The sequence below is a fragment of the Pseudomonas sp. MWU13-2100 genome, from assembly GCF_023242365.1.
In the GTDB taxonomy this organism is placed as follows: Bacteria; Pseudomonadota; Gammaproteobacteria; order Pseudomonadales; family Pseudomonadaceae; genus Aquipseudomonas.
In genome coordinates this window covers 1-115,343 of record NZ_JALLIX010000005.1, presented here as the reverse complement: position 1 = coordinate 115,343, position 115,343 = coordinate 1, and the positions used below count along the sequence as shown (strand labels likewise).

Below are 115,343 nucleotides of genomic sequence, written 5' to 3'. Positions count from 1 at the left end.
CGACTTCCTTGAGGTAATCGAGAATATCGAACGCCCGATCCAGCCCTTTTGCCCGGCGCTTGATGGTGTCTTCGGTCATGTCAGTGCCATCCCATTGGAAAAATTGCCGGGGAGTGTACCCAGAGTCCCGCGGCGACTGTTAGATCGCTTTCGCGGCGGTGCGGCGTCCCGACAAGCTCCGCTCCCACAAATTTTCGGTTGTACGCAATACAGCGGCCCGCCCCTGACTTTGTGGGAGCGGAGCTTGCCCGCGAATAGGCCATCAGGGTTTCATCACTTCTTCTTGTACGCGATGCAATCGATCTCGACCTTGCAGTCGACCATCATGTTCGCCTGGACACAGGCCCGCGCCGGAGCGTGCTCGGGCGTGAAGTACTCGGAAAACACCTTGTTGAAACTCCAGAAGTCCCGCGGGTCCTCCAGCCAGACACCCGCGCGCACCACATCCTTCAAACCATAACCGGCCTCCTCGAGAATCGCGATCAGGTTCTTCATGGTCTGGTGAGTCTGCTCGACGATGCCGCCGACAATGATTTCGCCATTCAGCGCCGGCACCTGGCCGGACACGTGCAACCAACCATCGGCTTCGACGGCGCGGGCGAAAGGACGCGGCTGACCGCCACCCGCGGTGCTGCCGGTGCCATAACGAATAATGCTCATGCTGTTCTCCTTGAATGAAAAGTCAAAAACGGGTGTTTTTCAGAAATTCCGCGAGACGCGGCGACTGCGGACGCTCGAACAGTTCTTTGGGTGGCCCCTGTTCTTCAATACGCCCCTGGTTCATGAACACGATCTTGTCCGAGACCTCGAAGGCAAAACGCATCTCGTGGGTGACCAGCAACATGGTCATGCCCTCTTCCGCCAGGCCCTTGATCACCGCCAGTACTTCCCCGACCAGTTCCGGATCGAGGGCCGAAGTGACTTCGTCAAACAGCATCAGGCTGGGATTCATCGCAATGGCCCGGGCAATCGCGACCCGTTGCTGCTGGCCACCGGACAACTGCCCGGGAAAGTGATTACGCCGCTCCAGCAGGCCGACCCGTTCCAGCCATTTCTCCGCCAGCGCCACGGCCTGGTCCTTGGGCAGTTTCTTGACCTTGAGCAGGCCCAGGGTCACGTTCTGCAAGGCCGTGAGGTGCGGAAACAGGTTGAACTGCTGGAACGCCATGCCGGTCATGGCCCGATGCTGGGCGATGACTTTTTCCGGATGGCGGACGCGCTTGCCGTTGACTTCGCTGTAGCCGATGGACTCGCCGTCCAGGGTGATCTGGCCGCCCTGGAACTCTTCCAGCAGGTTCACGCAGCGCAGCAGCGTGGTCTTGCCCGAGCCGCTGGAGCCGATCAGCGTGACCACGTTGCCACGCTGCATGTCCAGGTCGACGCCCTTGAGCACTTCGAGCTTGCCGTATTGTTTGTGCAGCCCGCGAATGCTGAGCAGCGCTTGGGAATCAGTCATCATGGCAAGGCCACCCGCTTTTCAATATGCCGACCGAGCAACTCGATCGAGTAGTTGATGATGAAGAACAAGAAACCGGCGAACAGGTAGAACTCCAGGGTCATGAAAGTCCGGGCAATCACCTGCTGGGTGCTGAGCAGCAACTCGGCGACACCGATCACCGAGAGCAGGGTCGAAGCCTTGACGATCTCGGTGGAGGAGTTGACCCAGGTCGGCAGGATCTGCCGCAGCGCCTGGGGCAACAGCACATAACCGAGGGCCTGGTGGAAGGTCAGGCCGATGGCCTTGCTCGCTTCCATCTGGCCACGCGGGATGGCTTGCATCGAGCCACGCACGATCTCCGCCACGTGGGAGCCACAGAACAGCGTCAGGCCGAGGGCACCGGCCTGGAAGGCGCTGATCTGCCAGCCCAGGGCCGGGGCCATATAAAAGCAGGCCAGGACCAGCACGAACACCGGGGTGCCGCGGATCAGGTCGACATACAGGCGAAACGGCGCGCGCATCCAGAACTTGCCGTAGGTCAGCACCAGGCCGGCGACAATACCGATCAGGGTGCCGCAGACAATCGCCAGGACCGAAACGGCGACACTGGTCTGGAAACCCTCCCAGAGGGTTTCCCGGGCGATCCACAACTCATGCAACCAACTTTGCGATTCGTACATGAGTGCCTCCTATCGGCGAATCGCCAGACGCTGCTCGAGGTAACGCAGCATCAGGGCAATGAGGTAACAGGCGACCACATAGAGCGCCGTGGTCACCATCCAGGTTTCGATCACCCGGTAGCTTTCCACGTTGATCTTGCGGGCGTGATAGGTCAGCTCCGGCACGGCGATGGCCGCTGCCAGGGAGGTGTCCTTGAACAGAGAAATGAAGTTGTTGGACAGCGCCGGCAGCACGTTGCGCAACATCACCGGGACGGTGACATAGGCCCGCACCTGCCATTCGCCGAGGCCGATGGCCAGCCCGGCTTCGCGCTGGCCCTTGGGAATGCTCAGCAGGCCGGCGCGGAACACCTCAGTCAGATAGGCCCCGGCATACAGCGACAACGTGACGATAAACGAGGGAATCTTGTCCAGCCGGATGCCCAGGCCCGGCATGGCGAAGTAGATCAACAGGATCAACACCAGGATCGGCGTGTTGCGGATCACCGTCACATACACCGAGGCCAGCGCCCGCAGTGCGCGATGCTTGCTGAGCAAGGCAAACGCCATCATCAGGCCGATCACACAACCGATGGCGATGGACACCAGGGCCAGTTCCAGGCCCAGGCCCAGTCCCGCCAGCAAGGTGTCGAAATCGCGCCAGACGGCGGCAAAGTTCAACTGATAGTTCATGGTTCGCAGTACCTTCGACGGGGCGCCGCATTCGGCGCCCTGCCCTTAACGGATCACTTGAATTCGACAGGGAAACCGATTTCTGGCGAAGGAAGATCGACACCGAACCATTTTTTGAAGGACGCCGCGTAGGTTGGGAACTCGACACCGGTCATGGCTTCATGCAGCGTGGTGTTGACGAAGTTCAGCCAGTCCTGGTCGCCGCGCTTGACCGCGCAGGCATAGGTTTGCGGGCTCCAGGCAAAAGCCGGGCTGCGGTACATGCCGGGCTTCTGCACCATCAGGTACTTGACCGAGGACTGGTCAGTGGCGGCGGCGTCGGCCCGGCCGGTGCTCATGGCCTGGTACATCAGGTCGACACTGTCGTACTGGTCGACCTTGGCCTTGGGCAGCGCCTGGTGCACCAGTTCCTCGGCATAGACGTTCTGCAGCACGGCCACGGTAACGCCGTCGCCGGCGGCACGCAGGCTGTCGATTTCCTTGTATTTGCTATTGGCCGGCAGCAGCAGCGCGACCCCTTCGCGGTAGTACGGCAAGGTGAAGGCGACCTGCTGGGCGCGGCTGGCGGTCACGGTGATGAACTGGCAGCTGATATCGACCTTGTCGGTCAGCAGGTTGGGAATCCGCGCATCGGAAGACTGCACCACGTACTCGACCTTGCTCGGGTCGTTGAACAGGCCCTTGGCGATCATGCCGCCGATATCGATATCGAACCCCTGCAACTTGCCGTCTGCGCCCTGGAAGTGCCACGGCGCGTTGGTGCTGCCAGTGCCTACAATCAGGTGACCGCGCTTGAGCACGCTATCGAGCTTGCTGTCGGCTGCTTGCGCAGCCACCGCCGCCGAAGCCGCCAGAAGAAAAACACAGGCTTTAAACAAGGAAAGTCCACGCTGCATGACGTTGCACTCCGATGATGTGTATTCCGCTATAACGGAACTTGGTATGTAACAACGGAATAGACAGCAGAAACTGTGCCAGCAGATTCTGCGTACTGCAATCGAGGCTATAAACTCAATAAAAATCAATTAGATAGGATTTTCGAAAAAACAATGTCACGGGCGCTAGCACAGCACGGTGCTACGGAAGGCCACGAGGGTGTGGGTGTGAAGGCCCCAAGGCAGTGCGGGAGTGGGTGATTTGGGGGCAGCCGTTTGGTAGGGACGGAGCTGATTTGAGCCCGACGCTCAGCATGGACAGAGCCCCCAGAAAGTAGGCAGCTAGAAACGAGTGACCCTTTGTGGAAGAAAAATGCCAGGCGGATGAGTGCGCACGAGGCCAAAAAGGCCGCAGCGAGACTCATAGCTGGTTCACTCGACAATAAGGAGAAAGCCCTACAGGCATATCGGATTGGTCTTATTTTTAATGGTCGCTGGTTCTTATAGCGTTTGGCCGTTAAGGCTGCAGAAAAAAACGCAGCAGGGATTCTCGACTTTCAAGGACACCTATATGGATATTGAGCGATATCGCTACCAAGGGCGTTTGGGCATTGTTTTTCATGTCGGCCGTTTTATCGTTCAGCCTTCTGACCGTGCAAACTTGTACAGCTTACGTTTTTGCGAAGTGCGTACTGCCCACTACGAAGTGACCCGTTTGATCGTCCAGCTATATGACAAGATGCTGGCTCAAGAGCGTCCCTGTTTGATGATGATCGCCTTTTCGCAACCTTTAACCAGGGAGCAAGCGGACCGCCTGAATGAGCAACGTACTCTCGTCTCAATGCTTACATCAACAGCCTTTGGTGCTATGGCGGCGGCTTTGCCAGGTGGGGAGGTGGCGAAGCGCGTTGGTAGGTTTGTTCTTGGGGCTGGGGCAAGCAGGTTTGTAGGTGGGAAATTACCGACTTATCACGCTGGCGATATCATCCTAAGCCTTGTCGCTACCGTTGAAGGCGGGATTGGTCCGCAGCAATCATCCTCCTCAATGATCCTGAAGTCCGGGAAATAATATTTTGACAGCATATTTCATTGAGTTTCTGATATTTCTTTTTACATTCGGACTCATCGAGTTCCTGCTTTATATGTCACTGCGCTACAAGTTACGGCACAGGTACAGGGCCTGCTTCGGCCTCGTTCTATGTATCCTGGCATTCCGCATGCCTTGGTATCATCTGCTTTCGCCCTATCAGATCGATGCGGCGATCGCTATGCCTGCTTTGCTGCTGGGTGGCCTCTCATTTATAGCCACCTTTGACAAGGACTAGAACAACTCATCCAACTGTTCGAAAAATTCGCGCACAGGATGGTCAGGCTCGCCCAGCCCTTTGAAATCGGCGATGGGTACCGCTTGCAACTGACAGAGTGCATCGCGATATAGCTCTAACACCGCCCCCTGAATGCATCTGCAATGACATTTGCTCGCGCTACGGGTTCAAGGCGACACACAAATGAGTTTTACAGCGACCGTGCTACCAGTTGCATAACTAGACTCATAGCCTTATAGTTAAACCGTCGCTGCCAATTCAGCGGCCGGACTTGGCCGTCCGATCCCTAAGCGCACAAGCGCTCACCATCTGAAAGTAGGCGCTTTTTTTGCGCCTGCATATTTCTATGGCGACTGTGCGTGGGACACCTTCGGGTGTGCCGGAACTTAGGGACCGGTCGGCCAACCCGCGTACAGTTGCCACCCTCACATTCGCTTGGTCGCGAATGGTGGCTGCTGGACAGCGTGTCGTGCATGAGCACTCATCACTCGGATGGCATTGATCTGATGCGAATTTCCGGGGTGGCCGCGCTCTTGCTGCAGGATGGTTGTGATGTGTTGCGGGTCGTCGAACAACGCATAAGGACCTGATACCGCACGGGCCCGCTGTGGGAGCGTCGACTGATTGCTCCCACAGGGCGTTAATTCGGCCCAACTATCGTAGCAGCGACGACCTTCATCACTTAGAACTTATCTTAAAATCAAAAACAACCACACCGGTCGGAATTGGATAAATGATGTCTGGACCACCCAAACTCCTAACAGCCGTCAAATGAAGAAAAGAACCTTTTTCTCCGTGAAAGAAGGCCAATCCCTCATGCTCCCACTCATAAAAATAATCTGGATTCTCTGGCCTTGGCAAATAGCCCCCCAAATGAACATCAAACACCGCGCCATCCGTCAAATCGATTACTTTCACTTCTTCTTCAGAAATAACATAAAGATGACCATCAAGTACTTTTCCGGCCTGTACGTCGCGAATACGTCGAGACAGTTGCAATTGCTCACGAACGGGTGTGCCGGACCACAATGTGGCAATGGGAAATATATTCAATCTCTCAGGGCTATACTTTGATGTATAAACAACGCCGTGTGCGGCGTCAGCCGCAACCCAAGGCACCCCATTATCCTGATCCTCATCGCGCGGCAATAATGCATGTGTCCCGGTGTAAGCGAATGTCTCCGGATCGAATGTAGCAAGCATCGGATTCAAATAGTTTTCCCCTGCATATCGTTTATCCTCAAGGGGTGCTAATATCTCGCCATCAAGGATATCGATGCACCCCACATGGTTAATTCCATAATTGGTGAGATCTGCGGGAAAGAGAAACTTCTTGGAGAGTTCTTCGACATACTCAACGTTCCCCCTTAAAAAACCTGCTTGAGAGAGCACAGGCAAGGTGATACACCCAGAAAAAAAACACCCGGTTGGCTTCAGGGTCGTAGGCAAGCCCTTGAGTAAGTGTATAGGGGCCCAGCGGATTATCGGAAATATCAAATACAGTAGTGTCGACGCATGTCCAATTTATGTGAGGAGCCTGTGCAGCCGATCCTTTAACAGAATCGCTCTGTTCCTTTCTCATAAAAAAACTCCTTATCTGAACCTGGTGAGTTATTAATTCGACGACAAGAGGAATATAGAAGAGCCATACCCAGCTGAATACTGTCAGAAATGACAGGTAATTAGGTTTTTTGGGAGTAACCATTATTCCAAAACCGCATGCAAGCCTCACCGCCCTTGACTGAGTATTTTGCACATATTTCGGTCACCCCCCTTTACCAGGAACAGCATCATTCTTCTCGCAACGCCGTAGCCGAGCCGCAACTCAGCCCACCAACACCTGATAGCACCGGTTGCGGCATGAGGCCCGCTATGACCATCCCATTTAGGCGATCAAGAGGCAATTGGAGATGTAAGCGTTGATAGCTCAACCGAATACTCCTGAAAATTCAGATCATTATAGTTCAGTCGCCCAGCAAAAACCGAGTGAAAATAAACCCATTGGGTTGCTCTTGATTCAGGATCAAGCCTGATCTGTACTTTATCGCCAGGATTTAAACCTTTGAAATCATCTGCAGTCAACATGATATGCCCTCCACTCAGGTAAGAGGCGTGATTAACATAACGAACTTCCCGCATATGGTACATTTCGATTGGATCAGCATCCTTGCAGAAGAGTCTTTTACTCCATGACAGAGGGCCATCCTCCAAACCGAGCATTACCACTTCCTTTTCGTAAATTAAACCCATCCACGGCACCACCTGATTCATTTCGATCAGGAAGCGCTCACGCCTGCCCGCATATTCGACATAAGAGAAAGATATCTGTTTCATCAAAACTCAACCGTTCAGCCTATACAACACGGGGCTTTCACCAAACCCGGCAGTCTTTTCATTGTCCTTAAATCGAGACAAATAAAATATAAGGCGGGCACGCCCGACCGAATACTGTCAAAAATAACAGGTAGTTAGATTTTTTTGGAGTAACCGTTACTGCAAATTTTAATAACTGATTATAGTGCATAAGCGCATTGCAACTGTCGCAAGCACAACAAGGCTGCAGGATGGTTGTGATGTATTGCGCGTCGTTGTACAACGCATAAGAGCGCTGATAGCGCATGCACCCCGTGGGAGACATCGACCGATGTCTCCCACGGGGTGCATTGAACCGAGATCATTTCCAGAGTAATGGTTAACCTCAGGCGGTCAATTTCACTAGCAGGCTAATAAAAAATCCTACACTTAATTCAGGATTAATCCTGCATATTGAAAGTGGAATCGACCGCGCTCGCGCAGCTTTCCCCTGACGCCCTCCGCGGCATGTCCAACACCCCCATGGCGCTGGATAAAACCTCAAGCCTGCTTCGGAGAAATGCCATGAAACTACGTACCCTGCTGGCGATGGGAGCCCTGGCCCTCTCGACCTTTGCCGGCCTGGCACAGGCCGACAACACCGGCACCACTCAACCCGTGCCTTATCATTACGGCATGCCCCTGCACGTGGCCAAGGTCATCTCGATGACTGAGCAACCGAGCCAGGAATGCAAAGTCATCACGGCCGACATGAAGTTCATCGATACCGCCGGCAAGCCCGCGGAGATCAGCTACCTCAAGCTGTCGGATTCCTGCAATTTCAATAACTGATTCCAATAAGACCGAATCCTGAAAACACCGCAAAACCTGGAGCTGGCTTGTCGGGACGCCGTATCGCAGCGATGAGGGCCTTGAGCCTTGCGCTGTCCATACGGACGCCATCGCCAGCAAGCCGGCTCCCACAGTGACCGCGTAAACCCGCCTCTTGCGGATCGCCGATCCCCCGCGCGCAAACAGCACCGGACAGCCCCTTCCCAGCGTCCCGCCGCGCCTATTCAGCCACCATTCAGCAATTAGCAATCAAAACTGTTTAGTAATGAGTATCATTATGTTACAAATTACCATCTTCTCTAACAGTGGTGCGTTGCCGAATGCTGGTTCCCTTCCTGATCATGCTGCGCGAAGGCATTGAAGCCGCGCTTATCGTTGGCATTATCGCCAGTTACCTCAAGCAGACCGGCCGGGGTCAGTGGATGCCGGCGGTGTGGATCGGCGTGTTTCTCGCCGCCGCCCTTGCCCTGCTGGTCGGTGGTGGCCTGGAGCTGGTCAGTGCCGAGTTCCCGCAGAAACAGCAGGAACTCTTCGAAGGAGTGGTCGGACTGGTCGCCGTCAGCATCCTCAGTTCGATGGTGTTCTGGATGCGCAAGGTCGCCCGCTCCATCAAGCACGCCCTGCACGAATCCCTCGACCAGGCACTCGCCGGTTCCAAACATCAGGTCTGGGCGCTGATTGCCATGGTGTTTTTCGCCGTGGCCCGCGAAGGCCTGGAAACCGTGTTCTTCCTGCTGGCGGTGTTCCAGCAGAGTGACGGTCCGGGCGCACCCATCGGCGCCCTGCTCGGCCTGATCCTGGCGATTTTCATCGGTTTCGCCATCTACAGCGGCAGCATGCGCCTGAACCTGGGTCTGTTCTTCCGCTGGACCGGCCTGTTCATCCTGGTGGTCGCCGCCGGCATCCTCGCCAATTCGGTCCAGGCCCTGCATGAAGCCGGCCTGTGGAACCACCTGCAAACCGTGGTCTTCGATATCAGCGCCACGCTGCCGATGGACGGCCCGGCGGGCTCGGTCCTGGCCGGCATGTTCGGTTACCAGGATGCGCCGACGGTCAGCGTCCTCGGCGCCTACCTGCTGTACCTGGCGTTCACCCTGGTGCTGTTCTTCCTGCCGAGCGCGGCACCGGCACCCAAGCACACTTCTTCCGTTCCCAACCAGTAAGGTTACCCATGTCCAACCCTGCAACTGGCAAACCGCCCCAGGCCCTGCGCTGGGCGGTAGCCGGCTCGGTGATCGTGATGATCGCGGCCGGTGGACTGTTCTATTACGCCTCGCAACTGGCCGCGAGCAAACGCCAGGCCCATCACAACGAAATCACCGTGACCATCCAGGCCCACGGCTGCGAGCCAAATGCCCTGAGCGTGCCGGCCGGGCAGAACAGCTTCCGCATCCTCAACAGTTCGCAACGCGCGGTCGAGTGGGAGATCCTCGACGGCGTACTGGTGCTCGAGGAGCGCGAGAACATCGCCCCGGGCCTGAGCCAGGTGATCAATGCCAACCTGCAACCCGGCGACTACGCCATTACCTGCGGCCTGCTGAGCAATCCGCGCGGCACCCTGCACGTCACGCCTACGGCGGCTTCCGAGGCCGCGGCCAAGGCGCGTCCGTCAATGACCGCCTTTATCGGGCCGTTGTCGGAGTTCCGCGTCTACCTGAGCAGCCAGGGCAACGCACTGATCAAGGCCGTCGATGCACTGGAACAGGCGATTGCCGCCGGTGACCTGACCCAGGCCCAGGTGCTCTATGCCCCGGCCCGTGCCGCCTACCAGCGCCTGGCCCCGGCCGCCCAGCGGCTCGCCGAACTGGATAACGCGATCAATGCCCGCGCCGACTATTACGAAAAACGCGAGCAGGACCCCGGCTTCGGCGGCTTCCACCGCATCGAGTACGGCCTGTTCCAGCAACGCAGCGTCGACGGCCTGGTGCCGGTCGCCCAGCATCTGCAAGCCGATGTCGCCAACCTCAAGCAGCAACTGCTGGCCCAATCTCTGCCGCCGGAACAACTGGTCAGCATCGTCGTGCGCAGCCTGCGCAGCATGGCCGATACCCGCGCCAGCGGCGGCGAAGAAGAGCGCTACAGCCACGTCGACCTGGACGGCTTCGCCGCCAACCTGCAAGCCGCACAAAAGGTCATCGACCTGATGCGACCGCTGCTGGTCAAGTCGTCCGGCGAGCTACTGGTGAAGATCGACAGCGCCGCCACGGCCCTCGACGCCGAATTCAACGGCCTGCGCAACACCGACGGCTATGTCACCTACGACACCGTAAGTGCCGCGCAACGCCAGCAGATCAGCAACAAGGCCAAGGACCTGGCCGATGCACTCGATGGAATCGATCCCGCCCTCGGCCTTTCCGGCCTGTAACCAAGCAGACGATACGAACATGAGCGATTCAGAACACAACAACGCCGAATTCTCCGCCCAGCGCCGTCGCGTCCTGCTGGGCATGGGGGTGGCCGGCGCCGCCCTCGCCGGCAGCGCCCTGAGCTGCCCGGCCATGGCCGCCAGCCAGGCACAGGTCACCGAAGCCCCGAGCAGCGACAAGACCGAGGACCGCCACGACTTCCACGGCAAGCACCAGACCGGGATCGTCACCCCGCGTCCGGCCGCCGGCATGATCGTCTCCTTCGACGTCCTGGCCAGCGACAGCGAGGAACTCGAACGCCTGTTCCGCACCTTGAACAAGCGCATCGCGTTCCTTATGAGCGGCGGTCCGGTGAAACAGGTCGATGAAAAACTGCCGCCCCTGGATTCCGGGATTCTCGGCCCGGTGGTTACCCCGGACAACCTGACCATCACCGTCGCGGTGGGTGAGTCGCTGTTCGATGAGCGCTACGGCCTGGCCAGCGTCAAGCCCAAGCACCTGATCCGCATGGTCGGTTTCCCCAACGACGCACTGCAATCGGAACTGTGCCACGGCGACCTGAGCATCCAGTTCTGCTCCAACACTCCGGACACCAACATTCACGCCCTGCGCGATATCGTCAAGAACACTCCGGACCTGCTGCTGGTGCGCTGGAAACAGGAAGGCACGGTACCGGCCCAGGCACCGGTCAAGGCCGGTGAACCAGCCCAGAGCGCACGCAACTTCCTCGGTTTCCGTGACGGCTCGGCCAACCCCGACTCCAACGATGCCAGCGCCATGGACAAAATCGTCTGGGTCCAGCCCGGGACCAATGAACCGGCCTGGGCCGTGGCCGGCAGCTATCAGGCCGTGCGGATCATCCGCAACCTGGTGGAGCGTTGGGACCGCACGCCGCTGCAGGAACAGCAGAGCATCATCGGCCGGGTCAAGACCACCGGTGCGCCCATGGATGGCCAGACGGAGAACCAGGTCCCCGACTACAGCAAGGACCCGGAAGGCAAGCTGACCAAGCTCGATGCGCATATCCGCCTGGCCAATCCGCGCACCGCCGAAACCCAGCGCAACCTGATCCTGCGTCGCCCGTTCAACTACTCCAATGGCGTGAGCAAGAACGGCCAGTTGGAGATGGGCCTGCTGTTCATCTGCTACCAAGCGGATCTGGCGCAAGGCTTTATCGCCGTGCAGACCCGGCTCAACGGCGAGCCCCTGGAGGAGTACCTCAAGCCCATCGGCGGCGGTTATTTTTTCACCCTGCCCGGGGTCACCAGCGATCAGGACTTTATCGGTCGCTCACTGCTTTCAGCTGTAAAACAAAAAGCCATCGCTTGACCCTTAACTCACCAGGAAACGTCCCATGAAGAAGTCGCCTCTTGCTTTGTTGTTGGCCCTTGGCCTGTTCCACACACCGCTTTCGGCTTTCGCGGCCACCGCGCCGTTGGATCTGGTGGGGCCAGTGTCCGACTACAAGATCTATGTGACCGAAGAACTTGACGAGTTGGCCAGCAAGACCCAGCAGTTCACCGACGCGGTGAAGAAAGGCGACCTGGCCACCGCCAAGAAGCTCTATGCACCGACTCGCGTGCACTACGAGAAGATCGAGCCGATCGCCGAGCTGTTCAATGACCTGGACGGCGCCATCGACTCGCGCGTCAACGACCATGAAAAAGGCGTGACGGCCGAAGACTTCACCGGTTTCCATCGTATCGAATACACCCTGTTCTCGGAAAACACCACCGACGGCCTGGGCGCCCTGGCGGATGGCCTGAACAAGGACGTCAAGGACCTGCAGACCCGCGTCGCCGGCCTGACCTTCCCTCCTGAGAAAGTCGTCGGCGGTGCCGCTGCGCTGCTGGAAGAAGTGGCGGCCACCAAGATTTCCGGTGAAGAAGACCGTTACAGCCACACCGACCTGTATGACTTCCAGGGCAACATCGACGGCGCGAAGAAAATCGTCGACCTGTTCCGTCCGCAGATCGAGAAGCAGGACAAGGGGTTCGCCGCCAAGGTGGACAAGAACTTCGCCGCCGTGGACAAGATCCTGGCCAAGTACAAGACCAAGGATGGCGGTTTCGAAACCTATGACAAGGTCAAGGAAGCCGACCGCAAGGCCCTGGTGGGTCCGGTCACGACCCTGGCCGAAGACCTGTCGACCCTGCGTGGCAAGCTGGGCCTGAACTGAGGCCGGTATTCATCCCGGGGGATTGATATCGCCTGGGATGGCCCCTTCGCCAGCAGGCTGGCGCCTACAATGATTCGGTTGAATCCGCTTTCGCGAACGACTCAATACCGTAGGAGCAAGCTTGCTCGCGATGAACGATAACGCGCTACCCCTGCCGTCCTCCCACCTTACAACATCCGATACAACAACCGCTCGATCCGCACCCGACTGACACGCCGCAGGAACTTGCCCACCGCTTCCGGATAGTCCATCAGGGTCTCCAGGTCCTTGAAGCTGTCGATCCGCTGGGTGTTTTCCATGATCTGGGCCAACTCCTTCTCGCGCATCTCCAGCAACTCGCGACGCGGATCGTCAATCAACAGGGCATTCTCCAGATCCAGTCGGAACGCCCGTGGATTGAGGTTGTTCCCGGTCAGCAAGGTATAACGTTCGTCGACCCACATGCCCTTGAGGTGATAGGTGTTGTCGCCGTCACGCCACAGGTGCAGATTCAGTTGCCCGCTGTCGATCACCGCCTGATGCCGCTTGGCGAAACGCCGCAGGCTGATCTCGTAGAGATAGGGCAAGGCGGCGATCACCTTGAACGGCTGGCTTGGCGGGATATAGAAATCGTTGGCGGTCTTGTCGCCGACGATGATATCGATCTTCACCCCGCGCTCCAGGGCCCGGTTGATTTCCCGGGTCACCGCCAGCGGCAGGTTGAAATAGGGCGTGCAGATGGTCAGTTGCTGCTGGCTGGAGGCGATCAGTTCACAGACCAGGCGGTTCAACGGGTTGTTCTTGCCCAAGCCCATCACCGGACTGACCGACAGACCGAACGTCGGCTCGCTGCCGGCCGTGGTGTCATAGCCGACCTTCTTCAGGCGGCTGCGCAAATCGCCGATATCGCCGCGCAGGCTTCGGGTCGTCGGCAACTCGGGCACGTCGAGACGGCGTACCGCCCGGGAGCCCAGCAACTCGTTGCGTATCAGTCCCTGCATCGAGTCAGCCAGGGCGGTGTTGTGCAGCACGTGGTAACGGTCAAAACGGTATTTGTCGAACTTGTGCAGGTAGACGTTGTTCAGGCTGGCACCGCTGTAGATCACGCAGTCATCGATCACGAAACCCTTGAGGTGCAACACGCCGAACAGCTCGCGGGTTTGCACCGGCACCCCATAGATCGGCACTTCCGTGGCGTGGTCGCGGGTTTGCGCCTGGTACCAGGCACTGTTGCCTGGCTGCTTGCCGGCCCCGATCAGGCCGCGCTGGGCCCGCAGCCAGTCCACCACCACGACGATGTCCAACTCCGGACGGGCCGACTTGGCCGCATGCAGGGCGTCGAGGATTTCCTGGCCGGCTTCGTCTTCCTGCAGGTACAACGCCACCAGCGTGATGCGCTGCCGGGCAGCGGCAATCTTCTCCAGCAGACAACGCCGGAACTCGGCCGCCGAAGGCAGGATGGTCAAGGCCTCGGCGGCCAGGGGGAAGCTGCGCAGTTTGGGCAACAGGGAGCGTTTGAAGAGCGACGGCATAGGGCTCGCTAGGGTCGAATGCGAAGGATCGCTGAGTCTACACCATGCGCCGCTCTCGGACGCGCCTTCGAAGAGGGCTCTGCTGCCAACCTGGAGCCGTTCCAGCATGCACTCCCCGGCCATCCCCCCCTAGCGCCCATCAGGGTTTATTTCAAAAAGACGATTGACCGCAGAGAACGATCGTTCTACTCTCTTCCCCATGAACAACATCACTCCGAACCAGACTCGCGAAAACCTGCTGGATACCGCCGAGCAGTTGATCTATCAAAGTGGCATTCATGCCACCGGCATTGATCTGCTGGTGCGCACCTCCGGTGTGGCGCGCAAAAGTCTCTACAAGTACTTCGGTACCAAGGACGAACTGACCCTGGAAGCCTTGCGCCGCCGGGATATCCGCTGGATGCAGTGGTATCGCGGCGAAGTCGAGCAGGCCGCCAGCTCCGGTGAGCGTCTGCTCGCCCTGTTCAGCGTGCTGGGCGGCTGGTTCGCCAGCGAGGGCTTTCGCGGCTGCGCCTTTATCAATACCGCCGGTGAAACCGGCGATCCCCTGGACCCGGTACGGCTACTGGCCAGGGAACACAAACAGAAGCTGCTCGACTATGTGGTCGAGCTCTGTGAAGCACATGGCGTCGTCGATCCCCAGGCAACGGGTAAACAGTTGCTGATCCTGATCGATGGCGCCATTACCGTTGCACTTGTCATGGGCGACCCCGGTGCAGCCGATAATGCGCAATGCATGGCGCGAACGTTATTGGCGCTCTAAGTCGCGCGCCTAACCGCCGCTACGCTCCGGATGAGCGAGTGGCCGACGGGCCTGCGACCGCTTGACCCAAGCGCGACAACTTGTCTGAACCCTACTCAATTGGAGACATTGCCATGTCATCTGACGCTGACGTCCGCCCGCCGCTTCCCCCTTTCACCCGTGAGTCGGCGATCCAGAAGATCCGCCTGGCCGAAGACGGCTGGAACTCCCGCGACCCGGAGCGCGTGTCCCTGGCCTACACCCTGGACACTCAATGGCGTAACCGTGCCGAGTTCGCCCACAACCGCGAGGAAGCCAAGGCTTTCCTGAGCCGCAAATGGGCCAAGGAACTGGACTACCGACTGATCAAGGAACTCTGGGCCTTTACCGACAATCGCATCGCCGTGCGCTACGCCTATGAGTGGCATGACGACTCTGGCAACTGGTTCCGTTCCTACGGCAACGAAAACTGGGAATTCGACGAAAACGGCTTGATGGCTACCCGTTACGCCTGCATCAACGACATGCCGATCAAGGCTTCGGAGCGCAAGTACCACTGGCCCCTGGGCCGTCGTCCGGACGATCACCCGGGGCTGTCGGACCTGGGCCTGTAACCTCTCTCGATCATTCCCGCCCCCCGGGTGGGAACGATCGCTTTGAACAGAAATCGCCCGCCGGGCGATTTTTTTCTGCTGGAATGAATAAATCCGGAACATCGAGTGTTCAATCCATAACCACTGTAACCGCCGCCCTGCCACCTGGCAGCGCAAATAAATTTCAGCAGATGTGAATAAGACCCACTGCAACAGCGTCTACTAGCCAACAGATACCGGAGCATTACCGATGAGTATTCGTAAAGCCACATTCGCGGTTCCCTTCCTGGCTGCCAGTTGCCTGGCCGGGGCCCTGTTGAGCACGCCGGCACTGGCTTCGGGCGAGAAGCCGGAATCCATGCCACCTACCTGTCCCAAGGGTCAGGTGTGGAACAAGGCGAAAAAAGCCTGCATCCCGTATGTCAGCAGTCTGACACCGGATGAAGATCGCACCGACTACGCCTACCGCCTGGCCAAGAACGGCGATTACCAGGCCGCCCTGGACCTGCTCGACACCCTCAAGCAACCCAATACCGCCAAGGCCCTCAACTATCGCGGCTATGCCACCCGCAAATTGGGTCGCACCGACGAAGGCATTGGCTACTATCTGCAAGCCCTGGAACTGGACCCGAACTACGCTCAAGTCCGTGAATACCTCGGCGAAGCCTACGTGATCAAAGGCCGCATCGACCTCGCCCAGGTGCAGTTGCAGACCATCAAGTCGCTTTGCGGCAGCGGTTGCGAAGAATATGAAGACCTGGCCGACGCCATCGCGCACCGGATCCCCAGCTGATCACCGTTGAAGGCGGAGGTTGTCATCGCCAGCGACAAGGAAATACGCACCGAGATGGGACAGCACCTGCCACGCCTATGGCGTTACGCGCTGGTGCTGTCGCGCCAACGCCATGTCGCCGAGGACCTGGTGCAGTCCACCTGTGTCCGCGCCTTGGAGCGCGGCGACCAGTTCGTCTCAGGCACGCGCCTGGACCGCTGGCTGCTGAGCATCCTGCACTCGATCTGGCTCAATGAAGTGCGCTCCCAGCGGGTGCGCCGCGGCCAGGGCCAGGTCGATGCCGACCAAGCCCTGAGCTTCGATGGCGAGCAGGCGGTACAGACCCACGTACTGGCTTCCCAGGTGATCAAGCGCGTCGATGCCCTGCCCGACGCCCAGCGCGAAACGGTGTTTCTCGCCTATGTCGAAGGTCTGTCCTACAAAGAAGTGGCCCAGGTGCTCGAAGTGCCCATCGGTACGGTCATGAGCCGGTTGGCCGCCGCACGCGTAAAACTGGCGGAGCATCCGCCGTTGCGTGCGGTGCCCAGCGCAAACAGCGGAGAACGGCGATGACTGACCAGCTTTCGCACTACACCCCTACGGATGAACAGCTGGTGGCCTTTCTCGACGACGAAGTGGACGCCGAGGAGCGCAGCCGGATCGAAGCCGCCCTGGCTCGTGACGAAGCCGTTGCCGAGCGTCTCGAGTGGCTGATGCGCAGTGACCTGCCGTTCCAGGCCGCCTATGGCGAACTGCTCAAACAGGCGCCTCAGGCCCGTCTGGAGGCCATGCTGCACGCCCTGCCGACAGAAAAAATGGCCGCGGCGCCAATGAGCCGACGCAGCTTTCTCGCCGTGGCGGCCAGCTTCATGGTCGCGGGAATTGCCGCGGACCGACTGTTCCAGCGCTGGCAGACACCCGCGCCGTCCAGTGAAATCAGCTGGCGCGGGCTGGTGGCCGACTACATGGCGCTCTACACGGCGCAGACCCTCGAGAACCTGCCCAGCGGCGACGCCGATCATCGAGCGCAACTGCAAAGTGTTCAACAACACCTGGGCTTGGCCCTTGAGCCGGCACAGGTACAACTGCCGGTCGCGCAACTCAAGCGCGCGCAGATGCTGGAGTACGAACATATACCGATTGCCCAGATCAACTACCTGGATCCGCAACACGGGCCGCTGGCGTTGTGTATCACCCACTCGAAAACCGGGACCCGGGCCATGGCGCAGGAAGTACGCCATGGCATGAACGTGGTGTTCTGGTCCGGGCCGACCTATGCCTACATGTTGATCGGACACAATTCGGTGGCAGAGCTCAATGGCATGGCCGACCTGCTCAGGCAGCGTTTTGCCAGCTGACTGACGATGCAAGCTGTACCGACGCTATCGCCAGCAAGCCGGCGCCTACAGAACTCTGTGCTCGACAATATTTGGCGGCGAGCGCAAACCTGTGGGAGCCGGCTTGCAGGCGACGGCGGTGGCGAGACCACCCCCCATCCACCTGGCCAATGACTTACCCCTCTGACGGCAGGCCACCGACAGTCCGAGATGCTGCCTGGCGCAGCCGCAACGACTAGAATCCTCCAGGCCGCATCCCATTTCCAAGGAGGTCTTATGTCCCCGTTTCAACACCTGCCGCCGCTGAACGACCCGCGTTGCGCCCTGGTCGTGATCGGATATGCAGAATGACTTCATTCCCGGCGGCCAGTTGGCGGTCCAGGGCGGTGACGAGATCGTACCGCTGATCAACCGCTTGGGAGCCCTGCGCGCTCGCACGGGGCTCCCAACCGGCAAAGGTCAGCTTGCGACGCCAGTGCCCAGTGGCTGATTGACCTGCTGCACTACCGCATACACGCTCAAGTCACTGAGCGTCACCTGTGCCAGCGTCTCGGCCGGTAGCGACAACAAGGCCTGATGCGCGCCCTGCTTCAAACGTGCGAACAACAGGCGCTTGCCCTCGGTCGGGAAACGCGCGATGAAGTCTTGCAGGGCTTCCAGGCTGGTGCCATCCAGGTCCGGCGACTCCTCCAGGCTGAGAATCACCGAGTGCACGGCATCTCCTTGCTCGCGAACCCGCCGCGAGACGCTGCCGAGGATGCGTTCGGCGTTGGCGAAGAACAACGGCTCGCCCGGGCGCACGATCAGCAGCCCAGGGACTTCCCGTGCCTGGGGATGCAATTGGCAGTCGACGAAATCATGGCCGTCGGCAATATGCCCGAGCACCTGGACCGACGCCGAGGACATTTGCCGCAACATCAGCATCAGGCTGATCGCCACCGCCGCCAGCAAGCCGTCCAACACCCCGAGCAGAAGTACCGCGGCCACCGCGCAGATCGCCAGGACACGATCCCGCCGCCAGACAAAGTAGCGATGCAAGGGCTCCAGGCTCAGGGCCCGGGTCAAGGCATGAATGACGATGGCCGCCAGCACCGGTTCCGGCGTCAGGGCGATCAGCGGCAACAAGGTCAATACGATCACCAGCACCACCAGTGCCGCCACCACCCCGGCCAAACGTGAGGTCGCACCCGCAGCGTCATTGGCCGAGGTCGCCGAGTAGCCGGCACCGGCGGGCATGCCATGGAACAGGCCGGACAACAGGTTGGCGCCGCCCAGTACCAGCAGGTCACGGTTGGAGTTCACCCGGTCACCGTGTTTGAGGGCAAAGGCGCTGATGGAGCCGTAGGACTCGGCGTAGAGAATCATCACCATGGCAAAGCCCAGTTCCACCAGCTTGAGCCAGTCGGTGAAGACCAGGCGCGGCAGCGACGGCACCGTCAGTTGCAGGTCGATCACGCCGATCAGGTTGACGCCGTAGCCAGGCAGATCCAGCCATTCTCCGGCCGCGACGCCAAGCATCACCACCAGCAACCCGCCCGGCAAACGCCGGTAGCGGCCCAGTATCGAGAGCAGGACCAGGGCGACAGCCGCCACCGCGACCCCGGCCCAGTTCCAGCGCGGCAACTGACTGAGCAATTCCGGCACGAAGCGGATCAGATCGCTGTGGGCGGGACTCACATGGACGATGCTCGCGACCTGCTTGAGGATGATCGTTACCGCCAGGCCGAAGGCAAAGCCACGCAACACCGGCTTGGCAATAAACGACGTGACACTGCCCAGTTTGAACAGGCCGGCGAGCAGGAACATCAGGCCGGTGATCATCACCAGACCGATGGCCATGGTCAGGCGCAGCGCCATGTCGGGACCCGCCACCGAGACCGTGGCCGCCGCCAGCACCGCGGCCGACGACGAGGTCGCCGAGACGATGGCATAACGGCTGGTACCGAACAGGCCGTAGCAGAACAGCCCGACGAAGAGCGCAATGACCCCGGCCTGGGGCGGTAGATTGGCGATACTCGAATAGGCGACCGCCTCAGGTAACAGCAGACCGGCAATCGACAGCCCGGCAATCAAGTCGGCCCAGCCGCGTTTCGGTTGCTCGGCGGGCATCGGGGTAGGCAGCGCGGACGGCTCAGGCATCGATCGGACCACTCCACCCCGGCAGATAACGCGCGGCCTGGCTGCGGGCCAACTTGAGGGCGGTCGCCTGCACCTGCTCGCTGGGCGCGCTCAGTTCGGCGGCGCTTATGCGCGTGCGGAAGAAATCGGCCCAGAGAAACTCGCTGAAGGGCGTGACGTCCTTGGCAAAGCCACCGGCCCGGCGCAAGGCACCCGCCAGGCTGCGATAGGGGTCGTCCTGCAGCTCATTGATGGATCCTGGCACCTTGTCGTAACCGCGGCGAATGCCCTTGGCATCGTAGGGATGAACCCACTGGTGGAAGTCCATGATGGTCCAGAAGCTCGCGGGCTCGACGAACGAGAGGTCCTTGAGTACCACCAGCGAGACCTTCTTCACCTCTTCCTGCATCAGCGCCAGGCCGAAGTGATGGTGATCGACGATATAGTGCCGACCTTCAGGCCCGAGGACGCAGGGAAACCAGTGATTATCGAGGGCGGTTTCGCGCTCCTTGCGCTTGAGGGTCTGCCATTGGGCTCGCTTGAGGGCGACCTCTTGCAGGCCGACGGTGACTTGGGTGGGGTGCAGTTTTGCAAGCTTTGCGCTGATCAGTTGCGGGCGGGCACGAGCCATAGAGCATCTCCGGGCAGACAAGTCCGAAACCTTGGACTGATCGCAAGCTTAGCCTTGAATGGCCGGAGGAAACACCAGGCATCATCATTCTTCACGGACAGCCCTTGCCGCCAGCGTCCAGACCCGGGCAATGTCCCCAGCTCGCGCACTCAGCAGGCGCGGCGCCTCGCGACAGGCCTGTTCCAGACTCATGGGCCCGGACGCCAGGGCAAAGGCCGCGTCGACCCCGTGGGCATACATCTGCTCATAACCTTCGCCAAGGGTTCCGGCCAGTACGATCACCGGTACACCTTGCTCCTTGGCGATCCGCGCCACGCCAAACGGGGTCTTGCCGCGCAAGGTCTGGGCATCGAAGCGGCCTTCGCCAGTAATGACCAGGTCGGCACCGCGTACCGCCTCGGCCAACCCCACCAACTCAGCGACCACCTCCACACCGGGACGAAAACGCGCCCCGAAGAACGCCTTGGCGGCAAACCCCAGGCCACCCGCCGCACCGCTGCCCGGCTCGTCACGCACATCCCGGCCCAGCACCTGCGCGCACAGATCGGCAAAATGCCCGAGGGCCGCATCCAGCTCGCGCACCTGGTCCGGTGTCGCGCCTTTCTGCGGACCGAAGATTGCCGAGGCGCCCTGCTCGCCGCACAAAGGATTGTTCACGTCGGCGGCGATCTCGAAACGCACCTGGTCGATACGCGGGTCGATACCTTCCAGTGCCACTCGCCCCACCCCGGCCAGGGCCAGGCCACCCGCCGGCACGACCTGCCCGCGAGCATCGAACAAGCCCACGCCCAGGGCCTGCAAGGCACCGGCACCGGCATCGTTGGTGGCACTGCCGCCAATCGCCAGGATGATCCGCTGCGCCCCGGCATCCAGGGCCGCGCGGATCAGTTCGCCAGTGCCGTAGGTGCTGGTGATGCAGGCGTCACGCTGCTCATTCGGAACCAGTTGCAAGCCACTGGCCTCGGCCATTTCAATAATCGCCGTGGCGCTTGTCGGCAACCAGCCCCAATGCGCGTTCACCGGGTCGCCCAAAGGACCACGGACGCGCAGGCTGCGCAGCTCGCCGTTGCACGCGGCCAACACCGAAGCGACCGTCCCCTCACCACCGTCGGCCATCGGGCATTCAATCAACTGCGCCTCGGGCAGTACCCGCGCCAGGCCTTCGGCAATCGCCCGGGCCACACCTTCGGCGCTGAGGCTGTCCTTGAATGAGTCGGGGGCGATGATGATTTTCATGGGCGATCTCCAGTTCTTGTGACGTCCATGCTGCCAGTTGAAACAGGGAATGACGCCGGTCTGCTGCACAAGTCGGGGCAGGCTTTATTGTTCATTCCTACAAACCACCCTGGTGGCCTGCACAATCCACTGCAGGAGCCGCGGTAAGGACGGTGCGAGACGCAAGGGCCTCATCGCCGGCAAGCCGGCTCCTACAAAGGTGATTCGCTGTGGGGCAGTAATTGCACCCCCAGGTACAACGCCAGCATCCCGTCCAGGCGCAGCGGGTCGACACCGCTGATCTCGGCAATCCGCTCCATCCGATAGCGCAGGCTGTTGCGATGAATCCCCAGTGCTTCGGCACAGCCCTGGCTCTGACCGTCATGTTCGCACCAGCTGCGCAAGGTGGCGAGCAATTGGCCGTTACTGTCCTTGGCGATCACCTTGCGCAACGGTTTGAGCAACTCTTCCAGCGCATCGTCGCTGCGATGCCGCCAGAGCATCACCGGCAAACGATAACGATTGAGCTGCAAGAGGCGGCTGTGGGGCAGGACATCCCGGCCATAGGCAAGCAGATCACCGACCCGCCGATAGCAACGACGCAAACCCTGCAAACCATCAGCCTGGCCGCCCGCGGCAACGCGGGCGATCTTCCAGCCCAGGCTGTCGAGCTTCTCCAGCAGGCGCTGATCATCGAGGATCACCGTCGCCGGCCGACACCACAGCAGCGAGGCGGTCGACCCGCTCACGCACCAACTGTCGGGATAACGTGACTGTAGCCAGGCCATCAGTGCTTCGGCACTCTGTCCCGGGTCCAGTTCGAACAGGTAGGGAATCCGTGACAACTGCGGCTTGAGCCCCATCTGCCGGGCCTCGTCGATCAGGCGCGGCGAATCGCCTTCGTCACTGAGCAACAAGGCCAGCAGGTCGTCGCAACGCTGGCGCCGCCATTGCTGCTCGGCCTGCTGGTGACGCTGGCCGACGAGCATTTCGGCGGTCATGCGCACCAGTTCGGCGTACGTGCGCAGTTGCTCCGGCTCACCGGTAATGCCCAGCACGCCGATCAGCCGTTCGTCATGCATCAACGGCAGGTTGATCCCTGGCTGCACGCCCTTCAGGCACTTGGCCGCCTGCTCGTCGATCACCACCACCCGACCGTTCGCCAGCACCAGTTGCGCACCTTCGTGGCGGGTATTGATCCGCTCCGGTTCGCCACTGCCCAGGATCAGGCCCTGGCTGTCCATGACATTGACGTTGTACGGCAGAATGGCCATCGCACGATCGACGATATCCTGCGCAAGGTCATGGTCCAGTTCGAACATAGCGGTAGGGTCCTTGGTTCAGGTGGAGCAACGTTTGTTCAGCAGCACAGGGTACACCGGCAAACCCTGTGCACTGGCACAAAGACAGCAAGGCTGGGGTGACCGAGACTCACAGGGCGATCAAGTTACCCTTGCCTCGCAAAAAATCATAATAAAGAGAGACCGCCATGTCACAGAGCGCCGCGTTATCCCAGGCCACCGCTGACTTGAAAAACGCCGTATACAAGCGCATCACCCTGCGCCTGATTCCCTTCATCTTCATCTGCTACCTGTTCAACTACCTCGACCGGGTCAATGTTGGATTTGCCAAGCTGCAGATGCTCGATGCGTTGAAATTCAGCGAAACCATCTACGGCCTCGGAGCCGGGATTTTCTTTATCGGCTACGTGCTCTGCGGCGTGCCGAGCAACCTGGCGCTGAGCCGCTTCGGTCCGCGGCGCTGGATCGCCCTGATGATGATCACCTGGGGAGTGCTGTCGACCTGCCTGCTGCTCGTCAGCACACCGATCCAGTTCTATACCCTGCGCCTGCTCACCGGGGCCGCCGAGGCCGGCTTCTTCCCCGGCGTGGTGCTGTACCTCTCGCAGTGGTTCCCGAGCTTCCGGCGCGGGCGGATCATGGCCCTGTTCATGTCGGCAATCCCGGTCTCGGGATTGCTCGGCAGCCCTTTCTCCGGCTGGATCCTCAACCACTTTGGCGCAGGCCAAGGCGGTCTTGCCGGCTGGCAGTGGATGTTCCTGTTGCAGGGCATCCCGACCATTGCCTTGGGCATTGCGGCATTTTTCCTGCTGGCGGATAGATTCGCCAACGCCAAGTGGCTGACCGCGGAAGAACGCGCGGTACTCGAAGCCGACCAGGCCGAGGATGCCGCCAACAAGCCCAAGACGGTCAGCGACTCGCTGACTGAAGTGTTCAAGAACCCGGCTATCTGGGCCTTTGGCCTGATCTACTTCTGTATCCAGAGCGGTGTCTATGCCATCAACTTCTGGTTGCCGTCGATCATCAAGAATCTGGGGTTCAGCGACAACCTGGTGATTGGCTGGCTCAGTGCGATTCCCTACCTGCTGGCGGCAGTGTTCATGTTGCTGGTAGGCCGTTCCGCCGACCTGCGCAAGGAACGCCGCTGGCACCTGGTGGTACCGATGCTGATGGGCGCCATCGGCCTGTTGATCGCGGTCAACTTCGCCACCTCGCCGGCTATCGCGATTCTCGGCCTGACGATTGCCACCATGGGCGCCCTCACCGGCCTGCCGATGTTCTGGCCGGTGCCCACCGCCCTGCTCAGCGCCGGCGCGGCCGCCGGTGGCCTGGCGCTGATCAACTCCATGGGCCAGATGGCCGGCTTCCTCAGCCCGTACCTGGTGGGTTGGGTCAAGGACGCCAGCGGCTCCACCGACGCAGCCCTGTATGTGCTGGCCGCGGTGATCGTTGCCGGCAGCCTGCTGGCCCTGCGCATGACCCGCACCTTGCGCGCAGCGTAAAACGACGGCAATAAAAAGCCCGAGGGACGACATCGCTGTCGTCCCTCGGGCGCGTCTCCCCCAATGAATAAAATCAGGCGGTGGCGCTCGCACTCACGCTTTGAGTCACGGAGCTCATGGCTTTCTTGTGTTTCTTGTGGTGTTTTTTCTTCTTGGCCGCCAACTGCATACCGGCCTTCTCGGAAGTGACCTTCTGGGTCTGAGTCGTCGGCGCGACCTGCGCCTGCGCCATCACCATCGGGACCACGCCCGCCTGGGCAACGACGATCACCATGGCCAGCGCTTTAAGACGTTTCGAATTAAGCATCATGTCTCTCCATATTGAACGGGGTTATGTCCTGATGGCCTTTACGACTGTACCTGCCGGACAAGCAGGTCTCTTGGCTACATATCACTCTAGACCGAGCCGCCGTAACAACCTGTCAGAATTGACAGTTCCGACGAACGGTCAGGGAGTCGCCATTGTGGTGCCCCCTGGCAAGGATCGGAATGCATGAAAACTTTGCGCTACTTTCCCTCACAGAATTGTCAGATATCGGCGAGTTGATTGAGGGATTGCTCAACGACAACATTCTGGTATCTGATGGGCATCTTCTCTTTCGTGCAAAAGGATGTTGTTCATGAGTTACCGCACCCTCGGCCATTCCGGACTGCAAGTCAGCACATTGACACTGGGCAGCATGATGTTCGGTGAACAGACCGACACCGAAACCTCCCTGCGCATCATCGACAAGGCCTGGGACCAGGGCATCAACTTTATCGACACGGCGGACGTCTACACCGGCGGGCGCTCCGAGGAAATCGTCGGCGAAGCGATTGCCCGCCATCGTCATGAGTGGGTCCTCGCGACCAAGGCCGGTTTCGGCCCGGTGGATGGCAAGCCGAACCGCAGCGGCTTGAGCCGCAAGCATCTGTTCAATGCCATCGAAGCCAGCCTCGGTCGCCTGGGTACCGACTACCTGGACATCTACTACCTGCACCGCGAAGACCACAACACTCCGCTGGACGTCACGGTATCGGCCATCGGCGACCTGCTGCGCCAGGGCAAGATCCGCCATTGGGGCCTGTCCAACTATCGCGGCTGGCGGATTGCCGAAGTGATCCGCGTGGCCGAGCGCCTGGGGGTGGACAAGCCGGTGATCAGCCAACCGCTGTACAACATCGTCAACCGCCAGGCCGAGACCGAGCAGATCACCGCCGCTGCCGCCTACGGCCTCGGCGTGGTGCCCTACAGCCCGTTGGCTCGCGGTGTACTCAGCGGTAAATACGCCCCGGATGTCGCACCGGATGCCAACAGCCGGGCCGGGCGCCAGGACAGGCGCATCCTCGAGACCGAATGGCGGGTCGAGTCATTGCGCATTGCCCAGCAGTTGCAGGCGTACACCCAACAGCGTGGCATCGGCCTGGTGGAGTTCGCGATTGCCTGGGTGTTGAACAATACGGCAGTCAGTTCGGCGATTGTCGGCCCGCGCACCGAGGAGCAATGGGACAGTTACACCAAAGCACTGGCGGTGAAGATCAGCGCCGAGGACGAAGCCTTTGTCGATTCCCTGGTGACCCCGGGGCATGCGTCCACCCCGGGTTTCAACGATGTCAGCCACTTCGTTTCCGGGCGCGTGCCACGCAGCGCCTGACCCCCGCTTCGAGGCGCTCCCTGTAGGAACCGGCTTGCCGGAGATAGCGGTGCATCAGCTATGTTCATCGCCAGCAAGTCGGCTCCTGCAAAGGATCTCAGCCCGTACTCAGGGGGAAACGATCCAGTGCCGCCTGCTGGAAATACAGTGCTTCTTCGACCGGTCTGGAAAGAAAGTAGCCTTGCGCCTCGTCACAGCCGAAGTGCTTGAGTATTTCCAGGCAGCCGAAACTTTCCACGCCTTCGGCCACGGTGCGATAGCCCAGGTCGCGGGCCACGCCGATGATCGACTTGGCCACCCGCTGATGCTGGGCGCTGTGCTCCAGGTCGAAGATCATCGACTGGTCGAGCTTGAGAATATTGGCTGGAATCTTGTGTAGATAAGAGAAGTTGCTGTAGCCGGTCCCGAAGTCGTCGATGGCCACATCGACACCCAGATTCCTCAGTTGCTGAAGCTGCTCGATCACCCCGGCGCTGGAGCGCAGCCACTCGCCTTCGGTAATTTCCACCTCGAGCATGGCCGGGTCGACCCCATGGGCAGCACAGCGTTGCGCAATGACATCCGCCACATTGCGCCCATAGAAATCCCGCGATGAAAGATTGAGCGAGATTTTCTTGTCCCGGGCATAGCCCGTACTGGCAATCAGCGTCACTACCCGTTCGATCACCCAATCCGTCACCGAATGGATCAGCGAGCTTTTCTCGACAATCGGAATGAACTCCGCAGGCGAGATAAAGCCATGCTGGCGATGATTCCAGCGGATCAGCGCCTCGGCACTGACATGGGCGCCATCGCTCAACAAGAACCGGGGCTGATAGACCAGGAACACATCATCGGCCTTCAAGGCCGGTGTAATGTCCGGTAGCAGGCTGAACAGGCGACGAAAAACCGCATCGTCGCGCTGATTGTAATAAGCATAGGGCAGGCCTTTCTGCCGCGCGGTCTCCAGCGCGAACAGGCCCTTGCGCAGCAGTTCCCGAGCCGTCTCCGAGTCGTTCTCGAACTCCAGCAACCCCGCGCAAACCGTGGGCACCATCGGTAGATTCTCGCTGATGGGGGCCCGCCGCAGCCAATCCACCAAACGGGGCAAAAAGCCGCGCGCCTCCTCGGCGTCCATCTGCATCGTGAAGGCAAACCCCTTGACCATCACGTGATAGATCTTGATCCCAGTGCCAATAAACGCCTGGATCCGTGAGGCCATATCCCGCAGGACCGCTTCAAAGGGCACCATGCCCTCGGCCACGGTCAAGCGGTGCGCCCAATCGGTGTCCAGGGCATCGACCGTCACCAGTACTCTCTTGCGCGCATCGCCGGCCTGGAGCAAGCCCTGCAGGTCGGAGAGAAATTGCGTGCGGTTGGGCAAGCCGCTGACGGCATCCACGCGTTTGAGCAGATGCTGGCGCTCGATCAACTGCATGATCAGCGCGGCGAAGTCTTCAAGGGCGGCGTGATCGGCCGGCGTCAGGCTGTGTGACACCGTATCCTGGATGCAGACGCTGCCAATGGCGTAACCGCCTTCCGTGCGCAGGGGCGCACCGGCATAAAACCTCAGGCCGTCTTCACCCTTGACCTGGGGAAAGTCCGCAAAGCGCGGGTCCAAATGGGCGTCATCCACCACAAGCACGCCACGCTGCCGGATCGTGTGAGCTCCGAACGACAGTTCCAATCCCGGTGCTTCCTGCCCGGAAAACCCGGTGGTGGCCAGGAACCACTGGCGGTCCTGGTCGATCAGGCTGACGATCGCCACCGGCGCCTGAAAGCGCGAAGCGACCAACCGGCAGATCCGCGCGAAACACTCCTCGCGGGCCACGTCCGTCAAGTCGAAGGCATGCAGGGCGGCGAGCCGCTCCTCTTCTTCGCGATCACGCAACAACATCCGCTCAACTGTCGTGAGTTTTTTCATCAGCACCCGTTGTCGTCAATCCGAGTCGTCCAGTCGGCCACGCAAGGGTGGCCTTTTGCCGTTAATCATTACGCGGGGACCGAATAATATCCAGACAAATGCGACCAACGTCTGACAGAACGCAGATACCTCGGATGAGAAAATACGACCGATTACCGCCGACACAGTCCTATTTCGGAGGCCTTTTGCCTGGACATAAAAAAACACCCACCGACCAGTCGCAAGACCGGGCAATGGGTGTTCTTCGCTTCAGCGCTCCCCGCCGAAGCGAGGCAAGGCCTTTACAGCGCCATGTCAGCCGCTGGGGTGTCGGCCTTGGGCTTGTCGCTCGCAGCCGGTGCGGCTGGCGCGACGGCGGTCTGACTGATCACCGGAGGCTTGGTCAGTTGCAGGACTTCAGCCGTGTAGTCCCATTCCTTCTGGACCGCGGCAGGGTTGCCGTTGAGCTTGGTACCGTAGCTTGGCACGATCTGGTGCAGCTTTTCCTGCCAGGCAGGCGTCGCAACCTGGTCCTTGAAGACCCGTTCCAGAATGGTCAGCATGATCGGCGCGGCGGTGGAAGCACCCGGCGATGCACCCAGCAGGCCGGCGATGCTGTTGTCCTTGGCGGTCACCACTTCGGTGCCGAGTTTCAGGACCCCGCCCTTCTCTTCGTCACGCTTGATGATCTGCACGCGCTGACCGGCTTGCCACAGGCGCCAGTCTTCTTTCTTCGCCTCGGGGAAGTATTCCTTCAGGGCGTTGAAGCGGTCGTCATCCGACATCATCAACTGGCCGGCCAGGTACTCGACCAGCGGGTACTGCTCGATCCCGACACGGGTCATCGGCCAGACGTTGTGGGTGGTGGTGCTGGTCAGCAGATCGAAGTACGAACCGTTCTTCAGGAATTTGGTGGAGAAGGTCGCGAATGGCCCGAACAGGATCACGCGCTTGCCGTCCAGCACACGGGTGTCGAGGTGCGGAACCGACATGGGTGGCGCGCCGGTCGAAGCGATACCGTAGGCCTTGGCCATATGCTTGAGGGCGATATCCTGATTATCGGTAACCAGGAACGAACCGCCGACCGGGAACGCCGCGTAGTCGTTGGCTTCAGGAATACCGGACTTCTGCAGCAGATGCAGCGCACCGCCACCGGCACCGATGAACACGAACTTGGCATCGGCCGAGGTTTCGCTGCCGTCCTTCAGGTTCTTGTAGGTGACGCGCCAGGTGCCGTCGTCATTGCGCTTGATGTCCTCTACTTCGCTGGACAGCTGCAACTTGAAGTTCGGCTGGGCTTGCAGGTGGGCGACGTACTGGCGGGTGATCTCGCCGAAATTCACGTCGGTACCGATAGGGGTCCAGGTGGCCGCGATCTTCTGCTTCGGATCACGCCCGTCCATCATCAGCGGGACCCACTTCTTGATCTGCTCCTGATCTTCGGTGTACTGCATGCCGCTGAACAGCGGGCTGGTCTGCAGCGCCGCGTAGCGATCCTTGAGGAACTTGACGTTGTCATCCCCCCACATGAAGCTCATGTGCGGCGTCGAGTTGATGAACGAGTGCGGGTTCTTCAGCACGCCTTGACGAACCTGCCAGGACAGGAACTGACGGGTGATCTGGAACGACTCATTGATCTCGATTGCCTTGGAGATATCGATCTTGCCGTTCTTGTCGTACGGTGTGTAGTTCGACTCGGCCAGGGCGGAGTGTCCGGTACCGGCGTTGTTCCAGCCATTGGAGCTTTCTTCGGCGACGCCATCGAGGCGCTCGACCATTTCCATCGACCAGTCCGGCTGCAACTCATTGAGCCAGATCCCCAGGGTCGAACTCATGATGCCCCCGCCGATGAGCAGCACATCGACTTTTTTTGTCTCGGCCGAGTGCACGGACATCGCGCCCATCGACACCGCCAGCCCCAGCAGCGCTGTGTTCAGTTTCTTCAACATTCAGTAATACCTAGGATAGGTAGACATACAAGGCCCATGAAAAACCACCGGCCTCACGTTCATGTCCCTCCTGCGCTGACTTTTTATTAGTCATTGGCTTCAGCTACGTTGGGTGACACTCATTTTGTTTGCCTTTGCCCGGACCCGGTCGATGCGCACGATCAGTCGGCTCATTCAACCAAGCCCGTGAGGCTTTTTTCGCGATTCCTTCGACGTCCGGTCACCTCGGATAGGCACGCTAGACGCTTCCTTGCTGCGACATAATACCTCAGCCACATGAGTTGATGAAAACGCTTCGCCTTTACACAGAAAAAACCTACCGGAACTGTAGGACAAGCTGGCCGACGTACAGGTGCTCCTACCGTGGAAAATCCGGCATCATGGGCGCAGTCCGCTCCAGGGAGATGTCCATGCGCTTCATATCATCGCTTTTCGGTCTGGCCACATTGACGCTGGGCCCGCTGCTCGCGGCCAACGCCGCCGCTGACGATCAGGCGCAATTGATCGGCTCGATCAACCACTACCGCAGCCAGGCGCAGCGTTGCGCCAGCCAGGTATCGCTGGAGTTGCCGCCACTGGTCGCCGACCCTCGCCTGGTGTTGCCCATCAATAGCCCGGGCGACTTGCAACAAGCGCTGACCGCCAAGGCCTATCCGATGGTCACCGTACAGGCGATCAGCCTCTCGGGGCCGCGCGACGCGGCGGCGGCGATGAAAGCGGTGCAGGAAAGTTTCTGTCAGGTGGTGCTGAACCCGCAGTTCGTCGATATCGGCGTCAACCGCGAGGGACGTGAATGGCGTATCGTACTGGCGCGACCATTACTGAGCGCACGCCTGGGTGACTGGCAAGCCGAAGGCCAGAAACTGCTCGAACAGATCAACAGTGCTCGTACGCAAGCGCGCCAGTGCGGCGGCCAGGCGTTTTCGGCGACAACCCCCTTGGCCTGGAACGCCGTGCTGGCGAGCGCCGCTGAAGGCCATAGCCGGAACATGGCCAACAACAACTTCTTCGACCACAAGGACCGTGACGGGCGCATGCCGGGTGATCGGGCTGAGCTGGCGGGCTACAACGGCCAGTTGATCGGCGAGAACATCGCCGCCGGACAAGACACCGTGCGCAAGGTGGTCGACGGCTGGCTGGCCAGTCCAGGCCACTGCGCCAACCTGATGAATCCACAGTTCCGCGAGCTGGGCGCCGCCTATGTGGTGGATCCGAAGAGCGATTCGGGGATCTACTGGACCGCGATGTTCGGTACCCCGTAACTGATCGGGCGCCTCTCTTGCAGGAGCCGGCTTGCTGGCGATGAGGCTCTTGAAGCCGCCAAAAGCTTCGCCGGCAAGCTCCGCTCCCACACAAGCCGGTCTCTACAATCAGTCTTGTGGCGGAGTCGGGATCCCGTCGTGTTGACGCTGGTCACCCAGCCGCTCCAGGACAAAAGCCCGGGCGTGGCGGGTCATCTGGTCGAGTTGGCGGTCACGCTGTTTCTCCGCATCGACCATCGCACGCTTGCCGTGCTGTTGCAGCAGATAGGCATGAATCTGTCGCACCTCCAGCGAACGATAGATCGGTGCGATCTCGAGTACCGCCACCAGCCCGTCCGTGCCATGGTCACGGCTATTCATCAGTACCTGTGGCCCGCGCGCGGCCAGCACCTGGAAACCCAGGGCCTCGAACACCGGTACCTTGCCGACGACGCAGGCCAGCTCAGCGTGGGGATAACACTCGAGCATCTGCTCCAGCATCGCCCGCGCCACACCCTGACGCCGATAACCTTCGCGCACCGCCATAAAGGCCACCGAGCAGGCCTGCGGATCATCCTTGACCGGCAAGTACAGCAGGAAACCCACGACTTTCTCAGGGTCCCGCGCATCGGTTGCCACGATCAGTTCGACGGCCAGGCCCTTGGAGCCATCCATCGCCTGCATATAGAGATGCACCTCATAACCAACGCCGTACTGATACAGCGGGTAGAGCGGATTACTCGGGGCAATGGCCACTTGGCTGACATCGGTGACGTAATCGACAACCATTTGCTGGATCTGGCTGTGGATCGACTCCGGGGGTGGGGTTTCAAACAAGGTGATCGTGAACATCGAACATCAGGCTCCGAGGGTTGAGGCGCACCCTCGGCGATCGGCAGCAGAGGGCCCTGGCATGATAACCGGTCTGGCCCGGATAAGGCGGTTGAGCAACATCGGGTCGGCAACAGGTCAATTACCCCGCCCGCCCGCAAAGGACCATTCATCCGCCTGGGTGGTGCTGATCACCACCATGACATTTTCCGGATCAATCCCCGGCGCCATGCTCAGACGTTCCACCAGACGCCGGTAAAAGCGCTGTTTCGTCGCGGTATCGCGGATGCGACCGGCCGTAATCGCAATCAGCACAAAGTCTTCGTTGCGCGGCCCGCCCAGATAGTCGCGATCGAAGATCAGCTCACCCACCTCATGCTGATGAATAATCTGAAAACGATCGGCAGCCGGCACTTCGAAGCTTTCCATCAGGGCCTCATGCAACTGCTCGGACAGCCGGCTCAGGTACTCGGCGGACTTGCCGCGATGCAGGGAAATACGGGCGAACGGCATACAACCTCCATAGCTGTTGATTTGACGGAGACAGGTTAACCAGCGACGATAGTTCCGAATATCAGATTAGATAGAACTTACAATCCCAAATAAGTGGACGATCCTCTGTGCGCCATCCCACCTTCGACCTCGATGTACTGCGCACCTTTGTCGCCGGTGTCGAGCTCGGCAGTTTTGCCAAGGCCGCCGAGCGTCTTGGCCGCTCGACCTCGGCGGTCAGCGCCCAACTGAAGAAACTCGAAACCCAGGTCGGCAGCGCCGTGCTGGTGAAGTCGGGTCGCGGTCTGATCCTGTCGGCGGCGGGTGAATCCCTGCTCAGCCACGCCCGACGTCTGCTGGAATTGAACGACGAGATTTTCAGCAACCTGCAAGGCGCGCGCATAGAAGGCACGGTACGCATCGGCTTGCAGGACGATTTTTCCGAGCACCTGCTCAGCGACGTCCTGCGGCGCTTTTCCAGGCTCCACCCGCAGGTCAGCCTGGAAGTCAGCATCGCTCGCAATGCCGAGCTGCTGGCGATGATCGAGAATGACCGCCTGGACCTGGCGCTGGCCTGGGAGACCGGCTCAAGCACAGCTCACGCCACGCGCCTCGGTGAAACGCAGATGCACTGGATCGGCCCGCGCGAGTCGCCGGCGTCCTCTCCAGCCGCCCACCTGCCTCTGCCCCTGGTGGTGTTCGATGCACCTTGCCTCTTGCGCAGTACGGCAACCCATGCCCTGGACCGCGCACGCATCCCCTGGCGAGTGGCCCTCACCAGCCCGAGTGTCAGTGGCATCTGGGCCGCCGTTGCGGCGGGCCTCGGCGTCACCTTGCGCACCCGCATCGGCCTCCCGACCCGACTGGCCGTGATTGAAAGCCTACCGCCACTGCCGATGCTCGGCTATGTGCTGCACCAGGCTGTGGAAGCACCAACAGCGGCGGTGCGGCAACTGTCCGAGTTGCTCCAGGCCAGCCTCGCCGAACAGCGCTGACTGGCCCCCGCGTATTCAATTGCGTACCATCCGCCCCCTTCTTTTCGCCGCCGGCCCTGCCGGCTTGCTTTTCAGGTACGCCATGAAACCCCAACGCCTGCGCGCCGATGCCCTGGCCGGACTGACCACCGCCTTTGCCTTGCTCCCCGAATGCATCGCCTTCGCCCTGGTCGCCCACCTCAATCCGCTGATGGGCCTGTACGGTGCCTTTATCATCTGCACCCTGACCGCCTTGTTGGGCGGACGCCCGGGCATGATCTCCGGTGCCGCCGGGTCGATGGCGGTGGTGATCGTCGCACTGGTGGTGCAACACGGGGTGCAGTACCTGCTCGCCAGCGTGCTCCTGGGCGGGCTGATCATGCTCGCCTTCGGCCTGCTGCGCCTGGGCAAGCTGGTGCGCATGGTGCCGCACCCGGTGATGCTGGGGTTCGTCAACGGCCTGGCAATCATCATCGCCCTGGCCCAGCTGGAACATTTCAAGAGCGGCGAAACCTGGCTGAGCGGCACGCCGCTGTACCTGATGACCGGGCTGGTACTGCTGACCATGGCCATCGTCTACCTGTTGCCGCGCCTGACCCGCAGCGTACCGCCAGCACTGGTGGCGATCCTCGGCGTGGGCCTGGCGGTGTATCTGCTCGACCTGCCGACCCGTACCCTCGGTGATATGGCGCGGATTGCCGGCGGCCTGCCGGTGCTGGCCCTGCCGCAATTGCCATGGAACCTGGAAACCCTGCGGATCGTCGCCCCTTATGCGTTCCTGATGGCCATGGTCGGCCTGCTGGAAACCCTGCTGACCTTGAACCTGACCGACGAGATCAGCGAAAGCCGCGGCTACCCGGACCGCGAATGCGCGGCACTGGGCGTGGCCAATGTGGTTTCCGGCCTGTTCGGCGGCATGGGCGGCTGCGCCATGATCGGCCAGACAGTGATCAACCTCAGTTCCGGCGGCCGCGGTCGGCTGTCCGGGGTGGTTGCCGGGGTGATGATCCTGCTGTTCATCCTGTTCCTCTCACCCTTTATCGAACGCATCCCGCTGGCGGCCCTGGTCGGTGTGATGTTCGTGGTCGCGCAGCAGACCTTCGCCTGGGCCTCGTTGCGGGTGCTGAACAAGGTACCGCTGAATGACGTACTGGTGATCGTCGCGGTGACCAGCATCACCGTGCTCACCGACCTCGCCACCGCCGTGCTCTGCGGAATAATCATCGCCGCGCTCAACTTCGCCTGGCAGCAGGCCCGGGAGCTGTACGCCGACAGCCATCTGGAGGCCGACGGCAGCAAGCTTTATCGCCTGCACGGCACGTTGTTCTTTGCCTCGACGGCGCCCTTTCTCAATCAGTTCGACCCAGCCAACGATCCCGTCCAGGTGACCCTCGACTGCCGTCATCTGAACTTCGTCGACTATTCGGCCATTGCCGCCTTGAAGACTCTGCGCGAACGCTACCAGAAGGCAGGAAAACACCTGCAGGTGTTTCACCTGTCTGAACGCTGCAAGCGCCTGCTCAAGCGCGCGGGGGCTCATCACTAGCTAGCCGTGCGGCACAAGGTCGCCCGGTACACCCGGCGCCGCTGCTGGAAATCAAATGCACAGCGGTACAACCCACAGCGAAGTAAACGGATAAGGTTAGAATGCCAGCCCTTTTCCTTGCCGGCACCGCCTGATGAACCCCGACGCCCTGTCCCGCCTCCACACTCACCTGCTCACGGCCCTGGCCAGCGCCCCCGCGGAAACCCGGCGCCTGTTCCACGGCCGAGGCCGCTGCTGGCCAGGACTGGAGCAACTGACCGTCGACTGGCTGCAGGGCGTGGTGCTGGTTTCGCTGTTCAAGGAACCGGAGCCCGAGCAGTTGCAAGCCCTCAAGGACCTGCTGCTGGAAATCAGCCAGTCGCCTGCCTGGCTGGCCAGCGGCGCCCGGACCTTGTTGCTGCACCATCGCTACCAGCCTCTAAGTCCCGCCGAATGGCTGGTGGGCCAGGCTATCGAGGAGTGGGTGATCACTGAAGGCGGCCTGCGCTATCAGGTCGACCTGGGCAAAAAACAGAACAACGGCCTGTTTCTCGATATGCGCTACGGCCGCGACTGGGTGCGGGCCAATGCCCAGGGCAAGCGAGTGCTGAACCTGTTCGCCTACACCTGCGGGTTTTCCGTGGCGGCGATCGCCGGCGGTGCCACCCATGTGCTCAACCTGGATATGTCCCGAGCCGCCCTGAGCCGCGGCCGTGACAATCACCGCCTGAACGACCACGACCTGGGCAAGGTCGGCTTTCTCGGCCACGACCTGTTCAAGTCCTGGGGCAAGGTCATCAGCAGCGGCCCTTTTGACCTGGTGATCATCGACCCGCCGTCCTTCCAGAAGGGCAGCTTCCTGCTGAGCAAGGATTACCAGCGGGTCTTGCGCCGCCTGCCGGAGCTGCTGAGCGCCGAGGGTGTGGTCCTCGCCTGCATGAACGATCCGGCCGTGGGTTCGGACTTCCTGATCGATGGTGTGACCCGCGAGGCCCCGGGCATGCTGTTCGAACGGCGCCTGGACAATCCACCCGAGTTCCCCGATATCGACGCCGAAAGCGGATTGAAGGCCTTGTTGTTCAAGCAGGGTGCTATCCTGCCGAAAAAAACCGAACCCACCGTTTCGTGAGGCTGTAGTGTCCAGAGGTATCGTTTTCTCGGTGTTGGCGTCCTGCCTGTTCGCCATCATGTATTTCTATACATCTCTGCTCGCTCCCCTCAACGGCGAAGATATCTTCGGTTGGCGAATGCTCCTGACCGCGCCCTGCATGACCGTGTTCATGCTGGTGTCCGGGGACTGGAAGCGGGTCCTCGCGATACTCGCCAGGGTGCGCCGGGAGCCGCTGTTGCCGGTCAAGTTGCTGCTGTCCTCGGCGATGCTCGGCGCCCAGCTGTGGGTGTTCCTCTGGGCGCCGCTGAACGGGCACAGCCTGGATGTTTCCCTCGGCTATTTCCTCTTGCCGCTGACCATGGTGCTCACCGGGCGTATTGTCTACGGCGAACGTCTGTCGCGTCCGCAGGCCGTTGCCGCCCTGCTCGCTCTCTGTGGCGTGCTCAACGAGTTGTATCGGGTCGGCAGCTTCTCCTGGACCACCCTGCTGGTTGCCATCGGTTATCCGATCTACTTCGTGCTGCGTCGGCGCAACCGCACCGACAACCTGGGCGGCCTTTGGCTCGAGATGGTGCTGTTACTGCCGATGGCGTGGTGGTTCGTGCAGCACGGCGAACAGGGTTTTTCAGTGGTCAGCCAACGGCCGGCACTGTATGGGCTGATTCCCCTGCTGGGGATGATCAGTGCCGCTGCGCTGATCTGTTACTTGTTGGCGAGCCGGATGCTGGCCTTCGGACTGTTCGGGTTGCTGGGGTATGTCGAGCCCGTGCTGCTGGTGATCGTCGCCCTGTTACTGGGGGAAAGCATCGGAGCGGGAGAATGGCTGACCTACCTGCCGATCTGGCTGGCGGTCGTGGTGTTGGTGCTGGAGGGGATAAAACGGTTGGTGAAGCAGCGGCGCTGAACCCCCGAATCATTTCTAGCAGGCCACGGTCGGCAGCCACAAGCGGAAACGCGCCCCGCCCAGCGGCGATTGCTCGGCGGTGAGGGTGCCGCCCTGGGCTTCCAGCGCCCGCCGGCTGATGGCCAGGCCCAGGCCAAAACCGCCGGTGGCGCGATCGCGACTGCGGTCCAGGCGATAGAACGGCTCGAAAATCCGCTCCCGATCCAGCTCGGGAATGCCGATGCCATCGTCATCGACCCACAGCTCACAGCCTTCCGGGTTGACCCTGACGCCAATCTGGATTCGCCGCTCGCAATACCGCATGGCGTTGCGCAAGAGGTTCTGCACCGCCCGCGCGGTCAGGCGCGGATCCAGCGCGAAGCGCTCCAGCGAACCGTGCATCAATACATCCAGCACGGTGTCCGGGGCTTCCAGCTCTTCATCGAAACTGCCGAGGATGCTGTCGACGAACTCGTCCAGCGACACCGTCACCCGCTCCGGCAAGCGGGCGGGGTTCTGCAAACGGCTATAGGACAACAATTCCAACACCAGTTCGTCCAGCTCGCGGATATGCGCCACCAGTCCTTGCAGACGGTCGCGGGAGGCCGGCGGCAGGTCTTCGGACAAGGCCAGGGCCAGGCCGAAGTCGAGGCGGGTCAAGGGGGTGCGCAGTTCGTGGGAGACCGCATTGAGCAAGTCGCGCTGCTGGTTGAGCAGGCATTCGATGTCGTCGGCCATGGTATCGAACACCGCCGCCAGTTCACCGATATTGGAGCGTGGCGGAATATTCGTGCGTTCACTCAGTTGCCCCTGACCGAGGCGCCGGGCCGTTTGCTTGAGGCGCTCCAGGTCACGCCAGTGCGGGCGCAGCCAGAACAGCAGGCAAGCCAGCAACGCGGCACCGATCAGCACGTTTATGCTCCAGTACAACAGGTTCACGTCCAGCGGATCGGGCGGCACCTCCAGCGATACCGCCCATTGTCCATTCAGCGGAGAGACCGCCAGGGTCCGTGTGCCCCAATCGCCCAGGCGGATCACGTCCTCGCCAACGCGCAGGCGCCGTTGCTCGGACGCACTGAAGGTCATATCGTCGACACGGACCAGATTGACCTGCAAGGGCGCGAAACGCTGGTCCAGTTGCCTGGCCACGGCCTGCCAGCGGTCTTCCGGGACCTGGCGAAACTGTTCGATCAGCAAGCTCTGCAAGCCCCGCGACTGGTCCATGTTGTAACGCATGAAACGCTCGTGGAAGACCCCGATCACCAGCTCAGGCACCAGATAGATCGCCGCACTGAAGGTGACGATGGTGATCAGGTACAGCCGCACCAGGATCTTCAGCATGCTTTCAGTACTCCCATTCGGAGCGGCTGAACAGATAACCCTTGCCCCAGACGGTCTTGATCTTTCGCGCCTCGCCGGCATGGTCGTCGAACTTGCGGCGCAGCTTGGAAATCGCCACATCCACCGAGCGGTCGGTGCCGTTGAACTCGATGCCGCGCAGACGCTGGAGGATCTGGTCGCGACTGAGCACCTCGCCAGCATGCCGGGCCAGCACCACCAGCAGGTTGTATTCGCCGCTGGACAGCTCCACCGGCTGCTCGCGCCAGGTCACGGTGCGTTCCGAGAGGTCGATGCACAGGTTGCCCATCAGGATCCTGTCGCTGGCCACCTGCGGATCGGCCAGGCTGCTACGGCGCAGCAAGGTCCGCACCCGGGCCAGCAGCACCCGCGGCTCGCAGGGTTTGGTCACATAGTCATCGGCGCCCATCTCCAGGCCCAACACCTGATCGTGACTGTCGTCGCGGGCGGTGAGCATCAGGATCGGCAGCGTCGCCGAATCGGCGCGCAGCAGGCGGCACACCTGCAGGCCATCGAGGCCCGGCAGCATCAGGTCGAGGATCACCAGGTCCGGCGGGGTCTGTTTCGCCCGTTCACGCACCAGGTCGCCACGGGCCAGCACATTGACCTGATAGCCGTTGCGCTCCAGGTAACTGGCGATCAATTCACTGAGGGCGCTGTCGTCTTCGACCAGCAGAATGTTAGGCATAGGTAAATTTACGAAGCGGAAAAGCGTGAAGGATATACGCCTGCGTGTCCCTGCGAGCAGAAGCTTCACACTTTTTCACCAACGCCCTACACAGCTTCACAGCACTGCTTGACCGCGGCCCTTAGCATGCGGGGGTCATTATTGGGACTCTGTTATGTTGAAGAAGCTGTTTGCCCCGCTTTGCCTGTCGGCCCTGGCGCTGACCCTGAGCGCCTGTGACAAATCCGCGAAAGCCCCGGACACGCCGCCCCCGCCCAAGGTCCGGGTCGAGATCCTCAAGAGCCAGAGCCTGTCGATCAACAGCGAGCTGAGCGGACGCATCGCCGCGCCGCGTATCGCCGAAGTCCGTGCGCGGGTAGCCGGCGTGGTACTGCAGCAAGTGTTTCGCGAAGGCAGCGACGTGAAACAGGGCGATGTGTTGTTCCGCATCGACCCGGCGCCGTTCAAGGCCGACCTCGACAGCGCGCTCGCCAGCTTGGAAAAGGCCGAGGCCAATGCTTTCCAGACCCGCCTGCAACACCAGCGCTACCGCGATCTGGTGGACAGCCATGCAGTCAGCCGCCAGGACTACGACAACGCCGAGGCCGCCGCGCGCCAGAGTGCCGCCGATGTCGCCGCGAACAAGGCCGCCGTGCGACGGGCCCGACTCAACCTCGGTTACGCCACCGTCACCGCGCCGATTTCCGGACGTATCGGCCGCGCGCTGGTGACCGAAGGCGCCCTGGTCGGCCAGAACGAAACCACCGCCCTGGCGCTGATCCAGCAGCTGAATCCGATCCACGCCGACCTGACCCAGTCGACCCGCGAACTGAACGACCTGCGTCGCGCCCTGCGCGCCGGACAGTTGCAGCAGGTCGGGCAGGACCAGGCCAAGGCCACGCTGATCCAGGACGACGGCAGTGCCTACCCGCTACCGGGCAAGTTGCTGTTCACCGATATCAGCGTCGACCCCGGCACCGGCCAGGTGATCCTGCGCAGCGAATTCCCCAACCCGGACCTTGACCTGCTGCCCGGCAGCTTCGTGCGGGTGCGCGTCGAACAGGCGGTCAACCACGAAGCCATCACCGTGCCGCAACGGGCCATCCAGCGTGACAGCGCCGGGATCGCCCAGGTGCTGTTGGTGGATGCTGAACAGCGGGTCAGCCAGCGGTCGGTGCAGTTGGGCGCGGTGCAGAATGATCGCTGGATCGTCACCGACGGCCTGAAAGCCGGTGAGCGCATCGTCGTCGAGGGCCTGCAACACGCCCGTCCCGGCGAGAAAGTGCAGATCGACGACAGCCCCCTTCCCCTCGCCCAGTCCAAAGGACAGTGAGCATGCCGCATTTCTTTATCGACCGGCCGGTGTTCGCCTGGGTGGTCGCTCTGTTCATCCTGCTGGCCGGCGCCCTGGCCATCCCGCGGTTGCCGGTGGCGCAGTACCCCAACGTCGCACCGCCCAAGGTGGAAATCTACGCCGTCTACCCCGGCGCCTCGGCACAGACCGTGGATCAAGGCGTGGTCAGCCTGATCGAGCAGGAGCTCAACGGTGCCGACCACCTGTTGTATTTCGAATCCCAGAGCAGCCTGGGCAGCGCCACCATCACCGCGACCTTCCAGCCCGGCACCAACCCGGAAATGGCCCAGGTCGATGTGCAGAACCGCCTGAAAGCGGTAGAGCCGCGCCTGCCCGCCGCCGTGACCCAGCAAGGCTTGCAGGTGGAAAAGGTCTCCGCCGGTTTCCTGCTGCTCGCCACCCTCACCTCCAGTGACGGCAAGTACGACGAAAGCGCCCTCAGCGACTACCTGGCGCGCAATGTAATGAACGAGATCAAGCGTCTCGACGGGGTCGGCAAGGCCCAACTGTATGGCGCAGAACGGGCCATGCGGATCTGGATCGACCCGCGGAAGCTGGTGGGCTTCAACCTGACCCCGGCGGACGTCAGCGCCGCCGTGGCCGGGCAGAACGCCCAGGTCTCGGCGGGCAGCATCGGCGACCTGCCAGCACGCCCGACCCAGGAGATCAACGCCGCGGTGCTGGTCAAGGGCCAGTTGAGCACGCCGAAGGAGTTCGCCGATATCGTCCTGCGGGCCAATCCCGACGGCTCCAGCGTGCGCATCGGCGATGTCGCCCGGGTGGAAATCGGCAGCCAGGACTACCAGTACGGCACCCGTCTTAACGGCAAGCCATCCACCGCCTTCAGCGTCCAGTTGAGCCCCGGCGCCAATGCCCTGCACACCGCCACCCTGGTGCGTGCCAAGCTCGACGAGTTGTCGCGCTACTTCCCGGCCGGGGTCGAATACAAGATTCCCTATGACACCTCGCCCTTCGTCAAGGTCTCGATCACCAAGGTGATCTACACCCTGGGCGAAGCCATGTTGCTGGTGTTCGCGGTGATGTTCCTGTTCCTGCAGAACATCCGCTACACCCTGATCCCGACCCTGGTGGTGCCGGTGGCGCTGATGGGCACCTTCGCCACCATGCTGGCCCTGGGGTTCTCGATCAACGTGCTGACCATGTTCGGCATGGTCCTGGCCATCGGCATCCTGGTGGATGACGCCATCGTGGTGGTGGAGAACGTCGAACGGATCATGGCCAACGAGGGGTTGTCGCCAAAGGACGCCACGCGCAAGGCCATGGGCCAGATCAGCGGTGCCATCGTCGGCATCACCCTGGTCCTGGTGGCGGTGTTCATTCCCATGGCCTTCATGCAGGGCTCGGTGGGAGTGATCTACCAGCAGTTCTCGTTGTCCATGGCCACCTCGATCCTGTTCTCGGCTTTCCTCGCCCTGACCCTGACCCCGGCGTTGTGCGCCACCCTGCTCAAGCCGATTGCCCCGGGAGAGCATCACGCCAAGGGCGGTTGCTTCGGTGCGTTCAACCGGGGTTTTGAGCAACTGAGCAATAAATATGAAGGCTGGGTGGTTTATGCGCTGAAACGCAGCGGCCGTTACCTGCTGATCTATGGCCTGTTGCTGGGGCTGCTGGCTCTGTGCTTCATGCGCCTGCCCGCCTCGTTCCTGCCGGTGGAAGACCAGGGCTACACCATTACCGATATCCAGTTGCCGCCGGGGGCGAGCCAGAACCGTACGATCAAGGTGGTGGAACAGATCGAAGCCCATAACGCCACGGAACCGGGGGTCGGCGACACCACCATGATCCTCGGTTTCAGTTTCTCCGGCAGCGGGCAGAATGCCGCGCTGGCCTTCACCACCCTCAAGGACTGGTCGGCACGCGGCGCCAAGGACTCGGCGCAGGCCATAGCCGACCGCGCCAACCTGGCCCTGGGCGAGATCAAGGACGCCGTGGCCTACGCCATCCTGCCGCCACCGGTGGACGGCCTCGGCACCTCCAGCGGTTTCGAATTCCGCCTGCAGGACCGTGGCGGCGTTGGCCATGAGGCGCTGATGAAGGCCCGCAGCCAGTTGCTGGATGCGGCTGAGAAGAGCCCGGTGCTGGCCAACGTCCGCGAGAGCGCCCTGGCCGAAGCACCGCAGGTGCAGTTGGAAGTCGACCGTCAGCGGGCCAATGCACTGGGGGTGTCCTTTGCCGATATCGGCGCGCTGCTCTCCACGGCGCTGGGCTCGAGCTATGTCAACGACTTCCCGAACCAGGGGCGCATGCAACGGGTGGTGATCCAGGCCGAAGGCGACCAACGCAGCCAGGTGGCCGATCTGCTGAAGATCAATGTGCGCAACAGCGGCGGGAAAATGGTGCCCTTATCGGCCTTTGTCCAGGCCCGTTGGACCCAGGGCCCGGCGCAGCTGACCCGCTACAACGGCTACCCGGCGATTGCCATTTCCGGCGAGCCCAAGGCCGGACACAGCACCGGACAGGCGATGGTGGAGATGGAGCGACTGGTGACGCAGTTGCCGGCGGGGTTGGGCCTGGAATGGACCGGTTTGTCATTGCAGGAGCGCTTGTCCGGTTCCCAGGCAACGACGCTGCTGGGGCTGTCGCTGCTGGTGGTGTTCCTGTGTCTCGCGGCGCTGTATGAAAGCTGGTCGATCCCGACCTCGGTGCTGTTGGTAGTGCCGCTCGGGGTGCTTGGCGCGGTGCTGGCGGTGACCTTGCGCGGGATGCCCAATGACGTGTTCTTCAAGGTCGGTCTGATCACCATCATCGGCCTTTCGGCGAAGAACGCGATTTTGATCATCGAGTTCGCCAAGAGTCTCTATGACGAGGGCCATGATCTGCTGGAAGCGACGGTGCAGGCGGCGCGCCTGCGCTTGCGCCCGATCATCATGACGTCCCTGGCGTTTATCCTCGGGGTGGTGCCGCTGGCGATAGCTACGGGTGCCAGTTCGGCGAGCCAGCAGGCCATCGGTACCGGGGTGATTGGCGGGATGATCACGGCGACGCTGGCGGTGCTGTTCGTGCCAGTGTTCTTTGTGGTGGTGATGAAGCTGGCCAGGCGTAAGGGGGCATGATTATTGGGTGATCTCAGGGGCCTCTTCGCGGGCAAGCTCCGCTCCCACATTAGATTTTGTGTCGTGCACAAGATCTGGACTCGACACAGGCGTCTGTTGGGCTTTACACAAAGTCCGCACTCGACACAGGCGTCTGCTGGGCTTTACACAAAGTCCGCACTCGACACAGGCGTCTGTTGGGCTTTATACAAAGTCCGGACTCGACACAAACCTTGTGGGAGCGGAGCTTGCCCGCGAAGGGGCCCTTGAGACCGCCAAAAGCTTCTCGGCGGTGCGGCGATCCGACAAGCTCCGCTCCCACAGGTTCGATCGTGCCTTTCCTTGAGTAACCCGCATTGTTTCAAGCCTGCTCGCGACAAGCGCCGCATCACCGGGGTCATGGCTGCGCCCTCCCATTGAGTGACGCCGGCACCGCGCGAATCACCGCCCGTGGCGTTTGCAAGACTGACGGCGCGGAACCCGGAACAGCCTGCGCCACAATCGGTAACTGTGGCGCCTGCAAATCCGGCATGGCCCAACTGCGCTCCGGTTGCAGGCTGCCCCAGGCCCGGCGAGGTCAGCCAGCAAGGCGCTGATAATCGCCATACCGCGTTGCCCGACAGCTATCAGCGAAAGGCGCCGATCCGCGAGCAGGAATTGATGTGCGCGATATCCATCTCGACATTCCTTGGCTTGCGATTCGCCGCAGATCGTCGCAGGAAGATATGTCACCGGTATTGAAAATCATCGAGAGGAAAGACCGTCCGATCCTTAGCCCATTTGCGCAGCCTCCGTTCAGTCCCGCGAAGCCGGGGCGATCGACTCTCGAGTGAAATCACCCATCGCTGTATATACAGCATCAGATTCCGCCGTAAACCTTCGTCTTTGCCTTCCTGCAACAGCTTGCACGTCCAAACGACCATCTGTTGCGCACAGATCTTGTCTCACGCAAAACTCAACTAACATTGGTTTCTAATCGCCCCAACCCTGTGCGGTTGCGCGATTTTGGTGCGGCCTTTGGTGACATATTCAAGGTTCGACAGGCGCCAGCCTTTTTTTCGAAATGGCCGCGAATCGGGTCTGCCGCGCCACTCTCTGCGCGGAATAGTGGTTTTGGCCCGCATATTGCTCATCCTGTATATACAGGAACATATAGCCATCTATTCCACCCACCCCACGCCTTAGGACACTGCCATGCCCGCCCCCCTGCTGCTCAAGCCCGGTCAACTCACACTGGATCAACTGCGCGTCATCTATCAGAAGCAATGCGCGATCGAGCTGGACCCCGCCGCACGCGAGAATGTCGACGCCAGCACCCGTACGGTGAACGAAATCATCGCCAACCAACGCACGGTATACGGCATCAATACCGGCTTCGGCCTGCTGGCCCGGACCTCGATTGCCACTGAGTCACTGGCCAAGCTGCAACGCAACCTGCTGCTCTCGCACTGCACCGGCACCGGGCCATTGCTCGATGATGCCAGCGTCGGCCTGATCATGGCGCTGAAGGTCGGTTCGCTGGCCCGTGGTTTTTCCGGGATCCGCTGGGAAGTGATTGATGCACTGGTCAAGCTCTATCACGCCAAGGTCTATCCGTGCATCCCGTCCCAGGGCTCGGTGGGTGCCTCCGGCGACCTGGCACCACTGGCGCATATGTCCGCCGTGCTGATCGGCGTCGGTCGCGTGCGCCATGAAGGCCGGGAGATGGACGCCGTCGAAGGCTTGGCGATCGCCGGCCTGGAACCCATGGTGCTGGGCCCGAAGGAAGGCCTGGCGCTGATCAATGGCACCCAGGTCTCCACCGCACTGGCGCTGCGCGGACTGTTTGCCGCCGAAAAGCTGTTCAGCGCCGCCGTGGTGGCCGGCAGCCTGTGCGTGGAAGCCCTGAAAGGCTCGGACGTACCCTTCGATCCACGTATCCAGGCCGTGCGCGGTCAACCTGGCCAGATTGATGTGGCCCAGTTCTATCGTGAACTGCTGGCCGACAGCGAAATTCGCCGATCGCATATCGACTGCGCCCGGGTCCAGGACCCCTACTCGCTGCGCTGCCAGCCGCAGGTCATGGGCGCTTGCCTGGATCACCTGCGCTTTGCCGCCGGGGTGTTCCTGCGTGAATCCAACGCGGTTTCGGACAACCCATTGGTGTTCAGCGCCGATGGCGACGTGCTCTCGGGCGGCAACTTCCACGCCGAACCTGTGGCGATGGCCGCCGATGTCCTGGCCCTGGCGATTTCCGAAATCGGTGCACTGTCCGAACGGCGGATCGCGCAACTGGTCGACCCGGCGCTCTCCGGCCTGCCGGCCTTTCTGGTGCGCGAAGGCGGCCTGAACTCGGGCTTCATGATCGCCCAGGTAACCGCCGCCGCCCTGGCCTCGGAGAACAAGACCCTGGCCCACCCGGCCTCGGTGGACAGCCTGCCGACTTCGGCGAACCAGGAAGACCACGTGTCGATGGCGACCTTTGCCGCCCGCCGTTTGCTCGATATGGCCGGCAACAGCAGTGCCGTGGTGGCCATCGAACTGCTCGGCGCCGCCCAGGGCGTCGACCTGCACACCCCACTCAAGACCTCGGAAAAACTCTCTGAAGTCCTGGCAATGATTCGTGGCGAGGTCGCGCACTACGATGAAGACCGCTACTTCGCCCCCGATATTGCGGCGGCCAGAAACTGGGTCGAATCCGCCGCCTTCGAACGCTGGTTGCCCGCCACACGCTTGTACGCTTGATTGACACCGGGTTGGCGCAGCCTCGCTGCGCCACTTTCATCACAGCATAGGGATCGCCATGCGTCGCTATTATTCAGGGCCGGATTTCCACCGGGCACAGAGCATTGCCGAACTGGCGGCCATGGCTCGGCAACGCCTGCCGCATTTCGCCTGGGAATACCTGCAAGGCGGCGCCGAAGAAGAACTGACGCTACGGCGCAATCGCCAGGCTTTCGCGGATATAACGCTGCTGCCTCGCACCCTGGTGCCCTGCTCGGTGACGCAAACCCAACGTTCGCTGTTCGGGCGAGACCTGCCCTTGCCCATGGCCATCGGCCCCACCGGCTACAACGCGATGCTCTGCCGCGATGCCGATATACATTTGGCCCGGGCCGCCACGGAGCGCGGCTTGCCCTTTACCTTGAGCACCGTGTCCAGCAGTTCCCTGGAGCAATTGGTCACGGCGGTGCCCGAGGTCAATCTCTGGTTCCAACTCTATTGCCTGCGTGATCCCGCCGTCGGCGAGGACCTGCTGCAACGGGCCGACGCGGTCGGTTGCCGGACCCTGCTGCTGACCAGCGATGCCGTGCTGCTGGGCAACCGCGAGTGGGACCGGCGCAACTTCGTCCGGCCCCGGCAACTGAGTCTGCGCAACAAGCTCGACCTGCTCTGCCATCTCCGCTGGATGAGCCAGGCGCTGTGGCCAAAGGGCCTGCCGAACCTGGGCAATATCGAGCGCTATCTGCCGCCCGGACAACGCACCATCGAAGGCGCCGCGCACTTTATCGGCAGCCAGATGGATACCGGTCTCGACTGGGACGCGCTGGCCCGGTTGCGCGAGCGCTGGCCCCATCGACTATTGCTCAAGGGCGTGCTGCACCCGGCGGATGCTGAGAAAGCCGTGGCCCTGGGGCTCGACGGGCTGGTGGTGAGCAACCATGGCGGCCGTCAACTGGACGGGGTTCCCGCCAGCATCGACTGCCTGCCGGCGATTGCCGCCGTGGCCAAGGGCAAGCTCGCGTTGCTGCTCGACAGCGGTATCCGTCGTGGCAGCGACATTCTCAAAGCCTGCGCGCTGGGTGCCGACGCGGTGTTGCTGGGGCGATCTACCCTGTATGGAGTCGCCGTCGGCGCACAGGCAGGCGCCGGCCATGCCCTCGACCTGCTGGCACAAGAGCTGCGCCTGGCCCTGTCCTTGCTGGGCACTGCGAACCTGGAGCAGCTTGATCGTCGTGCCCTGGTCACGACACCCTCTACCCTTTCCGACCGTGAGTTGAGCCGATGAGCGATTTACCAAAAACCCTCGAACTGTTGCGTCAGGCCCTGGGGGATGACGCGGTCGTCACCGGCGCCGATATCAGTCAGCGCCACTACAGCGACTGGACCGGCCACGCCCCGGCCTGTCCCGCCGCGCTGCTGTTGCCAAGGACCACGGCGGATGTGGCGAACGCCTTGCGCATCTGCAATGGCGCCGGGCAATCGGTGGTTCCCCAGGGCGGCATGACCGGACTCGCCGGCGGCGCCGTACCGCGGGCCGCGGATATCGCCCTGTCCCTGGAGCGCCTGCGCGGCATTGAAGAGATCGACCCGGCCGCCGCCACCATCAGCGTGCTGGCCGGCACCACGCTGGAGGAAATCCAGCAGGCGGCGCTCAACGCGGGCTTTATCTTCCCGCTGGACCTGGGCGCGCGCGGTTCGTGCCAGATCGGCGGCAATATCGCCACCAATGCCGGTGGCAATGCGGTGATCCGCTACGGCATGACCCGCGATCTGGTGCTCGGAGTGGAAGTGGTCCTGGCCGATGGCCGGGTGCTCGACCTGCGCAACAAGATGATCAAGAACAACTGCGGTTATGACCTGAAACAGTGCTTTATCGGCAGCGAAGGCACCTTGGGCGTGATTACCCGCGCGGTCTTGAAGCTCGCGCCGCAACCCGGCCAGGCCAGCACCCTGCTCTGCGCCCTGCCCGACTACGCCAGTGCCGTCAGCCTGTTGCGGCGGATCCAGCGCAGTGTCGGCACGCCACAGGCCTATGAACTGATGTGGCAGGACTTCTTTCGCCTCGGGGTGAGCTGGCTGGAAAACGCCACGGCGCCGATCTCATTGGAACATCCGTTGTATGTGCTGCTGGAGTCCGCCGGTTCCCGGGAACAGCTTGAGATAGCGCTGGAAGAGGCACTCGATGCCGGCGAAGTGCTCGATGCGGTCCTCGCCAGCTCCCAGGCCCAGGCCAGGGGACTGTGGAAGATCCGCGAAGCGACCGGTGAGTTTCCTCTACGCATGACCCCGCTGAACTTCGACGTCAGTCTGCCGATCGGCCTGATCGGCGACTTCGTCGAGCATTGTCGCGCACGCCTGGAAGAGTGCTGGCCTGGCAACCACAGTGTGTACTTCGGCCACATCGGTGACAGTAACCTGCACCTGACCGTGGACTGTGCGTCCCTGCCCCAGCCCGCGCCGATCCTGGCCATCGAGGAGCTGGTCTACAGCGCCGTCGGCGAACTCGGCGGCTCGGTGTCCGCCGAGCATGGCATCGGCCTGCTCAAACGCGAGTTTCTCCATCACTCGGTCAGCCCCGAAGCCCTCGCGCTGATGCGCCAACTCAAGGACTGCTTCGATCCCAACGGCATTCTCAACCCGGGCAAGATTCTCGCCTGAGGGCTGTATATACCGGAGTGGCACGTTAACTGCTGTCGCCAACCTGAATCACCGCTGGAACACACACTCAACCTCGCTGCATCCCCTGAAGGAGTGACACCATGCAACTCGATTCTCTATTCAGTAAACGCTTCAACGGCCTGTGCCTGGCGCTCACCCTGAGCGTCGCGTCCCTGGCGGCACATGCTGATCAACTGGCTGATGTCAAAAAAGCCGGTGAACTGGTGGTAGGTACCGAGCTGCAATTCGCGCCTTTCGATTTCACCGACAACGGCAAGCAGAAAGGCCTCAACTCCGAACTGTTCGAACAGCTGGGCAAGGAACTCGGGGTCAAGGTGAAATTCCTCGACCTGCCGTGGCCCAGCGTCTTGCCAGGGCTTGAAGCGAAGAAGTTCGACGTGGTCGCCGGTCCGATCATCGTGACCCGGGCCCGCCAGGAACGTTATCACTTCATGCTGCCGATCGCCGAAGCCACCGTGGCCTTGATGATCGGTGCCAACGACAACAGCATTAGCAAGCCGCAGGACATTGCCGGCAAGGCGGTCGGCGCAGGCAAAGGCTCGGCACAGCTCGAAGAACTGAAGACCTTCGCCGCCACCCTGCCGGAGAAAGTCACCATCCGCGAATACGTCGACAACAACCAGGCCTACGCGGACCTGGCGGCCAAGCGCATCGTCGCCGTCGCCAACTCGCTGCCGAATATCTCCTATGTCGCCGCCCAGCGCAGCAATGCCTTCAAAGTGGTCCAGCCACCGTTCGGCAAGACTTCCTACTTCGCCTACCTGGGGCGTAAGGATGACGACGCCAACAGCCTGATCGCCGCACTCGATGCCGCCCTGCTGAAAATGCATGCGGACGGGCGCCTGGCGGCCTTGCAGAAGAAGTGGCTGGGTGCCGAGATGAACGTGCCGCAAGCCGACTTCACCCCAACCTGGTAAATCCGCCTGCCCATTGGAGGACCTGATCGCCGGCCAAGCCTGGCCGGCGATCAACTGAGTCGGAGTCAGCGCAATGTTCGATTGGCCTTTGTTTCTGCAGAACCTGCCGTTGCTACTGACCAGCCTGCTGGTGACCCTCGAGGTCTCCATCGCGGCCCTGGTGATCGGTTTTTTCATCGGCATCCTGGTTGCCAGCCTGCGCCTGTCGCCGCTGCCGCTGTTCAGGCGCCTGGGGGGCGGCTACATCTTCGTGTTCCGCGGTATTCCGCTGCTGGTGCAATTGCTCTTTGTCTATTACTTCCTGCCACGGGTCGGCCTGCCCAATGTGTCGCCGCTGACGGCCGCGATCATCAGCCTGTCGCTGTGCGCCGGGGCCTATATCGCCGAGATCCTCCGTGGCGGCTTCCTGGCCATCCCCGGCGGGCAGTTGGAAGCGGCCGGCCTGCTGGGCCTGAGTACCCGGCAAATGCTGATCCGCATCCGCGTCCCTCAAGCCGTGCGCCTGACCCTGCCGGCCCTGGTCAATGAAATGATCCTGCTGATCAAGGCGTCTTCGCTGGTGTCGGTGGTCGGCCTCGCCGACCTGACCCGTACCGCGCAGAACCTCGCGGCCAGCGACTACCTGTTCGTGCAGGACTACCTGATGCTCGCCGGTTTCTATTGCCTGATCAATATTCCACTGGCGTTCTGCGGCGGCCTGTTGGAGCGCCGCATGAAGGAGCAACTGACATGATCTTCGACTACCGGGTCATTACCGAACACCTCGACGATATCGCCCAGGGCTTCACGGTGACCCTCGGCACCTGGTCCGCCGGGGTGGTTCTGGGCTTGTTCCTCGGTTTGCTGATCGCCGTGGCGCAACTGTTCGGCAACAACCTGATTCGCGCGCCGCTCCGGGCATTTATCGAAGTGATCCGCAGCACGCCGTTCCTGGTCCAGCTGTTCCTGGTCTATTACGGCGGGCCGTCCTTCGGCCTCAGCCTCGACCCGGTTCCCGCCGGGATTCTCGGGCTGGGCATCTATGGCAGCGTGTACTTCGCGGAGATCTTCCGCACCGGCTTCGAGTCGGTGGCCCGTGGCCAACTGGAGGCGGCCGACTGCCTGGGCATCAGTCGCTGGCAATGCATCCTGCGCATCCAGCTGCCGCAGATGCTGGTGATCATCCTGCCGGCACTGGTCAACCTGGTGACCATCCTGTGCAAGGAAACCGCCGTGCTGTCGATTATCACCATCCCGGAACTGACCATGGTCATGACCGGTATCGGCTCGCAAACCTTCGCCTTCGTCGAAACCCTGCTGGTGCTGTGTATCGGCTACCTGCTGCTGGTGGAGTTCTGTTCACGCCTGGGCATGGTCCTGGAGACCCGGGTCGGCCGTTTCATGAGCAGGCAGCCGCAATGAACATCCTACAACGCCCCCTGCCACCCATTGTCCCGAAACAAGGTGCCCCCATGAAGACTCCCGAACAACTCCCCGGCGACTCGCAACCCATGGTGCGCCTGCACAATGTCGGCAAGAGCTTCGGCGCCCTGCGTGTGCTCAAGGGGATCGACCTGCAGGTCCGGCATTCCGAAGTGGTGTGCCTGATCGGTCCTTCCGGCTCGGGCAAAAGCACCCTGCTGCGCAGCATGGCCTTTCTCGAAGAATACGACGAAGGCGAGATCCATATCGAAGGCCGGTTGCTCGGCTATGTGGCGGACAACGGCAAGGGTCGTAAACGTGCCGCGCAAGCCCAGATCAATCAGGTCCGGCGCAATATCGGCATGGTCTTCCAGCAGTTCAACCTGTGGCCGCACATGACCGCGCTGGGCAATGTCAGCGAAGCCCTGCTGCGGGTGCGCAAGCTGCCTGCCGCCGAAGCCCGCAGGCGCGCCCTGGCGATGCTCGACAAAGTCGGCCTGGCGCACAAGGCCGACGTTTATCCGATCCAGCTCTCCGGCGGTCAGCAGCAGCGCGTGGCGATTGCCCGGGCGCTGGCCATGGAGCCGCACATCATGCTGTTCGACGAACCGACTTCGGCGCTCGACCCTGAGTTGGTGGGCGAAGTCCTGCAGGTCATGAAGACCCTGGCCAAGGAAGGCATGACCATGGTGGTGGTCACCCATGAGATGGGTTTCGCCGCGCAGGTCGCCGACTCCGTGGTGTTCCTCGACCAGGGCCAGGTGGTGGCCCAGGGAACGCCGCAGCAAATCTTCCACAACACCGAACACCCCCGTCTGCAGCAATTCCTGCAGAACTATCTGGATCGCAATGCGTTCTGGCAAGACAACAAAGAGGCATCCCCGGTATGAACGCTGCTGAACTGCAACTCCTTGCCCGCCCCCAGGTGCGCGACCTCGCCAGCTACAACGCCGGCCTCGGCACGGAAGCGGTGCGCAAACGTTTCGGGCTGACCCGGGTGGCCAAGCTGGGCAGCAACGAAAATCCCCTGGGCCCGGCACCGGCAGTCGCCGCCGCCATGACCCAGGCCTGTTCCAGCATCGCGCTGTACCCGGATGCCAGTTGCCTGGAACTGCGCGCGGCCCTCGGCGCCAAGCTCGGCGTGCCAGGCAACCAGTTGGTGTTTGGCAATGGCTCCGAAGACTTGCTGAGCATTATCAGTCGGGTGTTCCTTGACCATGGCGATGAAGTGGTCACCGTGGTGCCCTCGTTCGGTCTGCACTTTATCTACCCCATCGCCGCCGGAGCCCGGGTAACGGGCGTGCCGATGACCGATGAAGGCCGCTTCGACGTAGCAGCGATGATTCAGGCGCTGACCCCGAAAACCCGCCTGCTGATGTTTTCCTGCCCTTCCAACCCGGTGGGCTGCACCCTCGACGCCGACGAATTGCACCGCCTGTTGACAGCACTACCGGCCCAGTGCCTGCTGGTGTTCGACGAGGCCTATTACGAGTACGCGCAATTCGAGGCGGGTTATCCCGATTGCCTCGGGCTGATCCAGGCCAGCGGCAAGCCCTTTATCCTGCTGCGCACCTTCTCCAAGGCCTATTCCCTGGCCGGGTTGCGGATCGGCTACGGCGTCGTCAGCGACCCCATGCTGGCCGACCTGATCGACCGCCTGCGCACGCCATTCAATATCAACCGCGTGGCCCAGGCCGCGGCGATTGCCGCCCTGGCGGATGAAGAGCATCTGCAAGCCACCCTCGCCCACGTCGCCCATGAGCGCCGGCATATGGTGATTGCCTTGCAGAACCTGGGCCTGGACACCGCGCCGTCGATGGCCAACTTCCTCTTCTTCAGCACGCCCTATCCGGCTGAAACCATCAACCAGGCCTTGCTGAGCAAAGGAGTTATCGTCAAACCCTGGCGTGAAGACGGCTACACGGAGTACTTGCGTGTCTCCATCGGTAGCTGTGAGGATAACGACCTTTTTCTCAAGGCCCTGGCAAGTGTTCTTGCCGCTCAAAAAGATGCGGACTGACCCATGATCAAAAATGCACCGCAAGCCCTCTATCGGCGCGCGAAGGACTTTGTGCAAGACAAGCTGCGCAGCGGCGAATGGAAGCCTGGCGACTTGATTCCCTCGGAGAATCGCCTGGTGCAGGAGCTGGGCATTTCGCGCATGACCGTCAACCGGGCCTTGCGCGAGCTGACGGAGGAAGGTCATCTGTTGCGGATCTCCGGCGTCGGCACCTTCGTGGCCGAAAGCAAGCCGCAATCGAACCTGCTGCGCATCACCAATATCGCCGACGAAATCATCGCCCGCGGGCACAGCTATTCCTGCCGGGTCCTGCACCTGGGCCGCGAAGCGGCCTCGATGCCGGTGGCCGCCGCCCTGGCACTGCCCACCGGCTCGTCGGTATTTCACCTGATCTGCGTGCACAGCGAAGAAGGCGTGCCGGTACAGTTCGAGGACCGCTACGTCAATCCCGAACTGGTACCGGATTTCCTGCAGCAGGACTTCGGCGAACAGTTGCAGCCGGCGCGCTACCTGTTGCAGGTCATTCGCCCCGACGAAATGGAGCATATTGTCGAGGCCGGCCACCCCAGCAGCGACGAAAGCAAGCATATGCAGATCGATACCCTGGAGCCGTGCCTGATCCTGGTACGACGGACCTGGAGCCAGAACAAGATCGTCACCTATGTTCGCCTGACCCATCCCTCTTCGCGTTATCGCCTCGGCAGTCGTCTGCCGGTGACGGGGGCGCACAGGGACAGTTAAGAGCAGGCCTGCCACAGTTTGTATGTGAGCTGACGGCACTGACGATCATTGCCGTCGCGCTATCCGCCGCCGTGCGCAGTCCTGTGGCGAGGGGGCTTGCCCGTGTACGGCTGCGAAGCAGTCGTAGAACCTGGGATTGCATTGCACCTGACACAATGAATCAGCTGATTTCAGGGGCGCTTCGCGCCCCGGCGCGGGCAAGCCCGCTCGCCACAAAACAGTGCTCGACTTCAGATCTGCATCACGGCATACCCAACCAATGTGGCAGCGTCAACGAGATCATTGGCACGTAGGTCACCAGAATCAGGAACGCCAGCAGGATCATCAACCACGGCAACGCCGCGCGAATGGTCTGCCCCAGGCTCAGCCCGGTCACCGCCGAGGTCACGAACAGGTTCAACCCCACCGGAGGATGCACCAGGCCGATTTCCATGTTCACCACCATGACGATGCCCAGGTGAATCGGATCGATCCCCAGCTTCACCGCAATCGGAAAGAAAATCGGCGCCAGGATCAGCACGATGGCCGATGGTTCCATAAAGCTACCGGCCACCAGCAACACCACGTTGACCATCATCAGGAAGCCGATCGGCGTCAACCCCTCGGACACCACCCAGTTGGTGATCTGCTGCGGGATCTGTTCGGTGGTCAACACATGGGCGAACAGGATGGCGTTAGCGATGATGAACATCAGCATGATCGCCAACCGACCGGACTCCATCAGCACTTTGGGACAATCGCGGATCTTCATGTCCTTGTAGATGAACAAGGCGACAAACGCCGAATACACCGCTGCCACTGCTGCCGCTTCAGTCGGGGTGAACAGGCCGCTGTAGATCCCGCCAAGGATGATCACCAGCAACAGCAAGCCCCAGAAGGCCCGGCGCGCCGCCGTCAACCACTCGCGAAAGGTCGCCCGCGGCTGGGCCGGCAACTTCTTGATCCGTGCCACGATGTAGATCGCCACCATCAGCATCAGGCCCAGTAGCAGCCCGGGGATCACCCCGGCCATGAACAGCTTGCCCACCGAGGTTTCCGTTGCCGCCGAGTACACCACCATGACGATGGAGGGGGGAATCAGGATGCCCAGGGTTCCGGCGTTGCAGATGATCCCGGCGCCGAACGCCTTCGGATAACCCGAACGGACCATGCCCGCCACCGCGATGGAGCCCACCGCCGCCACGGTTGCCGGCGAGGAACCGGACAAGGCGGCGAACAGCATGCAAGCCAGTACGGCGGCGATCGCCAGGCCGCCGCGAATATGCCCGACACATGCGTTGGCGAAATCGATCAGGCGCTTGGCCACGCCGCCGGTGGTCATGAAGGCCCCCGACAACAGGAAGAACGGAATCGCCAGGAAGGTATAGGCGTCCGAGGTCTCGAACAGCTTGATCGCCAGGGAACTGAGGGAATCCTGGCTGAAGATCAGGATCGACACCGCGCCGGACAGGCCCAGGGAAATCGCGATCGGAACACCGAGGAACATGAAGGTGAACAACAGCAGAAACAGACAGAGAACGGCCATCAGCGCTGCTCCTTGTGTTCACTCGCCAGCTTGCTCGCTTCGCCGGCTTCATCGGCCAGGCCCAATCCGACCTGACGACGGGTGAAAATGCGGTAGAAGATTTCCAGGTAGCGGATCAGCACCAGGGCAAAGCCCACCGGCACGATCAGCACGATGTAGCCGACCTTGATCCCGTACTGGTCGAGGTCCTCGGCGCCGATCCCGGCGACGAGCACCGCGCTCAGCCACTTGTAACTGGCCACCATGAACAGCCCGGCGTAGGCCAGGCAACAGGCGCAGGCGAGCATCGCCAGGTAGCGTTGCACCGGACGCGGGGACAGCTTGACCAGGGCGTCGACTCCGAGGTGGCCGGCGGTACGCACGCCGTAGGAGACACCGAAGAAGATCAGCCAGCCGAACATGGCCCTGGTCAGGGCCACGCTCCAGGTCATGTCCTGGGCCACGGTCATGGTGGCGTCGCCCAGGCTGTTGAAGAAGCCGCGGCTCCAGGCCCAGCGGTCGGCCAGGTTGAAGAACAGCGTGTAGATGTTGTTGGCCATCACATAGACGAAGGTCACCAGCGTCATGGCTGCCAGCAGGAAGGCGATAAAGCCTTCCTCGAAATGTTCCCAGATACGCCGCAATGGTTGCGTTTGCATGGACAAGACTCCGCGAAATGGAAAAGGGTGGACCGGGGCGTGGGCCGCGATGCCGATCAAACAAAGCCGGACACGATTTCTTGCAGGCTTGCTGGCGAAGAGGCCCGTGAGCCTTGCATCGCTTATCCGGTCGCCATCGCCGACAACCGAGCGCCGACCGGCGCTCCTACAAGATCTGTGTCGTATGCAAATCTGCTGTTCGACACAGAACCCTTGTGGGAGCGGAGCTTGCCCGCGAAGAGGCCCGTGAGCCCTGCATCGCTTATCCGATCGCCATCGCCGACAACCGAGCGCCGACCGGCGCTCCTACAAGATCTGTGTCGTATGCAAATCTGCTGTTCGACACAGAACCCTTGTGGGAGCGGAGCTTGCCCGCGAAGAGGCCCGTGAGCCCTGCATCGCTTATCCGGTCGCCATCGCCGACAACCGAGCGCCGACCGGCGCTCCTACAGGCGTTCTGTGTTCGCAACCACCGTCAGGGCTGGTTGGACTTGTCGGCCGCGTCGATCAGATCGGCACCGATTTCACCCTCGAACTTTTTCCACACCGGCTTCATCGCCTCCCGCCATTGCACGCGCTCTTGCGGGGTAAGCTCGATGATTTCACTGGTCTTGGCCTCGATGATCTTCTGCTTGGCGTTCTGGTTCAGCGCTTCGGCCTGCTTGTTCACTTCGAGGGTGACCTCGGCCATGATCTTTTCCAGCTCGCCGCGGATGTCCGGCGGCAGGCCGTCCCAGAACTTGCTGTTGGTGATCACCATATAGTCGATCAGGCCATGGTTGGATTCAGTGAAGTACTTCTGCACCTCGTTGACCTTCTGGCTCTCATAGTTCGACCAGGTGTTCTCGGTGCCGTTGACGGTGCCGGTCTGCAAGCCCTGGTAAACCTCGGCGAAGCTCATCTTCCGTGGGTTGGCGCGGATGGCCTTGAACTGCTCTTCCAGCACGCTGGAAGCCTGGACGCGGAACTTCAGGCCACGGGCATCGCCCGGTACGTGCAGCGCCTTGTTAGCGGAAATCTGTTTCAGGCCATTGTGCCAATAGGCCAGGCCGAGAATGCCCTTGCCCTGCATCGCGGTCAGCAGTGCCTTGCCCTGGGCCGCCTGGAAGCGGTCGACAGCGGCCATGTCGTTGAACAGGAACGGCAGGTCGTAGATCTGGATCTGCTTGGTGTACTGCTCGAACTTGGCCAGGGACGGTGCCAGCATCTGCACGTCACCGAGCAGCAAGGCTTCCATTTCCTTGCCATCGCCGAACAGCGACGAGTTGGGGTAGACCTCGACCTTGACCCGGCCCGGCAGGCGCTCTTCGGCGAGTTTCTTGAACAGCAACGCGCCCTGCCCCTTGGGCGTGTTTTCCGCGACGACGTGGGCAAACTTGATCACGATGGGCTCGGCCGCCTGCGCCAGGCCGGCGGTGAGCAAGGTGGCGGCGCAGAGCAGCGCCCGGGTCAACTTGAACATGTAAGTCACCTTCTTATTGTTGTGTTGTAGGCAGGTTGCCTAAAGCCATGCATATAGAGAATTTCGAATTCTGAGTACCCGCGTTCGGCTCCGGTGAACGCTACGCAAACCCTGGATTCATTGCCGAAGGTTGAGTACGACGAGGCATCCGCTTATCGGCTAAGGATCTGCCTGTCGTTGCCGCGGTTATGGCCTACGCCAGGGCCAACAAGCGGCGTGCGCGCAACAAGACCGGCGCATCGACCATCTGCCCGTCGACCTGATAGGCCCCAGCGCCGTCGCTGCCGGCGTCTACCACGCGCCGGGCCCAGGCCAGGTCTTCGGCGCTCGGCGCCAGGGCGGCGTGGATCACCGGCACCTGTCGGGGGTGAATGCACAACGCGCCGGCAAAGCCCATCTCGTAGGCATGGCGGATCGAGCGGCGCAAACCCTCAGGATCGTCAATGGCCGGGTGTACGCCGTCCAGTGGCGCGACCAGGCCAGCGCCGCGCGAATGCACGATCAGCGCCAGGCGGGCCTGGTCGAGGGCGAACTGCGCGGCATCCGAGCCGCTGCTCAGATTGAGGTCCAGGGCCAGGTCCAGGCCACCGAAGGACAGGCGCTCGACGCCTGGGGCGCTGGCGATCCCCGCCAGGTTCAACAACCCCCGGGCACTTTCAATGATCGGCCAGACGGGTTTGCCCGTCGTCGCCACGGCAGCGACCTGGGCCGCGTTCTCGACCTTGGGCAGCAGCACGCCGCTGACGCCAGGGTGTTGTTTGCAGAACCCCAGGTCGGCGCTGTGTTCGGCGTGGTCCGGGGCATTGACCCGCACCAGGACCCGGGCCTGGGAATTGGCGCAGAGGAACTGCCCTAGATACTCACGGGCGATTCGCTTGAGCGGCTCCTCGACGGCATCCTCGAAGTCGACGATCACCGCGTCGGCACCGCTGGCCAGGGCCTTGGCGAAACGCTCGGGACGACTGCCGGGCACGAAGAGCGCGGAGCGGGCTATGGATGAGGACATGCTGTGTTCCTTTTTAATTCATTTGACTCAGTTGACGATGAACCTGTGGCGAGTGCGTTTGGTGGCAAGCCCCCTCGCCACAAGGTGCATGGCGTCAGATCACACCGTCAGCTCGCAACTGCTCCACCGCCTCAGCGCAAACCCCCAACTCACTCAGAATCGCCCCGGTGTGCTCCCCCAACCCCGGCACCGCGTCCATCCGTGGCTCAAACGCCGCATTGCGCGCCGGCGGCAGCAGCGCCGGCAGTTTCCCCGCCGGACTCTCAACCTCGCGCCAGCCATCACGGGCCTTGAGCTGCGGGTGGTCCCACACACCCTGCATATCATTGACCCGGGCATTGGCGATCTGCGCCTCTTCCAACCGGGCAATCACTTGTTCGGTGCTGAGCCGGGCAAAGCTGTCGACGATGATCTGGCGCAACACCTCACGATTGGCCGAACGCTTGAAGTTGGCCGAAAACCGCTCGTCCAGCACCAACTCCGGAGTCAGCAGCACCTTGTCGCAGAACGCCGCCCATTCACGCTCGTTCTGCAAGCCGAGCATCACCGTGCCGCCGTCGCCCGCCGGAAACGGCCCGTAGGGATAAATGGTCGAGTGCGCCGCGCCGGCACGTGGCGGTGGTGCGGCGCCGTCGAAGGCGTAATACATCGGGTAGCCCATCCACTCCACCAGGCTTTCGAGCATGCTGACGTCGATGCGGCTGCCCTCCCCGGTTTTCTCCCGCAGCAGCAACGCTGAGAGAATGCCGCTGTAGGCGTACATGCCGGCAGAGATATCGGCGATCGAACAACCGGCCTTCGCCAGTTCATCCCCGCCCGGCCCGCCGGTCACCGAAAGAAAACCGCCCTCGCTCTGGATCAACAGGTCGTAGGCCTTTTTCTTCTCATAAGGACCACCCTCGCCATAACCGGAGATATCGCAGACGATCAGCCGTGGAAAGCGCTCGTGCAGTGCGTCGAAGGACAAGCCCATACGGGCGGCGGCACCCGGTGCGAGGTTTTGCACCAGCACATCGGCCTGCCCCAGCAGATTTTCGAGAATATCGCCGGCCTGATCCTGTTTGAGGTCCAGGGTCAGGCTCTCCTTGGAGCGGTTGGTCCAGACGAAGTGCGAGGCCAGGCCGCGGACACGCTCGTCATAGCCACGGGCGAAGTCGCCGCTGCCGGGGCGCTCGATCTTCACCACCCGTGCGCCCAGATCCGCCAGTTGCCGGGTGCAGAACGGCGCGGCAATGGCGTGCTCGAGGCTGATCACCGTGATGCCGTCCAACGGGCGCGGTGCCGGGGTATTGCCTGCTGCCGTATTCATCAGCGCAGCTCCTTCAAGTCAGTGCTGTTACGCAGGTCCCAGACCTGACGGATCAAACCCTCGGCCTGCTCGGGCGAGCGCGCACCGGAGAATTGCAACAGACGACGGAACTTGTCTTCCAGCTCGGCCCGCGACAGGCTGTTGCCGGGATCGCCCTTGGGCTCGTTGATGGCGCCGTACAGGGTACGGCCGTCAACCGTGGTGACCACCACCCGGCCCAGCCAGCGCTGGGGATAGGCATCATCGACTTCGGGGTCGAGAGTCATACTGACCTTCTCGCGAAACGCCGACACGGCCGGATCGGTCAATGACCGTTGGTGAAACTCCGGCAGGCCGGCCTTGCCGTGCACGGCGATCAGACCCAGCACCGTGCTCATGGAGAACTTGGCCTGGTGCACGCTTCGCGGCACCTTGACCCGCCCCAACACATCGATGGCGCCCTGATGCACACGGGCTTCCACATGCCGGATCTGTTCGTGGCCCAAACCTTCCTGCCCCATCAGCGCCAGTAGCGCATCGGCGGCCGGATGGGTATGGCGGCAGGAGGCATGGAACTTGAACGAGGTTTCCACCAGCGCCCAACGACTGCCCAGGCGATCGGACAGCTTCGCCGGATCGGCATCGCTGGACATTCCGGCGGCCAGCCCCTGGTCGCCTTCAAGAATATTGCGCGCTCCGGTCAAGCCATCCGCCGTCAGGTAGGCGGCCAGCAGGCCGTCCGCAGCAGCCTTGGCGGTGTGCAACTGCTTGGAGTCGGCGGCATCGCGAAGGAACTCCCAGAGCCCGGCGGCCTGGGTGCCGGCGCTGCCCAGCAGATTGCTGAACTGCTCCTGGTCGAAGTCCATCAGCTTGCCCACGGCCACGGCCGCCGCCAGGGTGCCGACGGTGGCCGTGGTGTGGAAGATCCGATAGTGGGAGCGACCGAGGAACTCGCCGATACGAATCCCCGCTTCGTAACCCGCAACCGAGGCCAACAGTAATTCACAACCGGATTTGTTCAGGTCCTGGGCAGCGGCAAGCACTGCCGGAAACACCACGGTGGCCGGGTGCAACACAGAACTGTTGTGCAGGTCGTCCTGCTCCACCAAGTGCGAGGAAGCGGCGTTCACCAGTGCGGCGAAGTACGCCGAACTGCCCTGGCCATTGACCAGGATCCGCGCCGGACCGTTTGCCGGCCCCATCTTGCAGGCGTAGGACTCGAACAACGGAATCGGATGAGCCCCCTGGCTGGCCAGGGCCGAGGCCAACCAATCGAGGAACAGGTCTTCGGTACGCTCGAACACCGTTTGAGGCACCTGCTCGTAACGCAGGTCGGCGAGGAATTCGCAGAGGGCTTGGGTATGGCTCATGCTCGGTTCCTCAGAAGCTGCGCGGCAGTTCGAGCAGGTGCTCGGCCACGTAGGACAGGATCAGGTTGGTGGAGATCGGCGCCACCTGGTACAGGCGAGTCTCGCGGAACTTGCGCTCGACGTCGTATTCGCAGGCGAAACCGAAACCACCATGGGTCTGCAGGCAGGCGTTGGCCGCTTCCCAGGACGCCTTGGCCGCCAGGTACTTGGCCATGTTGGCGCTGGCCCCGGCGTTCCGCCCGCTGTCGTACTCCTCGCAGGCACGCCAGCGCATCAGATCGGCGGCCTCGATCTCGATATGCGCTTCGGCAATCGGGAACTGCACGCCCTGGTTCTGCCCGATGGGCCGGCCGAACACCACCCGGTCGCGGGCATAGGCGCTGGTTTTTTCGATAAACCAGCGACCGTCTCCGATGCATTCGGCGGCGATCAGCGTGCGCTCGGCATTCAGGCCGTCGAGGATGTAGCGAAAGCCCTTGCCCTCTTCGCCGATCAGGCTGTCAGCGGGGATTTCCAGGTTGTCGAAGAACAGCTCGTTGGTCTCGTGGTTGACCATGTTGGCGATGGGCTGCACGGTCAGGCCGTTGCCGATGGCCTCGCGCAGGTCCACCAGGAAAATCGACATACCTTCGGATTTCTTCTGCACCTCGGCCAGCGGCGTAGTGCGCGCCAGCAGGATCATCAGGTCGGAGTGCTGGACCCGCGAGATCCAGACCTTCTGCCCATTGATCACGTACTTGTCGCCGCGCTTGACCGCGGTGGTCTTGATTCTGGTGGTGTCTGTGCCGGTGGTGGGTTCGGTGACGCCCATCGATTGCAGACGCAGCTCACCACTGGCCAGCTTGGGCAGGTAGAAGCTTTTCTGCGCCGCGCTACCGTGACGCAACAGGGTGAACATGTTGTACATCTGGCCGTGCACCGTGCCGGAGTTGCCGCCACAACGGTTCACCTCTTCCAGGATCACCGAGGCTTCGGCCAGGCCCAGGCCCGAGCCGCCGTATTCGGCGGGAATCATCGCCGCCAGCCAGCCGGCGTCGGTCAGCGCCTTGACGAAGGCATCGGGGAAACCTTTTTCTTCATCGATCTTGCGCCAGTAGACGGCATCGAATTCAGCGCATAGGGCACGAACACCCTGGCGAATGGCATTAAGTTCTTCGTTGTTATTCGGATTCATGGGGCTGATGGCCTTTTTTATTGTTAGTCGAAGTGCACTTCAGCCTGCTGGGCCAGGCCAGCGGCGTTGCCGGCCCACAACTGGGCAACCCCGGGGCTGAGGATCCGTCCACCGACTTCGAAGGGTTGCGGTGCGATCAACGGACGCACGCCACGATAGGAAAAACGCCGCAGGGTCGCCCGCGGATTGGCCCGACAGAACGCCCGCAAGTTCAGGGTGGCGATCATCGGACCGTGCACCACCAGACCCGAATAGCCTTCGGTGTCGGTGACGTAGGGAAAATCGTAGTGAATGCGATGGCCATTGAAGGTCACGGCGCTGTAGCGAAACAGCAAGGTCGGTGTGGGCTCGACGGCTTCGTGCCAGTCCCCCTGGATCAGCGCTTCGCTGCTGCTCTGCTTCGGCGGTGTGGGTTCGCGGTAGACGATGTCCTGCTCTTCGCGAAGCGCCAGCCGGCCGGCCTGGGTGTATTCATGTCGTACGGTGACAAACAGCAAGGCACCGCTGCGCCCCCACTTTTCCTCGATATGGCTGATGGTCGACAGCCGGGTGGCATCGTGACCGGCACGCAGGTGCTCGAAGAATTCAAGGCGGCCGCCGGCCCACATGCGATTGCGATTGTCCGCAGGCGGCAGGAAGCCACCACGGGCCGGGTGACCGTCAGGGCCCAACAGGGTCTCGGCCACCGGCTCTTGAAAGAAACACCATTGCCACAGCGGCGGCAGCGCCTCGCCATGGACCGGAGTCGATTCGCCAAAAGTCGCGGCGATACGTTTGAGCAGATTACGGCTCAGTTGGTCGTGGGCTTCTTCGGTCCGTCCTAGCCAGGCACTCAGATCCGTCGCACTCATGGAAGGTTTCCTCCTTGCCGGTTGTTGTCATGAACCGATGATGCAAGGTGCAGCCCGTTCCGAGAATTTGCATTTCTATAAGCCGGCGTTCGGTTATGCTGAACGCCAACGTCCTACTTGCACGCTGCCTCTGAGCGGAGTCGCCCCATGCATTTCGACCTGGCGGATCTACGCCTCTTCATCCATATCGCCGAATCGCCGAGCCTGACCCAGGGCGCTCGGCGTGCCTTCCTCTCGCCGGCCGCCGCCAGCGCACGGATCAAGGCCCTGGAAGCGCAACTCGATACGCGCCTGCTGTACCGCGACAGCCGTGGCGTGGAGGTCACCCCGGCCGGCCAGCGCTTGCTGCAACATGCGCGATTGATCATGCGTCAGGTCGACTATCTGAAGAGCGAGTTCACCAGCTACGGCGGCGATTCCGCCGGGCATATCCGCATCTTCGCCAACACCACGGCCGTCACCGAGTTTCTCCCGGAGGTGCTGGCCGGTTTCCTCTCCCTGCGCCCAGGGGTGACGGTGGACCTGCAGGAACGGTTATCGCGGGACATCGTCCGCGGCGTACTCGACGGCACCACCGACATGGGCATCATCGCCGGCCCGGTGGAAGCCAGCGGCCTGCAGGTGATGCACTTCAGCACCGACCGCCTGGTGCTGATCGTGCCGGTGGAACATGCACTGGCGGCGCAGCAGTCGATAGCCCTCGACCAGACCCTGGCGTACCAGCATATCGGCCTGCACGAAGGCAGCACCTTGCTGAGTTTTTTGCGCGAGCATGTCGAACGGCTGGGCAAGACCTTGTCGTTGCGTATCCAGGTTTCCAGTTTCGAGGCCATCTGTCGGATGGTCGAGGCCGGCGTGGGCATCGGCATCATTCCCGAGTCCGCCGCCGTGCGCCACAGCCGGACCATGGAACTGGTGACCGTGGCGCTGGACGAGCCCTGGGCGATTCGCGAGCGCAGCATACTGGTGCGCGAACTCGAAGCACTGCCCGGGACTATCCGCGCCTTGATCGCGACACTGATGCCGAGCGCGCAAACCTGAACCGTCCTACAGTTTGGGTTGCACAAACCCCTGGTTCGGCGGCATTCTTGAACGCATTCGACTGACAGAACTTTTCACCTCAGCCGCACTCAATCAGTGCATGGATCCACGCCCTTCCCGACAGAGACGCTCATGACTTCGAAGCTTGCACAACTCAAGCAGTTCACCACCGTGGTCGCGGACACCGGCGACCTCGACGCTATTACCCGCCTGAAGCCGGTCGACGCCACCACCAACCCTTCGCTGCTGCTCAAGGCCGCCGCGCTGCCAGGCTACGCCGAGCTGCTCAAGGCCGCCGTGGCTCACGCCAAGGGCGATGTGGGCCTGGCCTGCGACCATTTCGCGGTGTCCGTGGGCAGTGGCATTCTCAAAGTGATTCCAGGGCGAATTTCCACCGAAGTCGATGCGCGCCTGTCCTTCGATGAAACCGCGCTGCTGGGCAAGGCCCACCAGTTGATCGAGCTGTACGACAAGGTCGGCGTCGGCCGTGACCGCGTACTGATCAAACTGGCTTCGACCTGGGAAGGCATCCGCGCCGCCGAGAAACTGGAAAAAGACGGGATCCAGACCAACCTGACCCTGCTGTTCTCCTTCGCCCAGGCCGCGGCCTGCGCCGATGCCGGGGTGTTCCTGATCTCGCCGTTCGTGGGCCGGATCTACGACTGGTACAAGAAGTCCACCGGCAACGAATACAGCGGTGCCGACGATCCGGGCGTGCAGTCGGTAACGCGCATCTACAACTACTATAAGTCCAACGACTACAAGACCGTGGTCATGGGCGCGAGCTTCCGCAATCTCAACCAGATCGAACAACTGGCCGGTTGCGACCGTTTGACCATCAGCCCCGACCTGCTGGAAAAGCTCAGCCAGGACGAAGGCCCGCTGGAGCGTCGACTGGTGCCAGGCGCCGCGGGGGAGCCGCGCCTGCAACTCAATGAAGCGCAATTCCGCTGGGCCTCCAACGAAGACGCCATGGCCACCGAGAAACTGGCCGAGGGTATCCGTCAGTTTGCCCGTGACCAGGAAAAGCTCGAAGCGTTGCTGGCTCAGTAACCGCAGTTTCACTCTCGCCCAAGGCGACCCGGGCAGTCGGCTACTCCGCTCCCGGGACAATGCGTGCTTCGGGTCCTGCTGCCACACGGCCAGTCAGCGACCCGCTTGATGCCTGTTGTATGCTGATCCGGTGCCCCTCGGCAGGCGTCAAACGCCTGCGGGGCAAACCGGCCGGCCTCTCGGCCCGACCGCCGACCTCCACCGTCAGTTGGTGCGTTCGACGCTATCGGACGCGGCCTGCTTGCCGGCCGCCACGGCCTGGGCTTTTTCAGACTTCTGGTAATAGGCCATGGACGTATCGCGGGCCGCGTCCATGCGGGCCATGACTTTATCACCGCCATCACCGCCGCCTTCGGCCATGGCCGCAACGGAAGCAGTCATCAGGGTCACGATCAACAATGCTTTAAGGGATTTCATCAGTCACTCTCCAATAGTTTGAGTTCGTCAGCACGAGTTCCTGCTGACTTGGGCTCATCCTATCGAGCTGCGCATTTCAGCCTGTTCCCCGCAGGATGAAATTTTTTACAGGAACGGCAGTTCGAGAAAACCACGATACAGGCCCCCTCGATGCTGGATAAGCACCAGGCAACGCCCTAGAATCCACAGAGCATTGATTCTGGAAAAGGGACAATATGGATCGTATCGACTGCATGCGCGCCTTCGTCGCCACTGTCGGCGCCAATGGCTTTGCCGCGGCGGCCCGGGCCATGGATGTTCCGCGTTCGAAAGTCAGCAAGCAGATCCAGGCGCTGGAAGAGGCCATTGGCGTGCAACTGCTGCAACGCACCACCCGCAGCCTGCACCTGACCGAAGCCGGCGCGGAATACTACGAGGCGGCCCGCGAACTGCTCGCGTCCTTGGACGAAACCGAACAACGGGCCCGCGATGGCGTCGGTGAATTGCGCGGTGTGCTGCGGGTCAACGCGCCCATGTCCTTCGGCCTGCGACGCCTGGGGCCGCTGATTCCGCTGTTCCACCAGCAGCACCCGAATGTGGAACTGCAACTGGTGCTCAGCGACCAGCAAGTCGATCCGGTGCGCGGCGGCTTCGACGTGACCATCCGGATTGCCAGCCTGCCTGACTCTTCCATGGTCGCCCGTTTGCTCGCTCCCGCGCCACGCATCATGGTGGCCTCCCCGGCCTACCTGGCACGCGCCGGAACGCCACGGACTCCCAAGGACCTGACGGCCCACCAGTGCCTTAACTACGGCTACCTGCAAAGCGGCGTCAGCTTGCAACTGAGCAATGGCAACGAGACCCAGCGGGTCACCGTCACCGGCCCCCTGCATGCCAACAATGGTGATCTGCTGGCCCAGGCGGCGCAAGCCGGCATGGGCATCGCCCTGCTACCCGATTTTATCGTCGAGGACGCCCTGGCCGCCGGCACCCTGGTCCCGGTGCTCTGCGAATGGCAGGCTCCGGCGATCAGTATCAACGCGGTCTATCCCTCGGCGCGCCGGGTGCCGCAGAAGACCCGGGCCTTTATCGAATTCCTGGTCACGGCTCTGGCGGTGGCAGCCTGACCCCTAGGCGGTATTGAAGATCGACTGTTTGCCGATGGAAATACCCGACCACAGTTCGTCCAGGTGCTTGAATCCCCACTTCTTGACCGACTCCAGGCCGGCAATCGAATCATGTTCGCAGGCTTCGGCAAGATCGATGACACTCTGGGCAATGGGCATCCGCAGTTTCGAGGAGTAGAACACCTTCACCCGAGGGGTCAGCAATGACCGCTCGTGTTGCTCCATGACGATCCCCAGCCGACCGCTGTGCAACAGCACCAGGGCCCCCACCGGATAGATCCCGATGCAACGGACAAAGGCATGGAAGATCTGCTCATCGAACTGCCCCTTCCAATCGGCCATTTTTCGAATGGCCACGGCCGCCGTCCAGGCTGGCTTGCCATGTCGCTCGGAGGTCACCGAGTCATAGCAGTCACACACCGCGGCCATCCGCGAGAACAGGCTGATCTGCGTGCCGCAGAGCTTGTGCGGATAACCGCTGCCATCGACTCTCTCGTGATGATGCAGGCAGACATCCACCACTCTCGGGCTGAAATGGCGGGTGTCGAGTAGCATCTTCGCGCCGATCTCGGGGTGGCGGCGCAGGGTCTCGAATTCGGCCTCAGTCAGCGGCGAGGCCTTATTCAGCAACTCGGCAGGTACCATCATCTTGCCCACCTCGTGCAGGATGCCCGCCATGCCGGCCTCTTTCACCAGGCCATCGGGCAGGTTCAGGCGGTAGGCCAGGCTCATCATCAGGGCGCACACCGCCACCGAATGCATGTAGGTGTATTCATCGCTGGTCTTGAGCCGGGCCAGGCTGATCAGGGCGTCGGGATGACGCATCAGCGAATCCGAGATTTCCGCGATCAAGTGGGAAATCTGCTCGGGATGAACCGCGGTGCCCATCCGCAGGTCGGCGAACATGCTCAGCACCGCGGCCTTGGTCCTGGCGCACAGACTCAGCGCATGGACCACCTCATCGCTCATGGCGATCCGCGGGCGATTGCGCGGACGCTCCTGTGCCGCAATGGCCGGCGGCTCAAGCACCGGCACGGCTGGCGAAGGTAGCGTGTCAACCTCGAGATCCAGTCCTTTCTCGGTATCTATCCAGAGCGCGGCGATACCGGAGGCATGGATCTTTTCTATATCCTGTTCATCATCGAGCAGAAAGTGACTGCGCCAGAACGGGTGATCCATCCAGGAACCACAAAAGGATTGCACATACATACCGACACGCAGCTCACTCACCTGTATCTGTCTTAGCATGACCAATGTCCTGGTTTCCCATCACACTGAGGTACCTCGCTGGAGGCCCGGCTACAGTGAAAACCGCGAGATCAGGTGATTCAGACTCCCCGCCAGTTTGGACAGCTCGCTACTGGCGATAGACGTCTGGCTCGCGGCCGACGAGCTTTGAATGGAAAGATCACGAATACTCATCAGGTTACGGTCAACGGACTTGGACACCTGCGCCTGTTGCTCGGAAGCCGTAGCGATCAGCAGGTTCTTTTCATTGATATGCGAAATCGACAGGGTCACTTCCTTGATCGCCAAGCCCGTTTCGTGGGCCAGCGAACGGGTCACCCGGGTTTCTTCGCTGCTGTGGTTCATCGACTCCACGGCCTTCTTCGAATCGAGTTGGATACCCTTGACCATCTGCTCGATTTCCTGGGTCGACTGCTGGGTGCGATGGGCCAGCGCACGCACTTCATCCGCGACCACCGCAAAGCCACGGCCCTGCTCACCGGCCCGCGCGGCTTCGATGGCGGCGTTCAATGCCAGCAGGTTGGTCTGCTCGGCGATGGCGCCGATCACGTCGAGGACCTTGGCAATGTGCAGGGCTTGTCCGGCCAGGCCTTCTATATCGGTTTTGGTCTGTTCGACACGGCTGCTCAAGCGCTCGATGGAGCCGATGGTTTCATCGACCCGATCCTGGACGATCCGTGCCGAGCTTTCCGAGGCTTGGGTGGACTGGGATGCCGAAATGGCATTTCTGGCCACCTCCTCGACGGCCGCGGTCATCTGGTTGACGGCAGTGGCGGCCTGGTCGGTTTCAATGCTCTGCTTTTGAATACCCGCCGTCGACTCCTGGGTAATCGCGCTCATCTGCTCAGCCGCCGAGGCCAGTTGCCGGGAAGAGTCGGAGATATGCTCGATGGTGTTCTTGAGGCTCGAACGCATGGTGGCGGCGACCGTCTGCAGGTCGGTGATTTCATCCCGGCCGCTGACCTCCACCTTACTTTTCAGATCACCATCGGCGATCTTCTGCATCGACAGACGCAAGGTATTGATCGGTTGCGCGATACTGCGGGTATACAGCAGCGCCACGACGCAGGTAATCACCAGGGCCAGCACCATGAACACCAGCGTCAGCAGGAACGCGCTGTCGTAGCTGGCGTTCGACGCCTGCCCCGAACGCTCGGCACCCGCCTCGTTGAGGAGGATCAGCGCTTGAATCGAAGTCTGTAACTTTTTCGCCGCTTCGCTGGTAGTGTCACGAATGAAGTGGGTCATGGTCTCGAAGGACGCAGTCGGGCTCATGCTCACCAGTCGATCGATCAGGTCCTGATAATTGCGCACATTAACGACCACCTGGTCATAAAGCTGTTTTTCTTCGGGACTGGAAACCCGCGAAACGTATTTTTCGGTTTCCTGGCTCAAGACCACTTTCAGCGCCTGTAATTTGTCCAGGGAGCTTCTGCTCTGGCGGTCTTCATCCATGACAAAGCGGCGGGCATCAAGCCGGTAGAGTTGCCCGGCATCTTGAATGCGGCCGGCCTGGCGGACACTCGGCAGCCAGTCCGTTTGCAGTCTCAGGGAGGCGTCGTGGATTTCCTTCATCCGATACAGCGAAGTCAGTCCGAGGCTGATCAACAGCAGACAGATCAGTCCGAAGCCGAGGGCCGATCTGAGGGTCAACCTGATGTTCCTTGTCTTCATGAAACCACTCCGAGGCCAGGCTGCGTGAACGTTCGGTTGCAGAGGGACGCCAATCACTCAACCAGTGTAGTACGTCCCTTGCAAAGGAGCGGTTCCAGCGTTCAGGTTACCTTGGCTGGGGCTCGATATGGCGCTCTAACTGGATCAACAGGCCTTTATAGTTATTGCCACTCAGGGTGATTTCTATCTCCCCGGAATGAGTAACTTTGTCCTGCTGCCAGACACGACTTGCCAGTTGATAGGCATGCCCTGCTTGAACTTGACAAAGGGCATATCGGTTTTCATAAAACGACTCTCGTTCACATAGATGGAGCGGTTGATAAACTGAATAAAACAGCGCGCATGAACTGTTGTCCAATGGCACTTCGTGTGCGATTTTTGCGCTGTTTTTTCAGTGTAACAACGGCCAATAAGAGAGCTGTCGTAGCGGGATAGTGCACAGTCCACTGTCTTTTGAGGAGGGGGCGAAACAATCATTACCACGACCCGCGGGCAGCCTTGCGCCACCCGCGAGCCGGCCGACTTACGCCAGCAGTTTGCGCTCGGTCTTGCCGTATTTGACCGACTTTTCATCCGGGATCATCAGCCCGGTCTGTTCATCGCGGCCCTGCAGGACGAAACGCGCGTCCGCCTTGCCCAACTGCTCGGCGGCCTTCTGGCTGTCGGCACCGATCTCGCCCTTTTTCATGCGGTTGACGATCACGCCCACGGCGGTGTCCTTGAAGTCACGCAGCATCCAGGCATCGCCGTCGCTGTCGCCGGCCACCAGCACCGGGCCATAGCCCTTCTTCGCCACCAGCACATTCTTGATCCCGACGGTCTTGCCCGGGCCGTAGTTGAAGTGCCAGCCTGGCAGGTAGCTGCTGTCGTACTTGCCGTCTTTCATCGCCAGGCGCAGGCCGATCACGTTTTCCGGCGGCACGCCATAACCGTAGTTGGAATTGCCGGCAAACACCCGCACCACATCATCGATGGAAGCAGTGCTGACATACACGTCAATACCGTTGGCCCGCAGCGTGTGCATCAGGCCACGGATTTCCTCGTGGATACGGATGCCATGGAAGTGCGTGTCGGCGACCACCCCGGCCTTGCCCGGCAGGCTGCGCGGACTTTCGTACTTGACCTTGCGCAGGCCGTCACCGAGGTCGTGGTTGTTGGAGGCCTCCGCCATCGCCTGCAACTCGGCGGTGGTCATGTTCTTGTAGAAGTAGAGGATCCACTTGTAACCGATCTCCACCGGGTAGCTGTCGCAGATCGCGTCATACATGAAGTACAGCTTGCTGAAGAAGTCCTTGAACTGGTCGGTGGCCTGGATTTCCTCCAGGCTCTTGCTGCCGGCCAGCCCCTGGTAGTTGGCGTGCAGCCAGCGGTAGTCGGCTTCGACGTCGGCGGCGATGTCTTCCATGTTCACCGGTTTGCCATCGACCGTGAGGTAGTCCTTCATGAACGGGCCGTTGGGCACGTCCTGGCGCAGCACGGCGGCAAACTCGTCGGGGCTGAGTTTGTACTGCAGATGATTCATCTGGTAGACCAGCAGCGCCTCTTCGCAGTCATTCATGATGCAGGTGTTGTCCCAGTCGAACACCGCGTACGGACGCTTGTCCGGGTGGTAGGACGCACTCTTCACGCCATGCTGGTCGATCACCGCCTGCAAGCGTTTCTGGTTCAGCGGCGACCAGCGCGCCGGGTCCAGCTCGCTCGGCACGGCCTTGGTAGTCGCGGCCTCGGCAAGGCGACCGCTCAACAACAGGGGACTGACAACGGAAACGGCGGCAAGGGTGTTCAGAAACTGGCGACGCTGCATGGCATAACTCCTGGATCTTAGAAGAATGGTCGCAAACGGGGCGACGGCGAGAGCGTGTTTCAAGACAAGGGCGCAGGGGACGAGCCGCCCGGTGACGAGGCTAGCGCCAAATACACATAAATACAACAATGCCACAATATTACACATTTATGGCACATCGACACTTTCTCACCGACGGCAATCGGCCAGCAAACTTGACAGCGCTGTCCCGCCTCCCACAATGCGTACTCGGATACTGATCGCAACAACAAGGACATGAGGTATGTGGCAAGAAGAGCGTTACCAGCGGATTCGTGCGCTGCTGGCAACCTTGCAGCGCGTGACCACCGACCGCATCGTCACGGAACTGAATGTCTCCCGCGAAACCGTGCGCCGCGACCTGGTGGCACTGGAAGCCCTGGGCGAGTTGAAACGCATCCACGGCGGCGCGATCCCGGTCGAGGACGAAGCGCCGATTGCCGAGCGCGCGCATATCAACGTCAAGTTCAAGCGTGACCTGGCCCGCGCCGCTGTCAGCTTGCTCAGCCATGGCCAGACGATCTTCATCGACGCCGGCACCACCACTGAAATTCTGGCCCAGGAGTTGGCCAAGCTAGGTGGGCTGACCGTGATCACCAACTCGTTCAATGTCGCGCTGCACCTGCGTGGCAGCGCACCGGGCAGCCTGCATAACGAAGTGATCATCCTCGGCGGCTCCCTCGGTGACCGCTCACCGGCCACGGTGGGCGCGACCACGGTGGCGGAAATCGGCCGCTATCGCGCCGACCTCGCGCTGCTCTCGCCGGTAGGTGTCGACGCCCACCACGGCGCCAGCAACTACGATCACCGTGAAAGCGAGGTGGCCCGGGCCATGGCCGAGCACGCCGAACGGGTGGTGATCCTCGCCGACTACAGCAAGCTCGGCGTGCAGAGCCGTATCAGCTACTGTCCGGCGGAACGTATCGACGTACTGGTGACGAACCAGCGAGCCAGCGAAGAAGCAGCATTCGAGGCACTGAAAGCCAGCGTCAAGGAAATCATCCTGGCCTGATGCTCCGGGCCGTGGGTGAACCCTGAAGCGCTATCGCCAGCAAGCTGGGGCCTACAAAGGAGCGTGGCGACAACGCCCCCTTGCAGTGATGCGCGGACCTGTGGGAGCCGGCTTGCCGGCGATGGCGTCCGGATAAACGCCGCAGGCCATGCTGCTTACCTGGGGCGACGGACCGCGCGGATTTTTGCGCTATTCCCACCACCGCAAAAAAACCGATCTTCACCATCGGACTCAAGTCCCGATACACCCACGCCGGCCGGCATATCGATGCGCTCCAGCAGCGCCCCCGTTTGCGGATTCACCCGCCGGACATCACTCTTGTCGTCTTCCCAGGTACCGTGCCAAAGCTCGCCATCGACCCAGGTAACACCCGTGACGAAGCGCTTCGATTCAATAATGCGCAGAACCGCCCCGGTTTCGGGATCGACCTGATGGATCCTGCGCCCCTGATACTCCCCGACCCAGAGCGTCCCCTCGGCCCATGCCAAGCCGGAGTCACCGCCATTGCCGGGGGCCGGTATGCTTGTAAGCACCTCACCGCTCTTCGGATCGATCTTGCGGATGCGCCCCTCGGCAATCTGGAACAGATAGCGACCATCAAAGGTGGTTCCGGCCTGCGCGGCGACATCGATCGAGCGCACCAGCGCCCCGCTTTCCGGGTCGAGGGCGTTGAGCTTGTCGCCGGAGGCAAACCAGACGTGCTGGCCGTCATAGGTCACGCCCGCCACCGAGTCGGCCCCTGGAAACGGCCCGTACTCACGAAGAATTTCAGCTTGAGAGTTTTTCATGAGCTCAGTCTAGCCGCTGCTCAGCGGCCCCGGGAGTAACAAGGTTGACGGGAATCCAGGTACGGACGGGAGCGTCCAGCGGCAGGCCGGCCCGCGGCCGAAAGCTTGCACCTTGCCTGTCGCCGCCAGGGCATCGAGCGCCCGCAGCACCGTGCGCGGGCTGCTGCCCAGGGCAATCGCCAGGGCCGAACTCGACCACGCTTCACCATCAGCCAGGAGAGCGAGCACGGCACCATGCCGTTCCTCGACAGGCGGCGCCAGGATGACCACCTCAGGAGCCTGTCGTGGCACGAGGACAAAGCCCTCGCCGGTCGCCCTCACCTGTGCAAACCCGCGAATCTCGCCGCGCAGCCGTCCGATTTCGACCCGCAGCCGGACCCGGTGCGATTCATCGGCCTGCTTGCCGCGAAAGGCCCGGGCGATCAGCGCATGCCGCGAGACAGCGCCTGGCCAGCCCTCGGCAAGGGCACGGAGCAAGGCGAACAAGACCGGCCGCGTCGTCAACGATACCTGCGTGTTGCCCTCACGCACGCTGTAGCGACAGGCATCCACCACCAGGGCCGCCGATGCAAACAGTTGCTCGACTTGCGCCAGCAACAGCAAGCGCTCCTCGCCCCGTGCGATCAGACGTGCCGCCGGAATTTCGAGCACCTGAGACGCACGCTCGACTTCGGCGGCGAGTGCGTGAATGCCCGCCTCATGCGCGGCATTTTCCGCTCGCCGCAGTGCAGCGCGAGCCGCCGCCGTATGCAGGCGCCGGATGGCGATCCCGGCACTGACCAACTCGTAAGCGGCCCTCAAGGGCGGCGCCAGCCCTAGCGGCTCAAGCTCGGCCAGCAGATGTTCGGCCTGGTCAAGATCGCCGGTCAACAGCAGACGCCGGACTTCCAGGTGCCGCGCATGGGCGGCATTCAAGCGGTCGCCATGGGCCTCGAGCACCGCCCGCGCGCCGACGAGTGTCTTGACCGGCCAGGCCAGGTCACGGGAGACCAGCGCAATCTCGGCTTCGGCAACGATACAGCGCGCCCTGGCCAGCGCTTCTTGCGGCCCGAAGGCACGGACAGCCAGCTTGAGCAGGGCCCTTGCGCGAACCACATCACCCAACTGCGCCATGGCAATACCGCGCAGCGCCAGCCCGGGCCCGTCGTCACACAGCGCCACCCGTTTCAAGGCGCCAAGGACATCACCGGTCGCAAGCAGCCGCGCTGCGGCGCTGATCATCGGGTCCATGGCCATCCCGTCAAACTTGTCACTCCCACCATCTTCCAGGCCCGCCCTAGTCTGTTCACGACCAACCGGTAACCGCTCGCACGACCGATGGTACGACGAGCAATGGCAGATGGAGAACCATGATGACCACACAGAAGACAGGCACTCGCGAAGAATGGCTGGCAGCACGACTCGACTTGCTGGCCGATGAAAAGGAACTGACCCGCCGCAGCGACGCCCTGGCCCGACAGCGTCAGGCACTGCCCTGGGTGCGGATCGACAAGGCCTACCGCTTCGATACCCCGGCAGGCAACGTCTCACTGCGGGAGCTGTTCAAGGGCCGCTCACAGTTGCTCGTCTATCACTTCATGTTCGGGCCCGATTACAGCGCCGGCTGCCCGTCCTGCTCGTCAATCGCCGATGGTTTCAATGGCGTGGTTGTCCACCTCGAACACCATGACGTCGCCTTTACCGCCATCTCGCGGGCTCCGCTGGCCAAACTGCAGGCGTTCAAGCAGCGCATGGGTTGGAGCTTCGACTGGGCCAGTTCGTACGGCAGCGATTTCAACAGCGACTTCAACGTCTGGTTCAGCGAAGAGCAGCAGCGCAAAGGCGACATTGTCTACAACTACCTCAGCGAGGCGCCTTTGGCCGGGCCCCAGAGAGGCCAGACGGTCCAGGAATGGCGACTGCAAGGCAGCGAAAGTCCGATTGCCCGGATCGCCGCGACGACCGGAACCGACATTGCCACCTACACTCGTGACAGGCCCGGTATCAGTGCCTTCGTGCTTGAAAAGGGCGAGGTCTACCACACCTACTCCGCCTATGCTCGTGGGCTGGATGGCCTCTGGGGCATGTATCAGTGGCTCGACCGTGCCCCCAAAGGCCGCAATGAACAGGGTATCTGGTGGCGTCGCCACGACGAATACGGCCAGGAGTAGCCAGCATGCCCTTGTCCGGTCGAACAAAGGAAAACCGCTCGACAGGAGCGCCAGTCGGCCTTGCGTTGAGCATCGCCGACTGGCTGGGACTGGCGGGCGCGCCAACCTTCGCCATCATGGCGCTGCTCACGGCCGCCGATGCCAGCACCGATATGGCCTGCGCCACCATGCCGGGACCATTGGCGCTGAACGGCATGGTAACAATGTACCTGATCATGGGCGCCTTCCACCTGCCACCCTGGCTGCGACTGCTTGCCGGGCGCGCCGGCTAATCCACGAAGGCGACCGGCAAGCCGTCGACATCATTGGGGATTAGAGGAATCCTATTGCTCTTTGGTTATCATCACATGTTAATGTTATACACATGACCCCTGCGGAGTAAGCGTCATGATTGCGATACGAGAAGCGTGGAAATCCGGATTGCTGGGGCGCAAGCACTGGTCGCGCAACCTGGTCGCGGGCGTTATCGTCGGAATCGTCGCGCTACCGCTGTCCATGGCCTTTGCCATCGCCTCGGGGGTCAAGCCCGAACAAGGCATCTACACCGCCATTATCGGTGGCCTGCTGGTGTCCTTGTTCGGTGGCAGCCGGGTGCAGATCGCCGGCCCCACCGGCGCCTTTATCGTTATCCTGGCCAGCATCAGCGCCCGCTACGGCATTGACGGCTTGCAGATAGCGACGTTCATGGCCGGGGCAATCCTGCTGCTGCTCGGTATCACCCGACTGGGTGCCATCATCAAGTTCATCCCCGACCCGGTGATCGTCGGATTCACCGCCGGCATCGGCGTGATTATCTGGGTGGGCCAATGGAAAGACTTCTTCGGCCTGCCGAAAGTCGCCGCCGGTCATTTCCATGAACAGTTCTGGCAACTGCTTCAAGCGCTCCCGCATCTTCACCTGGCGACGACCCTGCTGGCATCCCTGAGCCTGTTGCTGGTATTGCTCACGCCCAGGCTCCCCGGGATGAAACGCGTGCCCGGGCCGTTGGTCGCGATGGTCGTCGCCACCGTCATACAGTCGTTTTTCCAGTTTCCCGGGGTGGCCACGATCGGCAGTGCCTTCGGTGGGATACCCCAGGGCCTGCCGACCTTGAGCCTGCCGGAAGTGACCCTGCCGCGAATCATCGAACTGATCGGCCCGGCATTCGCCATCGCCATGCTGGGCGCCATCGAGTCATTACTCTCGGCGGTGGTCGCCGATGGCATGGCCGGCACCCGCCATGACTCCAACCAGGAGCTGATCGGCCAGGGCATCGCCAACCTGTTAAGCCCCTTGTTCGGCGGCTTTGCCGCCACCGGAGCGATCGCCAGAACGGCGACCAATATCCGCAACGGCGGCAACAGCCCGCTCGCCGGCCTGGTGCATGCACTCACCCTGGTGCTGCTGATTTCCTTCCTGGCCCCGCTGGCTTCGAATATCCCGCTGTGCGCCCTTGCGGCCATCCTGTTTGTCGTGGCCTACAACATGAGCGAGCTGAAACACTTCAAGCGCATGCTCCAGCGGGCGCCACGGGCCGATATCGCGATATTGCTGATCACCTTCCTGCTGACGGTCTTCAGCGACCTGACCATTGCCGTGAATATCGGCGTCATTCTCGCCATGCTGCAATTCATGCGGCGAATGGCGTCTTCGGTGGCCGTGCAGAAAATAGTCGGCAAGGACCTGGAGGTCGAGCTGCGCCTCAACGGCCAGTTCGAATTACCGCCCAATGTCCTGGTGTATGGCATCGAGGGGCCGCTGTTCTTCGGCGCGGCGGAAACCTTCGAACGGGTGCTGGCACAGACCCACACCGACCCCGGGACCCTGATCATCCGCCTGAATCACGTGCCCTTCATGGATATCACGGGTTTGCAGACCCTGCTCGAAGTCATCGAGCAGCTACACAACCGCAGCATTGTCGTGAAATTGTGCGAAGCCAACGAGAAGGTCCTCGGCAAGCTGCGCAAGGCCGGGATACTCCAGGCACTGGGGCCTGGGCATTATCATGCCGACTTCAATTCGGCACTGGGCGCAACCAGCGAACCCGGGCAGTAGCAGCTGCCTGCCCGGCGTCGAACGGCCGTGTCACTGCGCTTTGCCAGCGGCCTTGCTTTGGGTCGAATAGGAAACACCGTGGGTTTCCAGATAGTCGCGAATCAGCTGGCGGACCACCTGGGACGGCGTCAGGTCCTGGGCGGCGCAAAGCTCCTCGAGGGCTTTTTTCTTGACCGGGTCAATGAGTACGGTCAAGCGTGCGGTCTTGCTTTCCATGGAGGTCTCGACACTCTGAAGCAGCCTATGATAATCAAATTATAATAAGCGCTCTTCAGGTTGTCACGTCCTTACCCGGGCAGCCACCGCACGCCACGTCGTCATCCTGCCAGGACGCCGTGATCGACAGGATTACTCGCTTGCAACGGTCAGTTTGTCTTGAGTGCGCGTGTCGAAATCGCTGGCATCGTGACGCTCGCGCAGCTGGCTGGAGAGCTCCCCGGACACCCGATTGACCATTCGCCCACGCTGCACGGCGGGACGTGCGTCGATGGCATCGGCCCAGCGCTGGACATGCCGGTAGTCCTGTACCGAAAGAAATTCCGCGGCCTCGTAGAGCCGACCTTTCACCAGACCGCCGTACCAGGGCCAGATCGCCATGTCGGCGATGCTGTACTCGCTGCCGGCAATGTACTCGCTGACCGCCAGTTGCTTGTCGAGCACGTCGAGCTGGCGCTTGGTTTCCATCGCAAAACGGTCGATGGCATATTCGATCCTGGTCGGTGCATAAGCATAGAAATGCCCGAAGCCGCCGCCCAGATACGGCGCGCTGCCCATCTGCCAGAACAGCCAGGACAGGCATTCGGCGCGGGCCGCGGGCTCGGTGGGCAGGAACGCGCCGAACTTCTCGGCGAGGTACTGCAAGATGGCACCCGATTCGAAGACCCGGATCGGTTTCGGGCCGCTGTAATCCATCAGCGCGGGGATCTTGGAGTTCGGATTCACGCTGACGAAGCCACTGCCGAACTGTTCTCCCTCGCCAATACGGATCAACCAGGCGTCGTATTCCGCTCCCGTGTGCCCCAGGGCCAGCAGCTCCTCCAGCAGGATGGTGACCTTCTGGCCATTGGGCGTGGCCAGGGAATACAGCTGCAGCGGGTGACGTCCGACCGGTAGGTCCTTGTCGTGGGTCGCACCGGCGATCGGCCGGTTGATATTGGCGAATTTACCGCCGTTCTCGCTATGCCAGGTCCAGACCTTGGGTGGCAGATACTCCGATGGGTTCGTCATGCTCGATACACTCCTTGGGTTAAATGGGGCGCCCTGCTCCTGCCCAGCTCCCTCTTCAACCCGGGCAAATTGCCCTGACATCCAGGCCATAAACAGGTATATGCCACGATATAGATTTTAGAGGCATACGCAAGTATATTTGTTGCAGAATATGTCGTTCGCCCCATGACCTGAAAAGCCTTGTTCTCACAACGCCCACAGGCATAATTATCGGTTCGGCCTTTGCTTCAAAGAGTGATCAGCCCTTGAAATGTGCGCCACCCAGTCCCGACAGTCCCCAGGCCAGCAGTTGCGCGAACGGTGCTGTGCGCCGGGCATCCCGGCGGTTGGGACAAATCTATGACGAAGCGTTCGCAGTCTGCGGCCTGAAAGCGACCCAGTATTCCCTGCTGTCGCATATCGCTCGTGCCGACCAACCGAAAATGCGTGACCTGGCCCAGTCCCTGGTGATGGACCTTTCGGCACTCGGCCACACCCTCAAGCCGCTGGTGCGTGACGGCCTGGTGCTGTTGCAGGTGGACGAACTCGACCGGCGCAGCCGGCGCGTGCTGCTGACGGAGGCGGGTCAGCGCAAATACGAAGAGGCTCGGCAGATCTCCCAACGCATGTCGTGTCGTTTCGAGCAGGCCTTCGGTGAGGAAGAATCCCTCCAGTTGCGCAAGACCCTGGACTTTATCGCCTCGGATGAGTTCGCCCGCTCATTGCTGGGAAGCGATTGACGCCCGGGATCAGCGCTCAACCGCCATCGCGAGCCAGCCGGCTCTCGCTTCTGCGGGAATAGAGACACTCCTGCGCGAGGGTCGCACGCAACTGCGCCGCCTCCTGTTCCAGCCGTTCACACATGAAATCCACGAACACGCGAATCTTGCGCGATAACTGACGGCTCGAAGGCCAGACGATGCTCATGTTGTCCGGTGGGATCAGATAGCCGTGCAGCAGGCAACGCAATGAACCGTCGGCCAGCGCCTCGCGGGCGAGGAAATCCGGGATGGTGCCCAGGCCAAAGCCTTTGATCAGCGCCCCGAGCACCATTTCCATATTGTTGCTGATCATCACCGTGCGGGTCCGTGGTTCCCGCGCCCCTGCTTCACGCATTAACGGAAAGTCCAGCAGCTTGCCATTCTTGAAGTAGCGAAAACGCACCGCCAGGTGACCGTCCAGCTCAGCCGGGGTCTGCGGCGAGCCATGGCGCTCCAGATAGACCGGCGCGGCGCACAGTATCGGTTGTACCCCTGGCAAGGGTCGGCTCATCAACCGCGAATCCGGTAGGTCGCCGCTGCGAATGACGATATCCATCCCTTCCTCGATCACATCCACCAGCTTGTCGCTGAAGTCGAGGTCCAGTTCGATATCGGGATACAAGGCCATGAACGCCGTCAGCACCGACTGGAACAGGTGGTAGCTGGCCGCCGGCATGCTGATCCGCAAGCGCCCACGAGGGACTTCCGTGGACTGCGACAAGGTCGCCTGGGCATCGTCGAGGTCATCGAGGATACGCCGGCAACGCTCCTGGAACACCCGGCCCTCATCGGTCAAGCTGAGGCTGCGGGTCGAACGCTGGAACAGCCGCACACCCAACTGCTGCTCAAGCCGGGTCACCCCCTTGCCGACCGCCGAAGCCGACCGCCCCAGCGCCCTGCCCGCCGCGACGAAACTGCCCAGCTCGGCCGTGCGGATAAAGGCCATCAAGCCGCTCAGTCGATCCACCTGCCCCTCCTATTCGATCCTTTTATTCCGATATGGGCGGAACATTTGCCGCTTTTTGCCAGATTACTCGCTCTTTAAAATCCTTGCATGTTCTGACAGCCCGAGCAAACCAGCGAATCTCGGCCGTCCTCGCACTCACCCTGGGCGCTAATACCCGCCCGCTACAAGGATCGCTCAACATGTCCATTCCACTCTTGCTGCAACAGCGGCTGATGCTGCTGGCCGTGTGCATCACGGCCATTACCATGCCCTTCAACTTCACCGCGGCCGCCGTTGCCCTGCCCGCCATCGGCCGCACCTTCGGTGGTTCGCCGATGGAACTGAACTGGGTCACCAACGCTTTCATGCTGACCTTCGGCAGTTGCCTGATGCTGGCCGGTGCACTGGCCGACAACTATGGCCGCAAGAAAGTCTTCATCGGCGGCGTCAGCGCTTTTGCACTGCTCGCCGCGGTCTTGCCCTTCGCCCCGAATCTGGCATTGTTCGACGTCCTGCGCGCAGCCCAGGGGCTGGCCGCCGCGGCCGCCTTCTCCGGCGGTATGTCGGCCCTGGCGCAAGTCTTCGACGGACCGGGGCGCATTCGCGCATTCAGCTTCGTCGGGACCAGCTTCGGTATCGGCCTGGCCTTCGGCCCGGTGGCGGCCGGTGCGATGATCGAGGTGTTTGGCTGGCAGGTGATCTTCCTGCTGATCACCCTGCTGGCGGTAATCTCGCTGATACTGGCCACGCGCTATATGAACGAGTCACGCAACCCCGAGGCGGCCGGCATCGATTGGCCTGGCGCGATCTCCTTCACCTGGGCGCTGGGCATTTTCACCTTTGCCATCCTCAAGGCGCCGGAAAGCGGCTGGGCCGATCCGCTGGTGCTCGGGCTGTTCACCGTCGCGCTGCTGTCCTTCGTGGCCTTTGTCGTGATCGAACAGCGAGTCACCCAGCCCATGCTCGACCTCACGCTGTTCCGCTTCCCGCGCTTCGTCGGCGTGCAACTGCTGGCGGCCGCGCCGGCCTATTCTTTCGTGGTGCTGCTGATCATGCTGCCGATCCGCTTCGTCGGCATCGAGGGCATGAGCGAGGTCGTAGCCGGCTGGTTGCTGGTCGCTTTGTCAGCGCCGCTGTTGGTACTGCCGATTGTCGCCGGCTACCTGACCCGCTGGTTGTCGCCCTCCATCTTGTGCGGCAGTGGCTTGCTGGTGTGTGCCACCGGGCTGTTCTGGTTGAGCCATGTGCCGGTGGGCAGCAGCGCAGCCGAACTGGCCTGGCCGATGTTACTGATCGGTGTCGGCATCAGCTTGCCCTGGGGCTTGATGGATGGCATGGCGGTCAGCGTGGTGCCCAAGGAGCGCGCCGGCATGGCCACCGGTATTTTCAGCACCACCCGAGTGGCCGGTGAAGGCGTGGCCATTGCCATCGTCACGGCGCTGCTGTCGGCGTTTACCGCAGGCCATCTCGGTGGCACGGCAACACCGGATATCGTCGGCGCAGCGCAGCATTTGGCCACCGGCGACCTGGCCGGCGCCATGCACCTGCTACCCGCCGCCGGACGCACCACGCTGGCCGAGGGCTACAGCGCCGCGTTCAGCAGCTTGCTGCTGGTACTGACGGCAATCACCGTGCTGACGGCGGCCGTGGTGTTTCTGTTTCTCGACCGAGGCTCGGTCAAGGATGACAGCGATACTGAACTGGATGAGCAAGTGCTGGATCAGGCTGCCTGATCCAGAGAAGGCTTTCAAGCATGTCCGAGGCCCCGCAGATAAGCGCAAAACATATCGGCCATGGCATCAGCGTAGGTTTCGATCTGGTCGGGGGTTCGCGGGCTTTCCGAAAACTGCTTGCCCACCGAACTGAGCGTCACCTTGATCAGATCGCCGGCCACGGCCCGGGTTGCGTCCGTGGCATCGGGCAGCACCTCGCGCATGAACACTTCGACAACCTGTTTGCCCGCTGCCCTTACCTCCTGCGCCTCGGGCGCATCGCGATAAAACGGCGCGGCGTCATCCAGTGCCACGCGGACCTGGGCTTCATCACATTCGGAGCGGATAAAGACGTGGACGAGCAGACGCAACCTCTCCAAGGGCGGGTTGCGCGTGTCTTCAAGAATGCCGCGCAGCAACTCGGAAGTTTCCCGCCATTCATCACTCTGCAGGCGAAAGAGGATCGCTGCCTTGTTCGGGAAATACTGATACACCGAACCGACGCTGACCCCGGCCCGCTCGGCGACCCGCGTAGTGGTAAAGCGCCGCATGCCCTCCTTCGCCAAAACCTGAATAGCCGCTTGCAGAATCGAATCGACCAGATCACTGGAGCGAGCCTGCTGGGGCTGTTTGCGTGAGGCAATCGGCGTACTTGGGCGATCGGTCATGGGCGGGACTCGCAATGCGAATAGAAAACATGAAGATTTATTCGCATTATAAACCCTCACTGACCTCACCTGGAACATCCCATGACAACCCTGACTCAAGCCCCCCTCGCCCCCCTGCTGGACCGCCTGTTCGCCGAGGCCGATGCCAGCTGGTCAACCCTCGCCGCCGCCGCTGGCAATATCTCGGAAGAGGAGCGCGCGCGCCTGATGCGCAGCAAGACCGACTACCTTGAGTTCTATACACGACTGAAGGATTTTCCGCTGGCGGTCTCGCGGCAGACCGGGACTCTGCTGTATATGCTGGCGCGCAGTTGCACGGCGCGGACGATTGTCGAGTTCGGCACTTCCTTCGGCCTCTCGACCCTGCACCTCGCCGCCGCCCTGCGGGACAATGGTGGCGGCCGCCTGATCAGCAGCGAGTTCGAGCCGTCCAAGGTGCTACGCGCGCGGGAGAACCTGAGCGCCGGCGGGTTGATCGATCTGGTGGAAATTCGCGAGGGAGATGCCCTGCAAACCCTCGGAGTCGACCTCCCGGAAAGCATCGACCTGGTCCTGCTCGACGGCGCCAAGGCGCTCTACCCCGAGATTCTGGGCCTGCTGCAGAGCCGCCTGCGCCCGGGCGCCCTGATCATCGCCGACAATGCCGACCATAGCCCCGAGTACCTGGCACGGGTGCGCAACCCTGCCGAGGGTTACCTGTCCACGCCGTTCGCCGAGGACGTCGAACTGTCCATGTGGCAGGGCTGAAAGCAATCGGGGGCTTGCGGGCTCGGACAGTCGGGTGTGTCCCCGTCTTGGGATCGTCATCCCCTTGAACGATTCAGTGGCTATGCTGGTCAAGTTATTTCCTGTCCCATGAAACCCAAGGTGACGACGCCATGACCAAGACTTATAGCTACGCAGCCCAGAACCCCAAGGATTCACTCAAGCCTTTCACCTTTGAGCGTCGCGCGCCCGGCGCCGACGATGTGCAGATCGACATCCTCTACTGCGGCGTCTGCCACTCCGACCTGCACACCGCGCGCAACGAATGGCATAACACCCTGTACCCGTCGGTACCGGGGCATGAAATCGTCGGTCGGGTCACCGCGGTCGGGGCCAATGTCAACAAATTCAAGGTCGGCGACCTGGCCGGCGTCGGCTGCATGGTCGACAGCTGCCAGCACTGTGCGTCCTGCGCCGAAGGTGAAGAGCAATATTGCGAGAGCGGCTTCACCGGTACCTACAACGGCCCGGTGTTTGGCGGTGAAAACACCTTCGGCGGCTATTCGGACAACATCGTCGTCAAGGAAAAGTTCGTCCTGCGCATCTCCCACGGCGACGCCAACCTGGCGGCGGTCGCGCCGCTGCTGTGTGCCGGCATCACCACCTATTCGCCGCTGCGCCACTGGAAAGTCGGCCCGGGCAAAAAGGTCGGCGTGGTCGGTCTCGGCGGCCTGGGGCACATGGCGGTGAAAATCGCCCATGCCATGGGCGCGCATGTGGTGCTGTTCACCACTTCGCCGAACAAGCGTGAAGACGGCTTGCGCCTCGGCGCCCATGACGTCGTGGTGTCGAAGCACCCGGACGAAATGGCCAAGTTCGCCAACACCCTGGATTTCATCCTCAACACCGTGGCCGCGCCCCACGACCTGGACGCGTTCCTCGCCCTGCTCAAGCGCGACGGCACCATGACCCTGGTCGGCGCCCCGGACAGTCCGCACCCTTCGCCGTCGGTGTTCAACCTGATCTTCAAGCGCCGCAGCCTCGCCGGCTCCTTGATCGGCGGCATCCAGGAAACCCAGGAAATGCTGGACTTCTGCGCCAGCCACGGGCTGGTCTCGGATATCGAGATGATCGATATCCAGGACATCAACGAAGCCTATGGCCGCATGCTCAAGGGTGACGTCAAATACCGCTTCGTGATCGACATGAACAGCCTGAAGAAAGAAGCCAACGCGGCCTGATCGCGCCCTGCCCTCCGGACCCGTGGGACCGCGCCAGGCGTGCGGTCATCACGGGTTTTGGAAGTCCACTATCCACTCCTGAACCTGGTGCGGTACTGTAGGACCAATACGCCTGGGCCATAGGTGGCTGCAAGCGCGAAAGCGAATGCCGATGACCAAGCAATACAGGGTTGAACCGAAAGGCAAAACCTTAAATTCAAGATGAGATCAGAATGTTCAAGAAAGCTGTTTTTTGCCTGTCCCTCCTGGCAACCGCAAGTTCCGCCTGCGCCAGTGAAGCCATCGCCTACAAAGACGAGTTCGAGAACCAATACATTCAATGCATTGAAAACAAGTTGGCGGCGGACTGCTGGAACAAGGCTTTTTCCGGACATTTTGACAAGTGGCAAACCAAGGAGAAGGCACTGATCTCCAAGAGCCAGATCGCACTTGCCGCCTGGCTCGGACAACATGAAATATACAAAATACACTTGAACCCCAAGGAAACCAAAGGTGAAGTGTTTGAAAGCAGAGCCTATCTGATCGAGCGCGACGACGGGCAGCTGATCGGACTGCATATTGGTTTCAGGCAGGTGCAAGGCCAGTGGTACGTATCTGAACTCCTGGCCAACACCGACGAGGCTTTTATCAGATCCATACTGGATATGCCCAAACTGAAATAAGACGGAAAACAGGATCCGTGTCACCCTGAACTTCGTATGGATGCATACCCACAGCGACGACTTCGTCATGGCCGATTTGCGTGGCGAAGTCGATCCGATCATCCCTGAGGCGGCCCCGCCTCCGGTATTCAATCCACGATGAACAACTTCGCCCCGCTCGCAGTGGACGACCGATGTCCCTCATTATTGTTGCCCACCTGATAGCTCATCCCCGCAGCCAGTGTAAACCGGCGGCCATCTTCCAGTTCCGTGTCCAGCTCGCCCTCCAGACACAACAGAATATGCCCTTTCCAGCACCAGTGGTCGGCCAGGTATCCAGGACTGTACTCAACCATCCGCACACGGGTAGCGCCAAACTGACAAGTCCGCCAATAGGCGGTACCTGTCTGGCCTGGATGAGCGACAGGCTCGATAGTCGACCAATCAGTCGTACCGAAGGGGATAGCCATAAGGTCCATGGAGCAGTTCCTTGCCGAAAAGAGCAGCAGACCGTATCAAGCGGTCAGGGCTCCCGATAGATACAGATGAACAGGATCGGCGGCATACAGCCGCGTACTCTCGGCAAGCAAGAGCAAACGCCGGGTCAGTACCAACGGTGCGTCAGCTTGGAACTGTCGTCAACGGCCACCACAGCGAAACACACAACCCGCGTCGCGCCACTTCGTCGCAATACGCCAGGCGGATACGCGCGCCGGTACGCTCGGCAATGGCCTTGACGATGGACAGTCCCAGCCCGGAACCGACTTCCTGGCTGCCCAGGCTGCGATAGAACGGATCGAAGACCCGCCCCCGTTCTTCAACGTCGATACCGGGGCCACTGTCCTTGACCTGCAACAGCGCCCCACCCTGCTCCCGGCTCACCCACAGGTCGACCCGGCCGCCGACGGGCGTATAACGAATGGCGTTATCCACCAGGTTCCTGACCAACGCCAGCAGGTCGATCTCGTTGAGTGCCAGGAACACGTCCTCTGCCCCCTCGACACCGATATCGATCTGCTTGAGCTCGGCCAGCGGCAACAAGTCTTCCAGTACCCGACGATAGACCGCATGCACCGAGAGCGGCGCGCCGGGCGGCGACGCATCGGCCTGGGCAGTGGCCAACGCCAACAGTTGCTCGATCAGGCTCTTGCCTCGCTCGATACCCCGGCGCAAGGCGAACAGTCGCTCCCGGGCCAGGCTCGACATCTCGGCCGCGGCGAGCCGCTCGGCTTGCAGAGACAGCGCGGTCAACGGCGAACGTAATTCATGGGCGGCGTCGGCAACGAAACGGCGCTGGCTGTCCATGGACTGGGCAACCCGCCCGAGCAGGCGATTGATCGCCAGCACAAAGGGGCGGACTTCAGCGGGCACATGGGTTTCATCGATGGCATGCAGCTCCTGCTCGCCGCGCGTGTCGATCTCCGTCGCCAGCACCGCGATAGGCCGGAACAACTTGCGCAGCAAGTCGGCCACCACCAGCAGCAGCACCGGAAACAGGATAAGAAACGGCAACAGTCCGCGCCAGGCACTCTCACGAGCGTCTTTATCGCGAATGCCGGTTTCCTGGGCCACGGCGATGCGCTGACCATTGCCCAGGGTCCTGACCAGTACCCGGAACGGTTCACCCGCGACCGCAAGCGTCGACCAGCCATCGGCCAGGGTCGCCGGCAAAGGCAAGGGGCCACCGGCCTCGATATCAGCCGGGGCGCGGCGGCCGTCGCCCAGGTACTGCACGATCACCCGGGACTCTTCATCGTCACCGGCGACCACGCCCTCCGGCTGCGGATAAGCCAGCGTCATCTGCTGGCGCTCGAACAGCACGGCCACCTGATACAGGGTGTTGTCCTGCATTTCGAGGGCCTCGTCGAAAGCCGAGACAAAGGCGAATACCCCGGCCAGCACGGCAACGATGAGGATCGCCAGCGACAGCGAAACCGACAGCCTGAGCTGGACCGACTCCCTCAGGCGTTTTTTGAAACCATCCATCCCATGCCCCTGACGTTCTTGATCACATGGCTGCCCAGCTTGCGTCGCAAACCGTGGATCAGAAACTCCACCGCGTTGCTTTCCACCTCGTTACCCCAACCATAGATTCGATCTTCCAGATCGCCGCGCGAGAGAATCGCTCCCGGCCGGATCAGCAGTGCCTGCAACAACGCGAACTCACGGCTGGAAAGCTGGACCTCGGGGATTGCCTCGGTGCCGGCCTGTTTCGAGATCAGGTCGAGGCAAATCACGCCGTTGCTCAGCAGCGACAATGCGGTACCGCCCTTGCGGCGCAGGACTGCGCGCATGCGTGCGAGCAACTCGGCCATGTCGAAGGGTTTGAGCAGATAGTCGTCGGCACCGCCATCCAGGCCATGCAGCCGATCACCGAGGCCATCGCGGGCGGTGATGATCAACAGCGGCACGCCATTGTCGCGGGCACGAATACAGCCCAGCACTTCAAGGCCGTCCTGGCCCGGCAGGCCGAGGTCGAGCAGTACCAGGTCATAATGCTGGGTATCCAGCGCCGCGAGGGCGGTCGTGCCGTTATTGACCCAGTCGATGGCGTAACTGGCATCCTTCAGCGCCCCCTGGATCGCCTCGCCGATCATCGGGTCATCTTCGACCAGTAATATCCGCATACCCCTCTCCGCTAAAAAAAACCGGCCCGACACTCCTACGCGAACCTGCTTGCGTAATGATTGCCGAGCCTGCATTGAAGCACCTGTTTAGCGGTGCACGAAGCAATTTATCTGGCGTGCAGAACCCACACCGGCGGGTTCGAGATCATTTCTTGCCTTGCATGCCGTTAAAGGTTTTCAGCAGCTCATCCATTGTGGCCTTGCAGTCGGCCTGTTTCGGGTTGCCGGCGCGCAGGGCTTCGAGCGAATTGTCGATCGACTTGTCCAGCACATGCCAATCGCTCGCGGCGCGCGGTTTGAGGCCGGCCTCGGCAGAGTCCCAGGCCAACTCCAGATCCTTGATCCGTGTTTTCGCTGCGGCCAGGTCGTTCTTGTCGACCAGTGCGGCGACATCGACGGCAATGTTCTGGAAGGCCGACAGGTCGCCGAGTTTCGAGGCAGTTGCCGGGCTGGCTCCCGCTACCGTGCCGGTCGTGCTCGGCGCCGTGGCGGACTTCGCTGTATCAGCCGGCTTAGAGCAGCCGGCGGCCAGACCGAGCACGGCAACGACAGACAGAACAGCAGCCTTGCGAATAACAGCTTGAACGTTGAGCATGATGATTCCTTGGGTGTATCCGAATGGGTTATTGAGTGGCGAGCTTGCGGTTGCCGACGCTGAACTGAGCGACGACTACCAGGATCAGGATGACGCTGAGGAAGATCGCGCTGGTCCAGGCGGCCCCCATGCCCAGGCCGCCGTAGGTCTTGGCCTGGGTCAGCAAGTCGCCCAGGGAAGCACCGAATGGACGGGTCAGGATGTAGGCGACCCAGAAAGTCAGCACGGCGTTGCCGCCCAGGCGCCAGGCGACCAGGGTCAAGGCGATCAGCCCGGCGAAAATCAGCGAACCGAGGGTAAAGCCAAGGCCCAGTGCTTCGGTGGCCAGGTCGCCCGCCGCCGTACCCAGGGCGAAGGTGCAAAGCACCGTCGTCCAGTAGAACCACTCCCGGCGCGGCGTGACGATTGCATTGATGGAGAGGTTGCGTTCGCGGGCATACCAGACGCCGAAATTGATCGCCAGCAATAGCGAAAATATCGCCGTGCTGACATACAGGCTGATGCCCAGCTTGTCGGTGAGCAGGTCGGTGATCTGCGTCCCGACCACACTCACCAGCACCACGCTGAGCCAGTAGATCCAGGGGGTGTAGGCACGAGTCCGCAGCTGGCCGAACAAGGCAATGGCCAGCAGCACGGCCATGCCGATGCTGGTCAGGCCCTGCCCCAGGCCGGCGTCGACGGCGAGGAAATCGGCCGCGGTCTCACCCACGGTCGTGGACATGATTTTGATCACCCAGAAGGACAGTGTCACTTCCGGGACCTTGTTCAGCCAGTCGGCCGTGGTCAGGGCTTTCATCTGCGGGCGTCTCCTTAACGGCGCCACAATCGGCGCAGGGAGGAGACTACCCGGGGAAACTTAGCTGAGACTGAGGGGCCGGCCTATCGGCCGATTCCGGCAGGCCTGGGGGGGGAATGAAGACAGTGGCAATCTGATCCCATTACATCACCCAAGCGATTATCCCGGAACTCTTAACACGCCCTTAATCATCAAGAAAAATTGACTGCGCGGCCGACTCGGCGCCCCGAAAGCGTCAAAAATAAGTGGCTGAATCGACATTGCGTCAAATTTTGTTTTCTATTTGACACATATTGAAATGGTTTTCGGGCGATGCTATAAGTCAGACATTCCCCATTTGGATCCATATAATAGAGCACATCCAGCCAATCGGAGCCCGCTTGTCATGCCTAAACTCCGCACAATCAAACATACGTTTGACTTGGTTAGAGAAGTTGAGAACAACATTCCTGGGGCCAGCACAAAAACCTATGTAGATGTCTTGACTTGGGTATTCTACAAACTGGAAATAACACGTTTTGCCTATGTCTACCTCGATTCGCATTTAGTTGATAACGGTGATATCTCGATCCACAGCAGCTATCCCGCCGAGTGGGTTGAGACCTACCGCAAGCAGGCGCTCTACAAGTCCGATCCGGTCATGGCCAATGCCGCCATCACGTCGCGACCGTTCTTCTGGACGACGATAAACGATCCCACTCATGCGCCCAGCAAAGTCTTTGAGCAATCCGCACGCTATGGCATTGATCAAGGCTTCAGCATTCCCCTTCATGAGCCCGGCAGCGCCTTTGGTTCCCTGCACCTGCCTTGTGTTGAAGGCGACCCTGATTTTGAGCGCATCGTCCAGTCGAACATGTTCCTGATCAAGGCCATCGGTAGCATTGCCCATCAATATCGGCCGATTGAGGTGACCCAGGAAGAGCTCCTCTCCCTGAGTCCCAGGGAAATTGAATTCCTTCACTGGCTGGCCCTCGGCAAAAATTATCAGGAAATCGGCCTGATCATGAACATCACTGAAAGGACGGTGAAATTCTACGCCAAGAAAATCACCGAGAAAATGGGCTGCACCAATGTCAAGCAGGCCATGGTCAAGGCCATCCGACACAATATCTTTTAACTTTCCACGTTTGAGTCGCCGCCTCTCATCGCCGCACAGGTCTCGCACTTGTGGGGCCGGCTCAGCTGTTCCCGTCACGTCAATATCACGTTCGAAGCCAGGTTATACAACGCCATGCTGGCAAATAAGCCAATGACCAATGAAACAAATCTATTGACCCGATTACCCGATATTATCGATGGTAGATTCCGTCCAAAGACAGCCCCCAGTCCCACCCAGACAATCCCCACGGGAAGAATGACCAGGGAAAAGATTGCCATGAATGAAAGATAACTTTCCCAGTGTATGAAGGTTCCGGCAGGGGCGACGAACGAGGCAAAAAACAGCCCTTTCGGATTGGTCAGCGTCGCCAGGAACAGCGCCGAAACCGAGATGGCAGAGGGCTTCCCTGAGGTATCCAATTGCACCGAAAACCACAGTTTCAGCGAAATGTAGAACAGGAAAATCACCGCCAGGATCTTCGTCGCCACCACCACCCAGCCGTAATTGGCCGTCAGTGCATCGATGGATATTCCCCAGATGGTAATCTGGATCAGATAGGCCACCCATTCGGCAAGAATCAACTTCAACGAATAACCGCCCAGGCCGCGACTGACCCCCGACTGCAGCAACAGCGAATTGGTCGGCCCCGGCACCAGCAACACCGTGAGCATTGCAATTGCAACATAATACATAACCCGCCCCCAAAAAATTCCAAAATGGATTTATTTTCCAGTCGACTTATTTTCCAGGTTGGAAAATCCGTTTTCCTTATTAACAGCGAGAACACCCTTGCTTTTGTTGCAACTTGATGAATTCGCGTCCAGACTCTTCAAATCAAAGATCAACGCCTGAGCGCCGCCACCGCCACCGCCACCGCGATCACAACCTTATAATTCTCCCACGCATCACGGTTATCGTACAACCCGCACTGCAACGATAAACAGCTGAGACGGCGAAAGTCTCACGGCGACAATTAAACAGCACTTTGCCCTCATCAGCCACCTGCACTTAAGTACAGTTGCCGCGCTTATACAGGACCACTATAAATAAGCACCTTCTCCCTATCCGCGACGTACTTATGATCGGCTATTTCCCTCACTCGTACATTTTCTCCGAGCACTCGTACATTTTCACCGACGTGCATATCGCTATCGCCAGCTACAGCGAACTGCCGGTCCAGGCATTAGAGCAAATACTCAGTATCCGCAAAGCCGCTTTTATTGACCGCAGAAAATGGGATATTGAAAGCTATGCTGGTAGCGATTATGAATTCGATCAATATGACAATGATGACGCGATCTATATTTATTCCCACAAGGGACCACAGGTAACCGGTTGCGTCAGACTTCGCCCGTCCTATAAGCCAACCCTGATTTGTGGCGCCTTGAGCTTCATGCTCAGTGATGAGCTCTCCAGGCCCAACCCGTTTGACTGCTGGGAGGCTACCCGCTTTGCGCTGTTGAGCACCGACACCTGCGGCAACGATTTCAGCAAGACCAAAGTTGATTTTCGTACCGCTGCTCTGTTCATGGCAATGTTACGGTTTGCCCGCACACAAGAGGTCAGCACTTATGAAGTCATTGTAGATGCCATGATGGAAAAAGTTCTAAGACGCTCTGGTTGGGCCCTCCATCGACGCAATGTTGCACAAGGCAGCAAGGGCGAGAAAGTCATCTACGGCACCCTGGAGTGCACGTCCAAAATCTACGATAATATGCTCAAGATAAACCATATGCAGTGCCTGACAGGCGATCAATTGCCGTTGATTGCATTGCCCGCCGTCGACTACGCCGCGACCCCACCGAACAGCACGACTCGTTATATGACCCAAGCTAACTAATACGTACCAACAATCCTCATGGACCGTGGGCGGCGCTTGCCGTGGCGCCCAGAATAAAAAATGGAGAGCGGATGAACTTGCAAAGACTTTTCCCGTCAGTCGGCAAAGTGATTGCCAACACCGGTAACCGTAATTTTCCGCGCGTGCTGCATGACCTGATCGCTGCCCAACTGCCCGTCGACGCCACGCACATCACCGAGCTGCGGATCGACACCACGAATGCCGCCCAGTCGGTTACCTCGAGTATCGGCGGCGTGGGCATCAGCCCGATCTGCACCGACACCCTGATGAGTGCCTCTTCGGTCAAGCAGTCCGCCCAGGCAAATGACGACACCTGGCTGGCGCCGCGAACCGAGCTGGCCTGCTGCCAGCGAGCGTCCACGCAGCACGCGTCCCCCAACCACCTGCACCTGATCTGCCGCACGAAAGATCGCTGCTACGCACTGTCGGTCTATCGATCCAACCCGTCCCTGGGGTTTTCCACCCAGGAGTGCGCGTTCCTCCAGGATTTTTCCTGCCTGTTGCTGCCCATGATCGGCGAGCATATCGAAGCCCTGTTGCCGGCTCCGGTCCGACTGGAAGCCTTCTCGGTCACCCAGGAGCTGGAAAACGGTGGCATGGATGCCTTGCGTCAGCGCTTCATCGAACGTCTGGAAATGTCCGGCTTGAATCTGTCCTCGCGGGAAACCGAAGTCTGCGTCGGCCTGCTGGCCGGGCGCACGGCACCGGAACTGGCCGATCAGTTGGCGCTACGGGTCAATACCGTGGAAAGCTATCTCAAGCGTGCCTCCATCAAAATGGGCATCGGCGGTCGCCGCTCACTGATCCGCTGGATGCACTCGGCGGACTCCAGGACAGGCCTGGAGAACACCACCGTCCTGCAAAGCGCCCTCTGACAGCGCGCACTCATTCGTGAAAACACCTCGATAGCGACCTGTTGCGTCTATCGAGGTGTACGAAAGAGTCTCTTGAATGCTTCAAGCCCATCGTCGACATAAGTGAAGATCACCGGCACCACCAACAGACTCAGCACCGTCGAGGCCAGCAAGCCACCGATCACCACCACTGCCATCGGTTGACGGAAGCTCGACTCCCCACCCCATCCCAGCGCCGTCGGCAGCATGCCCGCCCCCATCGCAATGGTGGTCATCAGGATCGGCTGCGCGCGTTTGTGGCAGGCATCGATCAACGCCGCATAGCGCTTCATGCCCTGGTCACGACGGGCCATGATCGCGTACTCCACCAACAGAATCGAGTTCTTGGTCACAATCCCCATCAGCATCAGCAAACCGATGACCGAGGCCATGGAAAAGCTCATCCCGCCGATCAACAGGGCCAACAAGGCCCCGCCCAACGACAGGGGCAACGCCGAGAGGATGGTCAGCGGCTGCATGAAGTCATGGAACAGCAGGACCAGCACCGAGTAGATACAGAACACCCCGACCGCCATGGCCAGGCTGAAATTGCCGAACAACTCGCTCATCAGTTGCAGTTCGCCCTGCTCCACCAGTTTCACTTGCGCCGGAAGGTGCTGCATCACCGGCAGCTGCCTGGCCTGCTCCATCACCTCGCCCAGATTGCGTCCATTGAGCTCGATCGACAGGGTGATATTGCGCAGGCGGTCGAGCCGATCGATCTGCGCCGGTCCGCTCCCCATGCTGATCTGCCCCAGGGACGCCAGTGCGACCTGACCGTCACGGCCCTTGACCCGCAACTGGGCGATGGCCTCCAGGTCGCTGCGCACCTGCGGTTGCATGCGCACCCGGACATCCACCTGGCGCTGGGATAGATTGATCTTGCCCAGCGACGATGAAAAATCGCCGTAGGTGGCCATGCGCAAGGTGTCGGCAATGTCCTGGCTACTGATACCTTGTTCGGCGGCGCGGACAAAATCCGGGCGCATCTGGATTTCCGGGCGCTGCACCGCCGTGCTCGAGGTCACGTTGCCGATACCCTTGAGTTGGCGCAACTGCGGCTCGAGGGCCGAGGCGGTACGTTCGAGCAAATCGCCATTATCGCTGGCGAGGACGATTTGCAGGCGTTCGCCACTGCTGTCACCGCCAACGTTGACCCGTACCCCGGGCAAGCCGCGCAGGGCTTCGCGCATCTTCGCCTCGATCGCCGACTGTTTGAGTTCGCGCTGGTTGCGTGGCAGCAGGTCGATGGTCAGGACTGCCTTGCGATTACCGCCGCCGGCGATATCGCCACTGCCCACCGCGGCGAAAACATGGGCGACTTCGGGGATGGCGCGCAGGCGGGCGTCGGCCTGCAGGGTGATCGCCGCCGTCTGCGCCAGGCTGCTGCCCGGCGGCAATTCCAGGCTGATGGTGCTGCGGGCGTTGTCCTGGGCCGGCAGAAAACTGGTGGGCAGCAGCGGAATCAGCGCCAGGGAGCCGAGCAATAGCACGCCGACCAGGGCCATGGTGCTCTTGCGCCGGGTCAGGCTGGTGTGGATCCAGCCCAGATAACGGGTCATCAAGCGGCTGTCGTGCTCGATATGCGGCCGGGCCTTGAGCACATACGCCGCCATCATCGGCGTCAGCAGGCGCGCCACCAACAGGGACAAGATCAGCGCCGCGCTGGCGGTCACGCCGAACTGCCGGAATAGCTTGCCGGATATCCCGCCCATGAAAGCCGTGGGCAGGAACACCGCCACCAGGGTCACGGTGGTCGCCAGCACCGCCAGGCCGATTTCGTCGGAAGCTTCGATCGCCGCCTGACGCGGACTTTTGCCCATGCGCAGGTGCCGCGCGATGTTCTCGACTTCGACGATGGCATCGTCCACCAGGATACCGATCACCAGGGCCAGGGCCAACAGCGAGATGGTGTTGAGGGTGAAGCCGGCAAAATACATCACGCCGAAAGTCGGGATGATCGACAGTGGCAGTGCCGTGGCGACGACGAGGGTGGCCCGCCAGTCCCGCAGGAACCACCAGACCACCAGAACGGCAAGCAACATGCCCTCGTACAGCAACGCCATGGAGCCGCGATAATTATCCAGCACCGGTTCAACGGTGTTACTCGCCTCTTCGACGTGGATACCCCGGTGTTGCTCGGCAAACCGGCTCATTGCCTGGCGAACATCAGCGCTCACCCCGACATCGGAAAAACCCAGGGAGCGGATCACCTGGAAGCCGATCAGCGGCTTGCCGTCGCGATAAGCCCGGGTGCTGCGCTCGGCATGGCTATCGCGTACCGTGGCCAACTGCTGCAAGGCGAGCATGCGTCCGTCACTGATGGGAATGCGGATGGCCCCGAGCGCCGCCGGATCGTCGATGGCGCCGAGGATGCGCAGGGCCTGCTGGCCGCTGCCGAGGTCACCCTGGCCGCCGGAGTTGTCTTTCTGCATGGCCCGCAAGCGGCTGGCCACGTCGTTCACACTCAGGCCCAGGCCGGCCATCATCGCCGGGTCGAGGTCGACCTGGACTTCGCGGTCCACGCCACCGACCCGGACGATCTTGGCCACCCCGCGCACCGCCAGCAGTTGCTTGTTCAGGTCATTGTCGACAAACCACGACAAGGCCTCTTCATCCATCCGCGGTGCATCGATGACATAGGTCAGCAGTGCCGAGGTATTGGTGGTCAGACGCGATACCGACGGTGTATTGAGATTCGCCGGCAACTCCGGCGTGGCGCTGTCCACCGCATTGCGCACTTCGTTGAGGGCCTCGTTGCCGTCCTTGTCGATGGCAAAGGTCACGCTGATGCTCACGCTGCCGTCGGCAATCAGCGTGGTGACATGTTGCAACAGGCGTAACGAGGTCAGTTTGTCCTCGATCTTGCGCGCCACCTCGGTTTCCAGTTGCTCGGGCGCCGCCCCCTCCAGGGAGGCACTGATGACCACGGTGGGCAGGTCGGTGTCCGGAAAGTCCTGGATGCCGAGGCGCTCCAGGCCAAACATGCCGAACAGGGTCAGCAGCACGAACAGCATGACCGCCGGGACCGGATAACGAATGGACAACGCGGAAATATTCATCGGGCCTGCGCCTCGGAGCCGACCAGGGTCACACTGGCCCCATCACTGAGGAACGCGCCGCCACTGCGGACGATCCGTGCCTGTTCCGCCAGGCCGCCGACGATCTCCAGCGCCTGCCCGCGACGGCGCCCGACCTCCACGCCCTGTTGGCTGACATGCATGTCCTGACCCAGCACAAACACATAGGAACGCCCGTCGCGCAGGACCACGGCGGTATCCGGAACCGTCAGCGCCGCGCGGCCTGGCAGCTCGATACGACCGCTGGCGTACATGCCGGCCCGCGCCATGGAGCTCACCGGCAAGGACACATAGACCAGCGCCCGGCTGGTCTTGCTGTCGAGTACCGGCGAGACCAGTCGCACTCGCCCTTCGACCTGCGTGCCACCCGGCAACGTCACGCGGACGGGCTGGCCGGCCTGCACTCCCGACAGTTGCTGGGCGTCCAGTTCGGCCTGCCATTCAATGCGGCCATCGCGGATCATCCGGAACAGTTCGGCGCCAGCCGCCACCACATCCCCGAGCAAGGCCTTGCGGGCGGAAATGATCCCGTCGTCCACCGCGACGATGCGGGTCTGCGTCAGCTTGATGCGGGTGGTGCGCAGGTCGGCGTTCGCCGCCGCCAGATTGGCCTCGGCGGTCTGCACCTTGACCCGATACTCTTCCAATTGCTGCTCCGACAAGGCCCCGCTCTGCCCGACCAGTGCCGCCCGCCGCGCATTGGAACGGGCCTCCTGCAACTGCGCAAGGGCCTGGGCGACCGCGGCTTTCTGCTTGTTTTCCTCAGCCAATACACTGTCATCGGCCAGGGTCGCGAGCACCTGGCCCTGCTTCACCCGGTCACCGATATCGGCGTTCAGACTGGCGATGCGCAGGCTGCCGGTTTCAGCACTGATCACGGCTTCCTGCCAGGGCGCGAGCGCACCGCTGGCCACCCGTTCCTGCGGCCAGTCCTCGCGGCGCGGCTGAACCGTCTCGACACTCAGGCTGGTGGCCGGCATGACCACGGCAGCCGGTATCTTCGCAGCGCGGCCGAACAGCAGCCAACCCGAGAGAGCCAGCGCGGCAAGCGCCAGCAACCCATAACCCGGGCTCGGCTTCATGCCCCGCCTCGCGTCGGCGCGTCGCCGGCAAGTCCCGCGGGCTCGTCCTGCCAGCCACCGCCCAGGGCCTTGTATAGCGCGATCCAGTAGCGCACCTGATTCTGCTGCAAGGTGATCAGCTCGATCTGCGCCGACAGCGCCGAACGGCGAGCCAGCTCGCGATCCAGCAGGCTGGCGTTGCCGGCGTGCCAGTTGCGATCGATGGCCTGGAAATATTCCTGGTAACCGTCGGTGGCGCGCTGCGCATCGACTTCCGAGTGCCGCGCGGCATCCAGCCGTACCAGCGACTGCTCGACTTCCATCACCGCCGTGCGCAGGGTCTGCCGATAGGTCGCCAGGGCCACGTCATACCCGGCCCGGGCCGAGTCCACCGCGGCCCGGCGCTTGCCGCCATCGAACAGCGGCACGCTGAGTTGCGGGCCGAGGCTCCAGTTCCGGCTGTAGGCGCCGCTGGTGTTGCCCACGGCAAACGAGCCGACCAGACTCAGGCTCGGCAGTCGATCGGCCTGGGCCGCGCCGATCTGCGCATTCGCCGCAGCCAGCTGGCGCTCGCTGGAGGCCAGGTCCGGGCGCTGGCGCAACAGGTTGGCGGGAATTTCCCGTACGTCCAGCAATGCCGGTTCGGGCAACTTCGCCGGTGTATGAGCGAGCACTTCGCGCACTTGTTCCTCGCCGCTGCCGGTCAGGGCCACCAGACTCTTGAGCAACACATCGCACTCGCTTTGCTGATTGGTCAGGGTCGCGCTGCTGGCGGCGGCGCTGGCATCGGTCAGCGCGGCATCGGCGGCGGAGGTAAAACCGGCCTGGAACGACAGCCGGGTCAGGCGCGCGGTCTGGCCCTGGGATTGCGCCTGGTCACGGTAAGCGTTCACCAGCATCTGGCAACCGCGGTATTGCACGAAGTCATCACCGACCTCGGCGGCCAGCGACACCCGGGCGTCGTGCCAGTCATCGACACGGGCCTCGAGCAGGTTGCGCGAGGCTTCGCTGTTGCGCCGCAGCTTGCCGAACAGGTCCAGCTCCCAGGCTGCGTCGAGGGTCGCGCCAGAGGTGCTGCCGCGCTGCTTCACCCCGCGCTGGCGCAGGCCGGCGCGGGCCTTGGTCAGCCCGCCGTTGAGCTGCGGCTGAGCGGCGGCGCTGCTACCGTCCAGGGTGGCGCGAGCCTCGGCGATGCGTGCCAGGGCCTGGTCAAGAGATGGGCTGTCCGCCTCGGCCAGGTGCAGCAGGGTCGCCAACGCCGGGTCGTTGAATTGCCGCCACCAATCGTTCAGCCCCACCACTGAAGCCCCATGGGGTAACGGCGCATACCACTGGCTGGCCACCGCCACCGCCGGCAACTGGTAATCCGGACCCAGCGTGCAGCCGCCCAGCAACGTCGCGAACAACAACGACAGCAGGAGGTGGGCAGCAGGTTTGGCGATAGGCATAACGCTCTCGAAGACACCTGGGCACAGGCGTCCTGGGAAATAGGAAAACGGGTGATGGCGCAGAAGGCTACGGGGACTGGCGCAGCGTTTTCTTCCCGCGCCATAAAGTCCTTTCGTGGCACGCATTTAACCCCAGGAGCCGGGGCCTGTCTGGCGTGGAAAACGGGGACATCCCGGGCGCGATAAAGTGGCGGCCGCCGCGGGGCTCTTACAGAATCGGGCTCAGCTCGAAATGAGCGACCAATGAATTCGCACCTGTGCCAATGAGTGATCGACTATGGAAGAGTTAAGCAGTCTCAAGAAATTGGAGTCGAACGCGCGTACCTACGCGGCGACGTTCCAACGCTTGTTTGTCAGCGGCAAGGGCATGCGGGTCAAGGATGCCAACGGTCAGGAGTACCTCGACTGCCTGTCGAATGCCGGCACCCTGGCGCTGGGTCACAACCCGGTCGTGGTGCGTGATGCGGTGATCGAGTTTCTCCACAGCGATCATCTGCAACAGGCCCTGGACCTGGCCACGCCGGCCAAGCACGCCTTCGTCCAGGAGCTGTTCGCGACGCTGCCGGCCGGCCTGCGGGACAACAGCAAGATCCTGTTCTGCGGCCCCAGCGGCTCGGACGCGATCGAAGCGGCGATCAAGCTCGCCCGCCACTACACCCGGCGCTCGACGCTGATGGCCTTCCATGGCGGCTACCACGGCATGACCGCCGGGGCGCTGTCGGCAATGGGCAACCTCAATCCCAAGGTCGGCCTGGTCACCCAGGGCACCCACTTCCTGCCATTCCCCTACCGCTTCCGCTGCCCGTTCGGCACCGACGGCGAACATACCGACCGGCTCTCCATCGACTACATCCGCACCGTGCTCTGTGACCCGGAAAGTGGTGTGCCGAAGCCGGCGGCGGTGGTGGTCGAGGTGGTCCAGGGCGAAGGTGGCTGCATCCCGGCCTCGGCCGAATGGCTGCGGGCCCTGCGCGAGATCACCCGGGAGCAGGAGATCCTGCTGATTGTCGACGAAGTACAAACCGGGCTGGGACGCACCGGCAGCCTGTTCGCCATCGAACACGCAGGGATCACCCCGGATATCCTGGTACTGTCCAAGGCCATCGGCGGCGGCTACCCGATGTCGGTGATCATTTATGCCGAGCACCTGGACACCTGGGGCCCGGGCATGCACGCCGGGACCTTTCGCGGCAACCAGGTGGCCATGGTTGCCGGTGCCACGACCCTGCGTTATATCAAGGAACACAACCTGGCGGCCCAGGCCGCGCGTCGCGGCGAACAGTTGCAGAGTGGGCTGGAAGACATTGCCCGGCACTTCCCGTTTATCGGTGACGTGCGTGGCCGCGGACTGATGCTCGGGGTGGAAATCGTCAAGCCGGGCAGCGGCTCGCGTCCGGGATTGGGCGATGGCGCGCGGGCGCGGGCGATCAAGCTCGAGTGCTTCGACAACGGCATGATGATCGAGACCGGCGGACGCCACAGCGCGGTCCTGCGCTTCCTGCCGCCGCTGACCATTACCGAAGCGGAAGTCGGCATGGTCCTCGATCGTTTCGAACAGGCCCTCAAGAGCAGCAGCGCGGCACGAGTTTCCAGCGTCAGTGCGGTGGGTTGACCCCTGCCCTTGTCGGAGCGGTGCTTGCCCGCGAAGCTTTTAGCGACCTCTCGGCCGCCGTCGCGGGCAAGCACCGCTCCCACATGACCGCAGTCACCTTGGCACCTCAAAAAGAGCCCGTCACCACCCAGGCGACAGGCCCTTCCTTCTCTTCCGCTAATCCCGCGCCAACGCCTCGATCGGATCAAGCCGCGCGGCATTGCGCGCCGGGACGAAGCCGAAGACGATACCGATCAACGTCGAGCAGATGAACGCGGTGACAATCGAGCCCACCGAGAACACCATCTGCCATTCCTTGACCAGCAGCGAAAACACATAACCGATACCGAACGACAGGCTGATGCCGATCACCCCGCCGATCAGGCAGACCATCACCGCCTCCACCAGGAACTGCTGGCGAATATCCGACTGACGTGCGCCCACGGCCATGCGAATGCCGATCTCGCGGGTCCGTTCGGTCACCGACACCAGCATGATATTCATCACCCCGATCCCCCCCACCGCCAACGAGATCACCGCAATCAACGACAACAGCAACGCCAGCGACTGGCTGGTCTTCTGCACCGTCTGCATCACGCTGTCGAGGTTATAGGTGAAGAAATCCTTGGTCCCGTGGCGCTTCTCCATCAGTTTGTTGACGTTGTCCTCGACCACCTTGCTCGGCTGGCCGTCCTTGATCCGCACCGTGATGCTGTCCAGGTAGCGCTGGCCCAGCACACGACCGGCGGCGGTTTCGTAGGGCATCCAGATATTCAGATTCTTGCTGGTGTTGAAGATGCTCTTCTTGTCTTCGGTCACGCCGATCACCGTACACGGCAGGTTATCGACGAGGATCACCTGGCCCAGCGGGTCGACCGACGGGCCGAACAGGCGGGTCCGGGTGTTGTAGTCGATCACCACCACCTGCGCCTGCCGCCGGGCGTCGTCCTTGCTGAACGACACCCCCGAGCCCATCTTGGTGCCGCGCACCTGGAAGTAACTCGGGCTGACCCCACTGACCGTTGCTGTCACATCGAGGTTGCGGTAACGCACCAACAGGTTGCGTCCGATGTTCGGCGAGGCACTGTCGATGTAGTACTGGCTGCTCAAGGCCGTGACATCGGACAGTGCCAGGGTTTCGATGGCCCCCGATTTACTGTCGCCAAAATCGCTGCCGGGGAAGATCTCGATGGTGTTGCTGCCGATGGCCTGGATGTCCTTGAGCACATAGCGCTTGGCCCCTTCGCCAATGGCCACGATCGACACCACCGAAGTGATACCGATAATGATCCCGAGCATGGTCAGCAAGGTACGCATGCGGTGCGAGATCAGCGCCACCCAGGCCATCACGAAGGCTTCCTGGAACAGCGCCAGACCGGCCATCAGCCGATTGCCCTGTCTGGGCTTGGCCGGCAGACGCTCAGTGGCTTTTTCGTTGACCAGCGGACGATTGACGTTGACCCGATCGGCGACGATCTCGCCGTCACGCATCTCGATGATGCGCTCGGCATGGGCCGCAACCTTTTCATCGTGCGTCACCAGGATCACCGTGTGCCCGGCGCTGTTGAGCTCCAGCAGGATCTTCATCACCTCCTTGCCGCTGACGCTGTCCAGCGCCCCGGTCGGTTCGTCGGCGAGGATGATTTCGCCGCCGTTCATCAATGCCCGGGCGATACTGACCCGTTGCTGCTGACCGCCCGACAACTGGCTCGGCCGATGCCCCAAGTGCCCTGCCAGGCCCAGGCGCGCCAGCAGTTCCTGGGCGCGGAGGTAACGCTTGCTCTCGCCGGTACCGGCATAGACCGCCGGCATTTCGACGTTGTGGGTCGCCCCCAGATGCGGCAACAGGTGATAGCGCTGGAAAATGAAGCCGAAGTGATCGCGGCGCAACTCCGCCAGCTCATCGTCGCTCAGGGTGCTGGTTTCACGCCCGTCGACCTGGTAGCTGCCGCTGTTGGCGTGGTCCAGGCAACCCAGCACGTTCATCAGGGTTGATTTGCCGGAGCCCGAGGCGCCGGTAATCGCCACCAGCTCGCCGGCATTGATCGTCAGGTTGATGTCATTGAGCGCGATGAAATCCTTCTCACCGGCGACGAAACGACGGGTAATGCCCTTGAGTTCCAGCAGGGGTCGGCTCATGGTCAGGCTCCTGCTACCGCGGGTGTGGCCGACGGCTCGCCGATCACCACCTTGTCACCTTCGGCCAGGCCGCTCTTGATCTCGACCCGGACATTGTTATTGATGCCGGTCTGCACGTTGCGGATCTGCGCCTGGCCCTGCTCGTCCACCACCCGCACCGGGAACGTGCCATCCTGGTTCTTGTCACCCAGCGCTGCGACCGGCACCGTCAACACGGTCTTGGCCTGGTCACGGACGATATGCACTTGGGCGGTCATGGAGATGCGCAGGCGGTGATCCGGATTCGGCACATCGAACAAGGCGTTGTAGAACACCGCACTGTTCTGCTTGCTGGCGCTGGTGGCCTGGGCATCCAGGAAGTTCTGCGGCGCCGGCTCGGTGCCGCGCAGCTTGGCGTAATAACGTTTGTCGGCATCGCCGAGGATGGTGAAATACACCTCCTGGCCCGGGACGATATGAATCACATCGGCCTCGGAGACCTGAGCCTTGATGGTCATGGTGTCCAGGTCGGCGAGCTTGAGGATGACCGGTGTCAGCTGGCTGGCGATCACGGTCTGGCCTTCCTGGGTCACGATACCCACCACATCACCGCTGATCGGCGCGACGATGCGGGTATAGCCCAGGTTGACCCGGGCGGTCTCGACCTGGATCCGCGCGTCCCTGACCTGTGCTTCGAGCGACAGCAGGTTGGCGCCCTTGACCTCGAAGTTCGATTGCGCGGTCTCGAAGTCCTGCTTGGAGATCGCGTCATCCAGGCGCAGCAGCTTGTAGCGCTCGTAGGTGGCCTTGGCGTCCTTGAGTTGCGAGGCGGCCGCCTGTTTCTGCGCGATCAGGTTCTCTTCATTGACCTGTGTCTGGCGCAGGGCATTCTGCAGCACCACCGGATCGATTTCCGCCAGCCACTGGCCCTGGGTGACCTTGTCACCCAGCTTGACCTTCAGCGACTTGAGCTGGCCCGAGACCTGCGCACCGACATCGACCTGCTTGATACCTTGCAGTACCCCACTGGCCAACACGGAGTTCTCGATATCCGCGCGCTCGACCTTGGCGGTCAGGTACTCCGGCGGTTTTGCCGGAGCTTGTACGCTGTAGAAAATAATTGCCGCCAGGACCAGCAGCACCACCACTATTACCACTTTGCGAAACTTCAACTTTTTCATAGAAAGCCACGAATGTGTTGAGGGTTGACCCGGCGGACCCACCGCCGGGCTTGAAGAGACTGAGTTATTGATGGGATCGCCACCAACTCGCCAGATGCTGCACATGGGGCGCCTTGAGGATGGTGAAATGGTTGCCCGGCCCGCGCCAGACGGTGAGATCCGGGGCGCAACGGCGCCAGCCGTCGACCATCGCCTGCTGCTCGCGCTGGTTGCCCGCCGCGTCCAGTACCGGGTCGTCGGCCAGCACCAGGCGAACTGGCCCGGTATAGATCGACGACGGTTGATAGCGGGTGCGCAAGGCCGTGCCGAAGGCTCGCGCCGGCCCACGCATCGAGTCCGTTGCCGAACGTTGCGGCAACAGCCCGGCCCGCACCATCCCGGCATGCAGCAAGCGCATCTGGCCGGCGTCGTCCTGCGCCTCGAAGGCGGCCCGATCGACCTCCATCGACTTGCCCGCGGCCAGTTGCATGGTCTCGATCAGACGCTCCAGTACGCCCATCGCCGTATAAGGCTTGCCCACCACGCCATTGCCCCCCGGCGACTCGCTGTCGATCAAAGTCAGCGAAGCCACCTCACGCCCCCGTGCAGTCAGGCGCTGAGCCATTTCGAAGACCACCCAGCCACCGAAGGAGTGGCCGAGCAGATGCACCGGCCCCTTCGGCTGCACACTGTCGATCGCCTGCAGATAGGCCTCGGCGGCGGTCTCCACCAGGCTGTACGGCACCGTGCGACCATCCAGCCCGCGCGGTTGCAGGCCATGGATCGGCCAATGCGGACCGAACGCATCGGTCAGGCCGATAAAGCCCGTGACACTGTCACCGGCCCCCGGCACACAGAACACCGGCGTGTGATCGCCGCGTCCGCCCTGGATCGTCAGCAACGGCTGGTGGGTACTGCGACTCGGCAACGGACGACCGGCCAGGCCGGCCAACGCCGTGTTGATCGCCTGCCCGAGGCCGTGGATATGGGGTATCTGCATCAGGCTCTGGTGGTCACCCGGCACCTTGATGCTGTGCAACTGGCTCAGCGGCAGCACTTCGTCCCACCCCAGGTAACCGCTGTGGGCCGGTGCATCGTGGGCGCGCTCGCTGGCAGTGAACAGATGCACCGGCACGCTGTTGGCATACACCGTGTAATGGGCCTGGGCATGACCGTGGGCGACCTCGCGATCCAGGTACTGCCAAAGATCGCGGGCTCCATGCACCGCGAGCGCCGGCGGCAGCACGCCCTGTTCGCGGCAGCGCTGTAGCAGCCCCTCGAAATCGAAGGACCGGAGCGCTGAACGCAACCCAGCGAGTCGCGCCAGGACCGCCGGATTCTCGGCGTTGCCGGTCCAGAAGCGCTCGCAGTGTTCCAGCAGATGCTGTTTGTGCGCGCTGTCCGGATTCCAGCGGGCCCGGCCCTGATCCACCAGGCGCGGCAGATAGGTGTCGATCAGACCGACGAACTCCACGTCCTCATCCAGGCCAACCAGCTGGATAGCGATCTCATAGGCCAACACCCCGCCGAACGACCAGCCGGCCAGGCGGTAAGGCCCTTGCGGCTGGACCGTGCGCATCAGGCTCAACAGACGGGTTGCCAGGCATTCCATGGTCTGCAACTGCGTCTGGCCGAGGGCCACGCCGGGCAGGCCGTAGACCGGGATATCGCTGTCGATATACTGGCCCAGGGTCGGGAAATACAGGTCCAGGCCGCTGAACTCATGGACCAGGAACAACGGACGCTGGCTACCAGTGGTACGCACCGCCACCAGTTGTTCATCCGAGCGTACTTCGGCGCTGCGGCTTGCCAGCAACTCGGCCAGCGCCGCAACACTGGCGTGCTGGAACAACTCCGCCAGCGACAGCGGCAATCCGACCGTGGACAGCTGGCTGACCAGACGCACCGCCAGCAGCGAATGACCGCCGAGGGCGAAGAAGTTGTCGTGACGACCGACCCGCTCCAGGTCGAGCACTTCGGCCCAGACCTGCGCCAGCCGGTTTTCCAGGTCGCCTTGCGGGGTTTCGAAAGCGTGGGTGGCGAACTGATCCGCCGCCGGTGCCGGCAGTGCACGGACGTCGACCTTGCCGTTGAGGGTCAAGGGCAAGGCATCCAGGCGAATGCAGAGCCCCGGGACCATGTATTCCGGCAAGTCGGCGGCCAGTTGCGCACGCAGGGCCTCGGGTTCGGGGACTTCACCATCAGGCTGCACGGTGTAATAAGCCACCAGGTATTTGTCGCCCGGGCTGTCCTCGCGCGCCACCACCACGGCGTTGCGCACCCCGGCACAGTGATGCAGGCAGGTCTCGATTTCCCCCAGTTCCACACGGAAGCCACGGATCTTCACCTGGCCGTCATTGCGCGCCAGGTACTCGAGGTTGCCGTCCGGCAACCAGCGCGCGAGGTCTCCCGTGCGATAGAGACGGCCAGCGAGGTGCTCGGCGAACGGGTCGTCGCTGAAGCGTTCGGCGGTCAGCTCCGGCCGGTTCAGGTAACCCAGCGCGACCCCGGCACCGCCGATATACATCTCGCCGACCACACCCACCGGCACCGGCTCGCCTCGGGCATTGAGCACATAGATGCGCACGTTGGCGTTGGGTTGGCCGATCGGCAGGCCGAGGGTACCCGGCAGCACGTCGAACACCTCGTAACGGCTGGCGCAGGTGGTGGCTTCGGTCGGACCGTAGCCGTTGAACAGGCGCACCGTCGCCGAGTGCTCACGAACCCGCCGGAACGACGCCGGATCCGCCCGTTCACCACCGCACATCACCATGCGCAAGCGCGCCAGTGCGGCGGGGATCAGCCCGGCATACAGGTTGAACAAAGCGGTGGACGTGATCAGCACCGTCACCCCGTTGCGCTCCAGCAATTCGGCGAAAACCAGCGGTTCAAGCAGGACTTGATGCTCGACAATTACCGACTGCCCGCCATTGAGCAAGGCGCCCCAGATTTCCGGACTGCTGGCGTCGAACGCCGGGTTGGAGGAGAAAGCAACCCGGTCCTCGGGGGAGAAATCGTAGTAGCCGTTATCCTGGACCAGGCGCGCGAGACCGTTGTGGCTGACGATCACACCCTTGGGCTGACCGGTGGAACCGGAGGTGTAGATGATGCAGGCGGCGGTGTCTGCCGTCGCGTTGTCCTCAAGAACCGATGGGGCCTGGCTCATCGCCAGTGTCGGCGCTTGCAGGGTATCCACGTCCAGCCGCGGCGTGCCGGCGGGAGCCATCAGCTCGCTATGGGTCAGCAGCACGATCGCCTCGCTGTCCTCGAGCATGAAACGCACACGCTCCTCGGGAGCCAGGCGATCCAGCGCCAGATAAGCGGCGCCGCACTTGAGGGTCGCCAGCAGGCTCGCCAGCAAGTCGATCGAACGATCCAGCAGGATCGCCACCCGGGTCCCCGGCACCACGCCCTGCTCGCGCAGGCTGTGAGCCAGGGCATTGGCACGGGTATCGAGTTCAGCGTAGGTCACGGTCAACTCGCCCTCGCGGGCTGCAATCGCCAGCGGCCGCGCCGCCACATGGGCCTCGAACAGTTGATGAATCAGCTGGCCATGGGGATAGGCGCGGTCGGTCCGGTTGAAGTCGAGCAGCAGTTGCCGACGTTCCGCCAGCGGCAGGATCGACAGATCGTGCAACGGCATTTCCGGCCTGCGTTCCAGTGCTTCGACCAGGCTGTCCAGGGCCGCATGCATATAGCCGCAAATACGCTGGGCGCCGATTTCGGCCACCACCTGCGCGGTCAGCACAAAGGCGTCGCCCAGATCATCGATACTCAGGGACAGTGGGTAGTTGCTCCACTCATCGCCCCCCAGGCTCTCGATCCCGTTCCACGCCGCCAAGGCTTGGTTGTCGAGTTGCACGGCGCTGTGCCGGTAGTTGAGCAAGGCACTGAACAGCGGCGCCGGAGCGGCGACGCCGCTGCAACGCTGGGCCAGGGCCAGGGAAGCGTGCTCGTGGCCAAGCAAGGCGCTCAGGCGGGCATGGGTCGCCCGGACACCGGCCCGGGCCCCTTGTGCGCCGACCTCAATGCGCAGCGGCAAGGTGTTGATAAACATCCCCAACGCCCGGTCCGCGCCCTCGCCGCCTTGCATCCGGCCCATCAATACGGTGCCGAACACCACGTCCTCGCGACCGCTGAGCGCACCGATCACCTGGGCCCAGGCCAGATGATGCAGGCTGGCAGCGCTGACGCCGAGCCGACGGGCAGACTGGCGCAGGCGCAGGCTCAAGGCCTCGTCGACCACCAGGCGGGCCTGGTCGATGGCGCTGCCGTCACCCTGCACATTGTGCAGGCCGAACGGCAGGGTCGACTCGTCGACATCACCGAGCATGTCGCGGAAGAAGGTTTCATGAGCTTCCTGGCTGACACCCAGGCGGGCCTGGGCCACGTAGTTGCGGTACGGCACCGCCGCCCCCAGTTGCGCCTGTTGCCCCAGCAGATAGGCCTGCATCTCGTACTGCACCACGTCCAGCGCGGTGTGATCGAGGGCCATGTGATGGAACAGCAACAAGGCGACCCAGCGCTGTTGCACGCCGTCGTAGGCACAGGCCAGGCGCAGCAATGGCGCCTGACGGACGTCGAGCCGGTAGTGCAGCGGGTCGAAATGGCCGCGCAACTGGCTGGCGATCTCTCCGGCCTCAGGGGCAAAGGTCAACTCCTCCAGCACCATCGGTGCCCGGCGTAGAACCACTTGCAGCGGCTCGTCCAGACCTTCCCACAGCACGGCGGTGCGCAGGATATCGTGGCGGCCGATAACGCCCTCGAAGGCCTCGACAAAAGCCAGCAGCCTGGCGCGATCTTCCAGGTAGAACAGCGCCTGTTGCACATAGGGATCGCCCTGCTCCGCCGCCAGGTGGTGATAGAGAATCCCCTCCTGCAACGGTGCCAGCGGGTAGATGTCCTGAATATTGGCCGCGCCACCCGGTACTGTCGCCACCACCCGGTCGATCTGTGCCTGGGTCAGACTGACCAATGGCAGCAAGTCCGGGGTGATGTGTTCGCAACGCTCGGGAATCAGGTTGGCCGGCACCACGATTTCCGTGCTGCCGCCCGCCGCCGCCGCCAGTGCCGACAAGCTCGGCTGGCCGAACAGCACCCGGACATCGGCGCTCAGGCCGACCTGGCGCATCCGCTCGATCAACGTGACGGCCAACAACGAGTGACCGCCGAGCTCGAAGAAGTTGTCGTGCCGTCCTACGCGCTCGACTTTGAGCAGTTCCGCCCAGAGTTGTGCCAGTACATTTTCGACTTCGCCTTGCGGGGCTTCGTATTCACGGCTGATCAGTGCCGCGCCATCCGGTGCCGGCAGGGCCTTGCGGTCCAGTTTGCCGTTAGGCGTCAGCGGCAGTGCATCAAGCTGCACATAGGCCGCCGGGACCATGTACTCCGGCAGCGCGCCTTGCAGATGGCCGCGCAGGTTTTCGATCTCCAGCAGCGTTTCAGGTTGCTGCGCGGTGATATAGGCCACCAGGCGTTTTTCGCCTGGGTTGTCTTCCCGTGCCAGCACCACGCTTTCCTTGACCCCTGGATAAGCGGCCAGACGCGCTTCGATTTCGCCCAGTTCGATCCGGAAACCCCGGATCTTCACCTGGTCGTCGTTACGCCCCAGGTATTCCACCGTGCCATCCGGCAGATAGCGACCCAGGTCGCCGGTGCGGTACATACGGCCGCTATTGAACGGATCATCGAGGAAACGCTCGGCGCTCAACTCAGGACGGTTCAGGTAACCGCGAGCCACCTGCACCCCGCCGATATACAGCTCGCCCGCCACACCCAGCGGCACCGGCTGCCGGCTGGCATCGAGCAGGTAGATCCGCGTATTCGCCACCGGCTTGCCAATAGGCGTGTTGTCCGGCGTTTCGTCCAGCGGCCCGGCGCAATCCCAGGCCGTGACGTCCACGGCCGCTTCGGTCGGACCATAGAGGTTGAACAAGCCAACTTCCGGCAACTGCTGCTTGAAGCGTCGTACCAGATGCCCTGGCAAGGCTTCACCGCTGCACATCACCCGCAGCAAGCCGCTGTCCCCGGCCTCACCATGAGCGAGGAACAGATCGAGCATCGACGGGACGAAGTGCAAGGTGGTGATGTTCTGCTCGCGAATCACTTCACGCAGGTAACCCGGGTCACGATGACCGCCCGGCCGCGCCATCACCAGCCGTGCGCCATTGAACAGCGGCCAGAAGAACTCCCAGACCGAGACGTCGAAGCTGAATGGGGTTTTCTGCAATACGCTGTCCGAGGCATCCAGGCCGTACTCATCCTGCATCCACAGCAGGCGATTGACCACGCCACGGTGTTCGTTCATCACGCCTTTGGGTTGGCCGGTGGAACCGGAGGTGTAGATCACATAAGCCAGATGCTCGGGGCGCACCTCGGACCGCTGCGGGTTGGTGTCCGGCTGACTAAGGAAGCCTTCGCCTCCGGCATGCTCAGGATCGAGCAACAGCACCGGCACATCGCTTGGCGGAAGCACCGCACGCAAAGCCTCTTGGGTGAGAACCACTGCCGGCGCACAGTTCTCCAGCATGTAGGTCAGACGATCAATCGGATAATCCGGGTCCAACGGCACATAAGCGGCGCCGGCCTTGAGAATCCCCAACAGCCCCGCGACCATTTCCAGGCTGCGGTCGACACAGATCGCCACCCGATCATCCGGGCCGATGCCCAGGCCGATCAGGCGATGGGCGATACGGTTGGCCTGACGGTTGAGTGCGTCATAAGTCAGGCTGCCCTTCTCGTCGACAACCGCTACCGAGTCGCCACTGCCGGCAACCCGCGCCTCGAACAGGCCATGCAAGGTCAGGTTCCGCGGATAGTCGACCGCCGTGTGATTGAAGCCTTCCAGCAACTGCCCACGCTGTTCCTTATCCAGCAACGGAATCTGTGCCACCAGCGCTCGCTCATCGGCCGCCATCCCACGCAACATCGCTTCCAGGTAGCCCAGGCAACGCTGCATGGTCGCTTCGTCGAACAATGCCGTGGCGTATTCCAGGGTGCCAAACAGACGGTCACCGACTTCGGTCATGTCCAGCAACACATCGAACTTGGCCGTGCGGCTGGTCACCCCAAGCCCTTGCAGGGTCATATCGCCGAGGGCCAGATCGACGTTCTCGGTGTTCTGCCAGGACAACATCGCCTGGAAAATCGGGCTATGGGACAGGCTGCGCTGCGGACGAACCACTTCCACCACCTGCTCGAACGGCAGGTCCTGGTTGGCCTGGGCGGCCAGGGTCTGGCGCTTGACCTGTTGCAGCAGGGCTTCGACGCTCAGCCCTGCCGGGACCTCGACCCGCACCGCCAGGGTGTTGACGAAGAAACCGATCAAATCCTCCACCTCGGCGCGCAGGCGGTTGGCCGCCGGCGTACCGATCACCACGTCATCCTGGCCGGACAGTCGGCTCAGCACCGCGGCCCAGGCGGCCATGACGGTCATGAACAAGGTGCTGCCCTGGCGCTGGCTCAGCGCCTTGAGACCACGGGTCAAGTCGGCGTCCAGGGCCAGGCCCAGCATATGCCCGCTGTAATCCTGCTGTGCCGGACGTGGCCGGTCGCTCGGCAAGGCCAGCAGGACCGGCGCACCGGCCAGGGCCTGTTGCCAGTATTGCCCTTGCTGTTGCAGAACGTCCCCGCTCAGCCAGTTGCGCTGCCACAGCGCATAGTCGGCGTACTGCACCGGCAAGGCCGGCAACGGATCCTCCGCGCCCTGGCGGAACGCCTCGTAAAGCACACCCAGTTCACGGGTCAGCACCCCGGCGGACCAGCCATCGGAGATGATGTGGTGCAAGGTCACCAGCAACACATGGTCGTCATCGGCCATGCGCACCAGACGCCCGCGCACCAGCGGTCCACGGACCAGGTCGAAGCGCTCGCGAGCCTCTGCGGCGGCGATGGACAGCAGCTCTTCTTCCGCCTCCGTCTGGCCGGCCAGCACGTGCAATTGCAGGCTGAAGCCAATATCGGCTGGGGCGATCCGTTGCTCCGCGTCCTGACCTTGCAGCTGGACAAAGGTGGTCCGCAGCGATTCGTGACGGGCAACGATACGATCCAGCGCCCGCTTGAGGGCAATACGATCCAGGGCACCACGCAAACGCAGCCCCGCCGGAATGTGATAGGCCGAGCTGCCGCCCTCCAGTTGGGCCAGGAACCACAGGCGCTGCTGGGCAAACGACAACGGCAGGGCCTGGTCACGGGACACTGGCACGATCGGTGGTTGGCTGCTTCCGGCGGCTCGGGCCAGCACCTGGGCCAATGCCGCCAACTCCGGCTGGGCGAAAATATCCGCCAGGCTCAGCTCGACCCCCAGGCGCTGACGCACCTGGGAAATCAAGCGCATGGCCAGCAGCGAGTGCCCACCAAGCTCGAAGAAGTGGTCGTGACGCCCCACCTCTTCCAGGTTCAACAGGCTCTGCCAGATCTGCGCCAGGGCCGCCTCGGTGGCGCCTTGCGGGGCGACATGCTCGCGACTGGCAAAGGCATCGCCCGCCGGAGCCGGCAAGGCCTTGCGGTCGAGCTTGCGGTTCGGCGTCAACGGCAAGGCGTCGAGCATCACGAAGGCACTCGGCAGCATGTATTCGGCCAGTTGCGGCGCCAGTTCCGCGCGCAAACCGGCGGCATCCAGGCTCGTGTCAGGCTGGGCGACCACATAGGCGACCAGGCGTTTTTCCCCGGGACGATCTTCCCGGGCGATTACCACCGCCTCCTTGACCCCCGCACAACTGCCGAGGCGCGATTCGATTTCTCCCAACTCGATGCGGAAACCGCGAACCTTGACCTGGAAGTCGTTACGGCCCAGGTATTCGATACGACCGTCGGCCATGTAGCGGGCCAGGTCGCCCGTTTTATACATACGGGCATCGGCGCCGGTGCTGAACGGATCAACCAGAAAACGCTCGGCGTTGACCTGTTCAAGGTTCAGATAACCCCGAGCCACGCCGTCACCACCGATAAAGATCTCACCGGCCACACCGTATGGCACGGGTTGCTGGTGGGCATCGAGCAGGTAGATGCGGGTGTTGGCCATCGGCTTGCCGATGGTCGCGTTGCCGCTGCCTTCGCTGCCGGCCACCACATCGTGGCTGACATAGGCCGCGGTACAGGACACCGTCGCCTCGGTCGGACCATAGGTGTTGATCAAGCGCGTGTGCGCCGGCCGCACTTCATCCCATAGTTTGAGCTTTTGTGCCGAAAGGGCATCGCCGGTGACGTTGATCAGGCGCACACCTTCCAGGCGCTGCGCGGCGACCAGCGGCTGGCTGTGCCATTCGGCGGCCAGGGTGTGCCAATGGGCTGCCGTCATATGCAGGAAGGTCGGGCGAATGCCGTGATCCTCGCGGCCCTCGCTGCCGAAGATCTCCCGGCTTGGCGCCAGGGTGGCCCCAGCCAGCAGCGCCGGGAAGATTTCCTCCACCGACAGGTCGAAGTTCAGGGTGTTCTGTTGCAGCACGGTGTCCGCCGCAGTGAGGCCGAACAGGCGGGCGGCGTCGACGCTGTAGTTGACCAGGCCACGGTGTTCGATCATCACCCCCTTGGGATTGCCGGTGGAGCCGGAGGTGTAGATCACATAGGCCAGGTGACGCACGCCGAGGTTCGCCACCACGGGATTGTCGTCGCGTTCGTCGAAGCCCTGGCGCTGATCGTCGTCGAGCAGTACCAGCGGCAGGTCCAGCTCCGGCAAACGGTCCTGTAGTGCAAGCTGGGTCAGCAAGGCCGACGGCTTGCTGTCCTCGATCATGTAGGCCAGGCGTTCGGCCGGATAGGCCGGGTCCAGCGGTACATAGGCTGCACCGGCCTTGAGCACGCCGAGCAGGCCGACCATCATTTCCACGCCGCGCTCGACGCAGATCGCCACCCGATCGTCCGGGCCGATGCCCAGGCCGATCAGATGATGGGCCAGGCGGTTGGCCTGGCGGTTCAGTCCGGCATAACTCAGGCGCTGCGCCTGGAAGGCCACCGCGATGGCCTCGGGTTGCGCGCGAACCTGCGCTTCGAACAGTTGGTGAATGGTGCAGTTCCGCGGATAAGGTACCTCGGTCGCGTTGAGGCCCACCAGCAGATGCTCACGCTCGAGCGCATCGAGCAACGGCACCTGCTCCAGAACTTGACGATCATCCGCAACCATGGCTTCCAGCAAACGCTGGAAGTAACCGAGGTAACGAACCATGGTGCGTTCGTCAAACAGTGCCGTGGCGTATTCCAGCGAACCGAGCAGACGGCCCTGGGCCTCGCCCAGGTCCAGCGAGACATCGAACTTGGCCAGGGTCTGGCTCGCTCCCAGGCCTTCGAGCTGCAGATCGCCGAGGGCGAAGTCCGCGCCGCCCATGTCCTGCCAAGTCAGCATCGCCTGGAACACCGGACTGTGGGACAGGCTGCGCACCGGCTTGATCACTTCCACCACTTGCTCGAATGGCAGGTCCTGATGAGCCTGGGCGCCCAGGGTCGCGGTCTTGACCCGCGCCAACAGGGCCTCGGTCGTCGGTTGCTCGCTGAGGTCGACACGGATCGCCAGGGTATTGACGAACAGCCCGATCAGCCCTTCGACTTCACCGCGCATGCGATTGGCCACCGGCGAACCGATCACCACGTCGTCCTGCCCGGCCAGGCGGCCCAACAGCGCCGCCCAGGCGCTCATGACGGTCATATACAAGGTGGTGCCGTGACGCTGGCCGAGGGCCTTGAGGCCACGGGTCAGGTTTTCGTCGAAGGCCACCGGCAGCGAGGCACCAGCATAGTCCTGCTGTGCCGGACGCGCCCGGTCGGTAGGCAACATCAACAGTGCCGGCGCTTCTGCCAGGGCTTGCTGCCAATAGTTGCACTGTTTCTGCAACAGTTCACCGCTGAGCCAACGGCGCTGCCATACGGCGTAGTCGAGGTAGTGCAGCGCCAGCGGTGCCAGGGGATCGTCCTGGCCCTGGCTGAACGCGGCATAGAGCGCGGCCAGTTCGCGGGTCAGAACGGCAATCGACCAGCCATCGGAAACGATGTGGTGCATGGTCAGCAGCAGGACATGATGGTCCTCGGCCAGGCGGATCAGGCGGCCGCGAATCAACGGACCCTGTTCCAGGTCGAACGGTTGCAGCGCCTCCTCGGCGGCCAGGACCCGGAGTTTGTCCTCGGCAGCCGCCAGCCCCTGCAAATCGTGAAGTTGCAGGCTGAAGCCGGCATCCGCCGCGGCAATCCGTTGCAACGGCTGTTCGTCATCGCCGAGGACAAAGGTGGTGCGCAAACCTTCGTGGCGCGCGACGATGCACTCCAGCGCCCGTTGCAAGGCCACTCGGTCGAGGCTGCCACGCAGGCTGAGGCCGGCGGGCATATGGTAGGCCGCACTGGCGCCTTCCATCTGCGCGAGGAACCACAAACGCTGCTGGGCAAAGGACAACGGCCAGGCCTGGTCACGCGCCACCGGCACGATCTCCGGCAGTGTGCTGCGCCCGGCCTGGGCAATCACCTGGGCCAGAGCCGTCAACTCAGGATGGGCAAACAGCTGCGCCAGGCCCACTTCGACCCCCAGTCGCTGGCGGACCTGCGAAATCAGGCGCATCGCCAGCAACGAGTGACCACCCAGTTCGAAGAACTGGTCATGCCGGCCGACCCGGGACAAGCCGAGCAAGTCTTGCCAGAGTTGTGCCAGGGCGATTTCGATAGTCCCTTGCGGTGCTG

95 protein-coding genes and 1 pseudogene (1 of these 96 running past the window's edge) are annotated in these 115,343 nt (G+C 61.9%); 46 read left to right on the top strand and 50 right to left on the bottom strand.

What is annotated here, in order from left to right; translation table 11 throughout:
• The 6 genes from M5B99_RS05695 to M5B99_RS05670 all read right to left on the bottom strand — a co-directional run.
• Positions 1-79: the 5' portion of an IclR family transcriptional regulator gene (locus M5B99_RS05695; protein WP_248803069.1), read on the bottom strand. It extends 686 nt beyond the left edge of the window; 79 of the gene's 765 nt are visible here — the first part of the coding sequence; its start codon is at positions 77-79; its stop codon lies off the left edge, out of view.
• Between the two features lie 194 nt (positions 80-273).
• A complete protein-coding gene (locus tag M5B99_RS05690) occupies positions 274-660 on the bottom strand; it encodes a RidA family protein (protein WP_248803068.1) in 387 nt (128 codons plus the stop codon).
• 22 nt (positions 661-682) lie between these two features.
• Complete coding sequence (locus tag M5B99_RS05685) at positions 683-1,456, bottom strand: amino acid ABC transporter ATP-binding protein (RefSeq protein ID WP_248803181.1); 774 nt, start codon at positions 1,454-1,456, stop codon at positions 683-685.
• Complete coding sequence (locus tag M5B99_RS05680) at positions 1,456-2,118, bottom strand: amino acid ABC transporter permease (protein WP_248803067.1); 663 nt, start codon at positions 2,116-2,118, stop codon at positions 1,456-1,458. Before M5B99_RS05680 ends, M5B99_RS05685 begins: the two co-directional genes overlap by 1 nt.
• A gap of 9 nt (positions 2,119-2,127) precedes the next feature.
• Positions 2,128-2,790, bottom strand: a complete 663-nt coding sequence (locus tag M5B99_RS05675) for an amino acid ABC transporter permease (RefSeq protein WP_248803066.1) — start codon at positions 2,788-2,790, stop codon at positions 2,128-2,130.
• A 53-nt stretch (positions 2,791-2,843) separates the two neighbouring features.
• A complete protein-coding gene (locus M5B99_RS05670) occupies positions 2,844-3,686 on the bottom strand; it encodes a transporter substrate-binding domain-containing protein (RefSeq protein WP_191488431.1) in 843 nt (280 codons plus the stop codon).
• A 451-nt stretch (positions 3,687-4,137) separates the two neighbouring features.
• Here M5B99_RS05670 and M5B99_RS05665 point away from each other — a divergent pair, with 451 nt between their 5' ends.
• Positions 4,138-4,734, top strand: coding sequence for a hypothetical protein (locus M5B99_RS05665; RefSeq protein WP_248803065.1), 597 nt, complete (start codon positions 4,138-4,140; stop codon positions 4,732-4,734).
• 934 nt (positions 4,735-5,668) lie between these two features.
• Here the strand turns inward: M5B99_RS05665 and M5B99_RS05660 are convergent.
• On the bottom strand, positions 5,669-6,388 hold the full coding sequence (locus tag M5B99_RS05660; protein ID WP_248803064.1) for a hypothetical protein: 720 nt from the start codon (positions 6,386-6,388) through the stop codon (positions 5,669-5,671).
• A gap of 495 nt (positions 6,389-6,883) precedes the next feature.
• Positions 6,884-7,324 (bottom strand): hypothetical protein, encoded by a 441-nt coding sequence (locus M5B99_RS05655; protein WP_248803188.1) that lies wholly within the window; start codon positions 7,322-7,324, stop codon positions 6,884-6,886.
• Positions 7,325-7,867: 543 nt separating this feature from the next.
• Here M5B99_RS05655 and M5B99_RS05650 point away from each other — a divergent pair.
• The 5 genes from M5B99_RS05650 (at position 7,868) to efeO (M5B99_RS05630) (ending at position 12,679) form a co-directional block, all read left to right on the top strand.
• Entirely contained in the window at positions 7,868-8,134 is a 267-nt protein-coding gene (locus M5B99_RS05650; RefSeq protein WP_248803063.1) for a DUF2790 domain-containing protein, read from the top strand.
• Between the two features lie 320 nt (positions 8,135-8,454).
• Positions 8,455-9,297, top strand: coding sequence for an iron uptake transporter permease EfeU (gene efeU / locus M5B99_RS05645; protein WP_248803062.1), 843 nt, complete (start codon positions 8,455-8,457; stop codon positions 9,295-9,297).
• A gap of 8 nt (positions 9,298-9,305) precedes the next feature.
• Positions 9,306-10,499 carry an iron uptake system protein EfeO gene (efeO, locus tag M5B99_RS05640; RefSeq protein ID WP_248803061.1) on the top strand — a complete coding sequence of 398 codons (1,194 nt, stop codon included), beginning with the start codon at positions 9,306-9,308 and terminating at the stop codon, positions 10,497-10,499.
• Between the two features lie 19 nt (positions 10,500-10,518).
• Positions 10,519-11,829: an iron uptake transporter deferrochelatase/peroxidase subunit gene (gene efeB / locus M5B99_RS05635; RefSeq protein ID WP_248803060.1), complete on the top strand. Its 1,311-nt coding sequence runs from the start codon at positions 10,519-10,521 to the stop codon at positions 11,827-11,829.
• 25 nt (positions 11,830-11,854) lie between these two features.
• On the top strand, positions 11,855-12,679 hold the full coding sequence (efeO, locus tag M5B99_RS05630; RefSeq protein ID WP_248803059.1) for an iron uptake system protein EfeO: 825 nt from the start codon (positions 11,855-11,857) through the stop codon (positions 12,677-12,679).
• 167 nt (positions 12,680-12,846) lie between these two features.
• On the opposite strand, the gene pssA is transcribed toward efeO (M5B99_RS05630), so the two are convergent.
• A complete protein-coding gene (pssA, locus tag M5B99_RS05625) occupies positions 12,847-14,190 on the bottom strand; it encodes a CDP-diacylglycerol--serine O-phosphatidyltransferase (RefSeq protein ID WP_248803058.1) in 1,344 nt (447 codons plus the stop codon).
• Positions 14,191-14,389: 199 nt separating this feature from the next.
• Here pssA and M5B99_RS05620 point away from each other — a divergent pair, with 199 nt between their 5' ends.
• The 6 genes and pseudogenes from M5B99_RS05620 to M5B99_RS30130 all read left to right on the top strand — a co-directional run.
• Positions 14,390-14,953 (top strand): TetR/AcrR family transcriptional regulator, encoded by a 564-nt coding sequence (locus M5B99_RS05620; RefSeq protein WP_248803057.1) that lies wholly within the window; start codon positions 14,390-14,392, stop codon positions 14,951-14,953.
• Between the two features lie 113 nt (positions 14,954-15,066).
• Positions 15,067-15,546, top strand: a complete 480-nt coding sequence (locus tag M5B99_RS05615) for a DUF1348 family protein (protein WP_248803056.1) — start codon at positions 15,067-15,069, stop codon at positions 15,544-15,546.
• A 229-nt stretch (positions 15,547-15,775) separates the two neighbouring features.
• A complete protein-coding gene (locus tag M5B99_RS05610; protein WP_248803055.1) occupies positions 15,776-16,318 on the top strand; it encodes a tetratricopeptide repeat protein in 543 nt (180 codons plus the stop codon).
• A gap of 54 nt (positions 16,319-16,372) precedes the next feature.
• Positions 16,373-16,870, top strand: coding sequence for an RNA polymerase sigma factor (locus M5B99_RS05605; RefSeq protein WP_248803180.1), 498 nt, complete (start codon positions 16,373-16,375; stop codon positions 16,868-16,870).
• Positions 16,867-17,655, top strand: a complete 789-nt coding sequence (locus M5B99_RS05600; protein ID WP_248803054.1) for an anti-sigma factor family protein — start codon at positions 16,867-16,869, stop codon at positions 17,653-17,655. Before M5B99_RS05605 ends, M5B99_RS05600 begins: the two co-directional genes overlap by 4 nt.
• A 255-nt stretch (positions 17,656-17,910) precedes the next feature.
• Positions 17,911-18,055 (top strand): annotated as a pseudogene (locus tag M5B99_RS30130) (nicotinamidase); the annotation flags it as partial.
• A gap of 38 nt (positions 18,056-18,093) precedes the next feature.
• Here M5B99_RS30130 and M5B99_RS05590 read toward each other — a convergent pair.
• The 4 genes from M5B99_RS05590 to M5B99_RS05575 all read right to left on the bottom strand — a co-directional run bounded on the left by M5B99_RS05590 (position 18,094) and on the right by M5B99_RS05575 (position 22,920).
• A complete protein-coding gene (locus M5B99_RS05590; protein WP_248803053.1) occupies positions 18,094-19,773 on the bottom strand; it encodes a SulP family inorganic anion transporter in 1,680 nt (559 codons plus the stop codon).
• Positions 19,766-20,383 (bottom strand): ParB-like protein, encoded by a 618-nt coding sequence (locus M5B99_RS05585; protein ID WP_248803052.1) that lies wholly within the window; start codon positions 20,381-20,383, stop codon positions 19,766-19,768. The genes M5B99_RS05590 and M5B99_RS05585 overlap by 8 nt, the downstream gene beginning before the upstream one ends.
• 84 nt (positions 20,384-20,467) lie before the next feature.
• On the bottom strand, positions 20,468-21,619 hold the full coding sequence (locus tag M5B99_RS05580; RefSeq protein ID WP_248803051.1) for a glycerate kinase: 1,152 nt from the start codon (positions 21,617-21,619) through the stop codon (positions 20,468-20,470).
• 191 nt (positions 21,620-21,810) lie between these two features.
• Entirely contained in the window at positions 21,811-22,920 is a 1,110-nt protein-coding gene (locus M5B99_RS05575) for a sugar diacid recognition domain-containing protein (protein WP_248803050.1), read from the bottom strand.
• A 167-nt stretch (positions 22,921-23,087) separates the two neighbouring features.
• Here M5B99_RS05575 and M5B99_RS05570 point away from each other — a divergent pair, with 167 nt between their 5' ends.
• Positions 23,088-24,401: an MFS transporter gene (locus tag M5B99_RS05570; RefSeq protein ID WP_248803049.1), complete on the top strand. Its 1,314-nt coding sequence runs from the start codon at positions 23,088-23,090 to the stop codon at positions 24,399-24,401.
• A 73-nt stretch (positions 24,402-24,474) separates the two neighbouring features.
• Here the strand turns inward: M5B99_RS05570 and M5B99_RS05565 are convergent, their stop codons facing one another.
• Positions 24,475-24,711 (bottom strand): hypothetical protein, encoded by a 237-nt coding sequence (locus tag M5B99_RS05565; RefSeq protein ID WP_248803048.1) that lies wholly within the window; start codon positions 24,709-24,711, stop codon positions 24,475-24,477.
• 310 nt (positions 24,712-25,021) lie between these two features.
• On the opposite strand from M5B99_RS05565, the gene M5B99_RS05560 reads away from it, so the two are divergent.
• Positions 25,022-26,035: an aldo/keto reductase gene (locus M5B99_RS05560; RefSeq protein WP_248803047.1), complete on the top strand. Its 1,014-nt coding sequence runs from the start codon at positions 25,022-25,024 to the stop codon at positions 26,033-26,035.
• A gap of 97 nt (positions 26,036-26,132) precedes the next feature.
• On the opposite strand, the gene M5B99_RS05555 is transcribed toward M5B99_RS05560, so the two are convergent.
• Together M5B99_RS05555 and mqo are read right to left on the bottom strand one after the other, a co-directional pair.
• Entirely contained in the window at positions 26,133-27,938 is a 1,806-nt protein-coding gene (locus M5B99_RS05555) for a sensor domain-containing phosphodiesterase (RefSeq protein WP_248803046.1), read from the bottom strand.
• 281 nt (positions 27,939-28,219) lie between these two features.
• Complete coding sequence (gene mqo, locus M5B99_RS05550; protein WP_248803045.1) at positions 28,220-29,866, bottom strand: malate dehydrogenase (quinone); 1,647 nt, start codon at positions 29,864-29,866, stop codon at positions 28,220-28,222.
• Positions 29,867-30,276: 410 nt separating this feature from the next.
• Here mqo and M5B99_RS05545 point away from each other — a divergent pair, with 410 nt between their 5' ends.
• A complete protein-coding gene (locus M5B99_RS05545) occupies positions 30,277-31,128 on the top strand; it encodes a CAP domain-containing protein (RefSeq protein ID WP_248803044.1) in 852 nt (283 codons plus the stop codon).
• A gap of 108 nt (positions 31,129-31,236) precedes the next feature.
• Here M5B99_RS05545 and M5B99_RS05540 read toward each other — a convergent pair whose 3' ends face one another.
• Positions 31,237-31,959 carry a GNAT family N-acetyltransferase gene (locus M5B99_RS05540; RefSeq protein WP_248803043.1) on the bottom strand — a complete coding sequence of 241 codons (723 nt, stop codon included), beginning with the start codon at positions 31,957-31,959 and terminating at the stop codon, positions 31,237-31,239.
• A gap of 117 nt (positions 31,960-32,076) precedes the next feature.
• On the bottom strand, positions 32,077-32,451 hold the full coding sequence (locus tag M5B99_RS05535) for a tautomerase family protein (RefSeq protein ID WP_248803042.1): 375 nt from the start codon (positions 32,449-32,451) through the stop codon (positions 32,077-32,079).
• A gap of 107 nt (positions 32,452-32,558) precedes the next feature.
• Here M5B99_RS05535 and M5B99_RS05530 point away from each other — a divergent pair, with 107 nt between their 5' ends.
• The 4 genes from M5B99_RS05530 to rarD all read left to right on the top strand — a co-directional run bounded on the left by M5B99_RS05530 (position 32,559) and on the right by rarD (position 36,944).
• Entirely contained in the window at positions 32,559-33,425 is an 867-nt protein-coding gene (locus M5B99_RS05530) for a LysR substrate-binding domain-containing protein (RefSeq protein WP_248803041.1), read from the top strand.
• Positions 33,426-33,507: 82 nt separating this feature from the next.
• Entirely contained in the window at positions 33,508-34,950 is a 1,443-nt protein-coding gene (locus tag M5B99_RS05525; protein ID WP_248803040.1) for a SulP family inorganic anion transporter, read from the top strand.
• Between the two features lie 133 nt (positions 34,951-35,083).
• Positions 35,084-36,058 carry a class I SAM-dependent methyltransferase gene (locus M5B99_RS05520; RefSeq protein WP_248803039.1) on the top strand — a complete coding sequence of 325 codons (975 nt, stop codon included), beginning with the start codon at positions 35,084-35,086 and terminating at the stop codon, positions 36,056-36,058.
• A gap of 7 nt (positions 36,059-36,065) precedes the next feature.
• Positions 36,066-36,944, top strand: a complete 879-nt coding sequence (gene rarD, locus M5B99_RS05515; protein ID WP_248803038.1) for an EamA family transporter RarD — start codon at positions 36,066-36,068, stop codon at positions 36,942-36,944.
• 15 nt (positions 36,945-36,959) lie between these two features.
• Here the strand turns inward: rarD and M5B99_RS05510 are convergent, their stop codons facing one another.
• Together M5B99_RS05510 and M5B99_RS05505 are read right to left on the bottom strand one after the other, a co-directional pair.
• A complete protein-coding gene (locus M5B99_RS05510) occupies positions 36,960-38,264 on the bottom strand; it encodes an ATP-binding protein (RefSeq protein WP_248803037.1) in 1,305 nt (434 codons plus the stop codon).
• 4 nt (positions 38,265-38,268) lie between these two features.
• A complete protein-coding gene (locus tag M5B99_RS05505; RefSeq protein ID WP_248803036.1) occupies positions 38,269-38,970 on the bottom strand; it encodes a response regulator transcription factor in 702 nt (233 codons plus the stop codon).
• 154 nt (positions 38,971-39,124) lie between these two features.
• Between M5B99_RS05505 and M5B99_RS05500 the strand changes: the two genes are divergently transcribed.
• The 11 genes from M5B99_RS05500 to hutC all read left to right on the top strand — a co-directional run bounded on the left by M5B99_RS05500 (position 39,125) and on the right by hutC (position 53,817).
• The gene (locus M5B99_RS05500; protein ID WP_248803035.1) at positions 39,125-40,282 is read left to right on the top strand and encodes an efflux RND transporter periplasmic adaptor subunit; all 1,158 of its coding nucleotides are present in this window, start codon (positions 39,125-39,127) and stop codon (positions 40,280-40,282) included.
• A gap of 2 nt (positions 40,283-40,284) precedes the next feature.
• Complete coding sequence (locus tag M5B99_RS05495; RefSeq protein WP_248803034.1) at positions 40,285-43,377, top strand: efflux RND transporter permease subunit; 3,093 nt, start codon at positions 40,285-40,287, stop codon at positions 43,375-43,377.
• A gap of 1,173 nt (positions 43,378-44,550) precedes the next feature.
• Positions 44,551-46,080, top strand: a complete 1,530-nt coding sequence (gene hutH, locus M5B99_RS05490) for a histidine ammonia-lyase (RefSeq protein WP_248803033.1) — start codon at positions 44,551-44,553, stop codon at positions 46,078-46,080.
• Positions 46,081-46,138: 58 nt separating this feature from the next.
• Complete coding sequence (locus tag M5B99_RS05485; RefSeq protein ID WP_248803032.1) at positions 46,139-47,344, top strand: alpha-hydroxy acid oxidase; 1,206 nt, start codon at positions 46,139-46,141, stop codon at positions 47,342-47,344.
• Positions 47,341-48,717 carry an FAD-binding oxidoreductase gene (locus M5B99_RS05480; protein ID WP_248803031.1) on the top strand — a complete coding sequence of 459 codons (1,377 nt, stop codon included), beginning with the start codon at positions 47,341-47,343 and terminating at the stop codon, positions 48,715-48,717. The genes M5B99_RS05485 and M5B99_RS05480 overlap by 4 nt, the downstream gene beginning before the upstream one ends.
• 101 nt (positions 48,718-48,818) lie before the next feature.
• The gene (locus tag M5B99_RS05475; protein WP_248803030.1) at positions 48,819-49,655 is read left to right on the top strand and encodes a transporter substrate-binding domain-containing protein; all 837 of its coding nucleotides are present in this window, start codon (positions 48,819-48,821) and stop codon (positions 49,653-49,655) included.
• Positions 49,656-49,728: 73 nt separating this feature from the next.
• Complete coding sequence (locus M5B99_RS05470; protein ID WP_248803029.1) at positions 49,729-50,388, top strand: amino acid ABC transporter permease; 660 nt, start codon at positions 49,729-49,731, stop codon at positions 50,386-50,388.
• Positions 50,385-51,056 carry an amino acid ABC transporter permease gene (locus M5B99_RS05465; RefSeq protein ID WP_248803028.1) on the top strand — a complete coding sequence of 224 codons (672 nt, stop codon included), beginning with the start codon at positions 50,385-50,387 and terminating at the stop codon, positions 51,054-51,056. The genes M5B99_RS05470 and M5B99_RS05465 overlap by 4 nt, the downstream gene beginning before the upstream one ends.
• 50 nt (positions 51,057-51,106) lie before the next feature.
• On the top strand, positions 51,107-51,946 hold the full coding sequence (locus tag M5B99_RS05460) for an amino acid ABC transporter ATP-binding protein (protein WP_318654562.1): 840 nt from the start codon (positions 51,107-51,109) through the stop codon (positions 51,944-51,946).
• Positions 51,943-53,076 (top strand): histidinol-phosphate transaminase, encoded by a 1,134-nt coding sequence (hisC, locus tag M5B99_RS05455; protein WP_248803027.1) that lies wholly within the window; start codon positions 51,943-51,945, stop codon positions 53,074-53,076. The genes M5B99_RS05460 and hisC overlap by 4 nt, the downstream gene beginning before the upstream one ends.
• A gap of 3 nt (positions 53,077-53,079) precedes the next feature.
• Positions 53,080-53,817, top strand: coding sequence for a histidine utilization repressor (hutC, locus tag M5B99_RS05450; protein WP_248803026.1), 738 nt, complete (start codon positions 53,080-53,082; stop codon positions 53,815-53,817).
• Between the two features lie 241 nt (positions 53,818-54,058).
• Here hutC and dctM read toward each other — a convergent pair whose 3' ends face one another.
• From dctM to M5B99_RS05410, 8 genes are all read right to left on the bottom strand, one after another.
• The gene (gene dctM / locus M5B99_RS05445) at positions 54,059-55,342 is read right to left on the bottom strand and encodes a C4-dicarboxylate TRAP transporter large permease protein DctM (protein WP_248803025.1); all 1,284 of its coding nucleotides are present in this window, start codon (positions 55,340-55,342) and stop codon (positions 54,059-54,061) included.
• Positions 55,342-55,980, bottom strand: a complete 639-nt coding sequence (locus M5B99_RS05440; protein WP_248803024.1) for a TRAP transporter small permease — start codon at positions 55,978-55,980, stop codon at positions 55,342-55,344. Before M5B99_RS05440 ends, dctM begins: the two co-directional genes overlap by 1 nt.
• A gap of 475 nt (positions 55,981-56,455) precedes the next feature.
• Entirely contained in the window at positions 56,456-57,442 is a 987-nt protein-coding gene (locus M5B99_RS05435; RefSeq protein WP_248803023.1) for a TRAP transporter substrate-binding protein, read from the bottom strand.
• Positions 57,443-57,635: 193 nt separating this feature from the next.
• Positions 57,636-58,448 carry an HpcH/HpaI aldolase/citrate lyase family protein gene (locus M5B99_RS05430; protein WP_248803022.1) on the bottom strand — a complete coding sequence of 271 codons (813 nt, stop codon included), beginning with the start codon at positions 58,446-58,448 and terminating at the stop codon, positions 57,636-57,638.
• A gap of 94 nt (positions 58,449-58,542) precedes the next feature.
• Positions 58,543-59,757 carry a CaiB/BaiF CoA transferase family protein gene (locus M5B99_RS05425; RefSeq protein WP_248803021.1) on the bottom strand — a complete coding sequence of 405 codons (1,215 nt, stop codon included), beginning with the start codon at positions 59,755-59,757 and terminating at the stop codon, positions 58,543-58,545.
• A complete protein-coding gene (locus tag M5B99_RS05420; protein WP_248803020.1) occupies positions 59,757-61,106 on the bottom strand; it encodes an MmgE/PrpD family protein in 1,350 nt (449 codons plus the stop codon). Before M5B99_RS05420 ends, M5B99_RS05425 begins: the two co-directional genes overlap by 1 nt.
• 10 nt (positions 61,107-61,116) lie before the next feature.
• The gene (locus M5B99_RS05415) at positions 61,117-62,280 is read right to left on the bottom strand and encodes an acyl-CoA dehydrogenase family protein (protein WP_248803019.1); all 1,164 of its coding nucleotides are present in this window, start codon (positions 62,278-62,280) and stop codon (positions 61,117-61,119) included.
• A 23-nt stretch (positions 62,281-62,303) separates the two neighbouring features.
• Positions 62,304-63,131 carry a MaoC family dehydratase N-terminal domain-containing protein gene (locus M5B99_RS05410; RefSeq protein WP_248803018.1) on the bottom strand — a complete coding sequence of 276 codons (828 nt, stop codon included), beginning with the start codon at positions 63,129-63,131 and terminating at the stop codon, positions 62,304-62,306.
• A gap of 147 nt (positions 63,132-63,278) precedes the next feature.
• On the opposite strand from M5B99_RS05410, the gene M5B99_RS05405 reads away from it, so the two are divergent.
• Both M5B99_RS05405 and tal read left to right on the top strand, forming a co-directional pair.
• Positions 63,279-64,172: a LysR family transcriptional regulator gene (locus M5B99_RS05405; RefSeq protein ID WP_248803017.1), complete on the top strand. Its 894-nt coding sequence runs from the start codon at positions 63,279-63,281 to the stop codon at positions 64,170-64,172.
• A gap of 132 nt (positions 64,173-64,304) precedes the next feature.
• The gene (gene tal, locus M5B99_RS05400; RefSeq protein ID WP_248803016.1) at positions 64,305-65,225 is read left to right on the top strand and encodes a transaldolase; all 921 of its coding nucleotides are present in this window, start codon (positions 64,305-64,307) and stop codon (positions 65,223-65,225) included.
• Positions 65,226-65,429: 204 nt separating this feature from the next.
• Here the strand turns inward: tal and M5B99_RS05395 are convergent, their stop codons facing one another.
• The gene (locus M5B99_RS05395) at positions 65,430-65,642 is read right to left on the bottom strand and encodes a co-regulatory protein PtrA N-terminal domain-containing protein (RefSeq protein WP_248803015.1); all 213 of its coding nucleotides are present in this window, start codon (positions 65,640-65,642) and stop codon (positions 65,430-65,432) included.
• A 215-nt stretch (positions 65,643-65,857) separates the two neighbouring features.
• Between M5B99_RS05395 and M5B99_RS05390 the strand changes: the two genes are divergently transcribed.
• Positions 65,858-66,748 (top strand): LysR family transcriptional regulator, encoded by an 891-nt coding sequence (locus M5B99_RS05390; RefSeq protein ID WP_248803014.1) that lies wholly within the window; start codon positions 65,858-65,860, stop codon positions 66,746-66,748.
• Between the two features lie 3 nt (positions 66,749-66,751).
• Here M5B99_RS05390 and M5B99_RS05385 read toward each other — a convergent pair whose 3' ends face one another.
• From M5B99_RS05385 to M5B99_RS05375, 3 genes are all read right to left on the bottom strand, one after another.
• Complete coding sequence (locus tag M5B99_RS05385; protein ID WP_248803013.1) at positions 66,752-67,996, bottom strand: HD-GYP domain-containing protein; 1,245 nt, start codon at positions 67,994-67,996, stop codon at positions 66,752-66,754.
• Between the two features lie 51 nt (positions 67,997-68,047).
• Entirely contained in the window at positions 68,048-69,670 is a 1,623-nt protein-coding gene (locus M5B99_RS05380; RefSeq protein ID WP_248803012.1) for a methyl-accepting chemotaxis protein, read from the bottom strand.
• A 523-nt stretch (positions 69,671-70,193) separates the two neighbouring features.
• Complete coding sequence (locus tag M5B99_RS05375) at positions 70,194-71,474, bottom strand: HAD family hydrolase (protein ID WP_248803011.1); 1,281 nt, start codon at positions 71,472-71,474, stop codon at positions 70,194-70,196.
• A gap of 262 nt (positions 71,475-71,736) precedes the next feature.
• Between M5B99_RS05375 and M5B99_RS05370 the strand changes: the two genes are divergently transcribed.
• A complete protein-coding gene (locus tag M5B99_RS05370) occupies positions 71,737-72,504 on the top strand; it encodes a DeoR/GlpR family DNA-binding transcription regulator (RefSeq protein ID WP_248803010.1) in 768 nt (255 codons plus the stop codon).
• Positions 72,505-72,659: 155 nt separating this feature from the next.
• Here M5B99_RS05370 and M5B99_RS05365 read toward each other — a convergent pair whose 3' ends face one another.
• Both M5B99_RS05365 and M5B99_RS05360 read right to left on the bottom strand, forming a co-directional pair.
• On the bottom strand, positions 72,660-73,292 hold the full coding sequence (locus tag M5B99_RS05365) for a glutamine cyclotransferase (RefSeq protein ID WP_248803009.1): 633 nt from the start codon (positions 73,290-73,292) through the stop codon (positions 72,660-72,662).
• A 9-nt stretch (positions 73,293-73,301) separates the two neighbouring features.
• On the bottom strand, positions 73,302-74,522 hold the full coding sequence (locus tag M5B99_RS05360; RefSeq protein WP_248803008.1) for a helix-turn-helix domain-containing protein: 1,221 nt from the start codon (positions 74,520-74,522) through the stop codon (positions 73,302-73,304).
• Between the two features lie 122 nt (positions 74,523-74,644).
• On the opposite strand from M5B99_RS05360, the gene M5B99_RS05355 reads away from it, so the two are divergent.
• From M5B99_RS05355 to M5B99_RS05345, 3 genes are all read left to right on the top strand, one after another.
• On the top strand, positions 74,645-75,442 hold the full coding sequence (locus M5B99_RS05355) for a DUF899 domain-containing protein (RefSeq protein WP_248803007.1): 798 nt from the start codon (positions 74,645-74,647) through the stop codon (positions 75,440-75,442).
• A 5-nt stretch (positions 75,443-75,447) separates the two neighbouring features.
• Entirely contained in the window at positions 75,448-75,714 is a 267-nt protein-coding gene (locus M5B99_RS05350; RefSeq protein ID WP_248803006.1) for a hypothetical protein, read from the top strand.
• A gap of 115 nt (positions 75,715-75,829) precedes the next feature.
• Positions 75,830-77,476: a SulP family inorganic anion transporter gene (locus M5B99_RS05345; RefSeq protein ID WP_248803005.1), complete on the top strand. Its 1,647-nt coding sequence runs from the start codon at positions 75,830-75,832 to the stop codon at positions 77,474-77,476.
• A 30-nt stretch (positions 77,477-77,506) separates the two neighbouring features.
• Here M5B99_RS05345 and M5B99_RS05340 read toward each other — a convergent pair whose 3' ends face one another.
• On the bottom strand, positions 77,507-77,692 hold the full coding sequence (locus M5B99_RS05340) for a ribbon-helix-helix protein, CopG family (protein WP_248803004.1): 186 nt from the start codon (positions 77,690-77,692) through the stop codon (positions 77,507-77,509).
• Positions 77,693-77,824: 132 nt separating this feature from the next.
• Complete coding sequence (gene yghU, locus M5B99_RS05335; RefSeq protein WP_248803003.1) at positions 77,825-78,703, bottom strand: glutathione-dependent disulfide-bond oxidoreductase; 879 nt, start codon at positions 78,701-78,703, stop codon at positions 77,825-77,827.
• Between the two features lie 326 nt (positions 78,704-79,029).
• Between yghU and M5B99_RS05330 the strand changes: the two genes are divergently transcribed.
• On the top strand, positions 79,030-79,422 hold the full coding sequence (locus M5B99_RS05330; protein ID WP_248803002.1) for a MarR family winged helix-turn-helix transcriptional regulator: 393 nt from the start codon (positions 79,030-79,032) through the stop codon (positions 79,420-79,422).
• Between the two features lie 16 nt (positions 79,423-79,438).
• On the opposite strand, the gene M5B99_RS05325 is transcribed toward M5B99_RS05330, so the two are convergent.
• Complete coding sequence (locus M5B99_RS05325) at positions 79,439-80,410, bottom strand: LysR family transcriptional regulator (RefSeq protein WP_248803001.1); 972 nt, start codon at positions 80,408-80,410, stop codon at positions 79,439-79,441.
• 179 nt (positions 80,411-80,589) lie between these two features.
• On the opposite strand from M5B99_RS05325, the gene M5B99_RS05320 reads away from it, so the two are divergent.
• A complete protein-coding gene (locus M5B99_RS05320) occupies positions 80,590-82,122 on the top strand; it encodes an MFS transporter (RefSeq protein WP_248803000.1) in 1,533 nt (510 codons plus the stop codon).
• Between the two features lie 14 nt (positions 82,123-82,136).
• Here M5B99_RS05320 and M5B99_RS05315 read toward each other — a convergent pair whose 3' ends face one another.
• Positions 82,137-82,769 carry a TetR family transcriptional regulator gene (locus M5B99_RS05315; RefSeq protein WP_248802999.1) on the bottom strand — a complete coding sequence of 211 codons (633 nt, stop codon included), beginning with the start codon at positions 82,767-82,769 and terminating at the stop codon, positions 82,137-82,139.
• 81 nt (positions 82,770-82,850) lie between these two features.
• Here M5B99_RS05315 and M5B99_RS05310 point away from each other — a divergent pair, with 81 nt between their 5' ends.
• The 3 genes from M5B99_RS05310 (at position 82,851) to M5B99_RS05300 (ending at position 85,377) form a co-directional block, all read left to right on the top strand.
• Positions 82,851-83,516, top strand: a complete 666-nt coding sequence (locus M5B99_RS05310) for an O-methyltransferase (protein ID WP_248802998.1) — start codon at positions 82,851-82,853, stop codon at positions 83,514-83,516.
• A 131-nt stretch (positions 83,517-83,647) separates the two neighbouring features.
• Entirely contained in the window at positions 83,648-84,715 is a 1,068-nt protein-coding gene (locus tag M5B99_RS05305; RefSeq protein ID WP_248802997.1) for an NAD(P)-dependent alcohol dehydrogenase, read from the top strand.
• Between the two features lie 212 nt (positions 84,716-84,927).
• The gene (locus M5B99_RS05300) at positions 84,928-85,377 is read left to right on the top strand and encodes a hypothetical protein (protein WP_248802996.1); all 450 of its coding nucleotides are present in this window, start codon (positions 84,928-84,930) and stop codon (positions 85,375-85,377) included.
• Between the two features lie 128 nt (positions 85,378-85,505).
• Here M5B99_RS05300 and M5B99_RS05295 read toward each other — a convergent pair whose 3' ends face one another.
• The 5 genes from M5B99_RS05295 to M5B99_RS05275 all read right to left on the bottom strand — a co-directional run bounded on the left by M5B99_RS05295 (position 85,506) and on the right by M5B99_RS05275 (position 89,374).
• A complete protein-coding gene (locus tag M5B99_RS05295) occupies positions 85,506-85,835 on the bottom strand; it encodes a DHCW motif cupin fold protein (RefSeq protein WP_248802995.1) in 330 nt (109 codons plus the stop codon).
• A gap of 142 nt (positions 85,836-85,977) precedes the next feature.
• Positions 85,978-87,342, bottom strand: coding sequence for an ATP-binding protein (locus M5B99_RS05290; protein ID WP_248802994.1), 1,365 nt, complete (start codon positions 87,340-87,342; stop codon positions 85,978-85,980).
• Positions 87,318-87,983 (bottom strand): response regulator, encoded by a 666-nt coding sequence (locus tag M5B99_RS05285; RefSeq protein ID WP_248802993.1) that lies wholly within the window; start codon positions 87,981-87,983, stop codon positions 87,318-87,320. The genes M5B99_RS05290 and M5B99_RS05285 overlap by 25 nt, the downstream gene beginning before the upstream one ends.
• A 145-nt stretch (positions 87,984-88,128) precedes the next feature.
• Positions 88,129-88,578 (bottom strand): hypothetical protein, encoded by a 450-nt coding sequence (locus M5B99_RS05280; protein ID WP_248802992.1) that lies wholly within the window; start codon positions 88,576-88,578, stop codon positions 88,129-88,131.
• 28 nt (positions 88,579-88,606) lie between these two features.
• Entirely contained in the window at positions 88,607-89,374 is a 768-nt protein-coding gene (locus tag M5B99_RS05275; RefSeq protein WP_248802991.1) for a hypothetical protein, read from the bottom strand.
• Between the two features lie 385 nt (positions 89,375-89,759).
• Here M5B99_RS05275 and M5B99_RS05270 point away from each other — a divergent pair, with 385 nt between their 5' ends.
• Entirely contained in the window at positions 89,760-90,491 is a 732-nt protein-coding gene (locus M5B99_RS05270; RefSeq protein ID WP_248802990.1) for a helix-turn-helix transcriptional regulator, read from the top strand.
• Between the two features lie 74 nt (positions 90,492-90,565).
• On the opposite strand, the gene M5B99_RS05265 is transcribed toward M5B99_RS05270, so the two are convergent.
• Positions 90,566-91,165, bottom strand: coding sequence for a LysE family translocator (locus tag M5B99_RS05265; protein ID WP_248802989.1), 600 nt, complete (start codon positions 91,163-91,165; stop codon positions 90,566-90,568).
• Positions 91,166-91,551: 386 nt separating this feature from the next.
• Here M5B99_RS05265 and M5B99_RS05260 point away from each other — a divergent pair, with 386 nt between their 5' ends.
• On the top strand, positions 91,552-92,313 hold the full coding sequence (locus M5B99_RS05260) for an acyl-homoserine-lactone synthase (protein ID WP_248802988.1): 762 nt from the start codon (positions 91,552-91,554) through the stop codon (positions 92,311-92,313).
• Positions 92,314-92,384: 71 nt separating this feature from the next.
• The gene (locus M5B99_RS05255; RefSeq protein ID WP_248802987.1) at positions 92,385-93,209 is read left to right on the top strand and encodes a helix-turn-helix transcriptional regulator; all 825 of its coding nucleotides are present in this window, start codon (positions 92,385-92,387) and stop codon (positions 93,207-93,209) included.
• 47 nt (positions 93,210-93,256) lie between these two features.
• Here M5B99_RS05255 and M5B99_RS05250 read toward each other — a convergent pair whose 3' ends face one another.
• Genes M5B99_RS05250 through M5B99_RS05240 form a run of 3 tightly spaced genes read right to left on the bottom strand, consistent with a single transcriptional unit; the run spans position 93,257 to position 98,816 of the window.
• A complete protein-coding gene (locus tag M5B99_RS05250; RefSeq protein ID WP_248802986.1) occupies positions 93,257-96,289 on the bottom strand; it encodes an efflux RND transporter permease subunit in 3,033 nt (1,010 codons plus the stop codon).
• Positions 96,286-97,389 (bottom strand): efflux RND transporter periplasmic adaptor subunit, encoded by a 1,104-nt coding sequence (locus M5B99_RS05245; RefSeq protein WP_248802985.1) that lies wholly within the window; start codon positions 97,387-97,389, stop codon positions 96,286-96,288. Before M5B99_RS05245 ends, M5B99_RS05250 begins: the two co-directional genes overlap by 4 nt.
• Positions 97,386-98,816 carry an efflux transporter outer membrane subunit gene (locus M5B99_RS05240; protein WP_248802984.1) on the bottom strand — a complete coding sequence of 477 codons (1,431 nt, stop codon included), beginning with the start codon at positions 98,814-98,816 and terminating at the stop codon, positions 97,386-97,388. The genes M5B99_RS05245 and M5B99_RS05240 overlap by 4 nt, the downstream gene beginning before the upstream one ends.
• A gap of 277 nt (positions 98,817-99,093) precedes the next feature.
• On the opposite strand from M5B99_RS05240, the gene M5B99_RS05235 reads away from it, so the two are divergent.
• The gene (locus tag M5B99_RS05235) at positions 99,094-100,428 is read left to right on the top strand and encodes a diaminobutyrate--2-oxoglutarate transaminase family protein (protein ID WP_248802983.1); all 1,335 of its coding nucleotides are present in this window, start codon (positions 99,094-99,096) and stop codon (positions 100,426-100,428) included.
• Between the two features lie 156 nt (positions 100,429-100,584).
• Here M5B99_RS05235 and M5B99_RS05230 read toward each other — a convergent pair whose 3' ends face one another.
• The 3 genes from M5B99_RS05230 to M5B99_RS05220 all read right to left on the bottom strand — a co-directional run.
• Entirely contained in the window at positions 100,585-102,546 is a 1,962-nt protein-coding gene (locus M5B99_RS05230) for a MacB family efflux pump subunit (RefSeq protein ID WP_248802982.1), read from the bottom strand.
• Positions 102,547-102,548: 2 nt separating this feature from the next.
• Positions 102,549-103,706, bottom strand: coding sequence for a macrolide transporter subunit MacA (gene macA / locus M5B99_RS05225; RefSeq protein WP_248802981.1), 1,158 nt, complete (start codon positions 103,704-103,706; stop codon positions 102,549-102,551).
• A gap of 64 nt (positions 103,707-103,770) precedes the next feature.
• The coding region (locus M5B99_RS05220; RefSeq protein WP_248802980.1) for a non-ribosomal peptide synthetase at positions 103,771-115,343 on the bottom strand (11,573 nt) is incomplete at its 5' end.

Excerpts from the sequence above, each read along its gene's own strand:
- M5B99_RS05655 (WP_248803188.1), bottom strand. The coding sequence starts at position 7,324 with ATGAAACAGATATCTTTCTCTTATGTCGAATATGCGGGCAGGCGTGAG.
- M5B99_RS05525 (WP_248803040.1), top strand. The coding sequence starts at position 33,508 with ATGAAACCCCAACGCCTGCGCGCCGATGCCCTGGCCGGACTGACCACC.
- M5B99_RS05410 (WP_248803018.1), bottom strand. The coding sequence starts at position 63,131 with ATGAGTGCGACGGATCTGAGTGCCTGGCTAGGACGGACCGAAGAAGCC.
- M5B99_RS05480 (WP_248803031.1), top strand. The coding sequence starts at position 47,341 with ATGAGCGATTTACCAAAAACCCTCGAACTGTTGCGTCAGGCCCTGGGG.
- M5B99_RS05600 (WP_248803054.1), top strand. The coding sequence starts at position 16,867 with ATGACTGACCAGCTTTCGCACTACACCCCTACGGATGAACAGCTGGTG.
- efeO (WP_248803061.1), top strand. The coding sequence starts at position 9,306 with ATGTCCAACCCTGCAACTGGCAAACCGCCCCAGGCCCTGCGCTGGGCG.
- M5B99_RS05340 (WP_248803004.1), bottom strand. The coding sequence starts at position 77,692 with ATGGAAAGCAAGACCGCACGCTTGACCGTACTCATTGACCCGGTCAAG.
- M5B99_RS05285 (WP_248802993.1), bottom strand. The coding sequence starts at position 87,983 with ATGCGGATATTACTGGTCGAAGATGACCCGATGATCGGCGAGGCGATC.
- M5B99_RS05540 (WP_248803043.1), bottom strand. The coding sequence starts at position 31,959 with ATGTTCACGATCACCTTGTTTGAAACCCCACCCCCGGAGTCGATCCAC.
- M5B99_RS05280 (WP_248802992.1), bottom strand. The coding sequence starts at position 88,578 with ATGCTCAACGTTCAAGCTGTTATTCGCAAGGCTGCTGTTCTGTCTGTC.
- M5B99_RS05250 (WP_248802986.1), bottom strand. The coding sequence starts at position 96,289 with ATGAATATTTCCGCGTTGTCCATTCGTTATCCGGTCCCGGCGGTCATG.
- yghU (WP_248803003.1), bottom strand. The coding sequence starts at position 78,703 with ATGACGAACCCATCGGAGTATCTGCCACCCAAGGTCTGGACCTGGCAT.
- mqo (WP_248803045.1), bottom strand. The coding sequence starts at position 29,866 with ATGTTGAAGAAACTGAACACAGCGCTGCTGGGGCTGGCGGTGTCGATG.
- pssA (WP_248803058.1), bottom strand. The coding sequence starts at position 14,190 with ATGCCGTCGCTCTTCAAACGCTCCCTGTTGCCCAAACTGCGCAGCTTC.
- macA (WP_248802981.1), bottom strand. The coding sequence starts at position 103,706 with ATGAAAAAGTTGAAGTTTCGCAAAGTGGTAATAGTGGTGGTGCTGCTG.
- M5B99_RS05425 (WP_248803021.1), bottom strand. The coding sequence starts at position 59,757 with ATGAATACGGCAGCAGGCAATACCCCGGCACCGCGCCCGTTGGACGGC.
- M5B99_RS05430 (WP_248803022.1), bottom strand. The coding sequence starts at position 58,448 with ATGTCCTCATCCATAGCCCGCTCCGCGCTCTTCGTGCCCGGCAGTCGT.
- M5B99_RS05565 (WP_248803048.1), bottom strand. The coding sequence starts at position 24,711 with ATGATGCTTAATTCGAAACGTCTTAAAGCGCTGGCCATGGTGATCGTC.
- M5B99_RS05360 (WP_248803008.1), bottom strand. The coding sequence starts at position 74,522 with ATGGACCCGATGATCAGCGCCGCAGCGCGGCTGCTTGCGACCGGTGAT.
- M5B99_RS05350 (WP_248803006.1), top strand. The coding sequence starts at position 75,448 with ATGCCCTTGTCCGGTCGAACAAAGGAAAACCGCTCGACAGGAGCGCCA.
- M5B99_RS05380 (WP_248803012.1), bottom strand. The coding sequence starts at position 69,670 with ATGAAGACAAGGAACATCAGGTTGACCCTCAGATCGGCCCTCGGCTTC.
- M5B99_RS05615 (WP_248803056.1), top strand. The coding sequence starts at position 15,067 with ATGTCATCTGACGCTGACGTCCGCCCGCCGCTTCCCCCTTTCACCCGT.
- M5B99_RS05255 (WP_248802987.1), top strand. The coding sequence starts at position 92,385 with ATGAACTTGCAAAGACTTTTCCCGTCAGTCGGCAAAGTGATTGCCAAC.
- M5B99_RS05320 (WP_248803000.1), top strand. The coding sequence starts at position 80,590 with ATGTCCATTCCACTCTTGCTGCAACAGCGGCTGATGCTGCTGGCCGTG.
- M5B99_RS05585 (WP_248803052.1), bottom strand. The coding sequence starts at position 20,383 with ATGGCTCGTGCCCGCCCGCAACTGATCAGCGCAAAGCTTGCAAAACTG.
- M5B99_RS05675 (WP_248803066.1), bottom strand. The coding sequence starts at position 2,790 with ATGAACTATCAGTTGAACTTTGCCGCCGTCTGGCGCGATTTCGACACC.
- M5B99_RS05275 (WP_248802991.1), bottom strand. The coding sequence starts at position 89,374 with ATGAAAGCCCTGACCACGGCCGACTGGCTGAACAAGGTCCCGGAAGTG.
- M5B99_RS05465 (WP_248803028.1), top strand. The coding sequence starts at position 50,385 with ATGATCTTCGACTACCGGGTCATTACCGAACACCTCGACGATATCGCC.
- M5B99_RS05505 (WP_248803036.1), bottom strand. The coding sequence starts at position 38,970 with ATGCCTAACATTCTGCTGGTCGAAGACGACAGCGCCCTCAGTGAATTG.
- M5B99_RS05605 (WP_248803180.1), top strand. The coding sequence starts at position 16,373 with ATGGGACAGCACCTGCCACGCCTATGGCGTTACGCGCTGGTGCTGTCG.
- M5B99_RS05270 (WP_248802990.1), top strand. The coding sequence starts at position 89,760 with ATGCCTAAACTCCGCACAATCAAACATACGTTTGACTTGGTTAGAGAA.
- M5B99_RS05610 (WP_248803055.1), top strand. The coding sequence starts at position 15,776 with ATGAGTATTCGTAAAGCCACATTCGCGGTTCCCTTCCTGGCTGCCAGT.
- M5B99_RS05650 (WP_248803063.1), top strand. The coding sequence starts at position 7,868 with ATGAAACTACGTACCCTGCTGGCGATGGGAGCCCTGGCCCTCTCGACC.
- M5B99_RS05385 (WP_248803013.1), bottom strand. The coding sequence starts at position 67,996 with ATGCTAAGACAGATACAGGTGAGTGAGCTGCGTGTCGGTATGTATGTG.
- efeU (WP_248803062.1), top strand. The coding sequence starts at position 8,455 with ATGCTGGTTCCCTTCCTGATCATGCTGCGCGAAGGCATTGAAGCCGCG.
- M5B99_RS05420 (WP_248803020.1), bottom strand. The coding sequence starts at position 61,106 with ATGAGCCATACCCAAGCCCTCTGCGAATTCCTCGCCGACCTGCGTTAC.
- M5B99_RS05315 (WP_248802999.1), bottom strand. The coding sequence starts at position 82,769 with ATGACCGATCGCCCAAGTACGCCGATTGCCTCACGCAAACAGCCCCAG.
- M5B99_RS05590 (WP_248803053.1), bottom strand. The coding sequence starts at position 19,773 with ATGCCTGAGCCGTCCGCGCTGCCTACCCCGATGCCCGCCGAGCAACCG.
- M5B99_RS05300 (WP_248802996.1), top strand. The coding sequence starts at position 84,928 with ATGTTCAAGAAAGCTGTTTTTTGCCTGTCCCTCCTGGCAACCGCAAGT.
- M5B99_RS05435 (WP_248803023.1), bottom strand. The coding sequence starts at position 57,442 with ATGTTCAAGTTGACCCGGGCGCTGCTCTGCGCCGCCACCTTGCTCACC.
- M5B99_RS05295 (WP_248802995.1), bottom strand. The coding sequence starts at position 85,835 with ATGGACCTTATGGCTATCCCCTTCGGTACGACTGATTGGTCGACTATC.
- tal (WP_248803016.1), top strand. The coding sequence starts at position 64,305 with ATGACTTCGAAGCTTGCACAACTCAAGCAGTTCACCACCGTGGTCGCG.
- M5B99_RS05230 (WP_248802982.1), bottom strand. The coding sequence starts at position 102,546 with ATGAGCCGACCCCTGCTGGAACTCAAGGGCATTACCCGTCGTTTCGTC.
- dctM (WP_248803025.1), bottom strand. The coding sequence starts at position 55,342 with ATGGCCGTTCTCTGTCTGTTTCTGCTGTTGTTCACCTTCATGTTCCTC.
- M5B99_RS05460 (WP_318654562.1), top strand. The coding sequence starts at position 51,107 with ATGAAGACTCCCGAACAACTCCCCGGCGACTCGCAACCCATGGTGCGC.
- hisC (WP_248803027.1), top strand. The coding sequence starts at position 51,943 with ATGAACGCTGCTGAACTGCAACTCCTTGCCCGCCCCCAGGTGCGCGAC.
- M5B99_RS05475 (WP_248803030.1), top strand. The coding sequence starts at position 48,819 with ATGCAACTCGATTCTCTATTCAGTAAACGCTTCAACGGCCTGTGCCTG.
- hutC (WP_248803026.1), top strand. The coding sequence starts at position 53,080 with ATGATCAAAAATGCACCGCAAGCCCTCTATCGGCGCGCGAAGGACTTT.
- M5B99_RS05440 (WP_248803024.1), bottom strand. The coding sequence starts at position 55,980 with ATGCAAACGCAACCATTGCGGCGTATCTGGGAACATTTCGAGGAAGGC.
- M5B99_RS05365 (WP_248803009.1), bottom strand. The coding sequence starts at position 73,292 with ATGAAAAACTCTCAAGCTGAAATTCTTCGTGAGTACGGGCCGTTTCCA.
- M5B99_RS05620 (WP_248803057.1), top strand. The coding sequence starts at position 14,390 with ATGAACAACATCACTCCGAACCAGACTCGCGAAAACCTGCTGGATACC.
- M5B99_RS05345 (WP_248803005.1), top strand. The coding sequence starts at position 75,830 with ATGATTGCGATACGAGAAGCGTGGAAATCCGGATTGCTGGGGCGCAAG.
- M5B99_RS05545 (WP_248803044.1), top strand. The coding sequence starts at position 30,277 with ATGCGCTTCATATCATCGCTTTTCGGTCTGGCCACATTGACGCTGGGC.
- M5B99_RS05305 (WP_248802997.1), top strand. The coding sequence starts at position 83,648 with ATGACCAAGACTTATAGCTACGCAGCCCAGAACCCCAAGGATTCACTC.
- M5B99_RS05390 (WP_248803014.1), top strand. The coding sequence starts at position 65,858 with ATGGATCGTATCGACTGCATGCGCGCCTTCGTCGCCACTGTCGGCGCC.
- M5B99_RS05510 (WP_248803037.1), bottom strand. The coding sequence starts at position 38,264 with ATGCTGAAGATCCTGGTGCGGCTGTACCTGATCACCATCGTCACCTTC.
- M5B99_RS05495 (WP_248803034.1), top strand. The coding sequence starts at position 40,285 with ATGCCGCATTTCTTTATCGACCGGCCGGTGTTCGCCTGGGTGGTCGCT.
- M5B99_RS05575 (WP_248803050.1), bottom strand. The coding sequence starts at position 22,920 with ATGTTCGAACTGGACCATGACCTTGCGCAGGATATCGTCGATCGTGCG.
- M5B99_RS05355 (WP_248803007.1), top strand. The coding sequence starts at position 74,645 with ATGACCACACAGAAGACAGGCACTCGCGAAGAATGGCTGGCAGCACGA.
- M5B99_RS05500 (WP_248803035.1), top strand. The coding sequence starts at position 39,125 with ATGTTGAAGAAGCTGTTTGCCCCGCTTTGCCTGTCGGCCCTGGCGCTG.
- M5B99_RS05485 (WP_248803032.1), top strand. The coding sequence starts at position 46,139 with ATGCGTCGCTATTATTCAGGGCCGGATTTCCACCGGGCACAGAGCATT.
- M5B99_RS05395 (WP_248803015.1), bottom strand. The coding sequence starts at position 65,642 with ATGAAATCCCTTAAAGCATTGTTGATCGTGACCCTGATGACTGCTTCC.
- M5B99_RS05245 (WP_248802985.1), bottom strand. The coding sequence starts at position 97,389 with ATGAAGCCGAGCCCGGGTTATGGGTTGCTGGCGCTTGCCGCGCTGGCT.
- M5B99_RS05260 (WP_248802988.1), top strand. The coding sequence starts at position 91,552 with ATGATCGGCTATTTCCCTCACTCGTACATTTTCTCCGAGCACTCGTAC.
- M5B99_RS05560 (WP_248803047.1), top strand. The coding sequence starts at position 25,022 with ATGAGTTACCGCACCCTCGGCCATTCCGGACTGCAAGTCAGCACATTG.
- M5B99_RS05290 (WP_248802994.1), bottom strand. The coding sequence starts at position 87,342 with ATGGATGGTTTCAAAAAACGCCTGAGGGAGTCGGTCCAGCTCAGGCTG.
- M5B99_RS05570 (WP_248803049.1), top strand. The coding sequence starts at position 23,088 with ATGTCACAGAGCGCCGCGTTATCCCAGGCCACCGCTGACTTGAAAAAC.
- M5B99_RS05235 (WP_248802983.1), top strand. The coding sequence starts at position 99,094 with ATGGAAGAGTTAAGCAGTCTCAAGAAATTGGAGTCGAACGCGCGTACC.
- M5B99_RS05370 (WP_248803010.1), top strand. The coding sequence starts at position 71,737 with ATGTGGCAAGAAGAGCGTTACCAGCGGATTCGTGCGCTGCTGGCAACC.
- M5B99_RS05680 (WP_248803067.1), bottom strand. The coding sequence starts at position 2,118 with ATGTACGAATCGCAAAGTTGGTTGCATGAGTTGTGGATCGCCCGGGAA.
- M5B99_RS05470 (WP_248803029.1), top strand. The coding sequence starts at position 49,729 with ATGTTCGATTGGCCTTTGTTTCTGCAGAACCTGCCGTTGCTACTGACC.
- M5B99_RS05405 (WP_248803017.1), top strand. The coding sequence starts at position 63,279 with ATGCATTTCGACCTGGCGGATCTACGCCTCTTCATCCATATCGCCGAA.
- efeO (WP_248803059.1), top strand. The coding sequence starts at position 11,855 with ATGAAGAAGTCGCCTCTTGCTTTGTTGTTGGCCCTTGGCCTGTTCCAC.
- M5B99_RS05240 (WP_248802984.1), bottom strand. The coding sequence starts at position 98,816 with ATGCCTATCGCCAAACCTGCTGCCCACCTCCTGCTGTCGTTGTTGTTC.
- M5B99_RS05555 (WP_248803046.1), bottom strand. The coding sequence starts at position 27,938 with ATGAAAAAACTCACGACAGTTGAGCGGATGTTGTTGCGTGATCGCGAA.
- M5B99_RS05535 (WP_248803042.1), bottom strand. The coding sequence starts at position 32,451 with ATGCCGTTCGCCCGTATTTCCCTGCATCGCGGCAAGTCCGCCGAGTAC.
- M5B99_RS05670 (WP_191488431.1), bottom strand. The coding sequence starts at position 3,686 with ATGCAGCGTGGACTTTCCTTGTTTAAAGCCTGTGTTTTTCTTCTGGCG.
- M5B99_RS05310 (WP_248802998.1), top strand. The coding sequence starts at position 82,851 with ATGACAACCCTGACTCAAGCCCCCCTCGCCCCCCTGCTGGACCGCCTG.
- M5B99_RS05520 (WP_248803039.1), top strand. The coding sequence starts at position 35,084 with ATGAACCCCGACGCCCTGTCCCGCCTCCACACTCACCTGCTCACGGCC.
- efeB (WP_248803060.1), top strand. The coding sequence starts at position 10,519 with ATGAGCGATTCAGAACACAACAACGCCGAATTCTCCGCCCAGCGCCGT.
- M5B99_RS05690 (WP_248803068.1), bottom strand. The coding sequence starts at position 660 with ATGAGCATTATTCGTTATGGCACCGGCAGCACCGCGGGTGGCGGTCAG.
- M5B99_RS05580 (WP_248803051.1), bottom strand. The coding sequence starts at position 21,619 with ATGAAAATCATCATCGCCCCCGACTCATTCAAGGACAGCCTCAGCGCC.
- M5B99_RS05265 (WP_248802989.1), bottom strand. The coding sequence starts at position 91,165 with ATGTATTATGTTGCAATTGCAATGCTCACGGTGTTGCTGGTGCCGGGG.
- M5B99_RS05685 (WP_248803181.1), bottom strand. The coding sequence starts at position 1,456 with ATGACTGATTCCCAAGCGCTGCTCAGCATTCGCGGGCTGCACAAACAA.
- hutH (WP_248803033.1), top strand. The coding sequence starts at position 44,551 with ATGCCCGCCCCCCTGCTGCTCAAGCCCGGTCAACTCACACTGGATCAA.
- M5B99_RS05415 (WP_248803019.1), bottom strand. The coding sequence starts at position 62,280 with ATGAATCCGAATAACAACGAAGAACTTAATGCCATTCGCCAGGGTGTT.
- M5B99_RS05375 (WP_248803011.1), bottom strand. The coding sequence starts at position 71,474 with ATGCAGCGTCGCCAGTTTCTGAACACCCTTGCCGCCGTTTCCGTTGTC.